This window comes from Kitasatospora sp. NPDC048545 (assembly GCF_040651155.1).
In the GTDB taxonomy this organism is placed as follows: domain Bacteria; phylum Actinomycetota; class Actinomycetes; order Streptomycetales; family Streptomycetaceae; genus Kitasatospora.
Map to the genome: position 1 here is coordinate 1 of NZ_JBEZIQ010000015.1, position 115,343 is coordinate 115,343.

Here is a 115,343-nt window from a genome sequence, read left to right on the forward strand (position 1 = left end):
GCCGCCTGGCCCCCACCGCGCGGTGGGGGGAACGACGGCTCTGTGCCGCTCCGGGCCCGTCCGCGCGGCGGGCGGGCTCAGCCGTTGCGGTGGTAGCGGTCCAGGGAGACCTTGACCGGGTCGTCCGGGCCCGCGGTCTGCAGCACCCGGACGACCGCGAGGTCCCGGCCGTCCGCGGACCGGACGCAGAAGGCGCTGCCCGGCCCGGCGGCGGCGAACGGGATCCGTCCGGCCGGGCGGCTGCCGAGCCCCTTGAGGCACTCGGCCACGCCCAGGCCGGCGTCCCTGCCGATGAAGGAGTCGGCGCTCTCCGGCACGAGGAACTCGCCGTCGCCGCGGCCGACGTACCAGGTCGCGCTGTCGATCGGGGCCACGGTGCCGTTGGTGAGGTCGAACTCGTAGCCGGAGTCCGCCGAGGTCAGCTCGACGGAGCGGTAGACCGGGGCGAAGTCGGCGGCGGGCCCCGGCGGCGGCGTCGATGCGGGCGGCGCGGCGGAGCCGGACACCGGGGCCTCGGCGGTCGCGGCCTCCACCGGCTCCTGGTCGTCGAGCAGGAACACCGCCGCCGCGGCGCCGACGGTCAGGGCGACGGCGGCGGTCAGCGCGGTGCGCCCGAGGGCGCGGCGGCGGCCCCGGTCGCGGGCGTCCTCGCGCCGGGCCGCGCGGGAGCCGGTCGACTGCCCGGGCGGCGCGGGCGGAGCGGGGACGGGGGAGGGCGCCGGGGCGAGCAGGGTGGGCGTCGGCGCGGAGGCCGGCGCGAGGACTGTCCGGGCGGACTCCCGGCCCGGCTGCGCGGCGGCCTCGGCGGGCACCTGGGGAAGGTCGGCGTGCCGGGTGATCTGGCTGGTCAGTGGGTGCGGGAGCCAGTCGTCGCCGAACCGGAGGTGGCCGCCGACGGCCGGGTGGTTCCGGGCGGCGGCGATCACCTCGGCGGTGGTCGGACGGTCCTCGGGCCGCTTGGCGAGGCAGTGCAGGAGCAGGTCGCGCAGGCTCTCCGGGACCCGGCCGAGGTCGGGGTCCTCGTGGACGGTCCGGTAGAGCGCGGCCGGGTCCGGGCCGTCCCCGAAGGGCGGGGTGCCGCCCGCGACGTGGACGGCCAGCGCGCCCAGCGCGTAGACGTCGGTGGCCGGGGTCGCGGCCCGGCCCATGGCCTGCTCGGGCGCCATGTAGGCGGGCGAGCCGATGCGCACTCCGGTGCCGGTGAGCGCGCTGGCGTCGGCGGCGCGGGCGATGCCGAAGTCGATCACCCGGGGGCCGTCGGAGGCGATCAGCACGTTGCCGGGCTTGAGGTCGCGGTGGACCACCCCGCTGGTGTGGATCGCCTGCAGCGCCTCGGCGATGCCGGCCATCAGCAGCAGGACGGTCCGCTCCGGGAGCGGACCGAAACGCTGTACCACCTGCTGGAGGGAGGGGCCCGGCACGTACGTGGTGGCCAGCCAGGGGGTGGCGGCGTCCACGCCGGCGTCGACGACCTGTGCGGTGAACAGTCCGTGGATGCGCCGGGCGCTGGCCACCTCCTGGGCGAAGCGGGCCCGGAACTCCGGGTCCTCGGCCAGTTCGGGCCGGACCACCTTGAGTGCCACCGGCCGCCCGCCGGGCGTGTAGGAGAGGTAGACCCGACCCATGCCGCCGGCGCCGAGCCGGGCGTACAGCAGGTGGCCGCCGACCTCGCGCGGGTCGTCCGCGGTCAGCTCCTGGAAGACCGGCTGCAGGGCGAAGGGGGATCGGTCAGCGGACATGCGGTGGCCTCTCTCGGCGGACAGGGAGGGGGGCAGGAGCCGGAAGGGCGCCCCGGGCGGCCACGGCGCTGGTCGGCGCAGACGGCATCGCGAAGTTTAGAGGCAGGGCCAGGGTAGTCGTGACGGGCGGACCGGAGGCCGGCGCCAGGGGCGGTCAGCGTTGCAGTTCGGTTTCGACGGCGCTGCGGAGCAGCCGGCGTGCGTGGTCGAGCGGCAGCGAGCCGCTCAGCCACCGCACGCTGAGGCCCTCGACGAGGATCGTGAGCCGCTCGGCGGCGGCCGCGTGCGCGGGAGCGGTGCCGGTCGGGTCGGCCCGGGCGAGGAGTTCGGCGATGTCGTGCACCCAGGTGTGGGTGGTCCTCGCCAGGTCCTCGCGCAGGCTCGGTTCGAAGACTGCGCTGGCTCTCAACTCGCCCCAGGCGGTGCTGTTCTCGCGCACGTCGATGCTGTCCTGGAGCTCCCGGAGCAGGACCCGTTCGAGGTCGGCCCGGGGGTCCTCGGTCCGGGGCGCGGGGCCTTCGTCGGCGGTGTAGTGGTCGGCGCGGTCGCTGATGAACTGCAGCGTCTGGCGCAGGATGCCGGCCCGGTCGGTGAAGTGGTAGTAGATCAGCGAGGTGGACACCCCAGCCTCGGTCGCCAGTTCGCCCACGCGCAGTCCGCGGACGCCACGGCGGGCGATCACCCTGGTGGCGGCCTTGAGTATTTCCGTCCGACGGTCCGACATGGTCGCCCACTCTACCGGGCTTCCCGGCTGGTCAGACAGGTTCCTGATGATCGTTTCAGTGAGATGGGCCGGCTTTGAGCCAAAAGCTTGACTGAATTTTCAGTACGGTAGAGGATGCGGGGCAACCCCCACCCCTGCATCACCCAGGGAGTCCCCCATGCAATCCCCCACCCCTTCCCGGCGCGCTCTGCTCCGGTTCGGTGCGGCCGCCGCCCCCCTGATCGCCCTCGGCGGCGTCCTGCCGGCGTCGGCCCGGGCCGCGACGGCCTCGACCGCCGCGGCGGGCGCCACCACGAGGCTGCGGATGCCCGCCGAGAGCGACCGGCACGTCCGCACCTTCATGGCCTGGCCGGCGCTGTCGTCGATCTGGCGGACCCAGCTCTCCGCGGTCCGTGACGACATCGCACGGGTCGCCCACCAGATCTCCCGCTACGAACCGGTGGTCGTGGTCGCCCGCCCGGGTCAGGCCGCCGACGCGCGGTACTACTGCGGCCCCGGCGCCTACTACGGCATCACCGTCGTCGAGATCTCCAACGACGACCTGTGGATCCGGGACTTCGGTCCGACCTTCGTGGTCGCGCCGGGCGCCATCGCCGGTGTCGACACCAACTTCAACGGCTGGGGCAAGAGCGGCACCCCCTACTACCAGCGCTTCACCGAGGACGCCGGGGTCGCGGCCACCCTGCTCGTCGAGCACGGAGTCGACCGCGTCCAGGCCCCCTTCGTCGGCGAGGGCGGCGCCCTGGAGACGGACGGCCAGGGCACCCTGCTGGCCACGGTCAGCTCGCTGGTGAACCCCAACCGCAACCCCGGGATGTCCCAGGACCAGGTCGAACAGGCCCTGAAGACCACGCTCGGGATGGACAAGGTGATCTGGCTGGCCGGCCTGGCGGGCCAGGACATCACGGACGACCACATCGACTGCCTGGCGCGCTTCACCTCGCCCGGCCGAGTCGTCCTCGACCAGCCCGGCCCCGGCACCGACCAGACCTGGATCGACGTCCACCAGCAGGCCAAACAGGTCCTGCGGACCGCGACCGACGCCCAGGGCCGGCCGCTGACCGTCGTGGAGCTCCCCGGCCCCGACCGGGCGAGGATCCGCGGGCGCGGCAAGGACTTCCTGTCCAGCTACACCAACTTCTACGTCGCCAACGGCGCCGTCTTCGTTCCGCAGTTCGGCGACACCTTCGCCGACGCGCAGGCCTACGCGATCCTGCAGGCCGAGTTCCCCGGGCGCGACGTCGTCCAGCTGAACATCGACAACATCGCCTCCGGCGGTGGCGGCATCCACTGCGCCACCCAGTCCCAGCCGGCCGTACCGCCGGCCCTCTGAGACCCCTCGGCGGCCCGTCCGGAACCCCACGGAGGCGGGCCGCCGAGGACCTCCGCTCACACCACCCTCACCCTCCCTCCCGGCCGGCCGGCGCACCGAAGGCGCCGGCCCGGCCGGACCCGAACAGAAGAGGTTTCCCGTGACGTACCGAATGCCCGCGGAGTGGACCGAGCACGAGGGCTGCCTGATGGCCTGGCCCGTCCGGCCGGAGCTGTGGGGCGACACCCTCGACGAGGTGCAGGGCGAGTACGCGGCGGTCGCCCGCGCCATCGCCGAGTTCGAGCCGGTCACCATGGTGGCGCCGCCCGGTCACGGCGAGGACGCGCGCTCCCGGTGCGGCGAGGGCATCACCGTCGTGGAGCTGCCGACCGACGACTCCTGGTTCCGCGACTCCGCGCCGATCTTCGTCCTGGACGGGGACGGCCGCCGGGCCGGCGTGGACTTCCGCTTCAACGCCTGGGGCCGCAAGCACCACCCGTGGGCCGCCGACGACCGGATCAGCGGCCTACTGCTGGACCACCTCGGCACCCCGGCGATCCGCTCCGAGATGATCCTCGAAGGCGGCGCGGTCACCGTCGACGGCGAGGGCACGCTGATCACCACCGAGCAGTGCCTGCTGCACCCCAACCGCAACCCGGACATGAGCCGTGAGGAGATCGAGGCCGAGCTGAAGGCCCGCCTCGGCGTCACCAAGGTGATCTGGCTGCCCTACGGCGGCGCGCTGGACACCGAGACCGACGGGCACGTCGACGGCGTCTGCGCCTTCGTCGCCCCCGGCAAGGTCGTGGTGCAGCTGCCGTCCGACCCGGAGCACCCGGACCACGTGCGGATGCGGGCCAACCGCACCGTGCTGGAGCACTCCACCGACGCCCAGGGCCGGCCCTTCGAGATCGTCGACCTGACGCAGGCCGCCTTCGTCGAGGTCGACGGGCGCGAGGTCGAGGTCGGGTACCTGAACTTCTACCTGGCCAACGGCGGTGTCGTCGTGCCGGTCGCCGACCACCCCGAGGACGCGGGTGCGCTCGCCGTGCTCGCCGCCGTCTACCCGGACCGGAAGGTCGTCGGCGTGCGGGCCAGGGTCATCGCCTACGGCGGCGGTGGTGTCCACTGCATCACGCAGCAGTTCCCGGCCGCCCACGCCTGACCCCCTCGCCAGCGAACGGAGAACACCCCCTCATGACTCCCACCGCGCCCGCGAGACGCGCCACCGCCCCCGGCCGGCTCGCCCTCGCCACCGCCCTGCTCTCGGCCGCGGCCCTGGTCGCCGCCTGCTCCGGTCCGCCGCGCGGCGGCGCCGACCAGGCGGCGGTCCAGCTGTCCGCCGACACCCCGGCGGCCAAGGGCGAACTCGACTCCTTCACCTGGGCCACCTACGCGGAGCCGCCCACCCTCGACTACATCCAGGCCTTCGACTACCCGCAGAACACCGTCCTGTCGAACGTCTGCGAGAGCCTGATGCGCTGGACCCCCCAGCTCACCCTGGCTCCCGGCCTGGCCGAGAAGGCCTCCAACCCCGACGCCACCACCTGGGTCTACGACCTGCGCTCCGGCGTGCACTTCCACGACGGCTCGGTGATGACCGCCGACGACGTCGTCTACAGCCTCGGCCGGCAGACGAACCCCGACAACGCCTCGGCCTGGGCCCAGGTGTTCCAGAACGTCGACTCCGTCGCCAGGACCGGCCCGCTCCAGGTCACCGTCAAGCTCAAGCAGCCGGACTCCCAGTTCCCGCAGTACATGGCCACCGCGGCCGGCGTGGTCGCGGCCAAGGCCGGGGTGGAGGCGGCCGGCAAGGACTACGGCACCGGCGGCAGCCTCGACTGCACCGGGCCCTTCGAACTCGGGGCCTGGGCCAAGGGGCAGTCGATCGAGCTGCAGCGCTTCGACGACTACTGGGGCACCAGGGCCAAGTCCGGGAAGGTCGTCTTCAGCTTCCTCACCGACCCGTCCGCCCGCACCAACGCGATGCTCACCGGCGACGTCGACGGCGGCTACCTGATCCCGACCGAGAGCTACGACCGGCTGCGCAAGAGCGGCGCCGGCACGCTGTACTTCGGCGAGGGCCTGAGCACCGTCAACCTCAACGTCACCAGCATGCAGGGCCCGCTCGGCGACCTCCGGGTCCGCCAGGCCCTGTCCCTGGCGCTCGACCGCTCCGGCTTCGTCAAGACCGGCCTCGCCGGCGCAGGCACCGTCACGGGCTCGCTCACCACTCGTGCGGCCTGGGCCGGCGCCCCCGACGACGTCCGGAAGTCGGCCTTCGAGCACCTCACCCCGACCGCGCAGGACGTAGACCGGGCCAAGGCCCTGGTCAAGGAGGCCGGCGCCGAGGGCAAGACGCTCACCGTCGCCACCAGCACCATCGGCCAGGACGTCTCCCTGCTCGCCACCGCCGTCCAGGCCGCCGGCGCGAAGATCGGCCTGAACGTCCGGCTGAGGACGATCGCCCCGAACGCCTTCACCGCGCTGTTCACCGACCCCAAGGCCCGCGAGGGCCTGGACATGTTCCCCGAGACCTACTACGACTCGGTCACCGACCCGCTCGACCTGCTCGCCAACTTCAAGACCGGCGCCTACCAGAACTTCGCCGGCTACAGCGAACCGGCGTACGACGGCCTCGTCGACCAGGCGACCGCCGAGTACGACCCGGCCAAGCGCGCCGCGATCGAGGCGAAGCTCCAGCAGACCGCGTCCGAGCAGCTGTTGTGGATACCGGTCGCCGAGTGGCCCACCGCCGCCTTCCTCAACAAGCGCATCACCGGCGCCCCCACCACCATCTCGTACATGTACTACCCGTGGGCCGCCGACGTGGGGGCCGCGCGGTGAACTTCCTGAGATTCGCCGTACGGCGGCTGGTCGAGATGGCCGCCACCCTGCTCGGCGCGTCCTTCGTGGTGTTCGGCGCGATGTACCTCGCGCCGGGCAACCCGGCGAGCTTCCTGCTGTCCGGCCGGTCGGCCTCGCCGGCCGCCCTGCAGGCGATCAACGACCAGTACCACCTCGACGACCCCTTCCTGGTCCGGTACTTCCGCTGGCTCGGCCAGGTGCTGCAGGGCGACTTCGGGCGCTCGATCACCTACCGCACAGACGTGTCCACGCTGCTCGCCGACCGGCTGCCCGCCACCCTGACGCTGGTGGCCATGGCCCTGGTCGTGGTCGTCCTCATCGGCCTGGCCCTGGGCTGGATCGGCGCGGTGCGCGGTGGCGCGACCGACTCGGCGATCCTGCTCTCCACCACGCTCGCGGTCGGCACCCCCTCCTTCGTCGCGGCGGTCCTGCTGCAGGGCCTGTTCGCGGTCAAGCTGGGCTGGTTCCCGACCAGCGGCACCGGCGACGGCCTCGGCGACCTGCTGTGGCACCTCACCCTGCCGGCGATCGCCCTCGCGCTGTACCTGATCGGGATGCTCGCCCGGGTCACCCGCTCGGCGATGCTGGAGGCCCTGGAGGGCGAGCACGTCGCCGTCGCCCGCAGCCGCGGCGTGCCCGAGCATGAGGTGATCCGCCGTCACGTGTTCCGCAACTCGCTGGGCACCGTCCTGACCACCGGCGGCCTGATCGTCTCCACCCTGCTCGTCTGCACGATCCTGGTGGAGTCCGCGTTCAGCATCGGCGGCATCGGCCAGCTCCTCGAACTGTCCACCACCACCAAGGACTTCCCGACCGTCCAGGCCATCTCCCTGCTCATCGTGGCCCTGTTCATGATCGTGAACCTGGTCGTCGACCTGCTGCACCCGCTGGTCGACCCCCGGGTCACCCTCGGCACGAGGAGGTCCGACGCATGAGTGTCGCCCTCACCCGACGGCCCGGCCTCGGCCGCCTCAAGGCCGCCCGCGCCCCGCTCCACCTGGCCTGCCTCGGCATCGTCGCCCTGGTGGTCCTCGCCGCGCTGCTCGCACCCTGGGTGGCGCCGGCCGACCCGAACGCCGTCGACCTCGGCAACGCCCTCGCCGGTCCCTCGCCGGACCACCTGCTCGGCGTCGACGCTGCCGGCCGCGACACCCTCTCCCGGCTGCTGCTCGGCGCCCGCACCTCCCTGCTCGGCCCGCTCGGCGTCGTCGCCTTCTCCACCGTCGCCGGCGTCGTGGTCGGCCTGGTCGCCGGCTGGCGCGGCGGCTGGATCGACTCCGTGCTGTCCCGCAGCACCGAGCTGGTCTTCGCCTTCCCCGGCATGCTGCTCGCCATCCTGATCGTCTCGGTGTACGGCGAGGGCCTGATCGCCCCCGTCCTCGCTCTCGCGATCGCCTACCTGCCGTACGTCTCGCGCCTGACCCGCTCCCTGGTGCTGGCCGAACGGATGCGGCCCTACGTCAGCGCCTACCGGGTCCAGGGCCACTCCGCGGCGCAGATCTGCCTGCGGCACGTCCTGCCCAACATCGCCCCGATCGTCCTCGCCCAGTCCACCATCAACTTCGGATACGCCCTCATGGACCTGGCCGGCCTGTCCTTCCTCGGACTCGGCGTCCCCGCGCTCACCCCCGACTGGGGGCGGATGGTCTTCGACGGCCAGACCGCGATCCAGCACGGCTACCCGCTGTCCGCGATCCTGCCGTGCGTCCTCATCGTGCTCACCGTCGTCGCCTTCAACGTCGTCGGCGAGCGCTGGGCCGACCGCGTCGCCCGGAGGACCCCATGAACCCGGGGAAGCACACGAATCCCGAGGACTCCATGAACCCGGGGAAGCACACGAATCCCGAGGACTCCGTGAATCCCGGCGAACGGGTGCACGCCCTCGACGTCAGGGGCCTGCGGCTCCACCTGCCCGGCGCCGCCCGGCCCGTCCTCGACGGGGTCGACCTGACCGTCGCCCCCGGCGAGACCGTGGCCCTGGTCGGTGAGTCCGGCTCCGGCAAGACCCTCACCTCGCGCACCGCCCTCGGCCTGCTGCCGACCGGCGCCACCGCCGAGGGCAGCGTCCTGGTCGACGGCGAGGACGTCCTGACCATGGGCCCCGACCGGCTACGGGCCCTGCGCACCGGCCGGGCCGCGATGATCTTCCAGGACCCGCGGGCCGCCATCAACCCGCTGCGCCGCGTCGGCGACTTCCTCACCGAGGGCGTGCGCCGCACCGGCGTCATGACCGCGGCCGACGCCGGCCGGCGCGCGGCCGAACTGCTCGACGCCGTCGGCCTCGGCCCGGAACTGCTGCGCAGCTACCCCGGCCAACTGTCCGGCGGGATGCTCCAGCGCGTCATGATCGCCGCCGCGCTGATGGGCGACCCGGTGCTGCTGCTCGCCGACGAGCCGACCACCGCGCTCGACGTCACCAGCCAGGCCGAGGTCGTCGCGCTCCTCGACCAGCTGCGCGAACGCTTCGGCACCGGTCTGCTGTTCGTCACCCACGACCTCGGTCTCGCAGCCGCCATCAGCGACCGCGTCCACGTCATGTACGCCGGGCGGATCGTCGAGCACGGGCCCGCCGAGGCGCTGTTCGAACGGCCCCGCCACCCGTACACCGCCGCGCTGCTCGCCGCCACCCCGCGGCTGGACAGCGGGCCCGGCCGGCTCTCCGCCATCGACGGCCAACCGCCGGACCTGCGGCAGGAGTTGACCGGCTGCGCGTTCGCCGCCCGCTGCCGGTACGCGACCGACCTGTGCCGTGAGGCGGCCCCCGCGCCGGGCCCGGTCGCCTGTCACCACCCGCTCGAAGGGAGCCGCGCCGATGACTGAGGCCGTCCTGCAGGTCAACGGGCTGTGCCGCACCTTCGGCAGCGTGCGGGCCGTGGACGAGGTCTCGTTCACCCTCCCGGCCGGCGGCTCGCTCGGCATCGTCGGCGAGTCAGGCTCCGGCAAGACCACCACCGCCCGCATCATCGTCGGCCTCGAACAGGCGGACGCGGGCGAGGTGTCGGTCCGCGGCCGGGCCCGGACCGGGCGGGCCCGGGGGAGGGCCGAACGACTGGCCCGCGCCCGCGAGGTGCAGATGGTCTTCCAGGATCCGTTCCTCTCCCTGGACCCGCGCACCAGCGTCGAGGCCGTCCTGCGGGAGACCCTGCGGCTGCACTTCCCCGGCACCGACCACGCGGCCAGGATCCGGGAACTCCTCGACCAGGTCGGCCTCGGCACCCGGGCGTCGGAGGCGCTGCCCCGGCAGCTCTCCGGCGGCCAGCGCCAACGCGTCGCCATCGCACGGGCGTTGGCCGTCCAGCCGGACGTGCTGGTACTGGACGAGGCGGTCGCCGCACTGGACGTCTCGGTCCAGGCGCAGGTCCTCAACCTGCTCGCCGACATCCGCGAACGGACCGGCGTCGGCTACCTGTTCATCACCCACGACCTCGGCGTGGTCCGCTGCGTGACCGACGACGTCATCGTGATGCGGCACGGCCGGATCGTCGAGTCCGGCCCCACGTCCGACGTCCTTGACTCCCCGCGACACGCCTACACCAGGCTCCTGTTGGAGTCCGTTCCCCGGCCCGGCTGGGATCCCGACCGGATCGCCGCCGCGCGCCGCGCGCTGTAAGACGGCCCCGGCCCGGCAGGCGGTGGGACCTGCCGGGCCGGGGCGACCGAGCAACACCGGCGGCGGCGCCGGGTCGGCAGCGAACCTGCCCACCGGCTGCCACCGCCGGCGGTTCGCCCGTCGCCGCCTCCCCGGCCTGCACCGCCTGGTTCGGCATCCGCACCGAACACCGGCTGCGCCGCGAACGGGAGGAGGGCACCGACGCCCCGTGACCGGTTTCCCCCGAACGGCGGATGCGTGCCGCGCCGGGTCCTGACCGCCCTGTCAGTAGCCTGCGGAGCCGAACCCGACACTTACCCGGATCGAGGCCCCATGGCTCACCCCCGGCCGTCCCGCCGCTCGCTCCTGCAGTCCGGGGCCGCGCTCGCCGCACTGGCCCTGACCGGTGGCTGTTCCTCCGACAGCGGTGCGCAGGAGCAGCCCGGCCCCGGTGCCACGGCCTCGGGCACGGCCCCGTCCGGCAGCCCGGCGGCCGCCGGGCGGGCCATGCCCGCCGAGTCCGCGCCGCACACCCGCACCTTCATGGCCTGGCCCGCACTTGAGGAGGTGTGGGGCGACCAACTGCCCGGCGTCCGCCAGGACATCGCGAGCCTGGCCCGGGCCGTCGCCGGCTTCGAGCCGGTCGTCCTGCTGGCCCGCCCCGACCAGGCCGACGAGGCCCGGCAGGCCTGCGGCTCCTCGGTCGAGGTGCTCGACCTGATGGTCGACGACCTGTGGGCCCGGGACACCGGGCCCACCTTCGTCACCGGCCCGCAGGGGCTCGCCGGGGTCGACTTCGACTTCAACGGCTGGGGCAACAAGCAGACCCACGCCAACGACAGCCAGGTCGCCCGCAACGTCCTCGCCCACTACGGCATCACCCGCATCCAGGCGCCGGTCACCGGCGAGGGCGGCGGCATCGAGGTGGACGGCGAGGGCACCCTGATGGCCACCGAGAGCTCCTGGGTCAACGACAACCGCAACCCCGGCAAGACCCGCGACCGGATCGAGGCGAGCTTCGAGGAACTGCTGGGCGTCGAGAAGGTGATCTGGTTCCAGGGCGTCGCCGGGCAGGACATCACCGACTGCCACGTCGACGCCCTCGCCCGCTTCGCCGAACCCGGCACCGTCGTCCTGCACCGCCCCGCCGCCGACACCCCGCCGGACGTCTGGACCACCGCCTCCGCGCAGGCGCTGCAGGTGCTCGGGTCCGCGACCGACGCCAAGGGCCGCACGCTCAAGGTGGTCGACCTCCCCGAGCCCGACGTCGACCTGATCCAGGGGGCCGGCAAGAACTTCCTCGCCACCTACATCAACTACTACGTCTGCAACGGCGGCGTCATCGTCCCGCGCTTCGGCGACCAGGCCGCCGACGACCGCGCGGCCGGCATCATCGGCGACCTCCACCCGGGCCGCAAGGTCACCCAGGTCGACATCAACCACATCGCCTCGGGCGGCGGCGGCATCCACTGCGCCACCCAGCAGCAGCCGGCCACCGGGGCGTGAGCGCGTTGCGGTGGCGCGGGAACCGCTTCCTCGTCGCGCTGCTGACGGTGGCGGTGCTGTGCTCGGCCGGCGTCGCGCTGTACCTGAACGAGCGCAACACCCGGCAGCAGCCCCACGAACTGGCCCTGCCCGGCGTCGGTGACTGGATCGAACTGGACGTCACCGCCCAGGACATCGACCCCGGGACGGGCGAACTCACGCTCTTCGTCGTGCCGGTGCCGCACGGCGGCCTCGCCGCGGGCCCGGACTCCACCGCGTTCAGCCGGCATGTCGTGATCACCGTCCAGGCGGCGACCCGCACCGAACTGCGGGCGGCGCCGGGCGAGGCCGCGACGCCCCAGGCCGTGGCGGCCGACTTCTACAACGGCACCCTGACCGACTACCCCTTCGACCGCCACCACTTCGCGCTGTCGTTCGCGGCGTCGGACACCACCGGCGGCGTGCCCGTCGGCCTGGTCGTCGTGAACGCCGATCCGTTCTTCGTGGTCCACCCGACCAGCACCCCGAGCGCCTCCGGGGCGACCGTCCTGGAGGGCGCGGTCACCCGGGCGCGCAGCACCTTCATCCTGGCCTGGTTCATGATCGCGGCCATGTGGGCGCTCGCCCTGGCGGTGATGGCCGGCGCCGAGGTGCTCTACCGGGGGCGGCAGGGGATGGTGTGGCCCTCGCTCGGGTGGATGGCGGCGACCCTGTTCGCGCTCATCGGCATGCGCAACGCCGCGCCCGGCTCGCCGCCGATCGGTTCGCTCATCGACTACGTGGCCTTCTTCTGGGCCGAGGGCATCATCGCGGCGTGCCTGACGTTCACCGTCGTGGCCTCCAGCCGCGTCGAGCGCCGCAAACGCGCGGAGGCCGCCGCCGGTTCCGGAGCGTGACGGGGGGCGTCCCGGCCGGTCAGACGGCGTCGGCGACGACGGCGGAGGTCAGCGAGTCCAGCAGGGTCCGCAGCACCCGTTCGTCGTCCACCGTTCCGTCGAGCGACCCGATGGCGGCGAGGCCGTCCACGGCGGCGGCGAAGGCCTCACCGAGCGGAACCGGGTCGGCCTCCCCGCCGCGCTCCTCGACCAGGCAGCGGAACAGGCGCACGAAGGAGGCGCGCCACCGCGCGTACTCGGCTTCCAGACCGGCCCGGACGCGGTCGTCGTTGAGGGCGAGCCAGTGCAGGGCCGCGTGCAGCCGGGCCAGGTCGGGGCTCTCGGGCCGGGTGAGCAGTGCCAGGACCCGTTCGGTGCGCTCGGCGTAGCCGCCCGGGCCGGCGACGGCCTCCTCCAGCGGGGTGATCCACTCGGGCCGGATGTCCGCCACGACCGCGACGATCAGGTCGGTGCGGTCCGCGAAGTGGTAGTGGCACATCCCGTGCGAGACCCCGCACAGCGCGGCCACGTTGCGGGTGGTGAACCGCCCGGCGCCGTCGCCGGCGAGCAGGGTGCGGGCGGCGGCGATGAGCCGGGCCCTGGTCTGCTCGCCCTTGGCGGAAGCGCGCGCCCGGCCGGTGCCGCCGGGTCCGGTGGCCGTTCGCGGGGCCTCGCCCGTCGCCTGTGTCGCCATGGCCGCCACTGTAACGACTGCGGGCGGGCGGCAGGGGCGCATCGGCACCGATACTTGCGCAAAGTATTGACCGAGCGCTTGGCCAGTTTTACTTTTTCGGTCAACTGCTGCACCGGCAGCGGACTTTGATGTGGAGGCAGCGATGGAGGACAGCTCCAGACCCCAGCCGACCCGCGACGGCGGGCTCGACCGACGCCGGTTCCTGGCGGCCGCCGGGCTCACCGTGGCCGGAACCGCGCTGACCGCCGTCGGCGGCGGTCGGGCGCAGGCGGCGCAACCCCGCAACGGCACCGCCGGCCCGGCCGTGGCCGCCGGCTACCGCGTGCCGCCGGACACCGCCCGGCACACCCGGACCTGGATGGCCTGGCCGGACAGCACCACCATCTGGCGGAACAAGCTCAGCGGCGTCCAGTCGAACATCGCGCTCATCGCGAGGACCATCGCCAAGTACGAGCCGGTCACCATGTGCGCCAACCCGGCGAGCGTGGCCAAGGCGCGGTCGATGTGCGGCTCGGCCGTCACCGTCATCGGGGACATCCCGGTCGACGACTGCTGGATGCGCGACACCGGCCCGGTCTTCCGCACCGACGGCGCCGGCGGCCTCGACACCTTCGGCCTCAACTTCAACGGCTGGGGCAACCAGCAGAATCCGCACGGCAACGACGCCCTGGTCGCCCAACGGGTCGCCGGCTACCTCGGCCTGCCGTTCACCGCCGCCGGGCTGGTCGCCGAGGGCGGCGCCGTCGAGACCGACGCCGCGGGAACGCTGATGGCCACCCGCAGCAGCATCATCAACGCCAACCGCAACCCCGGCATGTCCCAGGCCGCGATCGAGAGCACCCTGTGCGCGGCCTTCGGCGCCACCAAGGTGATCTGGTTCACCGGCATCACGGGCCAGGACATCACCGACGACCACGTGGACGCCACCTCGCGCTTCGTCGGCGCCGGCACGGCCGTGGTCCAGATGCCGCTCGCGAGCGACACCGACGTCTGGGCCGAGGACGAGCGCCAGCAGTACCGGACCCTGACGACCTCCACCAGCGCCCAGGGCACCCCGTTCACGGTCGGCCGGATCCAGGGGCCCGACTACAACCTCATCCGCTCGACCGACCCCAACTTCGTCGGCTCCTACGCCAACTACTACCTGTGCAACAACGCGGTGATCTCCGCGCAGTTCGGGGACACCCGGGCCGACAGCGCCGCCAGGACCGCCCTCGCCCGGCTGTTCCCCGGCCGCACCGTCGAGCAACTGAACATCGACTACCTCGGGGCCGGGGGCGGCGGCATCCACTGCGTCACCCAGCAGCAGCCCGCCGGGTGAGTCCGGCGGGGCCGGCCCCGGGAGCGACTCCGGGACCGGCCCGTCCGGTCAGCCCAGGGCGGGGATGTCGTGCGTGGCGCAGTGGATGCCGCCGCCGCCCGCCGCGATCGCGTCGATCCTCACCGGGACGATCTCGCGGCCCGGGAAGTACTGCTTCATGATCTGCTGGGCCCGCTCGTCGGCCCGGGCGTCGCCGAACTTCGGCAGGTAGACGCCCTTCGTGCCGATGTAGAAGTTCATGTACGAGGAGACGAAGGCGTCGCCGCGCCCGGTGATCTTGTCAGGGTCGGGCTGCTGCAGCTCCACCACCTGCAGCTTCTTGCCCGTCGCGTCGGTGGCGTCCTTGAGGACGGAGCGGGCCTGGTCGGCCGAGCGGGACCAGACGTCCGGCGGGGTGCCCGGGAAGGCCTGGTCGAGCAGGACCACGCCGGGGGCGACGAAGCGGGTCAGGCAGTCGACGTGGGCGTCGGTGATGTCCTTGCCCTTGACGCCCGCCAGCCAGATCACCTTGGTCACGCCGAGGACCTTCTTCAGCTCGGCCTCGACCTGGTCCCGGCTCATGCCCGGGTTGCGGTTGTCGTTGACGACGGAGCTCTCGGTCACCATCAGGGTGCCCTGGCCGTCGGTCTCGAACGAGCCGCCCTCGGCGACCAGCCGGGTCTCGATCCGCTCGACGCCGTACTTCGCCAGCACCGTCCGGGCGACCTTGGAGTCGTTGCCGCGCTGCTGCTTGCCGCCCCAGCCGTTGAAGTTGAAGTCGACGCCCTTGACCTTGCCGCCCTCCTCGACGAACACCGGCAGGGTGTCGCGGGCCCACAGGTCGTCGACGGCGATCGGCACGACCTCGACGGCCGAGCCGCAGGCCTTCTGCGCGGCGTCCTTCTGCTCGGGGCGGGCCATCAGCACGACCGGCTCGCGGGCGGCGATGGCCTGGGCCAGGCCGGCCACGTCCCGGCGGACGTCCGGGAGCTGGTCGCCCCAGACGTTCTCGGACGCCGGCCAGGACATCACCGTGCGCAGGTGCTTGTCCCACTCGGCGCCGAAGCGGCGCGGGCCCGGGGTGCCGCCGGGCTGCGGCGGCACGGGGTTGTCGATGTCCTCGGCGCCCGTGGGGTCACAGGCCGTGAGGCCGAGGGTGAGGGCGCCGACACCGAGGCCGACACCGGCCAGAGAGCGCATCAGGGTACGGCGGGACGGGGCGTTGGTCATGCGGGAACTCCGGCTGCTGGTCTGGGCGGTGGACGGTGTGTGCGGTACGTGCGCGGGGCGCCGGCTACGGCAGCGGCTCGTGCATGGTCGAGCAGTGGATGCCGCCGCCACCGGTCATCAGGCGGTCGACGTCGATCTGCACCACCTGGCGGCCGGGGAAGGCCGAGGCGAGCGCGTCCCGGGCGGCGGCGTCCTTGTACGCGTCGCCGAACCGGGCGGTGATCACGCCGCCGTTGACGACGTGGAAGTTGAGGTAGGAGTCCACGAACTTGGAGCTGCGGGAGCGGACGGTGTCCGGGCCGTGCACGGGAATGACCTGCAGGCGGCGGCCCCGGGCGTCGGTGGCGGCGGACAGGATCGCGAACTGCTCGCGGGCGTCCCGCGCCCAGGTGTCGTTGCGGTCCGCCGGCGGCAGCTGCACCATCACCACGCCGGGGCGGACGAACCGGGAGGTGACGTCCACGTGGTCGTCGGTGATGTCCTGGCCCTTGATCCCGGGCAGCCAGATCATGGTGTCCGCGCCGTAGGCCTCCAGGACGGCCTCCTCGATCTCGTCCCGGCTCATGCCGCGGTTGCGGTTCTTGTTGACCAGGCTGCTCTCGGTGGCCATCACGGTGCCGTCGCCGTCGGTCTCGATCGCGCCGCCCTCGCCGACGAAGTCCGCGTAGGTGTGGCGCAGGCCGCGGCGGGTGGCGATGAGCTCGGCCGCCCGGGCGTCGTCGTGGTGGACCTGCTTGTTGCCCCAGCCGTTGAAGTTGAGGACCACGGCGTCCAGGCCGCCGTACCCGTCCCGGCGGAACACCGGCGCGATGTCGCGCATCCACAGGTCGTCGGTGGGGATCGCGGTGATCACCTCGACCCCGGCGCCGCACCAGGACCGGGCCTTGTTCGCGGTCCAGTCGTCGGGGGCGCACATGACCACCGGCTCGAACTCGGCGATCGTGCGGGCGATCAGGGCGATGTCCTCCTGGACACCGCCCAGGCGCAGGCCCCACACGCCCCGGCGGGAGGGCCAGGACATCCAGGTCCGCGCGTGCGGGACGTCGTCCGCCGGCACCCAGGGGTAGGCCTCGGTGGAGCGGTCATCGCGGTAGTGGGTCATGAGGGTCTCCAGATCGTGCGACGGTGCCAGGACGGGCGCGGGGCCGCCGACTCCACTCTTCGGGCCGACATGCGGTGGCGCACCACGGGAGCGGGGCGGACGGAGGTGCCCTGCCTGCACATGCAGGCTCGCACTGACTGAAAAATCAGTCAAACTTGCGGGCGAGTCATGACGCATCCTTGACGGCGGTTGTGCGCGACGTGAAGCTTCCGTGCGGATCCGGGCGGATCCGCTCAGATCAGGAACCGAGCCGGACCACTTCGGCGTCGATGGCGTCGGCCAGCAGTGTCCGGGCGTGCGCCAGCGGCAGGCTGCCACTGAGCCAGCGCATGCTCAGGCCCTCCAGCAGCGCCGTCAGCCGCTCCGCCGCGCCGGCCAGCGCGACCGCCGAGGCCATCGGCCGCAGGTCGCCGAGCAGCTCGGCGATCTCCTGCACCCAGGTCCGGGTGGCCCGCGCCAGGTCCTCGCGCAGGGTCTCGTCGAACACCGCGCTCGCCCGCAGCTCGCCCCAGGCGGTGCTGTTCTCCCGCACCTCGACGGTGTCCTGGAGCTCCAGCAGCAGGGTCTGCTCCAACTCCTCGCGGGGCGTCAGCGGCGGGGCGTCCGGGGCGCGGTCGGTCGTGTAGCGCTCCGCCCGGTCGTTGATGAACTCCAGCGTCTGTCGGAGGATCCCGGTGCGGTCCTTGAAGTGGTAGTAGATGAGCGCGGTCGACACGCCCGCCTCGGCCGCGAGTTCCTCAACCCGCAGCCCGCGCACCCCGCGTCGGGCGATCACCCGTGCCGCGGCTTCCAGGATCGACGTTTTACGACTGGCCACGGTCCACCACCTTACCGGTGCGTACCGGCAAGATCCGACCCGCCGTCTGAGAATCGGGTCAGCCGCCCGGCCGGTGTGTCGGCGGTGCGCCGGGCGGGAAGGTCCCGGCTGCTCGTACGTCGACACCCCGGACCCCGGCCGATCGGACACCCGACCTTGGACTCCCTGCTGCTCTCCCGCCGTGACCTCGACTTCCTGCTGCACGACTGGCTCGACGTCTCCGCCCTGACCCGTCGCGCCCGCTACGCCGACCACGACCGCGACACCTTCGACGCCGTGCTGGACCTCAGCGAGGCCATCGCCACCCGGCACTTCGCCCCGCACAACAAGAAGAGCGACGCCGAGGAACCCTGCTTCGACGGCGAGCGGGTCCACCTCATCCCCGAGATCGGCCGGGCCCTGCGGGCCTACGCCGAAGCCGGACTGGTCGGCGCCTCCATGGACCACGACATCGGCGGTCAGCAACTGCCCGTCGTGGTCGCCAACGCCTGCCGGGCCTGGTTCCAGGCCGCCAACATCGCCACCGCCTCCTACCCGCTGCTCACCGTCGGCAACGCCAACCTGCTGCTGGCGCACGGCAGCCGGGAGCAGATCGACACCTACGTGCGGCCCATGGTCGAGGGCCGCTTCTTCGGCACCATGTGCCTCTCCGAGCCCCAGGCCGGGTCCTCGCTCGCCGACATCACCACCCGGGCGGTGCCGGCAGCCGACGGCACGTACCGGATCACCGGCACCAAGATGTGGATCTCCGGCGGGGACCACGAGCTCAGCGAGAACATCGTCCACCTGGTGCTGGCCAAGATCCCCGGCGGTCCGCCCGGCGTGAAGGGCATCTCGCTGTTCGTCGTGCCCAAGTTCCTGGTCGGGCCGGACGGCGCGCCCGGGGAACGCAACGACGTGGTGCTCGCCGGCCTCAACCACAAGATGGGCTACCGCGGCACCACCAACACCCTGCTCAACTTCGGCGAGGGCCGGTACACCCCCGGCGGCGCCCCGGGCGCGGTGGGCCACCTGGTGGGCGAGGCCCACCACGGGCTCGCGTACATGTTCCACATGATGAACGAGGCCCGGATCGGCGTCGGCCAGGGCGCCACCGCGCTCGGCTACACCGGCTACCTGCACGCCCTCGACTACGCCCGCACCCGCCCGCAGGGCCGCCCGCTCGGCGCCAAGGACCCGGACGCCCCGCAGGTGCCGATCATCGAGCACGCGGACGTGCGCCGGATGCTGCTGGCGCAGAAGAGCTACGTCGAGGGCGCACTCGCCCTCGGCCTGTACTGCAGCCGGCTGCTCGACGAGGAGGCCACCGCCGAGCAGGAGGCCGACCGGTCCCGCGCCGAGCTGCTCCTCGACGTGCTGACGCCCATCGCCAAGAGCTGGCCGTCGCAGTGGTGCCTGGCCGCCAACGACCTTGCGATCCAGGTGCACGGCGGCTACGGCTACACCCGCGAGTACGACGTCGAGCAGTTCTACCGCGACAACCGGCTCAACGCGATCCACGAGGGCACCCACGGCATTCACGGCCTGGACCTGCTCGGCCGCAAGGTCGTGATGAACGGCGGGGCGGGGCTGAGGCTGCTCCTCGACACCCTCGCGGCGACCTCCGCGCGGGCCGCGGCGGCCGGCGGCGAGGCGGCCGGGTTCGCGGCCCGGCTGGACGCCGCCGCGGCCCGGATCGGGCGGACCACCGCCGCGCTGTGGGCGACCGGCGACCCGGCGGTCGCGCTGGCCAACGCCACCGTCTACCTGGAGGCGGTCGGCCACGTGGTGCTGGCCTGGATCTGGCTGGAGCAGTTCCTCGCGCTCGGCGCGGGCACCGACGCCTTCCGGGAGGGGAAGCGGCAGGCCGCCCGGTACTTCTTCCGGGTCGAACTGCCGCGCACCGGGCCGCAGTTCGACCTGCTCGACAGCCTCGACCGGACGGCCGAGGAGTGCCGGCCCGAGTGGTTCTGACGGCCCGGACGGGGGCGTCCGGACGGACCGCCCCCGCCTTCTGGAGGGAGGGTCGGGCGCCCTCGTGCCGGACGCCCTGCCGGTCGGGCCCGCCCGGGCGGCCGGCTGACGCCGACCCGTCGGGCCGATCCCGTCGGGCCGGCACCGGCCCCCGGGTCAGCCCGCCGTGGCGTGGGGGCGGCCCGCCGGGCGGGGCCAGGTGTGGTGGTGGCGGTCGATGACGTAGTGGTGGTCGTGCCGCCAGGCGCCGCCCGGGGTCGCGTGCGCGTCGGCGAGGTGCGGGTGGCCGGCGGGCAGGTCGGTGTGCAGGTGCTCCAGCTCCTCGGGGTCGCGGGCCGGCCACAGGGCGGCGGCGCCCGTCGCGGCCGCCAGGGCGAGCCCGCCGAGGACGACCGCGGTGACGGGCAGTCCGGCGCCGGCGGCGAGCCATCCGGCGAGGGGGTAGGTGAGCAGCCAGCAGGCGTGCGACAGGGAGAACTGGGCGGCGAACGCGGCGGGCAGGTCGGCGTCGGCGGCCGAGCGGCGGATGAGCCGCCCGCCGGGGGTCAGCACGGCGGAGCTGCCGGCGCCGACGAGCGCCCAGGCGGCGAGCAGGGCCACCCACGTCCCGGTGCCGGCCGGGGCGGCGGAGATCGCGGTGACGGCCGCCAGGACGGCCGGCAGGGCGAAGGCCGCGGGCAGCATGACGGCGCGGTCGCCGACCCGGGCCAGCACGCGGGGCAGGAGGAGCGCGGCGAGCATCGAGCCGACGCCGTAGGCGCCGAGCGCGAGCGAGACGGCCCCGGCCGGGCGGTGGAAGTGGTCGCGGACGACGTTGACGGTGTCGACGAAGACGATCGCGCCGGCGGCCGCGACCGCGAGGTCCAGGGCGAGCAGGGCGCGCAGCCGGGGGGTGGCCCGGAACAGGCGGGCACCCAGGGCGGCCCGGGCGTGGCCGCCGCCGGTGTGTTCGACCGGGGCGGGCTTGGGCAGGACGGCGGAGACGACCAGGGCGGCGGAGGCCAGGAACCCGACCGCCGTCCCGGCGAACAGCCAGTCGTACGAGACCGCCGACAGCAGCAGCGCGGCGAGCGCGGGACTGAACAGGGACTCCAGGTCGTAGGCCAGCCGGGCATCGACAGGGCGTCGGTGTAGTCGCGCTCGGCGGGCAGCACGTCCGGGATGGTGGCCTGGAACGTCGGGGTGAAGGCGGCGGACGCGGCCTGGAGCAGGAGGATCAGCACGTAGACCTGCCAGACCCGGTCGACGAACGGCAGGGCGAGCGCGACGCAGGCCCGGGTGAGGTCCATCGCGACCATCAGGGTCCGCCGGGGCAGCCGGCCGGCGAGCGCGCCGGCGACCGGGGCCACGGCGACGTAGGCGACCATCTTGATCGCCAGCGCGGTGCCGAGGACGGCGGAGGCGTCACTGCCGGCGATCCGGTAGGCCAGCAGGGACAGCGCCACGGTGGCCAGGCCGGTGCCGACCAGGGCCACGACCTGCGCGGTGAAGAGGTGGCGGTAGGTGCGGTTGCGCAGCACGGAGAGCATGGGCGTCGTCCCGGTGGGCAGTGGGGTGGTCAGCCCATCATAAGAACAAGTGCGTACCTGTGCACCTATTCGTCGAAACTCGGCCCCGGCAGTGCGGTGCCGCCGGTGCGAGCGCCCGCCGACGCGGGTCAGTCGTGCGGCGGCAGGTGGCCGATCTGGTGGTCGGCGACGTTCAGCGCCTCGTCGACGAGCCGGCGCAGGTGGCCGTGGCGCAGCGAGTAGACCACGCGCCGGCCCTCCTTGCGGGTGGCGACGAGGCCGGCCAGCCGGAGCTTGGCCAGGTGCTGGCTGACGGACGGCCGGGCGGCGCCGGTGGCCCCGGTCAGCGTGGTGACGTCCGCCTCGCCGCGGCCGAGTCGCTCCAGCAGGGCGAGCCGGGTGCGGTCGGCCAGCAGGGTCAGCACGGACGCGGCGACGTCCAGGCGCTCCTCGGCCCGCTGCTGCGAGCTATGCGCATCTGCTGGATCGGTGCCGGTGCTCATCCGCCCATCGTAGGGCGTTCCCGTGCGCACCCGCGCGCACATCCGCCCGTGGAGCCGCCGGGGCCGCTCCCGTCCGGCGGCGCCGCTCGCCGGGCCCGGACGGCGGCGGGGCGCACGCGCGGACCGGCCGCCGCGGCGATCGACGTGAGAGGCTCGTCCCATGGAACAGCGCGTACTCGGCCGCACCGGCCGGCCCGTCTCGATCGTCGGACTCGGTACCTGGCAGCTCGGCGCGGACTGGGGGGACGTCCGTGAGGAGGACGCCCTGGCCGTGCTGGAGGCCTCCGTGGAGGCGGGCGTCACGCTCTTCGACACCGCCGACGTCTACGGCGACGGGCGCAGCGAGCGGCTGATCGGCCGCTTCCTGAAGGACCGCCCGGAGGCCGAGGTCTTCGTCGCCACCAAGTTCGGCCGCCGGGTCGAGCAGCGGCCCGAGCACTACCACCTCGCGAACTTCCGTGCCTGGGCGGACCGTTCACGGTCCAACCTGGGCGTGGAGCGGCTCGACCTGGTGCAGCTGCACTGCCCGCCGACGCCCGTCTACTCCTCGGACGAGGTCTTCGACGCGCTGGACACCCTGGTCGCGGAGGAGCGGATCGCCGCGTACGGGGTGAGCGTGGAGACCTGCGCGGAGGCGCTGACCGCGATCGCGCGCCCGGGCGTGGCGAGCGTGCAGATCATCCTCAACGCGTTCCGGCTCAAGCCGCTGGAGCGGGTGCTGCCCGCCGCCGCCGCGGCCGGCGTGGGGATCCTGGCCCGGGTGCCGCTGGCCTCGGGGCTGCTCTCGGGCCGCTACAGCGAACGCACCGTCTTCCCGGCGGACGACCACCGCACCTACAACCGCCACGGCGAGGCCTTCGACCAGGGCGAGACCTTCTCCGGGGTGGACTTCGCCACCGGCGTCGAGGCGGCCGCCGAGTTCGCCGCGCTCGCGCCGGAGGGCGCCACCGCCGCCCAGACGGCGCTGCGCTGGATCGTCCAGCAGCCGGGCGTGACGACGGTGATCCCCGGCGCCCGCAACGTGGCGCAGGCGCGGGCCAACGCGGCTGCCGCCGGCCTCGCGCCGCTGCCGCAGGCCACCCTGGCGGCGGTGCGGGAGCTGTACGACCGCCGGATCCGGCCGCAGGTGCACGACCGCTGGTGACGGCGGGGCGGGCGGTGCCCGGACGGCCGTGAATCCCGGGGCGCGTACGTCACCGGCAAGCACGCGCTGGAAGGCATGACGCAGGCCCTGGCCGCCGAGGCCGCGCCGTTCGGCATCCGGGTCGCCGCCCTGGAGCCCGCCGGCTACGCCACCCGCTACGACACCTCGCTCACCGATGCCGCCGACCGCTCCGCGCTCTACCGGGACGCCACCGAGCCGATGCGCGAACAGCTGCGCGGGATGGCGCAGTTGCCGACGGTCAGCCGACCCGAGGACTTCGCCCGGGACGTCCTGCGGATCGTCGTCGCCGACGCTCCGCTGCCGGTGCGCATCCCGGTCGGCGCGGGGAGCCTGGACTCCATCGCGGCCGCCGTGCACGCGGGTGCGGAGGAACTCGCCGCCGTCCGGGGCCTGTTGGGCGGGTGACGCCGACCGCGGGCGTCGGGCGCCGGGGTCCGTGGTTCGGTGTCGACTCCGGCCGCTGGGACAGCTAGCCCCGCTCGGCCGCGGGCGGGTCGAAGGCGCGGAAGAGCGAGAGGTCCGGTGCCTGCTCGCGGATCGCGGTCCACCGCTCCTGGAAGACGTGCCGCAGGCGGGCGGGCGGCCAGGGGGAGGGCCGCAGCTCCGGGGGGAGGAGCGGGTCTTGCTCCAGCGCGTGGCCGAACGCGTCGGCCAGGCGCAGCGCGGTGGCGACGAGGCCGGTGGAGCCGTGCGCGGCGCCGGTCGGGCCGTCGGCGGGGGCGCCCCGGCCGGCGTGGTCGAGGGCGTCGGCGAGCGGGCCGTACGCGGCGAGGGTGTCGGCCGCGGGCCACAGGCGTTCCGCGGTGGTGGCGGGGTCGGAGAATCCGGGGCCGGCGAGGCGGGTGGCCTCCGCGGTGATGAGGTAGGAGTCGACGGTGGACTGCGAGGTCTCGTCGGTCAGTTCCCGCAGGAGGTCGTGCGGGCTGACGTAGGTGCCGGGCGCGAGCGGGACGCCGCCGAGCCGGGTCAGCGCGGTGCGGAGCGCGTCGCGTTCGGCCCGGCGCTGCTCGGGGACGGAGAAGGCGTAGAGGCGCCAGAGTCCGTCCCAGGGGGCGAGTCCGGCGTCCTGCGCGTGGGCGAGGGCGATGAACCGGGCGTCCGCGTCGGTGCGGAGCCGGCCCGCATCGGTCAGGTGGAGACGGCCCTTGCGGCCCCGCCCTTCCTGGCGCAGCACACCCGCTGCCTCCAGGCGGCGGACGGCCAGCCGCACCGGCTGGTCCGCGAGGCCGGCCGCCGCGGCGACGTCGTAGACGTAGTCGAGCGAGGCGGTGCCCCGGGGGTCGAAGCAGGCTTCGACGACCGTGCGCGGCGCGGGCTTGTACTCGGGCACGGGAGTCCTCGGTTCGTGACGGCGTGTCCCCCGGGCGGGGGCGTGCGGCCACTGTGCCACACGGGGGTGGGCGCCCCTCCGGACCGCTGGCGGGGCGGCCGCGCGGGGTGCGGCGGCCGGGCCGACGGGGCCGGCGCCCGCGCCGACGCCGGTGCGGGTGCCCGCCTTCCGTACGCGGTGGGGGAGGGGGGAGGTTTGGCGAGCGGCCCGGGGAATCTTGTATGGTTCCTGGCGAATCATCCAGAGGGGTGGAGGGACCGGCCCTACGAAGCCCCGGCAGCTCCCCGGTCGACCCGGCGTCCGAAGTACGCGCCGTGCCGTCCGGGATCAGTGCCAACTCCGGCCTGCCGCCACTGTGGCGCGGGAAAGATGAGGAGACACGGTGCTCTCTGTGCTGTCCTTCGCCCGGGCGCTTCCCGCCCCGGCCCTTTCGCGTACCCGTCTCGTGCCCGGCGCAGGCAATCGGCCGACTTCTCCGGCCCGTCCTCGCTGACCACCCCCCGCTCCCCGCGGGGAGCCTCCGTGAGCACGGCCCGCCCGCCGCTCACGGGATCTGAGACGGAGTACCCATCCATGCAGAACACGAGCGGTGTCGGCGTGCTCGACAAGATCACCTCGATCCTCGGCACCCTGGAGGCCGGTCCCACCACCCTGGCCGGACTCGTCGCCGCCACCGGACTGGCGCGGCCCACCGCCCACCGGCTGGCCGTGGCACTCGAACACCACCGCCTGGTCACCAGGGACATGCAGGGCCGGTTCGTCCTCGGCCCCCGGCTCGGCGAGCTGTCGTCCGCGGCGGGGGAGGACCGCCTGCTGGCCGCCGCCGGCTCGGTCCTCACCCACCTGCGGGACATCACCGGCGAGAGCGCCCAGCTCTACCGCCGGCAGGGCGAGATCCGGATCTGCGTGGCCGCCGCCGAACGCCTCTCCGGCCTGCGCGACACCGTTCCGGTGGGCATCACCTTCCCCATGAAGGTCGGCTCCGCCGCACAGGTCCTGCTCGCCTGGGAGGAACCCGAGCGGCTCCACCGCGGCCTGCAGGGTGCCCGGTTCACCGCCACCGCGCTCAGCGGCGTACGGCGCCGCGGCTGGGCGCAGTCCATCGGCGAACGCGAACTCGGCGTCGCCTCCGTCTCCGCGCCCGTCCGCGGACCGTCCGACCGGGTCGTGGCCGCTGTCTCCGTGTCCGGCCCGATCGAACGGCTCACCCGGCACCCGGGTGCGCAGCTCTCCCGGGCCGTCGTCGAGGCGGCCGACCGCCTCACCGAGGCCCTGCGCCATGCCTGACCGGGGCTCCCGGCCCCTTTTCGCGTCCGTCACGCCCGGCCGAACCGGGCCGCGCCGCGCCCCGGTTCGGCCCGGTCGGGACGCGGTTCGGGGCCCGGGTGCGGACCCGGTCCAGCCCCGTTTCAGCCCCGGGGTTGCAGCACGGCGAGGGAGGGGCGGGGGATGCGGCCGATGACCGAGCCGATCAGGGTGCCGATCGACACCCCGAACAGCGCCGACACGGCCGCCAGCACGGCCTGCGCCCCGTTGCCGACCTCGATCTGGGCGGTGTTCAGCAGGCCGAAGGAGCCCGGCACCACGATCCAGAACGCCGGGAGGTAGAGCACCTGCCAGAGCGGACCGCCCGGCAGCCAGTGCACCAGGGTGGCCGCGCACGCGGCGGAGACCGCCCCGGCCAGGCCGCCGATCGCCGCGCCGTGCGCCATCCCCACCGTCACCTGGACGGTGGCGCTCACCGCGATCACCACGACGATCCACGGGACGGCCGAGGGCGGGGTGTGGACGTTGACCACCAGCCCGGCCACCGCGATCGCCAGCCCCAGCCCGATCACCCACCAACTCGGCTTCGCCACCTGGACGTTCGCCAGCGCCGAGGCCGGCATGCCGGTCGCGGTCGCGGCCGCCACCAGCCCCGCGAGGAACAGCGTCAGCTGCACCGCGCCGGACACCAGCCGGGCCGAACCCGCACTGGCCGCACCCGCGGCGATCTCCGACAGTCCGGTGACCAGCAGCCCGCCCGGCAGCAGGATCGCCAGCGTGGCCACGATCGTCCGCAGCGGGCCGTCCAGCAGCGAGGCCCGCGCGAGCGTCAGGACCAGCAGGGACACCAGGAACCCGGCGGTGACGGGCAGCAGCGGCCGCAGGTACGGCATCCGCCGGGCGAGCACGGTCAGCCCCACCACGATCAGCGAGCCGAGCCCGGCCGCCAGCACGTTCGCCGCCGCCGGCTGCAGGAAGAGGCAGACGCCCACCCCGACCGGCAGCGCCCCGAGGTCCGCCACCCAGGTGGGCCAGTGGGCCGGCGCCCGCCGGATCCGGTCCAGTTCGGCCAGGGCCCGCGGCCCGTCGAGCTCACCGGCGCGCAGCCGGTGCACCAGGTGGAGGACGTCCGCCGTCTGCTCGAACCGCAGGGCGGCGCCCACCGGCTGGAACCTGGCGCCCTCGTCGGGGCCCAGGGCGACGAACAGCCCGTTGGTCAGGGCCGCGACCCGCACCTCCGGAGCGCCCGACGCCCGTCCCAGGCCGCGGAGTTCCTCCTCGACCTCGTGGACGGGAAGGCCGCCGCCCAGCAGGGCCTCGCCGAGGTCGAGCAGCAGACGGCAGAGCGGGTCGGGCGGGGCGCCGTCGCCCCGGACCGATGGAGACTTGGTGGACATGGCAGGTATCGTCCCATCCCGCCCGCTTCGGTCCGCGTGTGCCCCGGTCTGATCGGTTCCCGCCGGGTCGGTCCCTGTCGCCGGACCCCGGCCCCGCCCTGCTGCTGCCCCCGCCCGTGCCCGGCCGCCCGTACCCGCTGCCGTCGCCCCGGCTCGGGCGTCCCCGGCCGGGCCCCTGGTCGGTTGGACCCCTTCACGGGCGGTACCGGCGGTACTTCCGGCGGTCCGCCGAACGTGATGTGAGGCCCACGTGAAGGTCGCGGGTGGGGCCGGTGATCGGCCGTTGATCGGACGTAGACGCCGAGCCTGGAGCATCGGGAACCGGAGGGAACCGGTTCGGAGGCCACAGCCTGACCACCGGGGCCAGTACGGCCGGACCACGGGCCGCGCGGGCACCCAGTGCTGCTGCCGCCGGACCGGACCTCCGGCGAGAGTCCGAACCACGGAAGGGCAGACGAGGCATGGACAGCGGGCAGTCGGTGCAAGCGGTGAGGACGGCGGCGGGCTTCGGCGAGCAGCTGCGGGTACGGCGCGAGCGGATCGGGCTGACCCAGCAGTGCCTGGCCGATCACGCCACCCTGAGCGTGCGGGCCATCCGGGACATGGAGAGCGGCCGGGTGCGCCGGCCCCGCAATGAGACCGTCCGGCTGCTGGCGGACGCGCTGCGGCTGGAGGGCCGCAGCCGGACGGACTTCGAGGAGGCCGCCCGCCGGCACCCGCTCGCCGACGAACCGGCGACGGTGCCGGCACCGGCCGCGCCGCCGGTGGCGCGCGGGGCGATCGTCGGCCGCGAGATGGAGACCGAGGTCCTGGTCGACGCCTTCGCCGTGCACGGGGACCGGCTGGTCTCGCTGGTCGGCCTCGGCGGGGTGGGCAAGACCCGGCTCGCCCTGGAGGTCGCCCGCCGGGTGCACCTGGCCGCCCGCTGGTCGGTGCGCTGGGTGGACTGCGGCGTCGGCCCGCACCCCTGGCGCGGCCTGCCGGACGGCCTCGCCCGGGACATCGGCGACCGGCCCGCCCTGCTGGTGCTGGACGGCGCCGACAACGGGGTGGACGCCGGACAGCTGGACGCCCTGTTCCAACACTGCCCCGGGCTCCGGGTGCTGATCACCGCCCGCGAGGCCCGGCCGCTGCCCGGCGGCCAGGTCATCCCGCTCGCGCCACTGCCCGTCCCGGCCCCCGAACTCGACGCCGAACCGGAGGCGTTGGCGCAGGTCGGAGCCGTCCGGCTGCTGCTCTCGCACCTGAGCCGGCTGCGCCCCGGCTACACCCTGGAGCGCTCCGAGGCACCCGCCGTCGCCGAGCTCTGCCGCCACCTGGACGGCCTGCCGGGCGCGTTGGAGCGCGCGGCGGGCTGGGCGCTGGTGCAGTCCACCGGCCAGCTGGTCGCCCGGCTGGCGGCCGTCCCGTTCACACTGGCCGCACCGCCGCTGGTGTTCGGCGCGCGCGGTGACGTCCGCGACGAGGTGGAGCCGGCGATCCGACGGCTGACGGACCGCCAGCGTCAGCTGCTGGAGGTCCTCGTGGACGAACCGGGGGACTGGTCCGGGGAGGATGCGGTGGTCCGCACCGGCTGGGCGCTGCAGACCTGCCTGGCGACGGTGCACGAGTTGCTGTCGCGCGGGCTGATCCGCAGCGTGCCCGCCCGGGACGGCGTGCGGTTCACGGTGCTCAACCTGTGCCGACGCCTGGTCCGGGAGGAGCCGGGGCTCCGGCTGGCCCCGGCCGGGGACGTGCCGCTGCTCGCCGTCGCGGGCTGACGGCGCGGGCCGACCGGACGCCCGGTCGTGGGGTGGGGGCGCGGGCGCGGGGGTGCGGGGCGCGGGCGCGGGGGCGGTGGCGCGGCGCCGTGAGCCGACGGCGGGCCCCGGCGGGCCGTCGATTCTGCCGCATTGTGCCGCAGGAGCTGCCGCTTGCCCGGCCCGATCGTTCCTAACGTTCTCCGTGGGCCGGGCCGCCGCGGAACACGCGCCGGAATCCCCGGTCCGCCGGCCCGGGCGTCGGCGGAAATCCATCGACGATCTCTACCGATGAGGGCTGAGTTGTGCAGCACGGAAATGCCGAACCCGGCGGGCTGGACGTCGTCGTGACGACGATGGCCTCGGACTCGCACACCTGGAACCTGGTGTTCCTGCAACTCCTGCTGGAGGAGATGGGCCACCGGGTGACGAACCTGGGCGCCTGCGTCCCGGACGCGCTGCTGCTCGCCGAATGCCGGCGGATCGTGCCGGACCTGATCGTGATCAGCAGCGTCAACGGGCACGGCCACCAGGAGGGCCTGAGGGTGATCCCGTCCCTGCGCGCCTGCCCGGAACTACGGCGCACGCCGACCGTCATCGGCGGCAAGCTCGGCATCGCCGGGGCCGACGACCCCGACCGCGAGCGGACGCTGCTGGCGGCCGGCTTCGACGCCGTCTTCGAGGAGGGCGCCTCGGTGGCCCCGTTCCGCGAATTCGTCGACGGGCTGCGCTCCCGGGTCCTGCTGTGACCGGCTTCGGCGCGTTCGTGGCGCAGGCCGCGGAGGCCGGTGCCCTGGTGGTGCAGCCCCGGATGGGGATGGCGGAGGCGGCCCGGATGCGGGACGGCCTGCTCGCCACCCGGGGGGCGGCCGCCGTCACTGTCGGCACCATCACCCTGGACAGCTACACCCGCACCGGAGACCTCGGCGCGGCGCGGCGCGCCCTGGCCGTCGGGGCCGGCCTCAACGGCTACCCGATCGCCACCCACCCGGTCGAGGTCACCCGGGCGGTCCTGCACGGGGTGGCGGACGCCGGCTTCCCGGTACAGGTCCGGCACGGTTCGGCGGCACCGGAACGGATCTTCGAGGCGCTGCTGGCGGCCGGACTGGACGCCACCGAGGGCGGGCCGGTCTCCTACTGCCTGCCGTACGGCCGCACCCCGCTCCACGAGGCGGTGGCCTGCTGGCGGCGCAGCTGCGAACTCCTCGCCTCCATCCGTGCGTTCGGGGCGGAACCGCACCTGGAGACGTTCGGCGGCTGCATGATGGGCCAGCTCTGCCCGCCCTCGCTGCTGATCGCCATCAGCGTGCTGGAGGCGATGTTCTTCCGTCAGCACGGGTTGCGCAGCATCTCGCTCAGCTACGCCCAGCAGACCAGCGCCCACCAGGACGAGGAGGCCCTGGCCGCGCTCGGCCGGATCGCGGACGAGCTGCTCGCGGACGTCGACCGGCACCTGGTGGTGTACGCGTACATGGGCGTCTACCCGCGCTCGCCCGCCGGCGCGCGGCGGCTGCTGGAGGACGCGGCGCGGCTCGCCGTGCGCGGCGGTGCCGCCCGGCTGATCGTCAAGACCACGGCCGAGGCGCACCGCATCCCGACGGTCGCCGAGAACGTCCGGGCCCTGGAGGCCGCCGCCGCGGCCGCCACGGCCGAGCGCACCCGCCCGCGGCCGGCCGCGCCGCCGGACACCGGGATCGAGACCGAGGCCAGGGCCCTGATCGGCGCCGTGCTCGACCTGGACGCCGACCTCGGGCGGGCCATGGTGAAGGCGTTCGCGGCCGGCTACCTGGACGTGCCGTACTGCCTCCACCCCGACAACGCCGGGAGGACGCGCAGCTCACTGGGCCCGGACGGCCGGCTGTACTGGTCCGCCGTCGGTTCGATGCCGATCGCCGGGCTGGTCGAGGGCGGCCGTCCGCCGATCCTCGGCTCGGCCGGACTGCTCGCCGCCCTCTCCCACGTCCGGCGCCGCTACGACGGCCAGGACGTGCGCTCGGCCGCGACGCCTGCCCCCCGGGGCCTGCCGGCCTCGCGCTGAGGCACCCGGGGCCGCACCCGGCCGGGCAGTCCCCGGACACCCCTGCCCGAGAACCGCGCCCGCCCGCCGAGAACCGCCCCGTTTCCCTGAACCGCTCCATCCCCGAGACCAGATCCTCCCCGAGACCAGACCCTCCCCGAGAGACGAGGACCCCGACCATGCCCGAATCCGCTCCCCTGCCCCCGACCGACCCGGGTCGCCACCTGACCACGCCGGCCACCCGCAGCGCGCTCCGGATCCAGCAGCAGCTGCTGACCGCGGCGCGCGAGTTCCTGCGCGGCCGCGGCTTCACCGAGCTGCTGCCGCCGATCATCGGTCCGGTCACCGACCCCGGCGCGCGCGGCTCCAAGCAGGTGGACATCGACTTCTACGGCCACCGCTACAAGCTGATGACCAGCGCGATCCTGTACAAGCAGGCCTCGCTGCTGGCCTTCGACAAGATCTTCTGCATCGCCCCGAACGTCCGCCTGGAACCCCTGGAGACCGCGGGGACGAGCCGGCACCTGGCCGAGTTCCACCAGCTGGACGTAGAGGTCGCCGGCGCGAGCCGGGACGACGTCGTCCAGCTGGCCGAGGACCTGGTGGTGCACATGGTCGACAGCACGGTCCGCGAGCTGCCCAAGGAGTTCGCCGAACTCGGCCGGGACCCGCAGGCGTTCGCCGAACTCCTGAAGGGCTCCTTCGGACGCGTCCGGCACGCCGAGGCGGTCGCCGAACTCCGGGGCATCGGCCACCCGCAGAGCTCCGACGCCGAGCTCGACTGGGAGGGCGAGGCGTTGCTGTCGGCCCGACGCGACCGGCCGTTCTTCGTCACCGACTACCCGAAGGGCTCGCGCGGCTTCTACGACCGCGAGCACCCCGACGACCCGGGCCTGCTGCGCAACTTCGACCTGCTCGCGCCCGAGGGCTACGGCGAGCTGTGCAGCGGCAGCCAGCGCACCAACGACTACGCGGAGATCATCACCCGCATGCGGGAGACCGGCGAGAACCCGCAGAAGTACCGCTGGTACCTGGACCTGGTGCGCGAGGGCGTGCCCGCCAGCGCCGGCTTCGGCATCGGCGTCGAGCGGCTCACCCGCTTCGTCGCCGGACTGGACGCCGTCTGGCAGGTCAGCGCCTTCCCGAAGCTCGCGGGGGTGGTGTCGCCGTGAGCGACCTCAGCGCACCCGGCTTCCCGGAGGAGGAGGTCCGGCGGCGGGCCCGCGCCGGAGCGGCCGCCGCGTTCCCGCCCGCCGAGGAGTACGGGCACGTGCTGTTCGGCGCAGCCGGGACCGACGGGACCGACGGGACCGACGGATCGGCTCGGCCGGACGCCCTGGACGCGCTGCGGATCGTCCCGCCGCTGTTCCTGCCGCAGCGGCTCGCCAAGCTGATCGACCTCGGCCGCGAGCCCGACTACCGGGACGTCGAACTCGCCACCACCATCGGCGGGTTCGCCTCCGCACTGCCGGTGTACGTGTCCGCGACCGGCTCCACCCGGGCCGCCGGCGGCGACCTGGGCCTGGCCCTCAGCCGGCAGGCCGGGGCGCTCGGGATCCCGATGGTGATCGGCGAGAACGTGGTGCCGGTCAACGGCTACGGGCGGCTCGGCGAGGCGGCCGACCGCACCCTGCTCGGGCGGCTGCGCGCCTACGGCGAGGAACTCCCGGACGGGCTGGGCGGCGTGGCCGTTCAGCAGAGCACGGAGGACGCCGACGCCGAGGTGTGGAACCTCGTCCACAGCGATCCGGCCGCCCGGCCGCTGCTCGAATCGGGGCGTCTGGCCTTCGAGTTGAAGGTCGGCCAGGGTGCCAAGCCGGGCCTGGGAGGGATGACCGTACTGGAGGCCGAGGCCGCCGCCGCGCTCGGCGACCGCTTCGGGCTGGACCCGTTGTTCGGCGACGGCCGGGTGCTGCGCGCCGCGACCCCGGGCACCTTCACGGCGGAGATCCTGCGCCAGCAGATCCGGCTGATGCGCAACAACTACCCGCGGGTGCGGATCTGGGTGAAGCTCTACCCGGGCCGCGACGTGGCCGAGGCCGCCCGGGTCGCGCACGAGGCCGGCGCGGACGCCGTCGTGGTGGACGGCGCCGAGGGCGGCACCGGTTGGGCACCCGGGGTGTTCCTGCCGCACGTCGGACTGCCGCTGGCGGAGTGCCTGCGCCGCCTGGCGGCCGACCCGCCGCCGAGCCTGCTGGTCTCCGGGCGGATCTGGGAAGGTGCCCGGGCGGTCAAGAGCCTGGCGCTGGGCGCCCGCGCGGTGGGCCTCGGACGGGCCGCGCTGCTGGCCGTCGCGGAGGACCGGGAATCCGGGCTCCGCCGTTTCACGGAATGCCTGGCACTGGAACTCGGATTGCTGATCAGTGCGCTCGGAAAATACGCGCCGCAGGCCCTCGGCCGGGAGGACGTCTGGTCCTCCGAGGGTTTCTGAATCACGCCCGGCCGGTAGCTCTGGCCTGCCCGGAAAGCGGCATGATGAAACTGCCGATTTCCTTCCGCTCTTTCTGCCGATAGGGCCGTCGAATTCCCCCTATCGTCGCTTTCGTCGCCGGTTTCTCTCACGATCTGGGGTTGGATGATGTCCTCTCGCGGTTTCCCCGTCGAATTCACGGCACCCGAATTCGCGCCGTTCGCCTCCGCCGTCCGCCGCTTCCCGGAGCGGCCGGCCGTCCGGGCCGGCGGCCGGACCGTCAGCTACCGGGAGCTGGACGGCCTGACCGCCGCCCTGGCCGCCCGGATCGCCCCCGGGCGGACGGTCGCCGTCACCGGGCGCGACCGGCTGGACCACGTGGTCGCGCTGCTGGCGGTGCTGCGGGCGGGCGCCACCTGTCTGCCGCTGGACCGGGAGGCCCCCGAGGAGCGCAACCGCTGGATCACCGAGGACGCCGGAGCCTCCCTCGCCCTCGACGGCGACGCGCTCACCGCGCTCACCGAAGGCGCCGGGCTCACCGAAGGCACCGCGCTCACCGAAGGCGCGGGGCTCACCGGGCTCGCCGGGGCCTTGGGCACGGCGGACGCGGCCGCCGGCTACGTCATCTACACCTCCGGCACCACCGGCCGCCCCAAGGGCGTGCACGTGCCGCTCGCAGCGCTCACCGGCCACCTGGCCGCCGTGGTCGGGACCTTCGGCCTCACCGAGCAGGACGTGGTGCTGCAGTTCGCCCGCCCGACCGTCGACGTGGCGGTGGAGCAGGTGCTCGGTGCCCTGTCCGCCGGGGCCTGCCTGGTCCTCCCGGAGCAGCAACTCCTGGCCCCGGCCGAGCTGCTGGACCTGCTGGACGCCGAGGGCGTCACCGTCGCCAACCTGGCCGCCGGCTACTTCCAGGACGTGGTGGCGGCCCTGGGCGGCCGAGTGCCGAGCACCCTGCGGCTGATGATCTCGGGCAGCGACAAGCTGGAGCCCGCCACCGCCTCCGCCTGGTGGGCGGCGACCGGGGTGCCGCTGCTGAACGCGTACGGGCCCACCGAGACCGTGGTCACCGCCACCACCCACCGGCTGGCCGGTGAGCAGGTGGCGTCCCGGGTGCCGATCGGCACCGCGCTCGGCGCCCGGCGGCTCTACGTCCTGGACGAGCGGCTGCGGCCGGTGCCGCCCGGCGAGGCCGGCGAACTGTACGTCGGCGGGCCGTTGCTGGCCTCGGGCTACCTCGGCCGCCCCGGCCTGACCGCCGACCGCTTCGTCGCGGACCCGTTCGCGGACCCGTCCGACGGACAACAGGAACAGCCCGGCGGAGCGCGGATGTACCGCACCGGCGACGTGGTGCGCCGCACCGTCGAGGACGGCCCGCTGGAGTTCCTCGGCCGCAGCGACCACCAGGTGAAGATCCGGGGCTTCCGGGTCGAGCCGGGGGAGGTCGAGCAGGTGCTGGCGGGTCACCCCGGTGTCACCGGCTGCGTCGTGGTGGCGCACGAGGGCCGGCTGGCCGCGTACGTGACCGGCGCCGCGCCGGAGTACGCCGTGGTCCGGCCCTGGCTGGCGGAGCGGCTGCCCGAGCACCTGGTCCCGGCGACGCTGACCGCCCTGGCGGCCTTCCCGCTGACCGCCGGCGGCAAGGTGGACCGCGCGGCGTTGCCCGCGCCGCAGGCCGCGGCCGAGGCCAAGCCGGTCGGCCGCCCGCCGCGCACTCCCGCCGAGCAGCTGATCGCGGCGGTGTGGGCGGACGTGCTCGGGGTGCCAGAGGTCGGCGCCGACGACAACTTCTTCCACCTGGGCGGCGATTCGCTGACCGCGGTGCGGGTGGTGGGCCGGGTCTTCGACGTCTTCGGCATGGTGTCGCCGTACACCATCTTCGACGCGCCGACGCTGGCCGAGTTCGCCGCCGCGGTGAGCTCCGCGACCGGCGGCGAGCGCCCCGAACTGGTCCGTACGGGCGCCACCGTGGCCCCGCTGTCCAAGTTCCAGCGCGGCCTCTGGTTCCTCGACCAGTGGAACCCGGACGCGCCGACCTACGTGGTGCCCTGGGTGTTCCGCTTCGCCGGGCCGGTCGACCCGGAGCTGCTGCGGCGCGCGCTGGCGGGGGTGGTGGCGCGGCACGAGAGCCTGCGGACGACCTTCGAGCTCGCCGAGGACGGCCCGCGCCAGGTCGTCCACCCGGCGGTGGAGCTGCCGTTCACGCTCACCGAGACCACCGCCGACCGAGTGGACGACCTGGTCGCCGAGGCGGCGCTGGAGCCCTTCGACCTGGAGCGGGGGCCGCTGGTGCGGGCCCGGGTCTTCCGGGCCGGCGGGGCGACCACGCTGCTGCTGCTGCTCCACCACATCGTCTGGGACGAGGGCTCGCTGGCCGTGCTGGAGGCCGAACTCCAGGAGCTGTACGCGGCGGCGGCCGAGGGCCGTCCGGCCGAGCTGCCGGAACTCGCCGTCCAGTACGGCGACTACGCCGCCTGGCAGTACCGGGACGACACCACCGATCGCCAACTCGACTACTGGCGCGAGCAGTTGCGTGACGCGCCGACGGAGCCGGCGCTGGCCTCCGACCACCCCCGGCCGGAGGAGCAGGCCTTCCGCGGGGCCTTCCACCGCTTCACGATGCCGGACCCGGTCGCCGAGGCCGTCCGGGCGCTCGCCCGCAGCGAGGACGCCACCCCGTTCATGGTGCTGCTCGCCGGGCTGGCGCTCACCCTGCACCGCCGGTCCGGGCAGCGGGACCTGGTGCTCGGCTCCCCGGTCAACGTCCGCGGCCGGGCCGAACTCGACGACCTGATCGGCTACTTCGTCAACCTGCTGCCGCTGCGGCTGAAGCTGGAGGAGGGCGCCTCCTTCCGCGAGCTGGTCCGGCACGTGCGCGAGGTGTCGATCGCCGGGTACCGGCACCAGGAGGTGCCCTTCGACGACATCGCGAGCGCCGTCCTCGACGAGCGCCCCGAGGACCGCAACCCGCTCTGCCAGGTGCTGCTGGAGCTGCACCCGCTGGACACCCGGCCGTTCACGGTCGGCGGCCACCAGGTCACCCGGGCCCTGCACTCCAACCCGGTCTCCCGCTTCGACCTGTCGGTCTCCGTGGACGACCTCGGCACCGGCTTCACCGGCCGCTTCGAGTACGACAGCGACCTGTTCGGGCCCGCCACCATGTCCGGCCTGTGCGAGGAGTGGCTGGGCACCCTGGCCTCCGCCGCCGAGGTGCCGGTGCACGCCCTGTTCGAGGCGCAGGCCGCCCGCGCCCCGCACGCCACCGCCCTGATCGCAGGCGAACGCACCGTCGGATACGGCGAGTTGAACGCCGCCGCGAACCGGCTCGCCCGCCATCTGACGGGCCTCGGCATCGGCCGCGGCGACACCGTCGCGGTGCTGGCCGACCGCGGGCCCGAGATGGTCACCGCCCTGCTGGCGGCGCTCAAGACCGGCGCCGCCTACACCCTGCTGGACCCGGACTTCCCGGCCGAGCGGCTGGCCGGCGCGGTCGCCGACACCGGCGCCGCCACGGTGGTCACCCACCGGCGCGCCACCGTGCCGTTCGACGTCCCGAACCAGGTCGACCTGGACTCCTCGGCCGCCGAACTCGCCCGGTACGCGGCGCACGACCTGGGCCTGCCGGTCGACGGCGCCGACCTCGCCTGCGTGATGTTCACCTCCGGCTCCACCGGCCGCCCCAAGGGCGTGGCCGTCCCGCACCGGGCGCTCACCACCACCTACCTCGGCCAGGACTACGCCCGCTTCGGCCCGCAGGAGGTCTGGCTGCAGTGCTCGCCGGTCTCCTGGGACGCCTTCGCCCTGGAGCTCTACGGCGCCCTCTGCTTCGGCGGCAGCTGCGTCCTGCAGCCCGGCCAGCGGCCCGACCCGCAGACCATCGCCGAGCTGACCCGCCGCCACGGCGTCACCCAGCTCCAGCTCTCCGCCAGCCTGTTCAACTTCCTGCTGGAGGAGTTCCCGGAGACCTACGACGGGCTGAAGCTCGCCTTCACGGCCGGCGAGCGGGCCTCCGTCACCCACGTCGCGAAGGCCCTGGAGAACCACCCGGGCCTCGGGGTCGCCAACGGCTACGGCCCGGTCGAGAGCCTCGGCCTGACCACCTGCCACCGGGTCACCCCAGCCGACCTGACCGGCGGCTCGGTGCCGATCGGCGCCGCGCTGAACGGCAAGGGCGTCCACGTCCTGGACGCGCTGCTGCGCCCCGTCGAGCCCGGTGTCACGGGCGAGCTGTACGCCTCCGGCGGCGGTCTCGCCCACGGCTACCTCGGCCGGTCCGGGCTGACCGCCGAACGCTTCGTCGCCTCCCCGTTCGGCGCCCCCGGCGAGCGCCTCTACCGCACCGGCGACCTCGGTTTCGTCAGCGCGGAGGGCCTGCTGGAGGTCACCGGCCGGATCGACGACCAGATCAAGATCCGCGGGTTCCGGGTCGAGCCCGGCGAGGTCGAGGACGCGCTCACCCGCCACCCGGCCGTCCAGGAGGCCGTCGTCACCGTGCACGAGCCCGCCCCGGGCGACCGCCGGCTCGCCGCCTACGTCACCGCCGGTGCCGACGCCCCCGACCCCGACGCGCTGCTCGACCACCTGGCGGCCCTGCTGCCCGAGCACATGGTGCCGGCCACCCTCGACGTCCTGGACGCCCTGCCGCTGAGCCACAACGGCAAGGTCGACCGCAGGGCGCTGCCCGCCCCCGCCGGGCGCCGCGCCGCCGCACCCGACCCGCTGACCGGGGCCGAGCGGCTGGTCGCCGACGCCGTGCGCGAAGTGCTCGACCTCGCCGAGGTCGGCCGGGACGACAACTTCTTCCGGATCGGCGGCAACTCGCTGGCCGCCGTCCGGGTCGCGATGCGGCTGTCCCGGGAGACCGGCACCCGCGTCCCCCCGCAACTGGTGTTCCGGGCCAGGACCGTGAGCGCCATCGCCGAACGGCTGGCCGCCCGATGACGGGCCGCACCGCACACGAAGGGAACGAGGCCGTGAGCCCGTCCGACCACCCGGCGCGCACCGCGCCCGTCTCCGGGCTGCAGCGCGGCCTCTGGTTCCTCGACCGCCTCGACCCGCAGGCCGTCACCTACTGCACCCCGTGGACCGTCGACGTCACCGGTCCGCTCGACCTCGACCTGCTCGGCGGCGCGCTGGACGCCGTGGTGGCCCGGCACGAGACGCTGCGCACCACCTTCGCCCTGCACCCCGACGGCCCCCGCCAGCAGGTGCACCGCGCCCTGCCGGTGCCGCTCGCGGTGACCGACCTGCGCCCGTCGGCCGGGCCGGAGCAGGCCGGCCCCGGGCAGGCCGGCCGGTTGGAGGAACTGCTCGCCGCCCGCTGCGCCGAGCCCTTCGACCTGGCCGCCGGTCCGCTGCTGCGGGCCGAGGCGTTCCGGCTCGCGGACGAGCGCACCACGGTGCTGTTCACCGTCCACCACATCATCTGGGACGGCTGGTCCGCCGAGGTCTTCGCCCGTGAACTCGCCGAGCTGTACGGCGCCGCCGTGGCGGGCCGGGAGGCCGTCCTGCCGGAGCTGACCGTGCAGTACGCCGACCACGCCGAGGAGCGGCTCGGCACCTCCTACGAGGAGCACCTGACCTACTGGAAGGAGCAGCTGGACGGCGCACCCGGCCTGCTGGAACTGCCCACCGACCGGCCCCGGCCGGCCGAGCGCTCCGCCGCCGGGCGGACCGAGGAGTTCGGCTCCGCCCCCGGCACGGCGGCTCGGGTCCGCGCCCTGGCCGAGGCGGAGGGCGTCACCCCGTTCACCGTCCAGCTGGCGGCCTTCGCCCTGCTGCTGAACCGCTGGACCGGCGCCGACGACCTGGTGATCGGCACCCCCGTCACCACCCGCGACCGCCCCGAACTGGAGCACCTGCTCGGCTACTTCGTCAACCTGCTGCCACTGCGCCTGCGGCTCTCGCCCACCCTGTCCTTCCGGGACCTGCTGGAGCACGTCCAGGACGTCGCCTTCGACGCCTACGGCTACCTCGACGTGCCGTTCGACCAGCTGGTCGACCACCTCGGTGCCGCCCGCACCGCGCAGCACCCGCCGCTGGTCCAGGTGGTGTTCGGCGCCCACGGCGAGGACCGCACCCCGTTCGCGCTCGGCCCGGCCACCGCGGAGAGCCGGGTCCGCTCCAACGGCACCAGCAAGTTCGACCTCACCTGGTCCGTCTTCGACGGCGGCGACACCTCCCCCCGCGCCGACGGGGAGGATTCCGGCGGCGGCCTGCGCGGCGAGGCCGAGTACCGCAGCGAGCTGTTCGACCCGGAGACCGTCCGGCGCCTGGCGGCCGACTGGAACACCGTGCTCACCGCGGCCCTCGACGACCCCGACGCCACCGTGCTGCGGCTGACCACGCGCGGTGAGGACGCCCCCCGCGCCACCGACACCCCCGGCCACTGCCTGCACCACCTGTTCGAGCGGGCCGCCGACGCCCACCCCGACCGGCCCGCCGTCAGCGACCAGGACCGCACCCTGAGCTACGCCGAGCTCGACCGCCGGGCCAACCGCCTCGCGCACGCCCTGCGGGCCCGCGGCGCCGGCCCCGGCGACCGGATCGGCATGCTGCTGGACCGCACGGCCGACGTCCTGGTCACCGTCCTCGGCGTGCTCAAGACCGGCGCCGCGTACGTGCCCGTCGACCTGGCCGCCCCCGCCGACCGCGCCGCACTCGTCTTCGGGGACACCGAGGTCGCCCTGGTGGTCACCGACCGTGCGGACCGGGTGCCCGAAGGCCCCTGGCAGGCCTACGACCTGACCGCCGAGGCCGCCGACCTGGCCGCCCGGCCGGACACCCGCCCGTCCGCAGCCGGCCGCCCCGGCGACGTCGCCTACGTCATCTTCACCTCCGGTTCCACCGGCCGCCCCAAGGGCGTCGCCGTCGCCCACGAGCACGTCAGCCGGCTCATGTCGGACGGCGCGGAGCACTTCGGCTTCGGCCCGGAGGAGACCTGGACGCTGTTCCACAGCTACGCCTTCGACTGGACGGTCTGGGAGATGTGGGGCGCCCTGCTGCACGGCGCCCGCCTGGTCGTCGTCCCGTACGTGACGAGCCGTTCGCCGGAGGAGTTCGCCCAGCTCCTGGAGGAGGAGCGGGTCTCCTTCCTGTGCCTCACCCCGTCGGCGCTGCGCCAGCTGGAGCCGGTGCTGCGCCGCAGCCCGCGCGCCCTGCCCGCGCTGAAGTGGATCATGCTCGGCGGGGAGGCGCTGGACCCGGCCGTCGTCCAGCGCTGGTTCGAGCTCGACGTGCCGCCCCCGGCCCGGCTCTGCAACCTGTACGGCATCACCGAGACCACCGTCCACGTCACCACCCACGACCTCGCCGACAGCACCGGCTTCGAACGCAGCCTGATCGGCGCGCCCATGCCGCACCTGACCGCGCAGGTCCTGGACGACTGGCTGCGGCCCTGCCCGCCCGGCGCGGCCGGCGAGCTGTACATCGGCGGCGGCAGCCTCGCCCACGGCTACTGGGGCCGCCCCGGCCTCACCGCCGGCCGCTTCGTCGCCGACCCCTACGGCCCGCCCGGAGCCCGGCTCTACCGCACCGGCGACGTCGCCCGCCGACTGCCCGACGGCGGCCTGGAGTACATCGGCCGCGCCGACTTCCAGGTCAAGCTGCGCGGCTTCCGGATCGAACTCGGCGAGATCGAGAACGCCCTCGCCGCCCACCCGGACGTCGACGCCTGCGTGGTCACCGTGCACGAGGACCGCCTCGCGGCGTACGTCACCGGGCGCGAACCCGCCGACGTCCGCGCCTTCCTCGGCCGCTCGCTCCCGCCGTACATGGTCCCGGCGAGCTACACCGTGCTGGAGTCCCTGCCGCTCACCGTCAACGGCAAGGTCGACCGGGGGGCGCTGCCCGCCCCCGGCCAGCGCAGCACGGCCACCGGAGGCCGCCACGTCGAGCCGCGCACCCCGGAGGAGGAGGCCTTCGCCGCCGTCTGGACGGAGGTCCTCGGGGTCGACGGCATCGGCGTCCACGACGACTTCTTCCACCTCGGCGGGGACTCCATCCGGGCCGTCCAACTGGCCGGCGCGCTGCACGAACGCGGCTGGGGGGTGAGCCTGCGGGACGTCTTCGACGCCCCCACCGTCGCCGCCCTGCTGCCGCGGGCCGAGCCCGTCACCGGCGGCGCCGAGGCCCGCGAACCCTTCGCCCTGATCACCCCCGAGGACCGCGCCGACCTGCCGCCCGGCCTCGCCGACGCGTACCCCATGGTGTCCATGCAGCTCTCCATGGTCTTCCACATGGAGATCGCCGGCGGCACCGACAGCTACCACAACGTCAACTCCTACCGGATCTCCGGCGACCTCGACGAACAGGCCTTCCGCCGCTCCGTCGCCGAGGCGATGGACCGGCACGCCGTCCTGCGCACCGGCCTCGACCTGTCCGGCTACGGCGAACCGCTGCAGCTCGTCCACGGCCGGCTGCCCGCCCCCGTCGAATTCGCCGACCTGCGCGGCGAACCCGACCAGGACACGGCCGTCCGGGAGGTCTTCGACGCCCACCGCCTGACCCCCTTCGACCTCACCGCGCCGCCGCTGTTCCGGATCACCGTGCAGCGCCTCGGCGAGGACGCCTTCCAGCTCACCGTCTCGGAGCACCACGCGATCCTGGACGGCTGGAGCTTCACCTCGCTGCTCACCGAGATCCTGGAGCGCCACACCGCCCTCGCCGCCGACCCGCTCGGCGCCCCCACCCCGCCGCCGCGCACCGCCTTCCGCGACTTCGTGGTCGTCGAACGGGAAGCGGCCCGGGACGAACGGTCGCTGGAGTACTGGCGCGAGCGGCTGTCCGGCGCCAGCGGCCAGCTGTTCCCCGGCAGCGAGGACGTGCACGAGCTGTCGCGCACCGTCGAACGGGTGCTGCCCGAAGCGCCCGGACAGCTGCGGTCGGTCGCCGAGACACTCGCCGTGCCGGTCAAGTCGGTCGCGCTCGCCGCCCACCTGCACGCCCTCGCCGCCATCACCGGGCGCCCGCGCGTCACCACCGGCCTGGCCGTCAACGGCCGGCTGGAACGGCTCGGCGGCACCGAGGTGTACGGGCTGTTCCTCAACACCGTCCCGCTGAGCTGCGAGCCCACCGACGACCTGCTCGCCCTGGCCCGCGAGGTCCACCGGGAGGAGCTCGACATGATGCCGCACCGCCGGGTGCCCTTCGCCCGCCTCGCCCGGCTGATGACCGACACCGCGCTGGACACCCAGTTCGGCTTCCTGCGCTTCCACGCCCTGGGCCGGCTCAGCTCGGCCCGCATCGTGGACGGCCGGATCGGCTGCGAGCCGACCCTGCGCCACGAACCCAACAGCTTCGCCTTCGGCGCCTCGCTGATCCAGGACCCGGTCTCCCAGCGCGTGCTGCTCGCCGTGGACCACCAGCGCTCCCTGGTCGACGACAGCACCGCCGAGCAGTTCATCGACACCTACACGGCCGCCCTGCACGCCATGGCCGCCGCCGCCCGAGACCTCTGAGGACCCGCCATGACCGACCTGCTGCAGCGCCTGCGCGACACCGTCGCCGCCCACCCCGAGCGCACCGCCGTCCTCGCCGGCGCGGACCGCCTCGACTACGCCGCCCTCGACCGCCGCACCGCCGGACTGGCCCGCGCCCTGCGCGCCCTCGGCGTCGGCCGCGGCGACCGGGTCGGCGTCCACCTCGGCCGCACCGCCGACCTGCCGGTCGCCCTGCTCGCCGTCTGGCGGGCCGGCGCCGCCTACGTCCCACTCGACCCGGCCTACCCCGCCGAGCGGCTCGCCTTCATGGCCTCCGACGCCCGCCTCGCCGCCCTGATCAGCGTCGACGGCCTCCCCGCCGCCGAGGGCGTGCCGGTGCTGCGCCCGGACGCCGCCGTCGACGGGCCCGAACTGCCGGAGCAGGCCCACCCGCTCGACCCGGCCTACGTCATCCACACCTCCGGCTCCACCGGCCGCCCCAAGGGCGTCGAGGTGCCGCGCGGTGCCGTCGCCGGACTGATCGAGGGGCTGGAGGCCACCGGAGCCCTCCGCGCCGAGCCCGGCGTGGTCGGCTGGAACGCCAGCATCTCCTTCGACGCCTCCGTCCCGCAGTGGACCAGGATCTGCCGGGGCGACACCGTCCTGGTCATCGGCGACGAGCAGCGCGCCGACCCGGCCCGGCTGGCCGCCCTGCTGGCCGAGCACGCCGTCACCGACTTCGACCTGACGCCGTCGCACTGGGAGCTGCTGCGCGAGCCGCTCGCCGGCGCCCGGGTGCCGCGGCTGTTCATGGGCGGCGAAGCCGTCCCCGAGCGCACCTGGCGGGAACTGGCCGACGGCGGCATCGACGCCCTCAACCTGTACGGGCCCACCGAATGCACCGTCGAGGCCGTCACCGCGCCGATCAGCGGCCCCGGACCGCACCTGGGCGAGCCGATGCCCGGCGTGCGCCTCCACCTGCTGGACGAGAAGCTCGCCCCGGTCGCCGACGGCGTGGTCGGCGAGCTGTACCTGGCCGGGCCCGGGCTCGCCCACGGCTACGTCGGCCGGCCCGGACTGACCGCCGAGCGCTTCGTCGCCGACCCGACGGCCGGGCCCGGAGGGAGGATGTACCGCACCGGCGACCAGGCCCGGCGCGGCGCGGGCGGCCTGCTGGAGTACGTCGGCCGGGTCGACCGGCAGGTCAAGGTGCGCGGCTTCCGGATCGAGCTCGGCGAGGTCGAGCACGCCCTGGCCCGGCTGGAGGGCGTCCAGGCCGCCGCCGTCACCGTGTACGAGCCGGTCCCCGGCGACCGCAGGCTGGCCGGCTACGTCACCGGCGGTGTCACCCCCGCCGCACTGACCGAGCGGCTGCGGGCCACCGTGCCCGCCCACCTGGTGCCGTCGGTGATCACCGTGCTGGACGCCATGCCGCTCACCCCGAACGGCAAGGTCGACCTGGCGGCGCTGCCCGTCCCCGCCGCCGGGGCGGAACCCACGCCGGCGCCGGACCCGTCCGAGGGCGCCGGGGGACTGGCCGACCAGGTCACCGAGGTCTGGAGCACCGTCCTCGGCGTGACCGGCCTGGTGCCCACCGACGACTTCTTCTCGCTCGGCGGCCACTCGCTCGCCGCCCTGCGGGTCGTCCACCTGCTGCGCCGCCGCCTCGGCATCGAGCTCCAGCTGCGCCACCTGCTGGACTCGGCCGACCTGGCCGCCTTCACCGCCACCGTCGAGCGGGCCACGCAGGCCGGCACCGCCGCCCCCCGGCCCGCGCTGACCGCCCGGGCCCGGTGAGCCGCGCATGACCACCGCCACCCGGGTCCGGCCCCGCGTCGAGGGGGACTGGCTGTTCGTCCCCGTGCCCCAACCGCACCGCCCGTTCCGGCTGTTCTGCTTCCCGCACGCCGGGGGCGACGCCACCGCCTACACCCCGCTCGCCCGCGCCCTCGCCCCGACCGCCGAGGTCTGGGCGGTGCGCCCGCCGGCCCGCGGCGGCCGGCTCGGCCACCCGATGCCCGCGAGCTTCGACCTGCTGGTCGACGCCGTCGTGGAGGCCCTCACCCCGCACCTCACCGGACGGTTCGGCTTCTACGGGCAGAGCTTCGGCGCCCTGCTCGGCTACGAGGTCGCCCGGGCCCTGCCCGCCGAACGGCGGCCCGAACTGGTCGTCGCCGCCTCCGCCTCGCCGCCGGCCGCCTGGGCCGGCCGGGACCGCCCCCGGCACACCGCCGACGACCTGCTCCGCCTCGCCGGCATGGGCGAACTCGTCGAGGGCGAAGCGGACCTGAAGGAACACGCGCTGCGCGGCATCCGGACCGACCTGGACGTGGTCGCCACCTACCGGCCGCGCCCGCACCCGCCGATCGGCTCCCGCCTGCACACCGTCGTCGGCGTCGAGGATCCCCTCCTCACCGCTGGCGGCCTCGACGGCTGGTCCGTCCACACCCGCGGCGACTCCGGCCACCACGTCGTCCCCGGCGGCCACCTGCTCGCCACCGTCGACGGGCCCGGCCCGGTCGACGTCCTGACCTCGCTCATCGCGCGGCCCGGCGCCGCCGCCCAGTCCACGACGGAGTTCTCATGCTGACCACCACCGCGGTCGACCTCACCGACCCCGACCTCTGGGCCCGCCCCGACACCCCCGGCCTGATCGCCGAGCTGCGCCGGGAGGCCTCCGTCCACCGCACCGACACCGTCGACGACGGGCCGGTCTGGTCGGTGCTCTCCTACCGTCACTCCGCGCAGGTGCTGCGCGACGCCGCCCTCTACAGCTCCGAGCAGGGCTCCCTGCTCGGAGCCGGCGAGGGCAACGTCCCGGTCGGCTCCGGCCGGATGATGGCCCTCACCGACCCGCCCCGGCACCGCGAACTCCGCGCCCCCGCCAACCCGTTCTTCGCCCCCGGCCCGGTGCGCGGCGCCGCCCGCGGCATCACCGACCTCGCCGCCTCGATCGTCGAGAAGGCCGTCGAACTCGGCGAGGTGGACCTCGTCGACGCCGTCTCCGCCCTCCCGCTGTCCGTCATGTGCGACCTCCTGGACGTCCCCGAGAAGGACCGCGAGATGGTCGAACGGGTCTGCGACGTCGCGTTCCTCGGCAACACCCCCGAGGAACGCCGGGCCGGCCACCAGCAGCTCATCCCGTACCTGCTGCACCAGGTGATGCTGCGCCGCACCGACCCGCGGGACGACCTGATCAGCAAGATGGCGACCTACCGGGTCGGCGGCAAGCTGCTGCCGGTCGAGGACGTCGTCCTCAACCTGGACAACATCGTCGTCGGCGGCGTCCAGACCGTCCGCCACACCGCCGCCATGGGCCTCCACACCCTCGTCCGGCACCCGGAACTGTGGCGGAAGCTGCAACAGGGCGAGGTCGGCATGGACTCCGCCCTGGACGAGATCCTGCGCTGGACCTCGGTCGGACTGCACACCCTGCGCACCGCCAGCCGGGACACCGAACTCGACGGCCACACCATCCGGCGCGGCGACCGGGTCGCCGTCTGGGTGTGGTCCGCCAACCGGGACCCGGAGGCCTTCGACCGCCCCGAGGAGATCCTGCTCGACCGCAGCCCCAACAAGCACCTCGCCCTCGGCCTCGGCGCCCACTACTGCATCGGCGCACCGCTGGCCAAGGCCGAACTCGGCGCCCTGTTCACGGCGATGCTGGAGCGCGTCGACACCATCGAGCCGACCGGCCCGGTCACCCACAACCGCTCGATCATCAACTTCGGCCTGGACCACTTCCCGGTCCGCCTCATCCCGCGCTGACCGGCGCCCGAGGGCGGCAGTCGCGCGAACCGAACTGCCGCGTTCCTGCCTCGCCTCCTGCCCTTCCGGGCCCGGGCCCGCCCGTACCTTCGAATCAACCCAAGGAGGACACCATGAGCAACCCGTTCGAGGACGAAAACGCTGGCTACCTGGTGCTGGCCAACCACGAGAACCAGCACTCGCTGTGGCCGGTCTGGATCGACGTGCCGGCCGGCTGGACCACCGTCCACGGCGAGGACACCCGCCAGGGCTGCCTCGACTACATCGAGGCCAACTGGACCGACATCAGGCCCGCCAGCCTGGTCGCCTCCCTCGCCCAGCAGTGAGCGCCACCATGCCGACCTGGGAACTGAACCCCGGCCGCCCGGCCCTCGCCCACGCCCCGCGCGCCGCCGACATCGGCGAGGCCTGCGAGTGGCTGCGCGAGAACGAGGCCGAGCTCACCGCCGGCCTGCACCGCCACGGCACGATCTTCCTGCGCGGCCTGCCGGTCGCGAGCACCGAGGACGTCGCGGCCGTGCGCGACGTGCTCATCCCCGAGCGCACCCCCTACCGTGAGAAGGCCACCCCGCGCAGCGACTACGGCAACGGAGTCTTCTCCTCCACCGACCTGCCGCCGGCCCAGCCGATCCGGATGCACAACGAGAACAGCTACACCCTGACCTTCCCCGGCCGGCTGCTGTTCGCCTGCCTGACCGCCCCCGAGGAGGGCGGCGCCACCCCGACCGCCGACTGCCGGCAGGTGCTGAACCACCTGCCGGCACACCTGGTCGAGCGCGGCCGGACCACCGGCTGGACGCTCACCCGCAACTACTCCGACTACGTCTCCCTCGGCTGGCGCACCGCCTTCGCCACCGAGGACCGGGCCGAGGTCGAGGCCTACTGCCGGGAGAACGGCATCACCTGCGAGTGGCGGCCGGACGGCAACCTGCGCACCAGCCAGCTGCGCCCCGCCACCATCCACCACCCGGGCACCGGTGAGGAGGCCTGGTTCAACCACCTCGCGTTCTGGAACGAGTGGTCGCTCGACCCGGACATCCGCGAGGCGATGACCGACGAGTTCGGCCCGGACGGCCTGCCGTTCAACACCGGATTCGGCGACGCGGAGCCGCTCGGACGCGCCGACGTCGACGCCCTCAACGAGGCGTACCACGCCGCCACCGTGCGCGAGCGCTGGCAGGTCGGCGACGTGATGCTGGTCGACAACGTGCTCTGCGCACACGGCCGGGACCCGTACCGCGGCGACCGCAGGATCGCCGTCTCGATGGGACAGCCGGTCGAGGTCCTGGACTGCCGGCCCAGCGTCCGGCCGGACCTGGCCGCCGTCTGACCGCCGTCCGACCGTCGCCGGACGCCGTCCGGCCACTGCCGGACCGCCGTCCGACCGCCCCGCCCCGAACACCCCGTGCCGTGCCGTGTCGTGAGTAGAGGAAGCACCGTGATCCCGGTTTCGTACGCCCAACAGCGTCTCTGGCTGATCGACCAGATCGAGGGGCCGACCGCGCTGTACAACCTGCCGTTCGCCCTGCGCCTGCGCGGCGAGCTCGACACCGCCGCGCTGCGCGCAGCGACGGCGGACGTGGTCGCCCGGCACGAGGCCCTCCGCACGGTGTTCCCGGTGGCCGGGGGAGTCCCGGTGCAACGGATCCTGCCCGCCGAGGAGGCGCAGCCGCGCTTCCAGGTGGTGGACCTCGCACCGGCCGACTACCCCGCCCACCGGGACGCGGCCGCCGCCGAAACCTTCGACCTGAGCAGCGAACTGCCCATCCGGGTCACGGTGTTCACCCTCTCCCCGACCGAGCACGTGCTGCTCGTCGTCCTGCACCACATCGCCGGTGACGGCTGGTCGCTCGGCCCGCTGCTGCGCGACCTCGCCACCGCCTACCGGGCCCGGCTCACCGGCCGCGGCCCCGACTGGGAGCCGCTGCCCATCCAGTACGCCGACTACGCGCTCTGGCAGCGCGACCTGCTCGGCGACGAACACGACCCCGAGAGCCTGCTCGCCCGTCAACTCGACCACTGGCGTGCGGCCCTGGCCGGCCTGCCGGAAGAACTGGAGCTGCCCACCGACCGGCCCCGACCGCCCACCCCCACCGGCGCCGCCGACTCCGTGGACCTCGCCTGGGGCGCGGACCTGCACACCGCCCTGCTCGACCTCGCCCGCACGCACCGCACCACCCTGTTCACCGTCCTCCAGGCCGGCCTGGCCGCGCTGTTCACCCGGCTCGGCGCCGGCACCGACATCCCGATCGGCACCGGCGTCGCCGGCCGCTCCGACGAGGCCCTGGACGACCTGGTCGGCTTCTTCGTGAACTCGCTGGTGCTGCGGGCCGAAACATCCGGCGACCCGAGCTTCGCCGAACTGCTCGGCCGGGTCCGGGAGGCCCAGCTCGACGCCTTCGCCCACCAGGACGTCCCCTTCGAACGCCTGGTGGAGGAACTCAACCCGCCCCGCGTGCTCGGCCGCCACCCGCTGTTCCAGACCCTGCTGGTGCTCCAGAACCACGGACAGGACGCCGGACTCGACCTGCCCGGACTGCGGTCGGCCCCCGAGCCGATCGGCCTGCGGGTCGCCAAGTTCGACCTCAACATCGGCATCGCCGAACACCACCACGCCGACGGCACCCCCGCCGGCCTCACCGGCTCCGTCGAGTACGCCGCCGACCTCTACGACCACACCACCGTCACCGCCCTGGCCGACCGGCTGGGCCGGCTGCTGGCCGGCGCCGCCGCCGACCCGCACGCCCCCATCGGCACCCTCGACGTCCTCGCCCCCGAGGAGCGCACCCGCATCCTCGTCGAGTGGAACGCCACCGACGCCCCCCGCCCGACCGGCACCCTCGCCGAGTCCTTCGAGCGCCAGGCCGACCGCACCCCGGACGCCGTCGCCCTCGCCCACGACGGCGGCACCCTCGACTACGCCGAACTCGACACCAGGGCCAACCGCCTCGCCCACCACCTGACCACCCTCGGCGTCGGCACCGAGACCCCCGTCGCGATGCTGATGGAACGCTCCGTCGACGTCGTCGTCGCCACCCTCGCGGTCCTCAAGGCCGGCGGTTGCTACGTCCCGATGCACCCCGGCCTGCCGCCCGAGCGGATGGCCGACGTGCTCGCCGACACCGGCGCCCCCGTGCTGCTCACCGACCGCGCCGACCCGGGCTTCCCGCACACGGCCGTCGTGGTCCGCCCCGGCGACGAGGCCGGCGCCCCCGCCCACCGCCCCGAGGTGCCCGTCCACCCGGACCAGCTCGCCTACGCGATGTACACCTCCGGCTCCACCGGGCGCCCCAAGGGCGTCGCCGTGCGCCACCGCGACGTCCTCGACCTCGCCGCCGACCGCCGCTGGCAGGACGGCAGCCACCGGCGGGTCCTGCTGCACTCCCCGCACGCCTTCGACGCCGCCACCCACGAGATCTGGACGCCCCTGCTGGCCGGCGGCACCGTCGTGGTCGCCCCGCCCGGGGCTCTCGACGCCGCCGCCCTGCACGCCGTCACCACCCGGCACGACGTCACCGCGGTCTTCCTCACCAAGGCCCTGTTCGACCTCGTCGCCGAACAGGCCCCGGAGACCTTCGCCGCCCTGCGCGTCGTCCTCACCGGCGGCGAGGCCGCCTCCGGCGTGCTGATGCGCCGCGTCCTGGACGCCTGCCCCGACCTGCTGCTCGCCCACGTCTACGGCCCCACCGAGACCACCACCTTCGCCACCCACCACCCGCTCACCGCCGCCGACCTGGAAGGCCCGCGCGTCCCGATCGGCGGCCCCCTCGACGCCATGCGCAGCTACGTCCTCGACGCCCGGCTGCAGCCCGTTCCGCCCGGCGTCCCCGGCGAGTTGTACATCGCCGGCGCCGGCCTGGCCCGCGGCTACCTCAACCGGCCCGGCCTGACCGCCGAACGCTTCGTCGCCTGCCCCTTCGCGCCCGGTGGGCCCCTCCTGTCCGGTGGCGGGCAAGGAGGTGGGCCCCTCCTGTCCGGTGGCGGGCAAGGAGGTGGGCCCCTCCTGTCCGGTGGCGGGCAAGGAGGGAGGATGTACCGCACCGGGGACCTGGTGCGGCTGCGCGCCGACGGCGCGGTGGAGTTCCTCGGCCGGATCGACGGCCAGGTCAAGCTGCGCGGCTTCCGGATCGAACTCGGCGAGATCGAGGCGGCGCTCTCCCGCCACCCCGCCGTCCGCCAGGTCATCGTGATCGCCCGCGAGGACCGCCCCGGCGACACCCGGCTGGTCGCCTACTGCACCGCCGACGCCGCGCTCACCGCCGACGAGCTGCGCTCCTTCGCCGGCACCACCCTGCCCGGCTACATGGTCCCCGCCGCCGTCGTCCTCCTCGACGCCCTGCCGCTCAACAACAACGGCAAGGTCGACCGCAGGGCCCTGCCCGCCCCTGACCTCGCCGCCGACGACAGCGGCCGCGCCCCGCGCGACGACCGCGAACGGGCCCTGTGCGACCTCTTCGGCGACCTGCTCGGCATCGACGACATCACCATCGACGACGACTTCTTCGCGCTCGGCGGCCACTCGCTGCTGGCCACCCGGCTCGCCGGCCGGGCCCGCACCGACCACGGCATCGACCTCTCCATCGGCGACCTCTTCCAGGCCCCGACCGTCGCCGGCCTGGTCGAACGGCTCGCCGACCGCGCCCCCGGGGCCGGCGCCCCGGCCCGCCCGGAGCTGCGCCCCGTCGCCCGGCCCGAGCGGGTGCCGCTCTCCTTCGCCCAGCGCCGCCTCTGGTTCCTCGCGCAGGCCGACGGCCCGTCCGCCACCTACAACGTCACCCTCGCCCTGCGGCTGCGCGGACCGCTCGACGTCACCGCCCTGGAGGCCGCGCTCGGTGACGTCGTGCACCGGCACGAGGCGCTGCGCACCGTGTTCGGCGAGCAGGACGGCACCCCGTACCAGCGCGTCCTGCCCGCTCCCACCGGCGGCCTGCTCACCGCCACCGACCGCCCGACGGACGAACTCGCCGGTCACACCTTCGACCTCGCCGCGGACCTCCCGGTCCACGCCTACCTGCGGAGCGAGGGCGCCGAGGAACACGTGCTGGTCCTGGTCGTCCACCACATCGCCGGTGACGGCGCCTCGCTCGGCCCGCTCTACCGCGACCTCGCCGAGGCGTACGCCGCCCGCCGCGACGGCACGGCCCCGTCCTGGGAGCCGCTGCCCGTCCAGTACGCCGACTACGCGCTCTGGCAGCGTGAACTGCTCGGCGACGAGGACGACCCGGAGAGCCTGCTCGCCCGCCAACTCGCCCACTGGCGCGAGGCCCTGGCCGGCGCCCCCGAAGAGCTGCCGCTGCCGGCGGACCGCCCCCGCCCGCCGGTCGCCGGCCACGGCGGCGCGGTCGTCCCGCTGGAGTTCGACGCGGCCCTGCACACCCGGCTCACCGCGCTCGCCGCCGACCACGGCGTGACCCTCTTCATGGTCCTGCGCGCCGCGTACGCCACCCTTCTGCACCGCTTCGGCGCGGGCACCGACCTGCCCATCGGCACCCCGCTGGCCGGGCGGTCCGACGAGGCCCTGGACGACCTGGTCGGCTTCTTCGCCAACACCCTGGTGCTGCGCACCGACCTCTCCGGCCGCCCCGCCTTCGCCGAACTGCTGGGCCGCATCCGGGAGACCGACCCGGCCGCCCACGCCCACCAGGACGTGCCCTTCGAGCGCCTGGTGGAGGAGCTCAACCCGACCCGGTCGACCGCCTGCACCCCGCTGTTCCAGGTGATGATCGCCTTCGCGGGCGCCGCCGAGGACGGCCCCGACCTCGCCGGCGTGACGGTGACGGAGGAGCCGGTCGACTTCGGCACCGCCACCTTCGACCTCACCCTGCGGCTGGTCGAGCGGCAGGGCGCCGACGGCGCCGCCGCGGGCCTGGCCGGCGTCCTGGAGTACGCCACCGACCTCTTCGACCGCGAGAGCGCCGAACGGCTGGCCGCCGCTCTCGGGGCGATCCTGCGTCAGGTCGCGGACGACCCCGGCCGCCCGGTCGCCGAGCTGGACGTGCTGCCCGCCGACGAGCGGGCCGAGGTCGGCGGCCGCCCGCCGCTGCCCGAGCAGGTGCCGCTGCTGCCGGCCGCCTTCGAGGCGCAGGCGGCCGGGACCCCGGAGGCCGTGGCCCTGGTGTGCGGTGACACCGCGCTGACCTTCGCCGAGCTGAACGCCCGGGCGAACGGCCTCGCGCACCGGCTGATCGCGGCGGGCGTCGGCCCCGAGGCGGTGGTCGCCCTCGCGCTGCCGAGGTCGGTCGAGAGCGTGGTGTCGATCCTGGCCGTGCTCAAGGCCGGCGGCGCCCACCTGCCGCTGGACGCAGACCACCCGGCCGACCGCACCGCCCACACACTGGCCGAGGCCCGACCGGCACTCGTGCTGACCGACGACCGCTGGCCGCTGCCGGAGGCGCTCGACGGGCACCGGGTATTCGACCTCACCGGGGACGTGACCGGCCTCGCCGGGGACCCGACCGCCCCGCAGTCGAACCCCGCCCCGCGGGCCACGGTGGCCGACGCCGCCTACCTCATCTTCACCTCCGGCTCCACCGGCCGGCCGAAGGGCGTCGTCGTCCCGCACGGCAGCATCGCCGCCCTGCTCGCCGCGCACCGCACGGGAGTACAGGCGGGCGGCGCCCGGCAGCGGGTCGCGCTCACCGCCTCGCTCTGCTTCGACGCCTCCTGGGACGGCCTGCTGTGGCTGGTCGCCGGCCACGAACTGCACCTGATCGGCGGCGACGTGCGCCGAGACGCCCGGGCCCTGGTCCGCCACGTGCGGGAGCACCGGATCGGCGTGCTGGAGGTCACCCCCTCCTACGCCGAGCAGCTGATCGAGGAGGGCCTGCTGGAGGAGCCCGCGCCCGCGCTGGTGCTGCTGGGCGGCGAGGCCGTCGGCCAGGCGCTCTGGACCAGGCTGCGCGAGGCCCCGCACACCGCCGCCCACAACCTGTACGGCCCGACCGAGTGCACGGTCGACGCCCTGACCCACCCGCTGGACGCCACCGAACGGCCCGTCCTCGGCCGCACCGTCGCGGGCACCCGCGGCTACGTCCTGGACGAGCACCTCAACCCCGTCCCGGTCGGGGTGCCGGGGGAGCTGTACCTGGCCGGCGCCGGCCTGGCCCGGGGCTACCTGGCGCGGCCGACCCTGACGGCGGAGCGCTTTCTCGCCTGCCCCTTCGAGCCCGGGGCGCGGATGTACCGCACCGGCGACCTGGTCCGCCGCACCCGCGACGGGCAGGTCGAGTACCTCGGCCGCACCGACCACCAGGTCAAGATCCGCGGCTTCCGGATCGAACTCGGCGAGATCGAACGCGCCCTGACCGCCCACCCGGCGGTCCTGCAGGCCGCTGTCCTGCCGGACGAGGACGGACTGCGCCTGGTCGCCTACGTGGTCACCGACGGCCCGCTCGACCCGGCGGACCTCCGGGCCGGCGCTGCCCGGACGCTGCCCGGCTACATGCTGCCGGCCGCGATCGTGCCGCTGGACGCCCTCCCGCTGAACGCCAACGGCAAGCTCGACCGCTCCGCCCTGCCCGCACCGGACTTCGGCGCACTGTCGGCGGGCCGGGCGGCCCGCACGCCGCAGGAGGAGATCCTCTGCGGACTGTTCGCGGAGGTGCTCGGCCTGGACGCGGTCGGCATCGACGACGACTTCTTCGCGCTCGGCGGCCACTCCCTGCTGGCCACCAAGCTGCTCAGCCGGGTCCGGGCCGCCCTGGGCGCCGAGTCCGGCATCCGGGATGTCTTCGAGGCGCCGACGGTCGCCGGGCTGGCCGTCCGCCTGGGCACCGGCCCGCAGCGTCTCGCGCTGACGGCCGGGGGCGAGCGCCCGGACCGGGTGCCGCTGTCCTTCGCCCAGCAGCGGCTCTGGCTGATCGACCGGATGGAGGGCCCCAGCGCCCTCTACAACGCCCCGGTGGCGCTGCGCCTCGCCGGCGGACTGGACACCGCCGCGCTGGAACGCGCCCTCGGTGACGTGGTCGCCCGGCACGAGAGCCTGCGCACCCTGATCGCCGAAGAGGACGGCACCCCGTACCAGCGCGTCCTCCCGGCCGGCGAGGCCGCCGTCCCGCTCGACACCCGGGACTGCCCGGCCGCCGAGGTGGCCGCCACGGTGGCCGCGCTGTGCCGCCGCGCCTTCGACCTGCGCACCGAACTCCCCGTCCGTGCGGCCCTGTTGCGGGTCTCCACCGAGGAGCACGTGCTGGTTCTGGCGCTGCACCACATCGCCAGCGACGGCTGGTCCCTCGGCCCGCTGGTCCGCGACCTCACCACCGCGTATGCGGCCCGCACCGACGGCGCCGCCCCCGGCTGGTCGCCGCTGCCCGTGCAGTACGCCGACTACGCGCTCTGGCAGCGCGAGCTGCTCGGCGACGAGGACGACCCGGAGAGCCTGGCCGCCCGCCAACTCGCCTACTGGGGCGAGACCCTGGCCGATCTCCCGGACGAGGCGACGCTGCCGCTGGACCGCCCCCGCCCGCCCGTGGCCTCCCACCGCGGCGACCGGGTCGCGCTCAGCCTCGGCGCCGAGTGCCACCGCGACCTGATCGCGCTGTCCCGGGCCCACCGGGTCACCCTGTTCATGACCGTCCAGGCGGCCCTGGCCGCGCTGCTGACCCGGCTCGGCGCGGGCACCGACGTCCCGATCGGCTCGGTGGTGGCCGGGCGTTCCGACGAGGCGCTGGACGAGCTGGTCGGCTTCTTCGTCAACACCCTGGTGCTGCGCACCGACACGTCGGGCAACCCGAGCTTCACCGAACTCCTCGGCCGGGCCCGGGAGACCGCCCTCGGCGCCTACGCCCACCAGGACATGCCCTTCGAACGGCTGGTGGAGGAGCTCAAGCCGACCCGCTCGCTCGCCCGGCACCCGCTCTTCCAGGTCATGCTGGTGCTTCAGAGCAACGAGCAGGCCGAACCGTCCACGGCCGGCCTGCGGGTCGAACCGCTGCCGGCCGCCACCGGATCCGCCAAGTTCGACCTCAGCCTGATCGCCGAGGAGTCCTTCGGCCCCGACGGCGAGCCCACCGGGATCGACTGCGCCCTCGACTACGCCACCGACCTGTTCGACCGGGAGACCGTCGAGGCGATCGCCGGGCGGTTCGGCCGGCTGCTGGCGGCCGTGGCCGCGCGGCCCGAACTGCCGATCGGGCGGGTCGAGTTGCTGTCCGCGGCGGAGCGTGCCGCGCTGCCCGTGGACGGCGGCGCGCTGCCGGCCGAGGTCCCGCTGCTGCCGGCCGCCTTCGCGGCGCAGGCGGCCGGGACCCCGGAGGCCGTGGCCCTGGTCTGCGGTGACACCGCGTTGACCTTCGCCGAGCTGAACGCCCGGGCCAACCGGCTCGCGCACCGGCTGATCGCGGCGGGCACCGGACGGGAGTCCGTGGTCGCCCTCGCGCTGCCGCGCTCGGCGGACACCGTGGTCGCGATGCTGGCCGTACTCAAGGCCGGCGGCGCCTACCTGCCGCTGGACGGCGAGTACCCGGCCGACCGCACCGCCCACATGCTGGCCGACGCCCGCCCGGCACTGGTGCTGACGGACGAACAGTGGCCACTGCCGGAGGTCCTGGCCGGGCTGCGCACCCTCGACGTCGCCGAGGCGACCGGGGAGAGCTCCGGCCTCGCCCGCCACGAAGCCGACGACCCGGAGCCGGGCATCGACCCGGGCGACGCCGCCTACGTCATCTACACCTCGGGCTCCACCGGCCGCCCCAAGGGCGTCGTGGTCCCGCACGGCGCCGTCGCCGCCCTGCTGGCCGCCCACCGGGCCGCGCTGATCCGTGGCACCGGGCAGGCCCACGGCCGGCAGCGGATCGCCCTCACCGCCTCGCTCTGCTTCGACGCCTCGCTGGAGCCCGTGCTCTGGATGTACGCCGGGCACGAGCTGCACCTGATCGGCGACGAACTGCGCCGCGACCCGGCGGCCCTGGTCCGCCACACCGCCGACGCGGGCATCGACGCCCTGCACATCACCCCGTCCTACACCGAGCAGCTGATCGAGGAGGGCCTGCTGGACGCACCTGCGCCGCGACTCCTGCTGCTCGGCGGCGAGGCCGTCGGCCCGGCGCTGTGGCAGCGACTGCGGGAGCACCCCGACACCGCGGGCCACAACTTCTACGGCCCGACCGAGGCCACCGTCTACGCGCTCACCCAGCCGTTCGACGCCGCCGAGCGCCCCGGCCTCGGCGGCCCGATCGCCGGTGTCCGCGCCCACGTCCTGGACGAGCACCTCAACCCCGTCCCGGTCGGGGTGCCGGGGGAGCTGTACCTGGCCGGCGCCGGCCTGGCCCGGGGCTACCTGGGCCGGCCGGGCCTGACGGCAGAGCGCTTCGTCGCCTGCCCGTTCGCACCCGGGGACGGGCAAGGAGGGATCATGTACCGCACCGGCGACCTGGTCCGCCGCACCCGCGACGGCGGCCTGGAGTACCTGGGCCGCACCGACCACCAGGTCAAGATCCGCGGCTTCCGGATCGAACTCGGCGAGATCGAGCAGGTGGTCGCCCGCCACCCCGCCGTGCGTCAGTGCGTGGTCGCCGTGCGCGAGAGCGACACCGGCGACCGCCGACTGGTCGCCTACTGCACGGTGGGCCAGGCGTCGCCCGAACTCGCCGTCGAGCTGCGGCGGTTCGCCGCCGGGTCGCTGCCCGGCTACATGGTCCCGGCCGCCGTCGTCCTGCTGGACGCGGTGCCCCTGACCGGCAGCGGAAAGGTGGACCACCGGGCGCTCCCGGAGCCGGACTTCGGCGCGCTGTCGGCGGGCCGGGCGGCCCGCACGCCGCAGGAGGAGATCCTCTGCGGACTGTTCGCGGAGGTGCTCGGCCTGGACGCGGTCGGCGTCGACGACGACTTCTTCGACCTGGGCGGCCACTCCCTGCTGGCCACCAGGCTGCTCAGCCGGGTCCGGACGGTGCTGGGCGCCGAGTCCGGCATCCGGGATGTCTTCGAGGCGCCGACGGTCGCAGGGCTGGCCGTCCGCCTGGGCACCGGCCCGCAGCGTCTCGCGCTGACGGCCGGGGGCGAGCGCCCGGACCGGGTGCCGCTGTCCTTCGCCCAGCAGCGGCTCTGGCTGATCGACCGGATGGAGGGCCCCGGCGCCCTCTACAACCTGCCCCTCGTCCTGCGCGTGGCGGGGGAGCTGGACACCTCGGCGCTGGAACGCGCCCTCGGTGACGTGGTCGCCCGGCACGAGAGCCTGCGCACCCTGATCGCCGAGGAGGACGGCACCCCGTACCAGCGGATCCTGCCCGCCGCTCAGGCCCGGATCGGCGTCGAACTGCTGCCGCCGGGCACCGCCCCGGAGCTGTGCACCGCACAGGCCTTCGACCTGGCCGCCGACCTCCCGGTCCGCGCCCACGTCATCCCGGCCGCGGCCGGCGAGCACCTGCTCGTCCTCGTCCTGCACCACATCGCCGGCGACGGCTGGTCGATGGGACCGCTGCTGTCCGACCTCGCCACGGCCTACGCGGCCCGCACCGGCGGCGCGGCCCCGCAGTGGTCGCCGCTGCCCGTGCAGTACGCCGACTACGCGCTCTGGCAGCGCGAGCTGCTCGGCGACGAGGACGACCCGGAGAGCCTGGCCGCCCGCCAACTCGCCTACTGGCGCGAGGCCCTGGCCGGGCTGCCGGAGGAGCTGTCGCTGCCCGTCGACAGGCCGCGCCGCGCGGCCGCCAGCCACCGGGGCGAGCGCGTCGTCCTGCCGTACGGCGCCGAACTCCACCGTGCGGTCGCCGAGTTGTCGCGCGACCACCGGGTGACGGTGTTCATGACGCTGCAGGCGGCCCTGGCCGCGCTGCTGACCCGGCTCGGCGCGGGCACCGACGTCCCGATCGGCTCGGTGGTGGCCGGGCGTTCCGACGAGGCGCTGGACGAGCTGGTCGGCTTCTTCGTCAACACCCTGGTGCTGCGCACCGACACGTCGGGCAACCCGAGCTTCACCGAACTCCTGGCCCGCGTCCGGGAGACCCAGCTCGACGCCCACGCCCACCAGGACGTGCCCTTCGAGCGCCTGGTGGAGGAGCTCAACCCGACCCGCTCGCTCGCCCGGCACCCGCTCTTCCAGGTCATCCTGCTGCTGGAGGGCTCGGGCTCGGGCTCGGGGGCGCCGCTCGCCGGTACGGGCCTGGACGCCTCCGTGGTGTCCTCCGGCGGCTCGGTCGCCAAGTTCGACCTGTGCGTGGGCCTCGGTGAGTCCTTCGACGAGGACGGCGCCCCGGCCGGCCTGGAGTGCGCGATCGACTTCGCCACCGACCTGTTCGACCGGGAGACGGTCGAGGCGATCGCCGTCCGGTTCGGCCGACTGCTGGCGGCCGTGGCCGCGCGGCCCGAACTGCCGATCGGACGGGTCGAGTTGCTGTCCGCGGCGGAGCGTGCCGCGCTGCCCGTGGATGGCGGCGCGCTGCCCGAGCAGGTGCCGCTGCTGCCGGCCGCCTTCGAGGCGCAGGCGGCCGGGACCCCGGAGGCCGTGGCCCTGGTGTGCGGTGACACCGCGCTGACCTTCGCCGAGCTGAACGCCCGGGCCAACCGGCTCGCGCACCGGCTGATCGCGGCGGGCGTCGGCCCCGAGTCCGTGGTCGCCCTCGCGCTGCCGAGGTCGGTCGAGAGCGTGGTGTCGATCCTGGCCGTGCTCAAGGCCGGCGGCGCCTACCTGCCGCTGGACGCAGACCACCCGGCCGACCGCACCGCCCGGACCCTCGCGGACGCGGCCCCCGTCCTCGTCCTCACCGACGGCCGGTGGCCGGAGCCCACGGCACTGGCCGGGCTGCGCACCCTGGACGTCAGCGGAGCGGACGGGCCGGACACCGACCCGGCCCCGCGCGCCTCGGCCGGCAACGCCGCCTACCTGATCTACACCTCCGGCTCCACCGGCCGACCCAAGGGCGTCGTCGTCCCGCACGGGAGCATCGCCGCCCTGCTGGCCGCCCACCGGACCCTCCTGGTCGGCCCGGCCGAGACCGCGCACGGCCGACTGCGCGTCGCGCTCACCGCCTCGCTCTCCTTCGACGGATCACTGGAACCCCTGCTCTGGCTCTTCGCCGGGCACGAACTGCACCTGATCGACGACGAACTGCGCCGTGACCCGGCGGCCCTGGTCCGGCACGTCCGGGCCGCGGGCATCGGCGCCATGGACCTCACCCCCTCCTACGCCGAACAGCTCGTCGCGGAGGGCCTGCTGGAGGACGGCGCACCGGCCCTGCTGGTGCTCGGCGGCGAAGCCGTCGGCCAGGCCCTGTGGACCAGGCTGCGCGAGGCACCGGGCACCGCCGCCCACAACCTCTACGGCCCGACCGAGGCCACCGTCTACGCGCTCGGCCGGCCCGTCGACGCCGCGGAACGCCCCGGCCTCGGCGGCCCGATCGCCGGTGTCCGCGCCCACGTCCTGGACGAGCACCTCAACCCCGTCCCGGTCGGGGTGCCGGGGGAGCTGTACCTGGCCGGCGCCGGCCTGGCCCGGGGGTACCTGGGCCGGCCGGGCCTGACGGCGGAACGCTTCGTCGCCTGCCCCTTCGAGCCCGGGGCGCGGATGTACCGCACCGGCGACCTGGCCCGGCGCACCCGCGACGGCGGCCTGGAGTACCTGGGCCGCACCGACCACCAGGTCAAGATCCGCGGCTTCCGGATCGAACCCGGCGAGATCGAGCACGTGCTGACGCTGCACCCGGCCGTGAGCGCCGCCGCCGTCCTGCCCGCCGAGGACGGACTGCGCCTGGTCGCCTACGTGGTCGCCGACGGCCCGCTCGACCCGGCCGAACTGCGCGCCTTCGCCGCCGGACACCTGCCCGGCTACATGCTGCCCGCCGCCGTCGTCCCGCTGGCCGCCCTGCCGCTCACCGGCAGCGGGAAGCTCGACCGCACGGCGCTGCCCGCACCGGACTTCGGGCAGCTCACCGGCGGCCGTGCCGCCCGCACCCCGCGGGAGGAACTGCTCTGCGCCCTGTTCGCCGAGACCCTCGGCCTGGATGCCGTCGGCATCGACGACGACTTCTTCGACCTCGGCGGCCACTCCCTGCTGGCCATGAAGCTCCTCGCCCGGGTCCGCGCCGCCCTCGGCGTCGACCCCGGCATGCGGGCCCTGTTCGAAGCGCCCACCGTGGCCGGGCTCGCCCGCCGGCTCGACCACGGAGCGGCCGCCGACGCCCTGGACGTGGTGCTGCCGCTGCGCACCGGCGGCGACCGGCCCCCGCTGTTCTGCGTCCACCCGGCGGCCGGCATCAGCTGGGTCTACTCCGGCCTGCTGCGCCACCTCGGGCCCGACCAGCCGGTGTACGGCCTCCAGGCCCGCGGCCTGCGCGGCGGCGCCCCGGCGAGCGTCGCCGAGATCGCCGAGGACTACGTGCGGCAGATCCGCGCCGTGCGGCCCGACGGCCCGTACCACCTGCTGGGCTGGTCCTTCGGTGCCGTGGTCGCGCAGGAGATGGCGGTCCGGCTGCGGGCCGATGGCGCCGAGGTCGGCCTGCTCGCCCTGCTGGACGGCGCCCCGGCGGCCCGCACCGCCACCGCTCCGACCGTCGAACCCGCCGACACCCTGGACGAGTTGCTGCGCTCGCTCGGCCACGACCCGGCCGACGAGCGCGGCCTGGAGAGCCTGAAGGCCGTGCTCGGCGACGCCGTGGCCGTGCTGCCCGAGGTCTTCGACCGGCACCGCAAGCTGATGGCCGAACACGTGCCGGACCGCTACAGCGGGGACGCCGTCTTCTTCGGCGCGACCACCGGCAAGCCCGCGGACTGGCCGTACGAGCAGGCCTGGCAGCCGTACCTGGACGGCCGGATCGAACCGCACCGCCTCGCCTGCGCACACGGCGAACTGACCCAGCCGGAACCCCTCGCACGGATCGCCGCCGTGCTGGCCGAGAAGCTTGGAGCGTGACCCGCGATGACCACCACCGTCCCGATCGAGACGCCGGCGCCGCCGGACCGGCCGCGCGGCCGGTGGGGCCTGTGGGCCCACGGGGACTTCCGCCGGCTCTGGATCGGTGAGACCACCAGCACCCTCGGTACGGCGGTCGGCAGCGTGGCGCTGTCCCTGGTGGCCGTCGTCACCCTGGGCGCGGGCCCGCTCGCGGTCGGCGTGATCAACGCCGCCGCCTGGCTGCCCTGGCTGTTCCTCGGCCTGCCGGCCGGCGCCTGGGTGGACCGCTGGCCCCGGCTGCGGGTGATGCTGGTCTGCGACCTGCTGCTGCTCGCGCTCTTCGGCAGCGTCCCGGTCGCCGGCTGGCTGGGGGTGCTGTCCCTCGCCCAACTGGCCGTGGTGGCCCTGCTGACCGGGGCGGTGAAGGTGTTCTTCTCCACCGCGTACGGGGCGCTGCTGCCCACCCTGGTCGCCAGGGCCGACCTGCTGGAGGCCAACGTCAAACTGCGCTCCGGCGCCTCCGCGGCGGAGATCGCCGGACCGGGCGTGGCCGGTCTGCTCTCCCAGGCCTTCGGCGCCGCCAGCGGGATGCTCGCCGACTCGCTCACCTACCTGGTGTCGGCGGTCTGCCTGCGGCGGATCGGGACCGAGGAGCGTCCCCCGCCGGTGTCCGAGCGGCGCGGCATCCCGCGCGAGATCGGCGAGGGCGTCCGGTTCCTGCTGCGCGACCCGTACCTGCGCACGCTGGCCTGCTTCGCCGCGGTCGGCAACCTCGGACTGAACGGCATCCAGGCGGTGCAGACGGTCTTCCTGGTGCGCAGCGTGGGGATCGAACCCGGCGCGGTGGGCGGGGTGTTCGCGCTGGTGAGCGTCGGCGGACTGGCCGGGGCGATGCTGGCCGGACGGATCGCCCGCCGGCTGGGCACCGCGCGCGCCCTGCTGGTCTGCGAGCTGGTGGTCGCGCCCTTCATCCTGCTGCTGCCGCTGGCGGGCGAACGGCTGCCGCTCGTGGTCAGCGCGCTCGCCTGGGCGGTCGCGGTCTGCGGCGTGGTGGCGGGCAACGTCCTGGCCGGCAGTTTCTCCCAGGCCTACTGCCCGCCGGAGCTGATCGGCCGGATCCGGGCCAGCTCCGCGACCGTCAACTACAGCGCCATCCCGGTGGGCGCCCTGCTCGGCGGCTGGCTCGGCGAGGTGATCGGCGCCCGCAGCACCATCTGGCTGATGGCGGGCGTGCTGCTCTCGGCCGGCCTGGTGCTGCTGGCCAGCCCGCTGCGCGGTCTGCGCGACTTCCCGACCCGGCCCTCGGCTCCGGCGCCCGACCCGGCTCCGGCCGCCTGACCCGGCCCGAAACCCGTCCGCCCCCGCTCCCTGCCCCGCCCCGTTCCGTCCCGGAGGACCCGATGTCCCGCACCGCCCGTCCGACCCGCACCGCCCGTCCGCGCCGCTACCTGATGTGCCGTCCGGACCACTTCGACGTCACCTACGCGATCAACCCCTGGATGGACCCGGCCAAGCCGGTGGACACCGACCTGGCCGTCGCCCAGTGGGAGCGGCTGTACGCCCTGTACGCCGAACTCGGCCACCGGGTCGACCTGATCGACCCGCTGCCCGGCCTGCCCGACATGGTCTACGCGGCCAACGGCGCCACGGTGGTGGACGGCCGGGTGCTCGGGGCGCGCTTCCGCAACGCCGAGCGGGCCGCCGAGGGCCCCGCCTACCTGGAGTGGTTCCGCGACCGGGGCTTCGCGACGCACGACCCGGAGCACGTCAACGAGGGCGAGGGCGACCTCCTGCTGACCGCGAGCTTCGTGCTGGCCGGGCGGGGCTTCCGCAGCGTGGCCGAGGGGCACGCGGAGGCGCAGGAGTTCTTCGGCCGGCCGGTGGTCGGTCTGGAGCTGGTCGACCCGCGTTTCTACCACCTGGACACCGCGCTCTCGGTGCTCGACGGCGACGAGATCATGTACTACCCGGAGGCGTTCTCGCCCGGCAGCCGGACCGTGCTGCGCCGGCTGTTCCCGGACGCCCTGCTGGTGAGCGAGGCGGATGCCGAGGTGTTCGGGCTCAACGCGGTGAGCGACGGCCTGCACGTGGTGCTGCCCGAGGCGGCCGTGAGCCTGGCGGCGCGGCTGCGGGAACGCGGCTTCCGGCCGATCGGGATGGACCTGAGCGAGCTGCTCAAGGGCGGGGGCAGCGTGAAGTGCTGCACCCTGGAGATCCGGTCGGCGGCGGCCTGATCACCGCCCGGTGATCAGCGGTGCTCCGCCGTAGATCGGCCGTTGACCGGCCCCCGCAAGACTGGTGCCACACCACGACGGAGACCTTCCCCGAGCGGGAAGCCACCAAAGGAGCACCAGAGATGACGCAGCGTCCGGCCAGCGCCCCCGCCCGCCTCCGGCTGTTCACCGTCGGCCTCGGGGTGGCCGTCGCCCTGGGCGCGGGTCTCACGGCCACGGTCGCGGTGGCGGAGACGGCCGGCACCGGGTCGGCGACGGTGGTGGTCGGCGACGCGACGCCGACCCCCACCCCCTCCACCCCCGGCCCGACCTCCACCCCGGTGCACGGCAGCACCGGCGACTGGAACAGCACCGGCTCCTGAGCGGACGAGCCACTGCAGGATCGATTCTTCTCGGCTGAGCCCCGGTGGTGAATCAGCCGCGACTTACTTGTGGGTCAGCAGTACTCAGCAGCACTCGGTACGCAGCGGTACTCGGCGGTGTCCAGTAGTACCCGGTAGTACCCGGTAGCGCTCGCCGCGAAGTCGGCACCCGCTCAGCACCGGCCGGTCAGCGGCAGGGTGGCAGCCTCCCGCTGGTCCTCCAGCCGGTCCTCCAGCCGCCCGTCCCGCGCCGACGGGACGCCGTCCCGGCCCCGGGCGAGCAGCCCCGCCACCTCCTGCGCGTCCGGCAGCCCCAGGCGGACGAAGACTGCGTGGGCCTCCCGCCACCGGTCCCGCGCCTCGGCCTCCCGCCCGAGGTCCGCCAGCGTCCGGCCCAGCACCACCAGCGCCTGCCCGTGGTCCCGCTCGGCCCCCAGCTCCTCGCACAGCGCCAGCGCCTGCCCGGCGTGCTCCAGCGCCTCCTCGGTACGGCCCAGCGACCGCAGACTGTCCGCCAACCGGTAGCGGGCGTGCCCGGCCCGGGCCTGCAGACCGGCCGCGGTGGCCACCGCCAGGCACTCCCCGAACCAGGTGACCGCCTCCTCGTGCCGCTCCAGCCCGTGCAGCGCCAGCCCCAGCACGTACAGCGTGTACGCCCGGCCGGGATCGTCGTTGCGGGTGCGCAGTTCGGCCAGCGCCCCGTGGCAGATCGCCACCGCCTCGGCGGCCCGGCCGCTGCGGACCCGGGCCAGCGCCGAGTTCACCGTCGTCACCAGCTCGCCCGAGCGGTGGCCGAGCCGGCGGGCCAGCAACAGGGCCTCGTCGTACAGTTCCACGGCCTCGTCGTAGCGGCTGAGGAACTGGCAGACCAGACCGAGGTCGTTGAGCGCCTGACGCAGGATCACCGTGTCCCCCGCCGAACGGGAGGCGGCCACGGCCAGCCGGGCGGCCGCCTCGGCCTCCTCCAGCCGGGTCGCGGCCAGCGCGACGTTGCCCCGCAGGAAGTGCGCACGACCGGCTGCCCGGTGGTCGGCGCGGTGGGTGGCGGCGGCGGCCAGGGCCTCGGCGGTGGTGGCGAGCTTGCGGTCGGGCGGGGCGAGGGCGAACGGGGTGAGCGCGATCAGCAGGTCGATCGCGGCCCCCAGCGGATCCGGCGGGCCGCCCGGGCCATCGGAACCGGCGGGGGAGGGGGCCTCGGCCACCGTCCAGGCGGCGACCTGGGCGGCCAGCGCGATCGCCCCGGCGCCCTCCGCCTCGGCCCAGGCCCGGGCCCCGTCCGGGCCGGCCAGCTCCACCCCGGCACTGCGGGCGGGCCCCAGCGCACCGGCCGCCGGATCCCCGGGGACGGCGTGCTGGAAGGCGGTGCACGCGGTGGCCAGCAGGTGGTCCAGCAGCCGGTCCCGGGCCTCGACGGCCACGCCGGGTTCGTCCGGCCTGCGCCGGGCGAAGGCACGCAGCAGGTCGTGGTAGCGGTAGCGGCCGGGGAAGGGCGACTCCATCATCGCCACGTCCACCAGGGCCTCCAGCAGGTCCTCGGCGTCGTACTCGTCCAGGTCCAGCAGCGCGGCCGCGGCGGCCAGGCCGATGTCCGGGCCGTCCACCGAGGCGGCCAGCCGGAAGGCCCGGGCCTGGGCGGGCGTCAACTGGCGGTAGCTCAGCTCGAAGGCGGCCTCCACCGCCAGGTCGCCGATCCGCAGCTCGTCGATCCGCCGCCGTTCGACCGCGAGCCGGCGGCCCAGCGTCTGCACCGTCCAGCTCGGCCGGGCGGCCAGCCGGGCGGCCACGATCCGCACCGCGAGCGGCAGGTGGCCGCAGACCTGCAGCAGGTCCCGGGCGGCCTGCGACTCGGCGGCCAGCCGTTCGGCGCCGATGGTGCGGCCGAGGAGTTCCAGCGCCTCCTCGGGTTCGAAGACGTCGAGGTCGGTCTGGACGGTCGCCGGCAGGCCGGACAGACGGGTACGGCTGGTGGTGAGTACGGCGCAGCCCACCGCGCCCGGCAGCAGGGGCCGGATCTGCGCGGTGTCGTGGACGTTGTCGAGCACCAGCAGCAGCCGCCGGCCGTCCACCACCGAGCGGAACAGCGCCGAACGGGCGTCCAGCCCCTCCGGCACCGCGTCGGCCGGCACCCCGAGCGCCAGCAGGAAGCCGCAGAGCACCGCCTCCGGATCGGCCGGGGCGGGGTCGGCACCCCGCAGGTCGACGTAGAGCTGCCCGTCGGGGTAGGTCTCCCGGATGCGGTGGGCGACGTGCAGGGCCAGCGCGGTCTTCCCGACCCCGCCCATCCCGACCACGGTCGCGATCACCAGCGCCTGCTGCCCCGGGGTGCCCAGGGCCGCTCCGAGCCGTCCGACCAGGACCGTACGGCCGGTGAAGTCGGCGGCGTCCGGCGGGAGCTGAGCCGGTCTGGGCGGCGCCGCCGCGGCCGGCTCGACCGGCGCGTCCTGCGGCGCGGGCTCGGCCGCGGCCGGCTCCGCCGGGACGGCCGGGAGGACGGCGGGCACCGCGACGACGACCGGAGCGGCCGGCGCCGGGGCGGCGAGCGCCGGGTCGCCCTCCAGGATCCGCCGGTGCAGCAGGTCCAGCTCGGCCCCCGGCTCCACCCCCAGCTCGGCCAGGAACAGCTGGCGGACACCCCGGAAGACCGCCAGGGCGTCCGCCTGCCGCCCGGCCTGGTACAGCGCGCGCATCAGCAGACCGTACGCCCGCTCGTGCAGCGGGTGCTCGGTGGTCAGCGAGGTCAACTCCGGGATGCACCGCGAGAACCGGCCCAACGCCAGGTCCAGTTCGATCCGCTCCTCCAGCAGGGTCAGCCGCAACTCCTGCAGCCGCTGCCGCTGGCGCTGCGCGAACGGCCCGGGGATGCCGGCCAGCGGCTCGCCCTGCCACAGGTCCAGCGCCTGGTTCAGCAGGTCGCGCGCCTGCTGCGACTGCCCGGCCGCCGCCGTACGCTCGGCCTGTGCCGCCAACTCCTCGGCCTGCGCCGCGTCCACGGCGTGCTTGGGTACCACCAGCCGGTAGCCGTCCCCGAACGACGTCAGCACGGTCGGCGCGTCCGGCTCCTCACCGTGGAGGACCTTGCGCCACCGCCAGGCGTAGGTCCGCACCGTCGTCATCGCGGTGCCCGGCGGCTCCTCACCCCAGAGGGCGTCGATCAGGTCCGTGGCACTCGCACCGTGCCCCGGACGCAGCAGCAACACCGCCAGCATCGCCTGCTGCTGTGGACTTCCGACCTTCAGTACGGTGGTGCCACGCTGTGCCCGCATCAGTCCCAGCACCGAGAACCGGAAATCACCCATTCCTGCACCTGCCCGCCTCATGTGCTCGCCCCCGCCCGCGCACGTGCTTCCCCCCGATTGATGAGCCCCTATCAACCCACGGCACCCCGGCAGCTGTCGAGAGAACGTCGACCCGGTGGTGATCCCGTGTTGATCGACCGTCACCACAATCATCGGTGTGGCTCCCCTGCCGACGGCCCGGCACCACCCGCCGGGCCCGCCACACACCCGGCCGCCGGACCGCTTGCCCGGCGACCACCACAGCTCTCGGAGGCGGACGCCCGTGAACACCGACCTGCTCCACCGGCTGCTCGACGTCGACCCGGACACCGGACCGGTCGAACTGCTCCAACGCGCCCGCGGCGTCCGCCACCTCCCGTACCTGGTGCTCGCCGCACTCGCCCGCGAGGACGTCCGGATGGGCGAGCACGCCCGGGCCGAACTCCGGCGCGCCCGCGACCGCTCCGAGCGCTACGCCCGGCTCGCCGCCGACCTCACCGACGCCACCGGGGTCCGCCCGGTCCGCGACCTCCCGCTGGCCGGCTACTACCCGGCCGACCTGCCCCGGCCGCTGGGCGAACTCACCCTCGTCAGTCCCACCGAGGCCGCGCTGTGGCAGGCGGTCAACCGGCTCGTCACCGACCACCCGGTGGAGACCGTCGAGGTCACCCTGGTCGGCGAGCGCCCCCGCCACACCGTCGTCACCCTGCGCTGGCCCGCCGAGGACCCGCTGCTCGACCCCTGGTACCAGGTGCGGCTCGGCACCGCCGCGCTCACCGGTGACCTGGAGACCGTCCCGGTCCGCCCCTACCTGGCCGCCGACGACCACGTCGAGTGCCTGATCGCCCTCGCCGAGGAGGGCCTCGGCCGCGCCTTCCACCCGGGTGACGTGCTCGACGTCGCCCAACTGGCCGGACAGCCCTTCGAACCCGTCGAGACCGCCGCCGTGGTCGCCGCCTACCGGCTCGCCCCGGAGACCGTCGCCCTGCTCGACCTCGCCGCCGAACACGTGCCGCTGGGCCCCCTGGCGGGCGTGCGCACCGTCCTGGAGGCCGAGGTGGCCCCCGAACTGCAGCGGCGCCGGAACACCGCCCGCCCGCTCCGGCCGCGCCGTGGCACCCTGCTGCGCCGCACCGTCACCCGGCACGAGTGGGACGAGGCCGTGCTGCTCCCGTGCGGAGCCGCCGCCGTGCTGCTCACCCCGGTCGCCGACTACCTGCTCACCGAGGAGGACGCCCGGCCGACGGCGTCCGAACGCACCGCCGCCCTCGCCGCCCTGCACGCCTGGGACGCCATGCCCCCCGGCACCCCGGGGCCGGTTCGCGTCGACCCGTCGGAGCCGCGCCACCGCTGAGCGTGGCCGGGGCGTCGTGGCGGGGGCGTCGGGGCGTCGGAGTGCGGGGGTGCCGGCGCCGTGGGGCGTCCGCCTCGGGCCGGGCGGGTGTCAGCCGCGGAGCACGCTGACGCCGCCGAGCAGTCCCCAGGCGGCGACGTGGACGGTCGGGCCGCCGGGGCGGTCCGGCCCGTCGTCGCTGACCCCGCCGAGACGGATGCCGCCGACCACCACCCGCACCTCCGGGCGGACCCGCAGCTTCACCCCACCGATCAGGCTGAGCTTGGTGATCCGCAGCTCGGCCCCGTCGGGGAGGTCCACGTCGGTCAGGTCGATGTCGGCGCCGCCGATGAGCGAGGCGGTCACGGTACGGCTGTGGATCTCGTGGCCCGCGAGGCGGTTGCCACCGAAGATGCTGATCCGGACGTCGGTCTTGTCGCTGTCCGGGTTCCCCGAGTTCGTCATGGCGCCCACCGTAGGGCCAGTCCGCGGTGGACGGTCCACCGGCCCCGCACGGGCGGCGTCGGCGGGGTGGCGGCGGCCCGGTTGAACCGTTCACGGAGGATCCGCCGTATCCACCGGTGAGGTGACGGACCGGATGCGGTGTCGATCGGTCAACGGTGACCGGGCGAAGGGGCGTTGGCCGTGGCCGCCGTGGATCGCGGCCCGGAACGCCCGGCAGTGTCCCGTACGGCTCGTCGCCGTTCCCGCTGCCCGTCGATTCGGAGAAACCCCTTGCGTACCAGCAGGTTCACCTCGGTCGTCCTGGCCGGCGCCACGGCGCTGGCGGCGCTCGTCGTCGGTGTCGGCCCGGCGGCCGCCGCCCCGCTCGACCCGGCCGCCGCCCCGCTCGACCCGGTCGCGGTCACGGCCGACCCGGCCGCCGTCGCCTCCGCCCCGGGTGACCAGGACGTCGAGGTCTTCGCCGAGGACGGCGCCATCAGCCGGGCCACGGTCCCCGCGGCGTCCCCCTTCGTCGCCGAGCCGGTGATGAACGCGGCCGCTGCCACCCCCGACGGTGCCGTCACGAAGATCGTCAACAACGGGAGCACGGACGGCAAGCTGGACGTCGTCATGATCGGCGACGGCTACACGGCCTCGGAGCAGGACAAGTTCCGCAAGGACGCGGCCGCGAAGTGGAAGGACATCAGCGCGGTCGAGCCCTACGCCACCTACCGCAAGCTGTTCAACGTGTGGGCCGTGGGCGCCGTCTCCGCGCAGTCGGGCGTCTCCGGGGACCCGAAGCAGGACACCGTCCGCAAGACCGCGCTCGGCTCGCACTTCTGGTGCAACTCCATCGAGCGGCTGCTGTGCGTCGACATCAAGGCCGTCGACACCTACGCCGCCAAGGCCCCGCAGGCCGACCTCGTGATCGTCGTCGCCAACACCGCCAAGTACGGTGGCGCCGGCTACGGCAGCACCCAGTCGCCGCTGGGGTACGAGGGCATCGCCACCGTGGCGGGCGGCAACGGCGCGTCCGGCCAGATAGCCGTGCACGAGACCGGCCACTCGCTGGGCAAGCTCGCGGACGAGTACGTCGCGGAGGGCCAGGAGCCCTACCGGGGCGCGGAGCCCCCGCAGCCCAACATCAGCACCCTGAGCGCCGACCGGATGCGCAAGGACAAGGCCAAGTGGTACCGCTGGCTCGGGAAGACCTCGCCCGACGGCGGTACCGTCGGCGTCTACCAGGGCGCCGGCAACTACCCGTCCGGCCTCAACCGGCCGACCGACAACTCCGTGATGCGCTCCCTCGGACGGGAGTTCAACCTCCCCGGCCGGGAGGCGATGATCGCCGGCTTCTACCGGCACGCCTCCACGCTCACCAGCGCCACGCCGGTCACCACCCGACTGGCCGCGACCGACCGCCTCACCGTCGAGCTCCCGGTCTCCGGCACCAAGCTGCGGTGGTACCTCGACGGCAAGGAGGTGACGGCCCTGCGCGACCGCAAGACGATCGCCGTCACCGACCTCGGCCCCACCGGCCCCAAGCCCGAGGCCCACGAACTCAAGGCCGTCGCGAACGACCCCACCTCGGCCGTCGTCGACCCGGCGCTGACCCCGGCCCTGACCCACAGCCTGGTCTGGAGCGTCACCCGCTGACCACGGGCGCGGGCCCTCGCGGACTCCCGGTACGTCCGGACGTGAGGGCCTGGACCCGCACACCGCCGGTGGGTTCAGGGCGCCATGGTCAGCCCCGCCGCGGCGGCGCCCCGGCTGAGCACCGTCGAGCGGATGTGCTCCACGGCCCGGGCGTAGTCGGCCCGGCCGGGGTCGCGGCGGACGGCCCCGCGCAGGTCGAGGACGCGGTAGGGCGGGCCGAGGTCCGTCGCCTGCGGGACGAACTCGGCCTTGGCGACCGTCCACCGCTGCCCCCGGGCCGCCGGCGGGGCGAAGGTGAACCGCGCGATCGAGCTCCAGTTGCCGCGCGGATCCTCGGCGCCGTCGTAGGTGAACATGTGGCCGGCGAGCTGGTCGCCGAGGCCGTACACCGTCCAGGTGTCGTTGATCCGCTCGTAGGCCTGCGGGATGTGGGCGTGCGTGCCGAGGATCAGATCGACGTCGGGCCGGCCCCCGCCCTGACCGGCAGCCAGTTCGCGGGCCAGGGTCAGCTGTTGGTCGTTGGGCGCGTCCTGCCACTCGGTGCCCCAGTGCACGCTCACCACCACGAGGTCCGCACCGTCCGCCCGGGCGGCGCGGGCGTCGGCGAGGATCCGGTCCCGGTCGATCAGGTTCACCGCCCAGGGCCGCCCCGCCGGCAGCGGGATCCCGTTGGTGCCGTAGGTGTAGGCGAGGTGTGCCACGGTCGCGCCGCCGGCCCGCAGCAGCGCGGGCTTCCCGGCCTCGGCCTCGTCGCGCGCGGAGCCGGTGTGCGCGAGGCCCACGGCGTCCATGGCGTCGAGCGTGCGCCGGATGCCGTCGGGGCCGTCGTCCAGGGTGTGGTTGGAGGCGGTGTCGCAGGCGGTGTAGCCGGCGTCCTTGAGGGCGGCGGCGACCTGCGGCGGTGACTTGAACGCGGGGTAGCCGGTGAACGGTCCGCCGTCGGCGCCGTAGACGGTCTCCATGTGGCAGATGGCGAGGTCCGCGCCACTGATCAGCGGTTTGACGTCGGCGAACATCGGGCGGAAGTCGTACCCGGTGCCGCCGGCGTCCTCCGCGGCCTGCCGGATGATCTCGGTGTGCGGCAGCACGTCGCCGGTCGCGACCAGGGTGAACGCCCGCCGCCCGGTCGGGGACGCGGTGGCGGCGGCAGCGGCGGCGACGGTGGGGCTGCGGTCGTCCGCCGGCGGTGGCGCGGTCGGGGAGCCGCAGCCCGCGGGGGCGAGGAGCAGCGTGACGGCCGTCGCGAGGACCGGTCCACGGGGCAGACGCATCATCGTCTCGTCTCATGATCGGAAGGTGTCATCGGCCTTCCGACTATGCGATGCCCCGACCGCTCCTCCTCGGCCCCACGCCGACGGTCACCGCCGTCTCCGAAGGGGTCCCCCGGATGCGGCGACGTCCGGCGCGGGCGCGGGCGCGGGGCCGGCACGGGTGGGGGCGCGGGCACCGACGCCGTGACGGGCCCCGCAGCCCCCGCGGCCCCGGCGCTCCCGCCGGTGCGGTTCCGCCTCACGGTCCCAGGACGCGCCGCAGCCAGGCGGTGCGGGCGGCGTGGGCGTCCCGGCTGAGGGCGGCCTGCGGGGCGAGGGTGTCGAAGCCGTGGCAGGCGCCGGGCCACACGTGCAACTCGGCCTCGCCGCCCGCCCGCCAGATCGCGTCGGCGTAGGCGACGGCCTCGTCCCGGAACGTCTCTGCGGACCCGACGTCGACGTACGCCGCGGGCAGCCCCGACAGGTCGGTGGCGCGGGCCGGGGCGGCGTACGGCGGGACGTCGGCGGTGCCGTACCGCTCGCCCAGCACGGCCCGCCAGGCGGTCGCGTTGGAGGCGCGGTCCCAGGTGTCGTGGCCGGCCATCTGGTGGCTGGAGAAGGTCTCGCCGCGGTCGTCGAGCATCGGGCTCAGCAGCAGCTGGCCCGTCGGCGCCGGACCGTCTCGGTCGCGGGCCAGCAGGGCCAGGGCGGCGGCCAGCCCACCGCCCGCGCTCTTGCCGCCGAGGACCAGGCGCCGCGCGTCCACGCCCAGCTCGTCCGCGTGCCCGGCCGCCCAGGCCAGTCCGGCGTAGCAGTCCTCCAGCGCCCCCGGGAAGCGGGTGCCCGGCGCCAGCCGGTACTCGACGGACACCACCGCCAACCCCAGCGGCAGCGCCCACGAACGCAGCAGCCGCGGCAGGACGGACCACGCGTTGCCCGTCACCATCCCGCCGCCGTGCACGTAGTACAGCAGCGGCAGCGCCCCGCGGACCCCGGCGGGCCGCCCGCTGACGAGCGTGACATCGCTGCCGTCGGCCCGCGGCACGCGCCACTGCGCCACCTCGAACCGGCCGCCGTCGCGCAGCCGGTCGAGCGTCGGACGCGGCCGGGCGGCGGCGTCCCGCCGCTGCCACGCGGCCAAGCCCTCCGGGGCGAGCACCTCCCGCGCCCCCGCGCCGGCCGCCGCCACCGCCGCCCTCACCTGCGGGTCCAGGGGCGGCACCCGCCACCCCGCCGATCCGGCCACCGTCCCCGACCCCTTCGTCACCGCTTCGTCACCCCTTCGTCCGGCGGACGCGCCACGCCCGGCCCCGACCCGGACAGCCTGCCGGACCCGCCGGCCCCGGCCCGGCGCGGGGTGGGACCGTTCCGTGCACCGCACCCGTCGGGAGGCCGTCCCCGGGGTGCGGCGTCCGTCCCCAACTCCTTTCGCCGAACGCCTACTCGGGAGTGTCCCCGATCTGGGAGACTCCGTCCGTGGAACTCGTCGTCCTCGTGTCGTCGGCCGTCCTGGTCCTCGTCGTGGTCGTTGTCGTGCTGAGCCGGGCGATCGGGTCGGTCCCGCAGCACCACGTCGGGATCGTGCAACGGTTCGGCTTCTACCACCGGACGGCCCGCGGCCGGGTCGTCCTCCTGGTGCCCTTCGTCGACACCGTCCGCGCCCGGGTCGACCTGCGGGAGCAGCAGTTGCCGGTCGGGCCGGAGCGGCTGATCACCGCGGACCGCGTGACGGTCGACCTCACCGCCGTCCTCCACTACCGGGTGACGGACCCACTGGCCGCGACCTACCAGGTCGCCGACCACGCCTACGCCATGAGGGCGTTGGCGGCCAGCACCCTGCGGAACACCGTCGCCGCCCTGGACCTGGTGCAGGTCCTGGACGCGCCCGAGCGGATCACCGCCGCACTGCACCGGGTACTGGCCGAGACCGCCGGCGGGCAGTGGGGCGTCGAGGTCCACCGGGCCGAACTGACGACGGTCGAACCGCCGTCCTACCTCCTCACCTCGATCCGCCGCTGGTCGAGCGCCGACCGGGACAAGCGCGCCGCGATCCTGACCGCCGAGGCGGGCCGGCAGGCAGCGATCCTGCGCGCCGAAGCGGAGAAGGAGGAGGCCCTGGTCCGCGCCGAGGGTGACGGCCGGGCCCTGGCGCTCAAGGCCGGACGGGACATGGCGACGTTCCGCGCCGCCGTCGGAGGCGGCACGGGACGACCCGCCGGACACCGGCCGTCCGTACCGCCGCGGCCCGAGCCTTCACCCGTGCCGCCGCCTGCCGCCCCCTCGCCCGAACCCGCTCCGCCCGCCCCCGCTTCCGCCCCCGTCCCGTCGCCCTCACCCCTGCCCGAGCCGCCGGATCCGCGTGCGTCCCCGGAGCTGCCGCTGCTCGGCCGGGTCGGCCGCTACCGGCTGGTCGCGAGGCTCGGCGAGGGCGGCATGGGGACGGTCTACCGGGCGCTCAGCCCCGGCGGGCGGTCCGTGGCCGTGAAGGTCATCAAGGCCGAGCTGGCGGCCGACCCCCTCTTCAAACGGCGCTTCGCGAGCGAGGTCGAGGCCGCCCGCAAGGTGGGCGGCTTCCACACCGCCCTGGTCGTGGACGCCGACCCGCACGGCGATCCGCCCTGGCTGGCCACCGAGTACATCCCCGGGCCGTCGCTGCACCAGGTCCTGCAGCGGCACGGGGCGCTGCCCGCGCCGACCGTGCTCGCGCTCGCCCTCGGTGTCGCCGAGGCGCTGGAGGGCATCCACCGGGCCGGCATCGTCCACCGCGACCTGAAGCCCGGCAACATCATCGTCGCGGCCGACGGCCCCCGGGTCATCGACTTCGGCATCGCCCGCACCCTCGAAGCCACCCGGCTCACCCCGGCCCACCTGCTGCTGGGCACACCGGGATTCGTCGCGCCGGAGCAGCTGACCGGTGCGCCCGTCCAGCCCGCCGCGGACCTCTACGCCTTCGGCCGGGTGCTCTGCCACGCCGCCGGGGTGGCGCAGCTGCGGCACGGCGAGACGCCGGAGTCGGCCCTCGCCGTCCTGCCGCGCCACCTGGCAGGCGTGGTCCTCGACTGCCTGGCCCCTGAACCCGACCGCCGCCCGACCGCCGCCGACGTCCTCGACCGGCTGGCCCAGGACCCCCTGTCGACGGCCGACTGGCTCCCCCCACAGGTCCGCCGGACGGTGGACCTCCACACGGCCCCCACCCTTCCCGGCCACGACCGCCGTCCGGTCACACCGCCGCCGGCACCCTGAACTCAGGTGCCGAGCTGCGGCATTCGGGGTGCCACCGTCGTGTCAGGGGCGGCACCCGCGGAGGCGGAGCGGACGGACCGCGCCGTCGGGCACCCACCTCGGCCTGTCGGGTGCGGCGGTCCGTGAAGCGGTTCCGGGCCCGCGGCGGGCGGCACCCGCGGGCTCGTGGCCGGGTCCGACGCGTTCTCCCGGAATGCGCGCACCGGGGAAATCGAGGATTTCGGGGCCGTCGACGGGTTCGTGCGCGGGTGGGCACAGATCGGCTCGATCGTCCGGATTCTCCGTCTTTGGGTTTTCGGGTCGGTCATCACAGTGACCGGTGTTCCACGAGTGGACCCGCCGGGCACAGGTGACCGGAAAACAACTCCGGTGGGGCCCCGGGGTGTCCGCGGGAACTCCCGGCGGTGGGGGGAGTGTGATCGGGCGAATGCCCCCACCGTGGATCGGGGTCCGGATCGCCGGGTGGGTGGCCGCCGCCCGGCCGGGGGATCTCTTGGGCGCTCCGGCGGCGGGGCGGCCGCATGCGGCGCTCGGTCGGGCGCCGGTCGCCGCCGGGCGGCCGTGGTGTCGTGACCTGCGGCCGCGGCGCGTTCTCCGCCCGCCGGCGCGCCGCACGGTGATCGACGGGGAATGCGGCCGGCCGGACGCCGCCGTGAACGGCGGGAGCGACGGTGCCCGGCCGGAACGCGCGGCGTCCACCCGTGGAGGGCGGTGCGGTGGGCCGCCCACCTGCGGCGGAGCAGTAGAGGTCTAGACCGTCGACTTTCGGTCGCATTGATTGTTCCTTATAGCTTGATCCCTTGTCGTGGCCATAGCGTCTGATTCTCCGATCCGGAACGGGCACCGGATGACGAGGAACGTGCGCCGACTTCCGCGCGGGTGAACCGGACGGCCTTTGACGCACTGTGCGGCAAGTCGCGGCGGTCCGAGGGGGCAGACGGAAGAACAGCTTTCCGACGGGACAAGCGGAGTCTGAAGGGAGTGCATCATGGGCGAAATCGTCAGCGACTGGCGCGGCCTCGGCGACGAGGAACTCTCGCAGTACGCGACTCAGGGCTACCTCCATCTGCGCGGACTGTTCAACGAGGCGGAGATCGAGTTCGGGCTGGAGATCGTCGACCGCGCGGTGCGTTCCCTGACCGCCGGGGAGGATTCGGTCCCGTACCACGCCAGTTACTTCGACGAAGGCAGCCGCAAGGACCTGGTGCGGGTCCGGAACGCGGTGGCCCAGCGGCGCGAGGTGGCCTACTTCCTCGACCATCCGCGGCTGATCGGGCCGATGGTCTCGCTGCTCGGCCCGGGGCTGCAGGTGCTGGGCTCGGAGGTCTTCTACCGCGACCTCGGCCGGGCGCCCCACGAGCCCTGGCACATCGACGGCGGTCCCGCGATGTACGACGTGAGGATCGACCACACGCGGCGCAGTCTGCAGGCCAAGGCGCAGGTCTTCCTGACCGAGGTGTCCGAACCCAGGTCCGGCAACTTCCTGTTGATCCCGGGCAGCCACACCTGGCCGGCGCCCACGTCCGCCGACATCGAGGAGCTGAACCGGCAGCAGCGCGCGGGTGGCGTCCCCGGGGCGCTGACCGTGCGCGCGGAGCCCGGTGACGTGCTGCTGTTCCCGTACTCGCTGTGGCACGCCGTCGACTGCAACGTCCGCGCGCCGCGCAAGAGCCTCATCCTGCGCTTCGGGCACCTGTGGCACCGGCCGCACGACTACGACGCGCAGCCGCGCGAGGTGCTCGACGGCCTCTCGCCGCGCCTGCGCCGGATGCTCGGCGACTTCGGGGCGGATTCGCACCCGATGAACTACTACAAGCCGACCGACAACGAAGCCGTGATGAGCAGCGGCGGCGACTACACCTCGCTGGTGCCGCCCGCCCTGATCGAGCGGCACGGCGCGGACGCCTTCGGCCCCGCGTCCTGGCCGGCCCGCGGGCCCTGGACGGTCCGCAACGAGACCCCGGCACCGGCACCGGCACCCGCAGTGGCCCCGGCCCCGGCACCGGCACCGACATCGCGATGAGCGGGAGGGCAAACGCGTGTCCGCGCAACTCGAACGCTACCGACTGACCCCGCAGATGCGGGACTACGACGAGTTCAACGACGCCGGCCAACGGCGCTACCTGCCCCACCTCATGTACTTCGGACGGACCGACTTCTCCTCGCCGACGGTCAACACCGACCGGGCCGGCTTCCGGATCAGCACGGGACCGGACGGGACGAGGGCGTCCGCCGCGGGGCACGTCCCGGCGGGGCCGGTGCGGATCCTCACCGGCGGTTCGACCGCGCTCGGGGTCGGCGCCACCAGCGACGCCGGCACGCTGGCCTCCCTGCTGTGGAGCCGCTACGCCCCGGCCCGACCGTGGCTCAACTTCGCCGGCCACTGCTTCAACCCGACCCAGGAGGCCCTGCTCTTCACGCTCAACCGGCACCTGCTGGGGGACGTCAGCGAGGTCGTCGTCTTCTCGGGGGTCAACGCGATGATGCTCGCCCGCCTGCCCGAGTGGCAGCAGGGGGAGCACGGCGCCTTCTTCTTCTGCGGCGAGTACTTCGAGAAGATGGAGGAGCTGCGCGAGCAGAACCGCGGGCCGGTGAAGCGGTTCGGCCGCCGGGCGAAGCCCGCCGCCAGCGCCGCGATCGCGACCTTCGACGACGTGCGCCGTGACGTCGACACGGTGATCGCCTCCGCCGCGGAGACGACACTGCGCCAGCTCGACGTGTGGCAGCGCATGGCCGGGCCCGGGACCCGCATCTCCTACGTGCTGCAGCCGATGTCGCGGTGGATGCGCCGGACCTCCACACCGGAGGAGGAGGTCCTCTTCGAAGAACGGGACCGGATCTACCAGCGGGGCGTGTGGGAGGAGCTCTACGGGGACGTCGCGACGACGGAGGTCTCGCAGGCCTTCGCCGCGGTCCTCCGGGCCGGCTGCGAGAAGCGGGGAGTCCGGTTCTTCGACCTGAACCCGGTCGTCGCCGCGGCGACCTCCCAGGACGACTGGCTCTTCGTCGACCGCGTGCACTACAACGACGCGGGCCACGACGTCGTCGCCAGGATCACGGCCGAAGCACTCGAACTCGATTAGGCCCTGTCCGGCCGATTTCGCCGGGCCGAGATCAGCCGGACAGGACCCAGGCCGCAGTTTCCACGAACGCGCGATGCGCGCCCACCCGGACGGGGACGGCATGACTTTCCTCCGCAAGATCATCGACAAGCTCCTCCGGCGCGGGAAGCGCGCCCGTCGGAAGGAGGACGCATCGATCTACCCGATGTTCTGACCGTGTGTGCCCCCTCTCGACAGGTGTGCCGAGTCCACGACCAGGGAGCGCCCATGCACGACGGCACGACAGGCAGCGGCGCCGCCTCCGTCTTCCGGAGGCTCTACGTCCGCGCGGCCGATCCGGAAGTGGCCGTCCCGGGCGGCGAGTTGATCGGGGTGCTCCGCGCGGAGCTGCTCCGGGCGTCCACCGGTGACGGCCCGCCGCTCGACGGCCTGCTCCGGGCGTCCACCGGCACGGGCCGGCCGCTCGACGACCTGGTCCGGACGGCGGCCGCGTGGTCGTCCGCCGCGGCGGAGCGGTTCCGGGCGGTGGGCGGCGGCACGGACGGTGACACCCGTCGGCTCCTCGTACGCCGGGCGGTGCTCGGCTGGGCCCCGCTCGGCCTCGCCGCGGGGGCCTGGCTCCAGTGGCTGACCGCCCCCGGGACCGCGGACGCGCCGCTGTCCCTGCGGATCCTCGCGCTCCACGCCTCCGATGTCGGCGTCGGCCATCCCGGTGCCGCCAGGAGCAGCGCCTACCTCTCCCTGCTACGGCAGTTGCGGGTCTCGGAGAACGCCGTGCCGTACGCGCGCGTCGCCGGTGACCGGCGGATCGCGGACGCGGCGTTCCGTCTGCCGGCCCTGCTGCTCCTGATGAGCCGGCGGCCGGACGAGTTCCGCGAGGAGCTCGTCGGGGCGGACCTGTGCCTGCGTGCCGTGGGGTTCCCGCCGCCGCTCGCCCTCGCCAGGGCGGAGCTGCAGGCCGACTGGGCGGCGATCGACTACGCGGGCGCCGGCGGCCACCCGGGCGCCGGCGACGGCGACCCGTCGGGCGCCGGGGAGGGCGCTCTTTCGCCGGTCGAGCGGTGCCGTGCCGTCGCGGACGCCCTGGTGCAGGCCGGTCCGGACCCGGCGTCCCGGGTGCGGGCCGGATTCGGCTGGGCGCTGGCCACGGTGGCCGGCCAGGTCGAGGCGCTGTACGAGGAGTTGCGCGCGTCGCTCGATCCCCGATTCGCGATGGCCGAGCTGATGCGGCTTCGCGCCCGGGAGGGTTCGGTCTACCACCATCAGGTCCTCCTCGAAGGCCGGTCGCTGTCCGAGTGGTTGAAGGACTGCCGGGACGACCCGGGGCCGTTCCTCGACGTCCTGGCGCGCAGCCGGCTGGTGAAGCCCGGGCGTTCCGGTGCCAGTCCCCTGGTGACGGACCTGGTCGGCGAGCACGGCCCGATGTTCCGGGTCTTCTCGCCGGACGACCTGCTCGTCATCGGCCGGTGGGTCGACGCGCTGGCCGGGCCCGCCCCCGGGAACACCGCCGTGCCCGCCCCCGGCGCCGGCATGCCGGCGCGTCCCGTACGGCGCCCGGCGGACCTGCCCGACCTGCCCGACCTGCCGCGCCTGCTGGATGCCGGGGCCCCCTCCGGCGGCGGCCCGCGCGACCTGCGCGAGGCGTACCACGCGCTCATGGTGCGCACCGGCGGTCCTGACCTCGACGACTGGTGCCTGCGGTACGTCCGGGGGTGGCTGGCCCGGGCCCGTCACCGGATGGACGCCCGGTCGGTGCCGCTCCCCGGGCGGTGGACGGCCGACGGTCTGCGGCCCTGGCTGCTGGCGCAGCACGACCGGCACGGAGCGCAGTTCGAGGAGGGCGCGGACGCCCCGCTGCCGTCGCGCGAGGCGGTGGTGGAGGACGCCGTGCAGACGGCTCCGCTCACCCTGATCGACGGGAGCTGGCTGCAGGGGTTCACCGACCACGCGTTGGCGTCGTCGGACGTCGGCCACTCGCTCTTCGCGACGTACTGGGACGAACTCGGCAACGGCGAGGCCGCGTTGAACCACCCCCTGATCTACCGCCAGGTCCTGAAGGAGATGGACGTCGAGCTGCCGCCCACGGCGTCGCCGGAGTTCGCGCGCTGGCCGGGCTTCCGGGACGCGTCGTTCGAACTGCCCGTCTACTGGCTGTGCATCGGGCGCTTTCCGTGCACCTTCCTGCCCGAGGTGCTCGGCCTCAACCTGGCCATGGAGCTGTCCGGGGTGGGTGGCAGCTACCGCCGGGCGGGCATGGCATTGCGGGCGTACGGCTTCAGCACCCGTTTCGTGGACGTCCACAACACCATCGACAACGTCGCCACCGGGCATTCCGCCTGGGCGGCCGACGCCGTCGACGCCTTCATGGCGGGCCTGCCGGACCGTCCGGGGCCGGGCAGCCGGGCGGAGGCCTGGGAGCGGGTGCGGGCCGGTTACCGCTCGCTCAACCCGCCCGGCGGGTTCCTGGCCCGCCGGGCCGCCCGGCGCGGCCGGCTCGCGGGGAGCCGGTGGCGGAGTTCCGGCGCGGTGGCGCCGCAGACGGAGGAGCACACCGGTGTCTGAGCTGATTCTCGGGATCTCGGGCTTCTACCACGACAGCGCGGCGGCGCTCGTGCGCGACGGGGTCCCCGTCGCGGCGGCGCAGGAGGAGCGGTTCAGCCGGAAGCGGCACGATCCCGCGTTCCCGACCGAGGCGGTCCGCTACTGCCTCGACGAGCTGGGGGCGTCCTTCGGGGACGTCTCCGCGGTCGCCTACTACGAGGACCCGCGGCTGAAGTTCCGCAGGGTGCTGGCCACGCTGGTCGGCGCCGCGCCCACCGGTCTCGCCTCCTTCCGCGAGACGCTGCCGGGCTGGCTGGGGCCGGACGGCAAGCTCCGGACGCTCGCGGCGGTCCGGCGCGGACTGGAGTCGCTGGGCAGGGGGAGGGTGCCGGACATCGTGGCCCGGCGTCACCACGAGTCCCACGCGGCCTCGGCGTTCTTCCCGAGCCCGTACCGGTCGGCCGCGGTGCTGTGCGTGGACGGCGTGGGCGAGTGGGCCACCACCACGCTGTGGCACGGCCGCGACACCGCGCTCACGCCGCTGGCCGAGATCCGGTTCCCGCACTCGCTGGGGCTGCTGTACTCCGCCCTGACGTACTTCTGCGGTTTCAAGGTCGATTCCGGCGAGTACAAGCTGATGGGCCTGGCCCCGTACGGCGAGCCCCGGTACGCGGACCTGATGCGGGAGCGGCTGATCGACGTCAAGCCGGACGGGTCGTTCCGCCTCGACATGCGGTACTTCGCGTACCTGCGGGGGCAGGTGATGACCGGCCGGGCGTTCGAGAAGCTCTTCGGCGGCCCGCGGCGCACGCCCGAGGGGCCGCTCACCCAGCGCGAGTTCGACCTGGCGGCGTCCGTCCAGAGCGTCACCGAGGACGTGATGCTCCGGCTGGCGCGCACCGCGCGGGAGCGCACCGGGGAGTCCACGCTCTGCCTGGCCGGCGGTGTCGCGCTGAACTGTGTCGCCAACGGGAAGATCGTCAGGAGCGGGATCTTCGACGAGGTGTGGATCCAGCCCGCCGCCGGCGACGCGGGCGGGGCGCTGGGCGCGGCGCTGGCGGTGGCGACGGAGCGGGGAGCGGTGCGCGGTCACGTCGGCAGCGGACGGGACGCGATGTCCGGCTCGTTGCTGGGCCCGGCCTTCGACGACGCGCGGATCGGCGAGTACCTGCGGAGCCACGGCATCGCGCACCGCCGGCTGGAGCCGGCCGTCCTGGCCGAGGAGGTCGCGGCGGCCCTGGCCGGGGGCAAGGTCGTCGGCTGGTTCCAGGGCCGGATGGAGTTCGGCCCCCGGGCCCTGGGCGCCCGTTCCATCCTGGGCGATCCGCGCGACCCCGCGATGCAGTCCGCGATGAACCTCAAGATCAAGTTCCGTGAGTCGTTCCGCCCGTTCGCGCCGTCCGTGCTGGCCACGGACGTCGAGGACTACTTCGACCTGCGGCAGGAGAGCCCGTACATGCTGGTGGTGGCGCCGGTGGCGGCGGCCCGGCGGCTCCCGGTGACCGAGACCGGCGCGAGCGGCATCGACCTGCTGCGGGTGCGGCGCTCCACGATCCCCGCCGTCACGCACGTCGACTGCTCCGCGCGCGTCCAGACGGTCACCCCGGAAGGCAACCCCGCCTACCACCGGCTGCTGAGCGCCTTCAAGGCGCGCACCGGCTGCCCGGTGCTGGTCAACACGTCGTTCAACGTCCGCGGCGAGCCGATCGTGAACTCGCCGCACGACGCCTACACCTGCTTCATGCGCACGGACATCGACCTGCTCGCGATGGGGAGCTTCCTGCTGCACAAGGACGAGCAGCCCCCATGGTCCGAGGAGGGCGACTGGCGTGCGGACATCCCCCTGGACTGACCCGTCCCGGCGGCCGCCCGTCCCGCCTGCCGCCCGTCCCGCCGACCGCATCCGCCGCGGAGGTCACGAGAGATGCTCACCGTCGTCTACTTCCTGATCGCCACCCCCCTCGGGCTGGCGAGCCGGCTCCTCCACGACCCGCTCTCGCGGCGCCGCAAGCGGCGGGCCGCGACCTACTGGACCGCACCCACCGCCGAGCCCCGTGACCGCCCCCGCTCGCCGGGGCGCTGACCGCCAGGAGGACCCCACCATGACGTCACCCGTTCCCGACCCCGTGCGGGAGGGGAAGGCCTTCGCGTACTTCAGCGGCGACGCAGCCCTCTACGACCGGTCGCGGCCCGCCTACCCGGACGCGATGATCTCCCGCCTCGTCGCCGCCATGCCGGGGCGCGACGTGGTGAATGCCGGCTGCGGCACCGGCATCGAGGCGCGACAGTTCCGGGCCGCCGGGTGCACCGTGCTCGGCGTCGACCCCGACGCGCGGATGGCGGAGTACGCCCGCAGCACCGGCGTCGAGGTCGAGGTCTCGACGTTCGAGGACTGGGCGCTGGCGCGCCGGAGGTTCGACGCGGTCGTCGCCGGGACGGCCTGGCACTGGGTGGACCCGGTGGCCGGAGCGGCCAGGGCTGCGCAGGTGCTGAGGCCGGGCGGTGTGCTCGCGCCGTTCCACCACTCGTCCCACGTCCCGCCCGAGCTGGCCGAAGCCACCGGCGGGACGACGCTGCCGGCCTGGACCACCCGCTCCGCCGCGGCGTACCGGCGGTTCGCGCCCGCCTCCGCGTACGGCCCGGACGGTCGCCGACGGACCGCCATGGAGCTCTACCAGCCGATGTTCGAGGCGTTCGCGGACGGGATCCGGCGGACGGGCGCGTTCGGCGAACCCGAGCAGTGGCGGTTCGACTGGGAGCGGATCTACTCGCGGGACGAGTGGCTCGCCGTGGTCCCGACCCAGACCGCCCTCGCCGAGCTCTCGCCGGACGCGCTGACGCGCGTGCTGGACGCCGTCGGGGGCGCCATCGACGCGATGGGCGGCCGCTTCGCCATGACCTACACCACCGTCGCGGTGACCGCGGTCCGTACGGAAGCCGGCCACGATGGGCCGGACGGTCCGCCGCCGGGCCGGGACCGGCGGAGGGCCTGAGGACCTGTCCGCCGGGCGGCGCGGCGTTGCGGTGGCGCAGCACGGCAGCGTTGCAGCGGCGCCCGGCGGACGGCACCCGGCGGACGGCGGACGGCCAGGAGGGGGACGGGCAGGTGGGCAGGGGGCCGGGCGGCCCCTCAGCCGCCCGCTGGGCTCACGGCGCCGGCCGGTCGCGCAGGTAGCCCGCCAGCACGGAGTAGTCCAGCTCGCCAAGCCCCGCGGCGACGGCCTCCTCGGCCAGCAGCCGGGCCTGGTGTGCCAGCCGCAGCTGCGCGCCGCAGGCGGCGGCCGTGGCCTCCGCGACCCCCATGTCCTTGGCGAAGAGCTTCAGCCGCGAGTCCGCGGGGAACTCGCCGCTCTCGATCATGGCCCGTTTGCGGGTGACCAGCGGGCCGACCCGGGTGCGCTCCAGTTCGTCGAGCAGCAGGCCCTGGTCGAGGTCCAGCCTGTCCGCCAGGGCCAGCCCCTCGGCCAGCAGCGCCACCATGGGCGCGACGCAGGTGTTCAGGACGCACTTGAGCGCCGACGCCGCGCCCAGCGGGCCGCAGCGCACGACCGTCCCCAGCGCCTCCAGGACCGGACCGGCGGCGGCGTGCGCCGCGTCGTCGCCACCGGTCAGGATCCGCAGGTCGCCGGCGCTCGCCTGCGGGACGCTGCCGGTCACCGGTGCGTCGAGCAGCCGCACGTCCGCGGGCAGGTCCGCGGCCAGGGCGAGCGTCTCGTGCGGCGCGATCGTCGACATCTGCGCGATCACCTGCGGCCGGCCCGCCGCGACGCCCTCAGGCCCGCCGACCACCGCGCGCACGGCGTCGAAGTCGCTCACCAGCACGAGTGCCGCCCGGGCCCCCGCGGCGGCGGCCGCGGGGGACGGCGCGACGGTCACCCCGGTGCCGGCGAGGGCGGCGGCCCTGGCGGGCGTGCGGTCCCACACGCTGACCGAGAACCCCGACGCCGCCAGCCGGGTCGCGACCGGGAGCCCCATCAGGCCGAGTCCGCAGACGGCGACGGCGGTCATGCGTCCTCCCTCCGGCGGCCGGGGGCGGACTCGTACCGGTGCGGGCGCCGGCCCGGGGCCAGGGGGCCCCGCCGCGGGCACCGGACCGGACTCACGACCACAGCTCGGCGGCTTCCGTCAGGTCCGCACCGGAGGAGGCGCGCGCCGAGGCGAGCAGGGCTTCCAGGTCGGCGTCCGTTGCGGACACGTGCAGGTCGGTGAGCAGCCCGCTCGGCGGAACGTACTTCTGGAGCCACGCCGGGCACGACACCCGCACCGGGTCACCGCACGCCCGACGCCACGTCGCGGACAGGTCGATGGCGAACCCCGTCCCGGACCGGGTGACCGTGATCTCGGCCGGGCCGCGCCGCGAGCGGTACTTCGCCGCCGGAGTGTGGCCGGCGCCGGTGGCCGTCCCGGGGGTGCGGGCGCCGGCCGGACCGGAGTAGGTGTTGACCACCATCGCCGGGCCGTCGAGCACATAGGTCAGGTGCCAGGCGCCGAACGGGACCACGGCGAGGTCCCCGGCCCGGCACTCCTGGAAGTACACGTACGACTCGTCGCCGGACTCGTCGAGCATGCTGCACAGCATGAGCACGCGGCCGCTGAGCACCTGGAAGATCTCCAGCTGGTCGGCGGGGTTCCAGTGCCCGGTCGAGCGGAAGGGCTCACCGCCGGGCAGTGTGCCGTCCTGGTAGATGACGAGGTCGGCGGACCACAGGGTGGCGCCGGCCACCGGGCCGTCCTGCCCCTCGGGGGCGGGCACCACCCGGGAGGGGAGCACGTCGCGTGCCGCGGAGTAGAGCTCCCGGTCGGCCCCGGCGGCGACCGCCGCGGCCACGGCGGCCGGGTCCGCGAAGCGGACGTCCGGGCCGCCCCCCTCGCCCTTGCCGAAGAAGTCTGCGAGGCGCCGTTCCTCCAGGCGCTTGACGGTCCGGTCCACGGGAAGTCTCCTGTCGTCGTGCTCGAACGTGCGGCGAGCAGCATCGGTCGGTGTGTTGTGCACGAACCTCGCCGGTGTCGGGCGGCCAGGACGTCGAAGCGGTGGTGGTGCCGGTACGGCGGTGGTGCCGGAGTGGCAGCGGTGCCGTGGTGTCGGCATGGCAGCGGTGCCGTGGTGCCGGTGGTGGCGGTCCGGCCGCAGCATCCACGCGGCCCGTGGCACGGAGGAGGGGCGGTCAGCCCGGGAGCGGGCAGGCCGTGGCCGGCCCGTGGACGGTGGCCAGGCAGGCCAGGTGCGCGGCGGGATCGGCCTCGGGTTCGGCGGGCCCGGACAGCAGGTCGTCGAGCAGCAGGAGCCCACTGAGGTGGAGTCCCAGGGCGAGTTCGCGGCGGGCGGCCGGACCGGTCGCCCCGGGGAAGGTGCGGACCGTCCGGTCCGAGAGTCGGCAGGCCGCCTCGGCCAGGACGTGGAAGGCGTGGGCGTACAGCAGCCTCCGGAGCCACAGCGGGTCGCCGTGGCCGAGCCGTCGGAAGAACCCGACGGTCGCCAGGGTGGCGGGCACCTCCGCGGCGGCGACGCTGTGGGCCGGCACCGGGCGGCGCAGCCGCACGTCGTAGCCGCCGGTGGCGTCCCGGCCGATCTCGAACCCGCCGGTCATCGCGGCGTCGAACAGCGTCAGACTGAACAGCGCCTTCGCGGCGTCGTACACCGGGTCCCAGTGCTCGTCGATGCCGCGCGGGTCCACCACGGTGAACTGCCGGTCGGGGTCGGGGTCGAGGCCGTGCCCGCTCCCGGGCGCATCGGTGGCGCGCAGCATGAGATTGCCCAAGTTGAGGTCCCCGTGCACCGGGAAGTACAGCCGGGGCGGCTGGAGCGCGGCGAGCACGTCCTCCCGGGCGGCGGTCCGGCGGAGCAGCTCGTGGGCGGACGGCACCGGCCGTCCGTTCACCCGCAGGCCCGTCCCGTCGGGCAGCGGGCCCAAGTGCTCGGTCAGCAGGGGGAGTCGGCGGGCCAGCCGGCCCGCGTGGGTGCCGAGGCCGTGGCCGGGAGGGGCGGGCACGGAGCTCGCCGAGTAGCCGTGCGTCCCGAGGATCCCGAACACCGACCGCAGCGCCGCCAGGAACCGCCGCCGGCCGGGGTCCCCGTCGCGCAGCAGCGTGACGGGGGAGGCGCCGTCGATCCAGGGCATCGCGTAGGCGCCCCAGTCGGGCCCCTGCCAGTGCCCGACGAGCGGGACGTAGTACGGCGAGAGGGCCGGGAGCTCCCGGTGGATCCGGGCGATCTGCGCGGGCTTGCGGAGGAAGGAGCCCAGGTCGTGGCCGTCCACCGCCCCGGCCCCGGCGCGCAGGACCTTGACGACGACCGCGTCCCCGTCCCCGTCCTCGCACCGGTACACCCGCGCGGGCGTGCCGCCGCCGGTGAGTTCGCGGGCCCGCCGCAGTCCCAGTGCGTCGCGCACGCCCTCGGGGACCTGCTCCATTACGTCCCGGGACCGCGCATCCGGTTCGGTCATCGGTGTGTTCGCCCCCCGCGACAGGTACACATGGACAGTGGTTGCGCCTCCCCGGGACCTACACGCCGGCCGGAGGAGGCCCGTCCGCGCGTCGCGCCGCCCGCACGTCGGCGACCACGATGTCGTTGACGGCATCGAGGACTTCCGCAGGAGTGGCGCCGTCGACGTCGAGGACGTGCCAGCCCCAGTCGGCGGCCATCTGCTCGTACTCCGCCAGGAGCGCGCTCTGCAGTTCGAGGAACGAGGACCGGCCCGTGCGACCCGCGAATCCCATGTCCTCGACCGGCCCGACGCCGCCGCGCTGCGCGGTGACGCGCTTGTAGCACTCCTCCGGGCTGACCCTCAGGAAGACGCCGATGTCGGGTTGCATGAAGTGGCTGGAGTAGGCGTCGGAGATGAAGTCGGACACCCGGGCGATGAGGTCCTTGGAGATGTCGTCGCTGGGAATCTCGTTGGCGACCCGCAGGACCTTGATGATGTTCTTGTAGCCGTAGCTGTCCGTGACGACTATCCGGCCGCGGGCCACGCTGGCGTTGAAGAACTCCGCCTGGATCAACATGTCGGCGACGAATTCGAGCAGTGCGGACGCCAGCACGCCGGAGCGGCGGACGTCGACCGGATAGGCGGAGCCGGCCTGTTCGAGTTTGGCGAGCGTGAAGTCCTCGTACAGCCGCGGACCGTGCTGCACACGGAGCGAGGATTCGTCGGTCGCCCCGCCGTAGCGCGTTCGCCAGGTCTCGACCAGGAGTTGGCGCAAGGTGAGGTGCGGAAAGTCGACGCGGTCGAGTTCGGCGGCGATGTCCCGCCACCGTACGAACTCGGACTCGTATCCGTGCTCCGTCAGCCGATCCGTCAAGCCGTGTGCGACGGTGGTCTTACCGGATCCGTCCAATCCCAGGATCCCCACGTACATGCCGCGGCCCGTGCCAGGTGTTTCCGTCATTGCCATGGAAATGAACTCATTCCGGTCAAGCACCCCGTCTGCTCGCTCATGTTCTTTCCTGTACGCACTGCTGGGTCCCGCCGCGGCCCCGGGAAATTCGAGGCGCTTGCTCGTCCCGGCGGGGATGCGGATCCGGACAAGCTAGCGGCCTGTCGGACGGACGGCAAGGCCGGAGCAGCCCCGACGGTGTGTCGGGGTTCGCACGGACTCTCGATCGCGGTGTCCCGAAACAGGATGTGCGACAACGGACATGACGGTCCGTCATTCGAACTGCCGTGCACGAAGGGGCCGTCGGTCCACACGGATCGCGAGCTGTGGCCCCGGTCCGTGCGGAAGGTGAACTCGCCGACAGAATGCCGGGGTTGTGCAGACCGCGTCAGGTCGGCGGCCGGTCCGCCGCTCCGCATCGGGTCGATGAATCCGCTGCGGGCCACGTGAGTCGGCCATGGCGCGACCGCCCCCACCGGCGCGGACGCCTCGGGGCGGGGTCGCAGGCGCGGCGTTCCTGCCCGAATGCGGATTCGACCGGCGGAATTGCCGAAACCGACTGATCAGGCGCACGGGCGGGAAATGCCCGGGCCCGGTCGGCGGTCGGGCCCGCACGTTCCATCGCGTGCCCGGAACGCGCCATGCGGACCCGGACCGATGGTGGCCGTGGAATTGGTGGCCACGGTCTGACGGATAGGAAACTTTCCTAACTTCACGACCCGGACCATAGTCGACCCAAGAGTGGCTGTCAAGAACGTTTCTGACGCCACCTCACCCACCCGAACCGCGCTGACCAGGGCAAACGCAACGGCCGGCGGCATTCGGCGAGTGGGCCCCCGAACCCCGCCCGCAGGCCATCGAGTCCGACATGTCCCTCTATCGTGGGTATTGATCGACCGTGAATTCCCGGATTTCCGGAACGCGAAAGGCTTGACGTCGCGGCGATGCAATCCCCAGAGTGTTGCGAACGCGAATGTCCGGGCGGCGTCGATGCCCCGGAGTGTGAATTCGCCACCCCCCTCGCCCGGAGCCGCCACACCGGTTCCAGAAGAGCCCGAGGAGAAACAATGCGACTGACGGACCCTGCAGTTCCGGCTCTTCGTGAGGTCCTCCTGTGGGCGGCCGGAAGGCCCGGCGAGGTGCCCGACCTCGAACGGCTCGACCCGGACGCCCTCTACGAGGCCCTGGCCGCGCACCGGCTCGAAGTGCGCTTCCTGGCACGGCTGCCGGCCGATCAGGAGGCGGGCCCGGTGACCGCCGCCCTCCGCGAGCGGCTCGCGGCCCGGCGGCGGGAGATCGAGGAGCTGTCGGCCCGTCAGATCGACATGGTCGTCGAACTGACCGAGCAGCTACGGGCCGACAGCCCCGAGGACCGCCTGATGGTGCTCAAGGGCGTGACCCTCTACGGGCTCGGCGGCGACCCCGTCTCCCTGCGGCGCTCCTCGGACGTCGACGTCATCGCCCGCGACCCGGCCCGGCTGCTGGAGCTGGCCCTGAAGAGCGGCTACCGGCGGTTCGACTCAGGGAGCCACCTCGCGGCGTTCGCCACCGTGGAGTCCACCTGGCGCGGCGAGGTCGACATCCACTCCTACTACCCGGTGACCCGGCCCGGCGCCGAGGCCGCGCCCCGGCCGGCCGACCACCCGGGACACTGGGAGCACGCCGCGGGCTACCTGGTCCGGCAGATCGGACCGGACGAGCTCACCGGATGGATCGCTGCCGCGCACCGGGGCCCGGTCCCCGCCGCGGTGAACCTGCTGCGGGCCGAGGTCGCCGCCCTGATCCACTCCTCGCACCTGCACGTCGAGGCGCTGCTGTGCGTCTACCCGATCCCCGCCGCCACCATCCGCCTCGCCGAACTGGCCACGGTGGTCGACCTCTGCGCGCTGCCCGAGTTCGACCCGGCCCTGATGGCCGAGCTGGCCGAGCGCTACCAGGCCGGTGAAGTCCTCTCCTACGCCCGCACGCTGGCCGTCGCGCTGCTGCACCGGGACCCGTTCGCCGGACATCCGCAGCTCCAGCGGATCGCCCCGGTCCGGGAGGCGTTCCCGGTCGACCTCTGGTGGGACGGCCTGGCCGGCTTCGCGGTCGACCTCCCGTGGGATCCCGAGCAGTTGGTCCTGCGGGACCTGGCCATGAGCGAGGTGCTCGACTCCATCGGCGCCGCCGAACTGGTGCTGACCGACCGCCCCGCCCCGTTCTCCACCCGCCGGGGCGAGGACGGCGCGCTGAGCCGGGCCGTCCTCCGCCGCGCCGGCACCGACTTCGAGGTGCGCGGCAGCTTCCGCCACGCCGACGGAACCCTGCTGATCGAACTCGCCGTGCCCGGCGGCACCGAACAGGAGATGACCGGCGTCTCGCTCAACTTCGGCGACCACCGCTACGAGTACTTCTACCGGGCGGCGGGAGACCTCCTCGACGAGGCGGACTACTCCAACGCGGGCCCGGGCTCGGTCCCCGCCGTGGCCACCGCCGAACGCGTGGACGGGCAGGACCTGTTCCGGTTCCGGGTGCCGCTGGCGGGCACCGGCGTCGGCCAGGACGGCGACGGCCGGATCACCCTCCTCGCCGGAGTGCGCCGGCAGGAGCGCGAATGGGGCCCGGTGCGCGCGGGAGCGATCCTGCCGCTGCTGATCACCGTCGGCGGCTGAGGCCGTGACGAACTCCCGCCGGGCCGAGCGCGGCGCCGACCGCCTGCTCGCCACCCGGCAGCTGCTGGCGCTGCTGCGCCGGGCCGGCACCCTCCTGGTGGCCGGCACGGCGGCGCTCCACGCCCTGGTCGGCCTGCTGCCCGTCGTCTTCGCGCTGTGCGTCGGCTTCGCCCTGCAGGCCGTGCGCGACGGCCGGTTCGGCGACGGCGGGGGACTGCCCGGTGACGGCGGGGGACCGAGCGGCTGGCTGGCCGTGGCGCTCGTCGCGTTCGTGGGCCAGCAGGCGCTCGCGCCGTTCCAGGTCTCGCTGTCGCAGGCGGTGGCCCAGCGGGTGGACGGCGCCTGCGTCGCCCGGCTGCTGCGTTCCTCGTTCGTCGACGCCCGCGCCGAAGTGGTCGAGAGCGAACGGGCCACCGACCAGCTCAGCGAGGCGAACCTGGCCTTCGACTCGCTCGGCCTGACCCCGGGCGCCGCCGCCGAGGGCGCGCTCGCGCTGATCGCCCGCTACGCCAGACTGGCCGGGTCGGTCGCCCTGGTCGCCTACGCCTGCACGTGGTGGGCCGCGCTCGGCGCCCTCGCCGTCGCCCTGATCACCCGCCGCGGGCAGACCGGGGCCTTCCACACCTACGGCCGGCTCTTCCGCCGGCTCGCGCCGCAACGCCGGAGGATGGCGTACCTCAGGGAACTCGCCACCAGTGCCGGCGCGGCCAAGGAGGTGCGCACCCTCGGCCTCACCGAATGGCTGGACAACCGCTACCAGCAGGAGGTGCGCGGCTACCTCGACCCGCTGTGGCGCGGCCGCCGGGCCGTCTACGGCCCGCCCTTCCTGCGCTACTCGGCCCTCGGACTCCTGGTGGGCGGCGCGGTCCTGACGGCCGTCGCCGCCGCCGGTGCCGATGCCGGCGGCACCGGAACCGCCCGGTTCGCCATCGCCCTGCAGGCCGCGGTGATGTGCCTGCGCTTCGGCAGCTACTTCCCCGAGTCCGACACCAAGCTGCAGTACGGCCGGCAGGCCCTCGCGGCGATCGTCGAGTTCGAACGCCTCAGCGCGGCGACCCCGGCCGAGGCCGCGCGGCCCGCCGTCGCCTGCCCGCCGTCCGGCGACCTCGACGTGCGCTCGCTGTGCTTCCGGTACGACGGCGGTGCCGCGCCCGTCCTGGACGGAGTCGACCTGGTGCTGCGCGAGGGCTCCTCCACCGCGGTGGTCGGCCTCAACGGCGCCGGCAAGACCACCCTGGTCAAACTGCTCACCGGCCTGTACCGGCCGACCTCCGGCACGCTGCGCTACAACGGCGTCGACCTCGGCACGCTGGACGCCGCGCACTGGCAGCGTCGACTGGCCGTCACCTTCCAGGACTTCGTCCGCTACGACCTCACCCTGCGCGAGAACGTGGCGCTCGGCTCGATCGAGCACCTCGACGACCTCGACGGCATCCGGGAGTCACTGGAACGGGTCGGACTGGGGGAACTGCTCGCCGCGCTCCCCGACGGCCCGGACACCCCGCTCTCCCGCCGCGCCCCGGGCGGCACCGAGCTGTCCGGTGGCCAGTGGCAGCGGCTGGCCCTGGCCCGTTCGCTGTTCGCGGTCCGGCACGGCGCCTCCTTCCTGATCCTGGACGAGCCCACCGCGCAACTGGACGCACGCGGCGAGGCCGAGTTCTTCGAGAGCTTCCTCGACCTGACCAAGGGCGTGACCAGCCTGGTGATCTCCCACCGCTTCTCGACCGTGCGCCGCTGCGAACAGATCGTGGTCCTGGACGCCGGCCGCATCAGCGAACGCGGCTCGCACCGTGAACTCCTCGCCCGGGGCGGCACCTACGCCGACCTGTTCACCGTGCAGGCGAAGCGGTTCGCCGCCCGGACCGGGCCGGTGGAACGATGAGACTGCTGCTCGGGCTCCTGCGCTTCCTCGCCGTGTCCTCCTGGCGGACCGACCGGCGTCGACTCCTCGTCGGCGGGTCCCTGCTGCTGGCCGGCTACCTGGCCGCCCCCGTGGTCCCGCTGATGCTCAAGGGTCTCACCGACGCCGCGCTCGACGGGCACGGCGGCGCGGCCGTCGGCTGGGCCCTCGGCGCCGCGGCGGTCCTGATCTGCGAACTGATGCTCGGCCACTTCGCCCACCTGTCCTACTTCGAGCTGGGCGAACTGGTCGAACTCGGCCTCAACCGGCGGCTGCTGGTCCGCGTCAACGGAACCGAGGGGCCGGCCGCCTTCGACCGCCCCGAACTCGCCGACGACCTGGACCTGCTGCGCCAGGACGTCATCCGGATGCGGGACACCGTCCACGCCTCGCTCAGCCTGGTCTGCCTGGCGGCCCAACTCCTGCTCACCGCCGTCCTGCTGGCCGACCTCCAGCCCGTCCTGCTGCTGCTCCCGCTGGCCGCCGTGATCCCGGTGCTCACCGGAAAGCGCGCCGAACGCGCGGTGGAGACCGGGCGCCAGGAGAGCGCGCCGGCGACCGGTGCGATCCGGCACCTGCGCGGCCTCGCGGCTTCCGCCGCCGCGCAGAAGGAGATCCGGATCGCCGGCGCCCAGGGCTTCCTCCTCGCCAAGCACCGGGTCCTGCACCGGCAGGTCTCCGCCGTCCAGGCCGCGGCCCACCGCCGGCAGGCCCTGCTGCGCTCGGCGGGCCAGCTCTGCTTCGCGCTCGCCTACGCCGGATCCCTGCTGCTCGTCTTCCGGCAGGCCCAGCAGGGCCGGGCCGGCATCGGCGACGTGGTCCTGGTGGTCACCCTGGCCGGGCAGGTCAGCGGCCAGGTCTCCACCGGCCTGGACCTGCTGAGCAAGGTCTACGCGGCCGCGTTGGGCATCGCCCGGTTCGAGCGGGTCACCGGAGCCCTGGCCGGGCCGCCGCAGGACCGCGCGGCGACGGCGGCGGCGCCGTCCGCCCTGACCGGCGGCATCACACTGCGCCAGGTCTCCTTCTGCTACCCCGGAAGCCGCGAACCGGTGCTGCGGGACGTGGACCTGACCCTCCCCGCGGGCCGCTCGATCGCGCTGGTCGGCGAGAACGGAGCCGGCAAGTCCACCCTGATCAAGCTCCTGAACGGCCTCCACCAGCCGACCGGTGGTGCCGTCCTGCTGGACGGCACCCCACTGGCCGAGGTCGGCGCGCGGTCCTGGCACGGCCGCACCGCCAACCTCTTCCAGGACTTCGCCCGGTTCAACCTCACCGCGCGGCAGAGCGTCGGCGTCGGTCGGCTGGACCGCATCGACTCCGCCGAGGCGGTGCACCGCGCCGTCGAACTCGCCGGTGCCGCCGACACGGTGGCCGCCCTGCCCGAGGGCCTCGACTCCCTGCTCGGGAAGGAGTACGGCCCGGGAACCGAGCTGTCCGGCGGCCAGTGGCAGCGGATCGGCCTGGCGCGCACCCTGATGCGCCCCGACGCCCTGCTGATGTGCCTGGACGAACCCGCCAGCGCGCTGGACCCGCAGGCCGAGGCACTGCTCTGCGACGCCTACCAGCGCGCCTCCGCCCACATGGCCGCCACCGTCGGCGGCGTCACGGTGTTCGTCACCCACCGGCTCTCCACCGTCCGGATGGCCGACACCATCGTGCTCCTGGAGGACGGGCGGGTCCGCGAGACGGGCAGCCACCAGGAACTGCTGGCCCTGGGCGGGCGTTACGCGGAGCTCTTCGCCCTGCAGTCCAAGGCCTACGCGTAGTGGCCGACCCGAACCGGACCGACCAGGGAGCGTGGATGAGCGCAGTCACGGAGACCGTCGCCGAGGGCTGGGGCGGCAGGTACGGCGCCTACGCCCGCGCCACCTCCTGCGTCCAGGGGGGTGACCTGGAGTTCCGCTTCCTGGACGGGCCCGCCGGAGCGCCGCCCGAGCGCCGCGTCCGGATCACGAACGCGATCACCGGCCTCACCCGCGACCACCGGCTGTCCGCGGCCCGCGACCGCTGGACCCTCACCGTGCCGCGCACCTGGCCCAGCGGGCTGTACCGGGCCGAGTTCGAACCCGACGGCGGCGAGGTGTGGTTCGCGGTCCGGGCGGCCCGGCCCGCCGGAAACCACGGGATCCTCGTCTCGCTGCCGTTCGCCACCTGGCAGGCCTACAACCGGGTCGGCGCCCCCGGCCACGGACTGTACGGGACCGAACAGCACGACCGGGCGCACCGGGTGAGCTTCGACCGGCCCGGCGGCGGCCCCGCCCCCGAGCGCTGGGAGGAGGGGCTGATGCGCTGGCTGCACCGGACCGGGCAGACCGTCGACTACTGCTCCAACCTCGACCTGCACCTCGTCCCGGGACTCCTCGACGACTACCGGCTGCTCGTCTGCAACGGCCACGACGAGTACTGGACCTGGGAGATGCGGGACGCCGTCGAGGGCTTCGTCGGCGCGGGCGGCAACCTGGCGATCTTCTCCGGGAACACCTGCTGGTGGCAGATGCGCCTGGAGGACGAGGGACGCACCATGGTCTGCTACCGCGACGCCGCCCTGGACCCGGTCACCGCGGTGGACCCGAGGAGGGCCACCACCGAGTGGTCCAGCGCCCTCGTCGGACGCCCCGAGAACACCCTCACCGGCCTGACCTTCCGTCACGGCGCGGGCTGCTGGACCGACTTCGACCTCATGCTCGACGACAGCTACCGCGTCGCGTTCGCCGACCACTGGGCGCTCACCGGCACCGGTCTGCGCGACGGCGACTCCTTCGCCCGCGGCGCACTCGGCTACGAGACCGACGCGGCCGACCTGACCTGGCTCGACGGCGTGCCCAGGGTGACCGGACGGGACGGCACCCCGACCGGCTTCACCGTCCTGGCCACCGCCGACCTGGGCCACTGGCGCGACCTCGGCCAAGGCGGCGCCGCCACCATGGGGGTGTTCACCCTCGGGCGCGGCACCGTCTTCAACGCCGGGACCATCAACTGGGGCCGGGCGCTCGACGATCCGGTCGTGGACCGGATCACCCGCAACGTCCTCGAACGGTTCACGGCGCCGCCGGACCCGGCCCGCTGGGAGACCCTCGGCCCCGCCCCCGCCCTGAGCTGCCTGACCGGCACCGGCGGCCGCCTCTACGGCCTCGACGACGAGGGCGTCCTGCACACGCGGGAACCCTGCGGCCAGAACATCCCCTGGACCGCACTCACCCGAGGCGGCGAAGCGTTCCCGGCGCTCGCCGTCACCGCACCCCGCGAGGCGATGGGCGGGCAGACCCAGGGCCTGTACGCCTTGGGCGCCGACGGCTCGATCCGCTACCGCGACGCGGTGCCCGGACCGGCCGACTGGCTGCCGGCCGGCCGGGCACCCGCCGGCAGCCGCACTCTCGCGGCCTGCCACGAAGGGCTCTTCGTCACCCACCCGGGCGGCCTCGGCTACCTCCCCTTCCAGGACCTGCCCGCCTCCGCCGACGCGGCCAAGGGCTGGCGGACGATCGGCCCAGCCCCCGGGCTCGCCTCGCTCTCCGCCACCGTCGGACGCCTCTTCGCCCTCACCGACGACGGCCGGATCCTCAGCCGGCTGCCCGCCACCGGTCCCAGCCCCTGGCACGACCACGGCCCCGCCGACGGCTGCACGACGCTCGCCGCCCACGCGGGCACCCTGCTCGGCGTCGACCCCATCGCCCGCTCCGGCCTGCGCCGCCGCCTGATCACCCCGCCGATCACCCCGCCGATCACCCCGCCGATCACCCCGACACCGATCACCCCGCCGGGCCCGCGGCCCCCGGCCGACCTGCCGCCCGGGGCGCGGCCACCGGCGCCGCGGTGAGCCGCGGCTCAGGTGGCGGCCCGGTGCCGTCCGGCCACATGCGGGGGGAGGAGAAGCCGACCACGAGGATCCCGTACGAGCTGCCGATCCGGTCGATCGAGCGGATCGGCTGGGGTCGAGCCGTAGGCGGCGACGTGGATCGGCGAGTGGCGGCGCACGTGAGCTGCCGTCGGGCGGTCAAGCCGCCAGTGGGAACTCGCACCAGACGTTCTTGCCGCTGCCGAGCGGTTCCACGCCCCAGCTCCCGGCGAGCGCGTCGACCAGCAGCAGACCGCGGCCGGAGGTGGCGGTCTCGCCGGGGACCCGGCGGCGCGGCAGGACGCTGGAGCGGTCCCGGATCTCCAGGCGGATGCAGGGGGCGGTCCCGGCCCGCAGTTCTATGGTGAGCAGTGCGCCCCCGTCGGTGTGGACGAGGGCGTTGGTGATCAGTTCGTCCGCGGTGAGCTCGACGTCGGCCAGGAGGTCGGTCGCACCCCACGCCGCCAGGGCCTGGCGGAGCATGGCGCGGGTCTCCGCCAACCCTTCCGGATCGGCCTGGTGGACGTGCTGGGTCATCTGCCGGGTGGCGTGGGCGCCGGGCACGGCTGCCCGGTGCAGCAGCAGGAGTGCCATGTCGTCGCTGCTGCCGAGGCGGTTCGGATGGCCGCCGCAGAGGTGGTCGGCGAGGGCCTCGGTGTCCCGCGGTCCGTCGCGCAGGGCGGCGGCGAGGGCCTCGATGCCGTCCGTGATGTCCCGACCGGGGTGTTCGACCATGCCGTCGGTGCACAGGAGCAGCGTGTCCGCGGGGTTGAGGTCGAGGCGGGTCTCGGGGTAGCCGTCCTGGCCGAACACCGTGGCCACGCCGAGCGGCAGGCCACCGCGGACGCACGCCAAGCCGGTCAGGCCGGTGCTGTGCCGCACGAGCGGTTCGAGGTGGCCGGCCCGCACCAGGCGCAGTGTTCCGGTCTCCAGGTCGGCGTCGACGTAGATGCAGGTCGCGGACCGCTCGGTGTCGAGGTCGGCGAGGAACCTGGACGCGCGGGCCATGACCGTGGCGGGGGTGTGTCCTTCGGTGGCGTAGGCCCGCAGGGCGATCCTCAACTGGCCCATGATGGCCGCTGCGTGGCTGTCGTGCCCCTCCACGTCGCCGACCACGAGACCCACCCGCCGGCCCGGCAGGGGGATGACGTCGTACCAGTCCCCGCCGACCTCGCGTCCGCTGCGGCCGGCCCGGTAGCGGACGGCCACCTCGCCGCCGTTGATCTCGGGGATGCGGCGGGGAAGCATGGTGGTCTGGAGCGTGGTCGCGAACTCGCGTTCCTGGTCGAAGAGCATGGCGCGTTGCAGGGACTGCGCGACCGCGCTGCTGAGCGCGATGCAGATGTTGCGGTCCTCGGTGCTGAAGTGGTGCCTTGCCCGGTAGAACAGGCCGAGTGCGCCGATGGAGCGGGCCTGGGCGGCCAGGGGCAGGAACGCCGCCGCCTCGATCCGCATCTCCTCGGCGTAGGGCAGCAGGCGGGGGTAGCGGGTGGTGAGTTCCTCCCTGGTACCGAGGAAGCGGGCGCGCCGGGTGAGCACGGCTTCGGACAGTGGCAGGCCGTCCCCCAGGTGGGTCAGCGACAGGTCGTCGCGGGCCCTGAGTTCCGCCGACGGTTGCTCGGTCGCGGCGACGAGGCGCATGACGTCCCCGTCCACCAGCCCGAGGGCCAGCCCGTCCGCCCCGAAGCGTCGCAGCCCTTCGCTGTCGGTCAGCACGTTGGTCACGTCGTGGACGGTGACGGCGCGGGCGAGGGCTTCGGTGGTGGCGCGCACGGAGTCGGTCTGGCGGCGCCGGTCGGCGGCGAGCGTTCGCATCCCCTCGGCGTGGGCCAGTTCCTCCTCGGCGTTGCGGACGATGCCGACGATGCGGTAGGGGCGTGCCTGCGGGTCGCGCAGGATGCGCCCCTGCGTGTGGGCCCAGCGCAGGGTTCCGTCGCGGCAGACCAGACGGAAGTAGGACGCGAAGGTCAGGTGTCCCTCCCGCAGGGCGAGCGACACGGCCTCGTCGAGTCGCTCGCTGTCCGCCGGCAGCACCCTCGCGGAGAGTGACGCGGGCTCTCCGTCGAACTCGTCGGCCCGTAGGTCGAACACCTCCAGGCCCACGTCGTCGAGGTGGTAGGTGCCCTTGTCGAGGTCCCAGTCGAAGCTGCCCATGCCGTTGAGCGCCAGCCGGTCGTTGGCCGCGGTCGGCTCGGCGTCGTCCCGGGGGGCCGACGACGGCGAGGGGGCGCGGGAGGACACGGGGCGGGTGATCTCGGGGTCGTGGCCGCCCGGAGACCGGGACGTGTTCGCCATGGCAGGGCTCCCGTCCGATCGATGGCCCGCTGCCGGATCATCCGGGACCGGCTCGCCCCCGCCGCGGTCACGGAGAGTGGCGTACGCGCGACTACGGGGCGCGGTGGGTGCTCCGTCGGTCCGTTCCTGGAACGTCTGGTCAGTCTATCCAGGGGGCGACGGCTCGGCATCGACGCGTGAGCCGCGGGGCAGGTCTTCGCGCCCCACCGCGACGTGGGTCCTGCCCGCCGTCGGGACGGGGGACGAGCGGGATGGGGCGCGAGCGGGGCGGGGGACGAGTACGAGGGCCCGTGGAGGACCGGCCGCCGGTTCCTCCGTGGCGGGCCGGGCCTTCCCGGCTCCCGGCCCGCCCGGGACCACCGCCGGTGAACGGCGGCTGTGGCGAGGGCCGGCCGTGGGAGCGGGGCCGAGGGCGGACCTCGACGTGCCCCGGAGCCAGGCGTGCAGGTCCGGTCGGCAGTCGGCCTTCTCAGGAGTCGGCCTGCTCAGAAGTTGGCTTTCGCGAACGCGAGGGCCGCGCTCACGTTGGCGAGTCCCGGCCCGGTGGCCTCGTCCGGGCCCGGCCCGGCCGGATTGTTGAACCGCGGGTGGTTGTGGCCGGCGGTGACGTCGGTGGCGGTCGTCACGAGTGCCTCCGTCACCTGCTGGACCGTCATGCCCGGCCGGCCGTTCTGGCCGAGCAGTACGGCGACTGCTCCGGCGATTTGCGGGGCGGCCGCCGAGGTGCCCGAGAAGAGCGCCCAGGCGTCGTCGAGGGTCGTGCCGTCGGGGGTGTCCGGCATCTGCCCGTCGCTCGCCTGACTCTGCTCGACGTCGAGCTCGCAGCCCGGCTGCACGGGGAGCATCAGGTACTGGGCCCGCGGCAGCATCCCCACCAGCCCGCAGACCGTGGGCACGATCTCACCGGGGAACCAGGGACTGGCGTATCCGCTCGCGTAGTCGGACGCCTGGACGCCGAGGCCGGGGCCGACGAACACTCCGCCGGCCGCGATCACTCCGGGGACCTGCGGCTCGACGGAGAAGTGGCCGTTGCCGGCCGAGAACACCACCACGATGCCCTTCTCCACCGCGTCCTTGATCTCCAGGATCCAGACCCGGGACGCTGCGGGTGGCTGCGGGTCCAGGGGCGGGAAGTCGAGGTCGCCGCCCCAGGAGTTGGTGAGCACCCTCGGGTGAGCGGCCTTCGCCAGGAGGAAACCGGCCACGGCGCTGGTCAGGTTGCCGCCGGCGTCGCTGGCCCGGAAGAACTTCAGCTTCGCGCCGGGCGCCACGGCGAAGATGTTGGCCGACTCTCCCGTCCCGTGCCCGATCGGGTCCTTGGCGGGGCTGGTCCCGGGCACCACGGTGACGACGGGATCGACGTCGTAGCCCTGCAGGGTGAAGAAGGGGTGCGGGTAGTGTCCGGTGTCCACCATGGCGACGTCCACGCCCGCGCCCACCGCGCCCTGCGCGTGCGCAGCGGTGGCGCCGAGCAGCATGGCCACGTCGCCGGGGAGCCGCAGGTGGAACTTGCTCACGTTCGGTGGCTGCGGGCTCGGCGACAACCGGTAGCAGGAGCGCGGCTGTTCGAGCACGACGGCCTCGATGTCGTCGGTGTCCGGCGCGGCCCCCACGCCCCGAGCCGTCGGCTGGCCCGGGCCCACCAGGTCGAGGTGGGTCACGTAGCGGCGGCGCCCGGTCGACACGTGCTGGAGGACCTCGTACGAGGTGACCCGGCCACCGGTCAGGCGCTCGTAGGCCGCCGGCGATCCGTAGACCGTGAAGCCGAGTCGGCTCTCGGCGGTGACCGTGAGTCCGGCCCCCTCCGCCCGTTCCTTGGCCCGGGTGCGGATGGTTTCACCGGCCCGGAACGGCGCGGCCGAGGTCAGGTCGGTCGCCTCGGTCATCGGGGTTCCACCCTCCGACCGTGCCGACACGTAGCCGAACACCAGGTCGGGAGGAGGTTGCCCGTTCTGCGTTGTCGTGGGAAGCATCATGTCTCCTCAGGGGATGAACCGGGCCTCGGGTACCCGGGAGAACTGTCGTCATGCGTCAGGGGAATGGGGTTCCGGGACCGGCAGTACGGTGACGGACCGTACGGCTTCCCGGAGTTCGTCCGGGACGGGCAGGGCCTCCGCGCCCGAGGGGGAGACCGGGCCGTGCCCGAACGCCTCCCGGAACCGCGCCGTCGGGCCCGTGACCAGCGCACCGGCGGCCATCGGCAGGACCGAGATTCCGCGCCCGGCACACCAGTTCCGCAGGGCGTCGAGCCGCGCGCCGTCGCCGGACCGCAGCTCGACCACGGCCTCGACGGCACCCGGTCCGGTGCCGTGTCCGGTGCCGCGTCCGGCGCCCGGTCCGTGGCCCTGTGCCGTGTCCATGGTTCCTAGGCGGCCGCCCGGGGCTGGGCCGCCGCGTTCGGGGCAGGCGTGCCGTACTGCTGCGCGAACGCCGTCCGGGCCATCGGATGGTCCGGCCCCAGCAGCAGGGCGTCCCCGCTGTCACGGGCCCGCTCCAGCTCGGGATGCAGCGCGGACTCCTGTGCCGCGAACAGCACTTGCACCCGCCCGTCACCCGAACCGCGCTTCGCCACCGGCGCCACGGCGACGGCCTGGCCACCCGCGTCGACGACCCACAGCCGGAAGTCGTCCCTCTTGAAGAAGACGATCTCCGTCACCGGGCTCGGGTAGTGGTGCACTCCGCCGCCCTGCGGCAGCGCCGCGGAGTGCACCGCGTGGGGGAGCGGCACGCTGGCGTTGCAGATCGAGTCGGTCCACCGCTGCACGCCGGCGGCATCCGTGATCGGGGTGTCGAGCAGCTCCCCGATGCCGAGTTCCCGAACCGCGTCAGGACAGAGCGCGTACAGCCGCTTCGCGTTCTGCCGCAGCAGGTCGACCTTCGAGGGGTCGGCGCAGAACTGCGCGGACCACTCGATCCCGACCAGGTTGCGGACCAGGAACCAGCCTTCGGAGTCCTTGAGCCACAGGCCGCCGCCGTGGTGGTCCTCCACCGGCTCGGAGCCGTAGAAGGGCCTGTCGAGCGTGTCGGTCAGCCGGTGCATCGTGGCCCGGGCGGCCTGGTACTCGGGGGAGTCGGCCCGCGGCGGGTGCCCGGGGATGTCGATCGTCCAGCCGAGGTCCTCGGATTCGGTGTGCGGCTGTGTCGGGTCGCCGCTCGTTTCGGCAGTCATGGAGACCTCCCATGAGCCTGTACGCATGTGGGGCTGGATTTACATGCCACATTTACGTTGTATCTCCAGACTGCGCGCTGCACCGCGCCGGGTCAAGACCGTGCGCGCACATACCGGCCGTGGCCCGGTACTGCGGGGGCCGCCACCGGCCGCTCCCCGGTGGGGCCGGTGTACGTTGTCAGCTTCCCCTGCCTACGTCGGCTGCCTACGCCGCCGGACGTCCGCCACCGGAACGGACGGTCGGTGGCCGCCGAAGCCGAAGTCGAACTCGGCGCTGACGGGCGCGGGGTCGGACCGGCGTTCCGCGTGGGTGGCGCCGCGCTCGACGTAGGCGGCGACGCACGTGTTCGCGAGGCCGGGGGTGGCGACCCGGAGGCCGTGGGCCCGGGACGGTGCGGGGTGGATGGCGTGTTTGCCGGTACGCCGTGACGCAAACGCATCTTGAGCGGCCGTCACGAAAAGTGAAAGCGTGGACACGTTCCGTATTGATCGTGTGGCTGTGGGGAGTCCTGCGGCCACCGGGCATGAGGTGGAAGCCGGTGCGGGCCGGCCCCGCACCGGGGCCCGTCCGGGCCGGGCCGGCGCCCGTCCGGGCCCGGACGCCGTGAGCGATCCAGGAGGCCGTCGCCCCCGCCGGGGCCCGGGCGGGCCGGGGCCTGCTCAGTCGGGCGGGCGGATCCGGTGACTCCCCGGCCCGCCGAGCCGCGTGGTCAGCCGCAGCCCGGCCGGGGTGGGGGTGAGCGTCGCGGCGGCGATCCGGTCGGTCGGGTCCGTCACCACGGGCTCCGGCGTGCCGGCGGGGAGCAGCAGGTCGAGGGTCTGCGGACGGGTGCCGTGCACGGTCGCCTCGGTGAGGCGGCCGCCGTCCCAGCGGAGGTCGACGGTGAGACCGCCGCGGGCCCGCAGCCCCCGTGCGTGGCCGGTCGGCCAGGCCTCGGGCAGGGCCGGGAGCAGCCGCAGGACGCCGTTGTGGCTCTGCAGCAGCATCTCGGCGACGGCGGCGGTGGCGCCGAAGTTGCCGTCGATCTGGAACAGGTCCGGCGGGTGCAGGCCGAGGAGATTGGCCGCGGAGTGGTCGGTGAGCAGGCCACGCACGCTGCGGTGGGCGAGGTCGGCGTCGCCGAGGCGGGCGGCGAGGGCCGCCACCCAGGCCAGGCTCCAGCCGGTCGATCCGCCGCCGTGGTCGAGGCGGCGGGCCAGGGCGAGCCGTGCGGACTCCGCGCCCGCCGGATCGGTGAGCGGGTCGACGGCACTGCCGGGGTAGAGGCCGTAGAGGTGGGACAGGTGGCGGTGACCCGGGTCCTCGTCGGGGAGGTCCTCCCGCCATTCGAGCAGGCGGCCGTCCCCGCCGGTCGGCGGTGGGCGGAGCCGGCCCCGGGCGGTGTCCAGCTCCTCGGCCAGGTAGGCGTCCACACCGAGGAGGCGGGCGGCGGAGGCGGTGTTGGCGAACAGTTCGGCGGTCAGCCAGTGGTCCATGGTGGCCGCGGCGGAGACGGCGGCGAGGCCGCCGTCGGGCAGCCGGAAGTGGTGCTCGGGGGAGGTGGACGGGCAGGTGACCAGGTGGCCGTCGCGGTCCTCGGTGAGGAAGCCCAGCAGGAAGCGGGCGGCGCCGCGCATCAGTGGGTAGGCCCGTTCGGCCAGGAAGTCGTGGTCCCCGTCGAAGAGGTGGCGCTCCCACAGGTGCGCGCAGAGCCAGGCGCCGGCCATCGGCCAGTTCGCCCAGGAGGGTGAGCCGGAGACGGGGCCGGCGGAGCGCCACAGGTCCACGTTGTGGTGGACGGTCCAGCCGCCGGTGCCGTAGTAGGCGGCGGCGGTCCGGGCGCCGGTGTGGGCCAGGTCGGCGATCAGGTCGAAGAGGGGTTCGTGGCAGGGGGCGAGGCCGGTGGTCTCGGCGTGCCAGTAGTTCATCTGCAGGTTGATGTTGGTGGTCCAGTTGGAGTTCCACGGTGGGGAGGTCTCGGTGTTCCAGATCCCCTGCAGGGTGGCGGGTTGGCTGCCGGGGCGCGACGAGGCGATCAACAGGTAGCGGCCGTAGGCGAACTGGAGGGCGGTCAGGGCGGGATCGGCCCGGCCGGCCCGGACGGCGGCGAGCCGTTCGTCGGTGGGCAGCGCACTCGGGGGGCCGTCGCCCAGGCGCAGCGCGGTGGCGCGGTACAGCCGCCGGTGGTCGGCGAGGTGGTCGGCGAGCAGCTGTCCGTACGGCCGGGCGGCGGCCGCGTCCAAGCGTCGTTCGAGCTGCGCCGTCGGTCCCTCGTCGGGGCCGGCCGGGGGCTCGGTGTGGCCGCGGAAGCCGGTTTCGGCGGCGACCAGCAGGAGCACCTCGTCGGCGCCGCGCACCGTCACCGTGCCGCTCGTCCGCTCGACCCGGCCGCCGGAGGCCACCACGTGGAGCCCGGCCGCGAAGCCCGTGCCCTCGCCGGGGCGGTAGCGCACCGGGCCGTCCTCGCCGAAGGCCACGTGCGCGGGGGCCCGGCCGGTGAGGACGAGGCGGTCGGGGCCGGTGCCGCCGGTGTGCGGGTTCGGGTGCGGTGTGTCGAAGCGGGCGGTGAGGTCGATCCGGCCTGGGGCGGACGAGGTGATCCTGGTGACCAGGACGTCCGCGGGGGCCGACACGTGGGACTCGCGCAGGATCTGCGCGTCGCCGCTCCGGTAGGAGACCCGGTGGACGGCCTCGTCGAGTTCCAGCGAGCGTACGTAGTCGTCCGACGGCCCGTCGCCGAGCTCCAGTCGGAGGGTCGCGAGCGGCTGGTAGGCCTCGGTGAACGGGCCCTGCATCCGGGTCGCGAGGGCGTCGGCGCGGGCGTAGTCACGGTCGGCCAGGACGGCGGCGCGCAGTTCCGCGAGGTGCTCGGCGGCGTCGGCGGCGTCGGCGGCGTCGTGCGTGCGGGGCCCGCCGGACCACAGGGTGTCCGCGTTGAGGTGGACGGTCTCGCCCAGGCCGGACGGATCGGTGCCGCCGGGGCGTTCCGCGCCGCCGAGGAACAGTGCGCCGAGCCGGCCGTTGCCCAGCGGCAGGGCCTCCAGGAAGGAGCCGGCCGGCCGGCGGTACCAGAGGCGCTGGTGGTCGGAGGCCGGATCGGACGACAAGGCCGGTGTCCTTTCGAAGGGTTGAGGTGACCGGGCGGGCCCGGATCAGCGGCCGCCGGTGGGGGCGGTGCTGTCCCGGACGACCAGCTCGGGGCGCAGCAGCTGGATCGAGTTGGCCGGGCTGCCCGAGCGGGTGAGGGCGCGCAGCAGCAGCTCGACCGCCTCCCGGGCCATCTCCCGCTTGGGGATGGCCACCGTGGTGAGGGCCGGCCGGGCCAGGCCGACCTCCGGGTTGTCGTCGTGCCCGACGATCGACAGGTCGTGCGGGACGGAACGGCCCACGGCCCGGGCGGCCTCCAGGGCGCCGAGGGCGAGGACGTCGTGGGTGGCGAACACCGCGGTGATCGCCGGGTCGGTGGTCAGCGCCGTCGTCGCCGCCGCGAAGCCGCCCGCAGGGGTGGGTTCGGGTGCCGTGTGGACGGCGGTGTCGGGGACGGTCAGGCCGTCGGCGGCGAAGGCGCGCCGGAAGCCCGCCACCCGGGGGGCGTGGTCGGGGCTGGCGAGCACGGCGACGTGTTCGTGCCCGAGTTCGCGCAGGTGGCGCCCGGCCAGGAAGCCCGCCCGCTCGTAGTCGATGGTGACCACCGGGAAGCGGTCGGGGGCGTCGGTCTCCCAGGCGCACAGGGCGACCGGGAAGGCGGCCTCGGCCAGCAGCGGCAGGTGGTCGATCAGGTCCCGGTCGCCGGCGATCAGCAGCGCGTCCACCGAGCGGCTGGTCAGTCCGGCCAGGTGCCGCTTGGCGCGCTCCCCGTCGAGCCGGGTGGTGCAGAGCAGCAGGTGGTAGCCGTTCTCGTCGAGGACGTCCTCGACCTCCTCGACGATGTCGGCGTAGAAGGAGCCCGTCACGGTGGGGACGAACAGGCCGACCGTCCGCGTGGCGCCGGTGGCGAGGGAGCGCGCGACCAGGTTGGGGGTGTACCCCAGCTCCTCGATCGCGGCGCGCACCCGGGCCGCGGTCGCCGGGCTCACGGCCCCCCGTCCGCGGATGACGTTGGAGACGGTCTGCTTCGTGACCCCGGCGCGCTCGGCCACGTCCTGCATCGTCACCATGGCTGGATCCTTCGATTTACCGGTCAACTTGCTTTCGATGAAACGTAGGGCACCGGTGAAGGGCCGTCAAGGTTGATCCAAACCCTTGTCCAGGGCGTGACTTGAGATTTCGTCGCCGAGGCTCTGCCCGGTTGCCCCGAGCCGGACCTCGATTCTGCAAGGACTCTTGATTTACCGGTCAACTCGACCGTATCGTCCCAGCCATCCACAGCGACGCCCCTGTTCCCGGGCCCCGGCTGACGACCCGTCCGCACGGCATCTCGCGCCTCCGAGAGGAACCACCCATGGGTAGAACGACCATGTCCGCACGTCGCGTCCTCGGCGCGGCCACCGCCGTCGCACTCGCGCTCGGGGCGAGCGCCTGCGGCAGCGGCTCGGGGAGCGACGCGAAGGCCGCCGGCAGCTTCAGCTACTGGTCGATGTGGCGCGCCGACGAGCCGCAGGCCCAGGTACTGAAGGCCGCGATCGCCGACTACACCTCCGCCACCGGTGCCAAGGTGAACGTCACCTGGGCGGGCCGGGACATCGCCAAGAAGATCGGCCCGGCGATCGCCGCCAACCAGGCCCCGGACCTGTGGGACGAGTCCGACGACAAGGTCTACGGCACCACCGCCGCGGCCGGTCAGGCGCTCGACCTCTCGCCGGTGCTGCAACTGCAGGTGCCGGAGGAGAACGTCCCGGTCTCCCAGGTCATCCCGGCCAAGTACTTCGACATGCTGCCGAAGGACCCGTCCGGCTCGAACCACTACGTGATCCCGTACGAGGTCGTCACCAACGCGATGTTCTACAACGCGGCCGACCCGGCGGTCGCCGCGGCCATGCCGACCCCGCCCACCGACTGGGCCGGCCTGCTCAAGGTCTGCGACGCGCTGAAGGCGGCCGGGAAGGCGTGCATCGCCTCCGAAGGCGAGGACCCCTGGACCAACGGGCTGTTCTTCGACTACCTGCTCAACGGCGCCGGAGTGAACGTCGCCGAGCTCTCCGCCGACAGGTCCGGCGCGGCCTGGGACAACCCGGCGGTCCTCACCGCGGCGCAGCAGGCGGAGCAGCTGGTCAAGGGCGGCCACCTGATCCCGGGCTACGACGCCACCAAGTTCCCGGCCCAGGAGACCAACTGGACGGCGGGCAAGGCCGCGTTCTACATGGACGGCAGCTACGTCACCGCCGAGATCGCCAAGCAGATCCCGGCCGGCTGGAAGACGGCCTCGATCCTGCCGCCCACCGCGAAGGCCCCGGACGCGGGCCTGTTCGGCTTCGCGATCCCCAAGCGCGCCAAGAACGCGGCCGCGGCGCAGAAGTTCATCGCCTTCTTCCTGCAGAAGAAGCACCTGTCCGGGATCTCCACCACCGCGCTCAACATCACCCCGCGCGCCGACATCCCGGCCCCCGCGGAGCTGGCCGATGTCCAGAAGACCCTCGAAGCCCCGACCCTGCGCCTCGGCTTCGACGGCGTGGGCGGCAGCTGGCTGCCCAAGGTCCTGAACGAGAACTACCTGGACTTCTGGCACGGCAAGATCACGGCCGCCCAGTTCGTCGCCAAGTGCAAGGCCGACCAGGTCACCTACTGGCAGACCGAGGGCTGACGGTGGCGACGACGATCGAGAGCCCGCCCAGGACGGACGCCGCCCGGGGCCGGTCCGGGCGCGCCGTCCGGGCCGGCGTCGGCCCGCTGGAGCGCCAACGCCACCGGGTGTTCTGGCCGTTCACCGCGCCGGCGCTGGTCGCGTACGCGGTGCTGTTCATCGCCCCCGTGTGCTACGCCCTGTGGACCAGCCTGTACCGGTGGGACGGCATGGGCGAGATGGACTGGCGCGGTCTGCAGAACTACACCCTGCTGTTCCGCGACCCGAGGTTCCGCACCTCCCTGTTCAACACGCTCGACATCATGGTCATCGGCGGCACGATCACCTTCGTGCTCAGCTTCGCGCTGACCCTGGTGCTGCGCGAGATGCGGGCCAGGCTCTTCGCCCGGTCGGTGCTGTTCTTCCCGTCGCTGGTCAACGGCATGGTCTTCGGCATCGCGGCCGGCTTCCTGTTCTCGCCCACCGGCCCGGTGAACCAGGCGCTGGAGCTGTTCGGGGTGACGACACCGCCCAAGTGGCTGTCGACGGACAACCTGCTGCCGATGGTCCTGGGCACCCTGGTCTGGACGGCGACCGGCTACTACACCTCGATCATCATGGCGGCGGTCGACCAGATCCCCGACTACCTCTACGAGGCGGCCGAACTGGACGGCGCAGGCCCCTTCCAGCGCTTCCGGCACATCACCCTGCCGTGCGCCTGGGACGTCATCGCGGTCTGCGCGGTGCTGTGGACCGTCAGCTCGGTGAAGATCTTCGAGCTGATCCTGCTCTACGGCGGCAGCACCAACGCCTACCCGCCGGTGAGCAGTTGGAACACCGCCGTGTACGTGTACAGCGAGGCCTTCCCGCAGGGCACCGTCCCCCGGCTGGGCACGGCCACCGCCGCCGCGACGGTCAGCCTGGCCATGGTCACCCTGATCACCGTCGTGCTGCGCCGCCTGCTGCGCCGCGAGCCGATCGAGTACTGACCCGTCGCGTCCCGGCCCCCCACCGCAACCGGAAAGGTCACCACCCGTGCGACGCACCAACCGAGCCGCCGGACTCGCGAGCAGGATCGGCACGGCCGCCGTCTGGCTCGTCGTCGCCGCCGACCTGCTGCTGGTCCTGTGGATCCTCCTGACCTCGCTGCGCAGCGGCCCCGACATCCTGCAGCACGGCTTCGGCCTGCCGACCAGCCCGAAGGCCGACAACTACACCACCGCGCTCGACGCGGGCGGCTTCGCGCGGGCGGCCCTCAACAGCGTGCTCACCGCCGGCCTCTCCTCCGTGGTCGCCGTCGCCCTCGCCGCGCCCTGCGCCTACGCCCTCGCCCGGCGCCGCTCGCGGACCTCCTCGGCACTGACGATGACGTTCGCCATGGGCCTCGGTGTGCCCGGCCAGGTGCTGGTGGTGCCGCTGTTCGTCGGCCTGTCCCGGGTGGACCTGACCGACAGCGACCTCGGCCTCGGGCTGGTCTACGTCGGCCTGGCGATGCCCTTCACGGTCTTCCTGCTGACCGGCTTCTTCAGCGGCATCCCCGGTGTGCTGGAGGAGGCCGCCGTCCTGGACGGCGCCGGACCGGTGCGGACCTTCGTCCAGGTGGTGCTCCCGGTCGCCCGGGGCGGGCTGGTCACCGCCTTCCTCCTGCAGTTCATCACCTCCTGGAACGAGACCCTGTTCGCCCTCGTCCTGACGAACAGTCAGGGGGCGACCACCCTCCCGGTGGCGCTCTCCTCGTTCGTCGCGGCACAGCAGTTCAACGGCCTGGACTTCGGCACGATGTTCGCCGGAGTCTGCATCATCCTCGCCCCGATGATCGCGCTCTTCTCCTGGATGGGCTCGCGGATCATCCAGGGCATGACGGTTGGAATCGGAAAGTGACGTCTTCCCGCGTGACCTCGACACTGCGCACCGACCTGCTCCGCATCGACGGCACCCCCGACCCGGTCGGCGGCGCCCTGCCGATCCTGCACGGCCTGCCCCGGCAGACCGGGGCCGGCGCCGGGGTCGACGACGAGATGCGCCGCAACCTCGCCTACGGGGTGCCCGGCACGCTGCTGCCGTACACCCGGCAGGGCGGGTACGACCGCGTCCGCGCGGAGCGTGAACTCCCGTGCGTGGTCCTGGAGAACGAGAACCTGACCGCGACCTTCCTGCCCTCGCTCGGCGGGCGGCTGTGGTCTCTGGTCCACCGGCCGAGCGGGCGGGAGCTGCTGCACCGCAACCGGATCCTCCAGCCCGCCAACCTCGCCCTGCGTGACGCCTGGCTGGCCGGCGGGGTGGAGTGGAACCTCGGCGCCACCGGGCACTGGCCGCTGACCTGCGAGCCGCTGCACGCCGTCCGGGTGGCGGCGCCGGACGGCACCCCGGTCCTGCGGATGTACGCCTTCGAGCGGCTGCGGCGCCTGGTCCTGCGACTGGATGCCTGGCTGCCCGCCGGCTCCCCGGTGCTGTACGTCCACATCGCCGTGCACAACCCCTCGCCCACCGAGACGCCGGTCTACTGGTGGTCCAACATCGCCGTGCCCGAGGACCGGGACGTCCGGGTCCTCGGCCCGGCCGGCCACGCCTTCCACTGCGACTACGTCAGCGACCTGCGGCGGGTGCCCTTCCCGGAGGTCGACGGCACCGACCGCAGCTACCCCGGCCGGCTGCCGCGCGCCGCCGACTACTTCCTCGACCTGCCCGCCGGCCGACGCCCCTGGATCGCCGCGCTGGACCGCGCCGGCACCGGGCTCGTCCAGACCTCCACCGCGCGGCTGCGCGGCCGCAAGCTGTTCTGCTGGGGCACCGGCACCGGCGGCAAGCACTGGCAGGAGTGGCTCTCCGGCCCGGGTGCCGCGTACCTGGAGATCCAGGCGGGCCTGGCCCGCACCCAGTTGGAGCACCTCCCGATGCCCGCCGGCGCCACCTGGTCCTGGACCGAGGCGTACGGCCTGCTGCAGGCCGATCCGCAGGTCGTGCACGGGAGTTGGGAAGGCGCCCGGGAGGCCGCCGGCGAGGCGCTGGACCGGCTGGTCCCGCCGCTGGAGCTGGAGCTGGCCGACGCGCTGGCCGACGGGTTCGGCGCGCCCGAAGAGGTGCTGGCCGAGGGCGCAGGCTGGGCCGCGCTGGAGATCGAGGCCGGCGCCCTGCCGGCCTCGCCCGGTCTGCCCTTCGGCGAGCCGACGGCCGCCCAGGAGCCCTGGCGGCAACTCCTCAAGACCGGAACGCTCCCGGTCTGCGACCCGCCGGCCGAGCCGGTCACCGGCGCGCACTGGCAGCTGCTGCTGGAGGGGCACGCCACGGACTGGCACGCGCTGTACCAGCTCGGGCTGCTGCGTCTGGCGGCCGGGGAGCGGGAGTCCGCCCGGGAGGCGTTCGAGCGCTCCGTCGCCGCGCAGGCCTCGCCCTGGGCGCTGCGCTCGCTCGCGTTCCTCACGCCGGAACCGCGGGAGGCCGCCGAGCTCATGCGTTCGGCTCACCGACTCCGGCCGGAACTACGGGAGTTGACGATCGAGACGCTGGAGTCGCTGCGGCGTGCCGAGCGCTCCGCCGAGGCCCTGGCGTTGATCGAGGAGCTCTCCCCGGCTGACCGGGCGCACGGGCGGATCAGGCTGGTCGAGGCGGAGGCGGCGCACGCCTGCGGCGACGACGACCGGGTCCGGCGCCTGCTGGCCGAGGGGATCCAGGTCGATACCATGCGCGAGGGTGAACTCTCCCTGGACTCCCTCTGGCTCGCCGTCCACCCCGGCACACCGGTGCCGCCGCAGTACGACTTCCGGATGGCCGACGGCTGACCGCCGGCTTCCCCCGCGACCACTCTCCCGTTCCGCACCCCCCACAGCAGGGGCGCAACGGTGCGCCCCGTCACGGAAGAGGAGCAGTACCCGTGTCACTCCTACGCACCCGATGGGCCCACGCGCTCACCGCCACCGCGCTGGCGGCGCTCGGCGCCGGCACCCTGTCCGCCGCACCCGCACCGGCCCCCGCCAAACCGGCGCCCGCCGCCACGTACACGATCGCGATCGGCGGGACCGGCTCGTACGCGTACCCCGACGACACGCCGGCCGGTGTCTACACCGACAAGGACGGCACGTTCTACTTCCAGCAGTCGCACTCGCTGTACGGCGCGAAGGACTCGCGGCAGTGGGACTTCTACACCGGCAAGGACTTCGAGAGCGCCACCAGGTCGGCCGCGATCAGCGACGCCGTCAACCCCGCCGACCCGAACGACCGGAACGACGACACCACCCGGCGGTGCAACAACAGCCCCACCGGTCTGCCGGCCACCGACCCGCCGCAGGGCTCCGGCTACTCCCAGCGCAACTTCTGCGACCTGGTCGGGGTCTGGGTCGACCCGGACACCGGCGACTGGTACGGGCTGGTGCACAACGAGTTCACCCCGCAGCCCTTCGGCGACGGCCTGCACTACGACGCGATCGACTACGCCGTCTCCACCGACCAGGGCCGGACCTGGGCCATCAAGGACCACGTCATCACCTCCCCGTACAGCACCGCCCGGGGTGACGACGCCGCCTTCCCCAACCAGACCTACGACTACGGCGACGGTGACCCCCGCCTGTTCGTCGACACCGCCTCGGGCTACTTCTACGTCTACTACGGCTCCCGGATCATCCCCAAGGCCGGCGTGGGCGGCGGCAACGGCGGCCTGGCCCACGTCGCGCGCGCCCCGATCTCGGGGAAGATGGCGCCCGGCTCGTGGCAGAAGTGGTACGACGGCACCTGGGCGCAGCCCGGCCGGGGCGGCCTGGAGAGCACCATGGTGCCGGTCACCCCGACGGCGCCGACCGGGTACACCCCGCCCGCGAACGACTACCACCCGAGCACCCCCGGCTCGGTGGACCAGCAGGTCCGGGCGGGCCGACTCCCGGCCAAGTCACCGCTGTTCATCATGAACATCGCCTACGACGCCTACCTGGGCCTGTACATCGGCGAACCCGAGGTGGTCTCCGGCACCGCACCGCAGCAGTTCTACGCCACCAAGGACCTCGCCACCCAGCAGTGGAGCCTGATCGGCGACAGCGGCAGCGGCTACACCTCCGGCTCCTGGTACCGCTGGATGCTCGACCCCGCCTCGCACCGGCGGCACCGTCATCGGCAGGACCTTCCGCTCGTACTGCTCCATCGCCTGCGCCACCTCCGACGGCGAGTACGCCGACATCACCATCGACTCCTCCGCGCCGACCGCCCCGCCGGTCGACCTGACGAGGACCTACCGGATCCAGAGCGGCAACGGCCGGGTCCTCACCCAGGCCGCCGGCGGCTCCGCGGTCACCTCCGCGGCCCGGCCCGCCGGATCCGTCCGCGAGTCCTGGAGGTTCCTGGCCGAGGGAGACGGCTCCTACCGGATCGCCAACGCGGCCACCGGGCAGCTGCTGGGCGTCGACTCCGCGTCGACGGCCGGCCGGGCCTGGGGCGCCGGGCTGACCGCGACCACCGCCGTCGGTGGGAACGCCACGGTCGGTCAGCAGTGGTTCATCCTCCCCGGCAAGGCCGACAAGGGCCGATTCCAGCTGGTGAACCGTTACAGCGGCCTGGTGATCGGCATGTCCGGCACCGCCGGGCGGCTCGCCGAGACCGCGCCCGCCCGTTCCTGGAGCGACACCACGGGCAGCACGGTCGGTGCCGGCCGCACGGCGGCCGAGCAGGCCCTCTCCTTCGCCCCGACCGGAACGGCCCCCGAGGCGGTCGTGCTCACCGCCCCCGGCGACCAGTCCGGCACCGTGGGCCAGGCCGCCTCGGTCCGGCTCGGGGCCACCGACAGCGCCGGCAAGCCGCTCGCCTTCACGGCGACCGGCCTGCCCGCCGGGTTCTCCGTCAGCCCCGCGGGCCTGATCACCGGCACCCCGACCGGTGCCGGGGTCTCCACCGTCACCGTCACCGCCTCGTCCGGCACCGCGAGCGCCTCGGCCACCTTCACCTGGACGGTCGCGCCGGACCTCAGCGGGAACCACACGCCGACCACGGGCGGCAAGGCCCTCGACGACGCGGACGGCAGCACCACCGCCGGGAACGGCCTCATCACCTGGACCGCGTCCGGCGCCGCCAACCAGCTGTGGCAGTTCCGTCGGCAGCCGGACGGCTCCTACGAGCTGGTCAACGGCCTCTCGTCGATGTGCGCCGACGTCGACGGCGGCTCCACCGCCGCCGGCGCCCGGATCATCCAGTGGCCGTGCACCGGCGGCGCCAACCAGCACTGGAAGGTCCGGCCGACGGGCGACGGCTCGTACACCGTCACCTCGGCCCGCAGCGGACTGCAGCTCACCACCGCCTCGACCGCCGACGGCGCCCCGGTGACGCAGGAGCCGGACACCGGCTCGCCGCTGCAGCGGTGGTCGATCGGCTGACCCGGGCCCGTCCGGGGAGACGGGCCCGGCGCCGGGCTCCCGGGGCTGCCACCCCGGGGCCCGGCACCCCCCATTCCCACCCGACGCGCGACCGCACACGAACGTGCACGACCGCACACGAACGTGCACGACAACCCAGGAGGACGTCATGGCCCACGTGGACGACGAGATCGCGAGCCAGCCCGAGTGCTGGCAGCGCGCCCTCGACCTGACCCCGAAGCAGCTGCCCGAACCCGGCGAGCGCGTGGCGGTCGTCGGCTGCGGCACCTCGCTGTACATCGCCCAGGCCTACGCGGCGCTGCGCGAGAGCCTCGGACTGGGGGAGACCGACGCCTTCGCTGCCTCCGAGTTCCCGACGGCCCGGCGCTACGACCGGGTGGTGGCCCTCACCCGCTCCGGTACGACCACCGAGGTGCTGGACGCGCTGGCGCGCACCCGGGGCACCGAGACGGTGGCGATCACCGCCGACCCGTCCACCCCGGTCGGCGAGGTCGCCCGGCACGTGGTGGCACTGGAGTTCGCCGACGAGGAGTCCGTCGTGCAGACCAGGTTCGCCACCACCGCCCTCGTCCTGCTGCGCGCGCACCTGGGCGCCGTGCCGCCGGACCTGCCCCAGCAGGCGAGCCGGGCACTGACCGCCGCGCTGCCCGAAGGGGCGCTCGGCGCCGGACAGTTCACCTTCCTGGGCACCGGCTGGACCTGCGGCGTGGCGCAGGAGGCGGCGCTCAAGGTCCGGGAGGCGTCCTCCTCGTGGACGGAGTCCTACCCGGCCATGGAGTACCGGCACGGACCGATCAGCGTCAGCGGCCCCGGCAGTGTGGTGTGGTTCCTCGGCGTGCCGCCGGCGGGCCTCGTGCCGCAGATCGAGCGGACCGGTGCGCGGGTCTCGGTGTCCGACCTCGACCCGCTGGCGGACCTGATCCGAGCACAGCGCCTCGCCGTCCGGCTGGCCGTCGGCCGCGGCCTGGACCCCGACCGTCCGCGCCACCTGACCCGGTCGATCGTGCTGGACGGGTCGTGACCCCGGTCGCAGACAGTGTCATCGCGCTGGACGTCGGCGGCACGCACATCAAGGGCGTCGTGGTCGACGGCGGCCGGCCGGTCGAGTCCGCGCAGTGGCCCACCCGGGCCGAGCGCGGGCCGGACGCCGTCCTCGACACGGTGCTGCGGTGCGCGGACGACCTGAGGGCCCGAGCCGCCCGTCGGGGCACGCCGCCACGGGCTGCCGGGATCGCCGTCCCCGGCCTGGTGGACGAGACCAGCGGCACCGCCGTCCTCGCCGCCAACCTCGGCTGGCGCGACCTGCCCGTGCGCAGCCGGGCGGAGGAGCACCTGGACCTCCCGGTGGCCTTCGGGCACGACGTCCGGGCCGGCGCCCTGGCGGAGAGCCGCCTGGGCGCGGGGCGCGGCTGCGCCTCCTTCGTCTTCGTCCCGGTCGGCACCGGGATCGCCGCCGCGCCGGTGGTCGGCGGACGGGTGTTCGCGGGCAGCCGCGGATTCGCGGGCGAACTGGGCCACCTGGTGGTACGACCCGGCGGCGATCCGTGCGTCTGCGGCAACCACGGCTGCGTGGAGACGCTGGCCTCCGCCTCGGCGATCGCCCGCCGCTACCGGAGGGCCACCGGGGACGCCGGGG

General features: G+C 74.4%; 72 protein-coding genes, 4 pseudogenes and 1 riboswitch (1 of these 77 running past the window's edge). Of the genes and pseudogenes, 51 read left to right on the forward strand and 25 right to left on the reverse strand.

Annotated features, from left to right (window positions below; all coding sequences use genetic code 11):
* Positions 1-77 precede the first annotated feature (77 nt).
* Positions 78-1,739, reverse strand: coding sequence for a serine/threonine-protein kinase (locus tag AB0D10_RS16500; protein ID WP_360256415.1), 1,662 nt, complete (start codon positions 1,737-1,739; stop codon positions 78-80).
* A 154-nt stretch (positions 1,740-1,893) separates the two neighbouring features.
* Positions 1,894-2,463: a TetR/AcrR family transcriptional regulator gene (locus AB0D10_RS16505; RefSeq protein WP_360256417.1), complete on the reverse strand. Its 570-nt coding sequence runs from the start codon at positions 2,461-2,463 to the stop codon at positions 1,894-1,896.
* Between the two features lie 157 nt (positions 2,464-2,620).
* On the opposite strand from AB0D10_RS16505, the gene AB0D10_RS16510 reads away from it, so the two are divergent.
* From AB0D10_RS16510 to AB0D10_RS16550, 9 genes are all read left to right on the forward strand, one after another.
* Entirely contained in the window at positions 2,621-3,796 is a 1,176-nt protein-coding gene (locus AB0D10_RS16510; protein WP_360256419.1) for an agmatine deiminase family protein, read from the forward strand.
* A 139-nt stretch (positions 3,797-3,935) separates the two neighbouring features.
* Positions 3,936-4,940, forward strand: a complete 1,005-nt coding sequence (locus tag AB0D10_RS16515) for an agmatine deiminase family protein (RefSeq protein WP_360256421.1) — start codon at positions 3,936-3,938, stop codon at positions 4,938-4,940.
* 32 nt (positions 4,941-4,972) lie between these two features.
* Positions 4,973-6,622: an ABC transporter substrate-binding protein gene (locus AB0D10_RS16520; protein WP_360256423.1), complete on the forward strand. Its 1,650-nt coding sequence runs from the start codon at positions 4,973-4,975 to the stop codon at positions 6,620-6,622.
* The gene (locus AB0D10_RS16525) at positions 6,619-7,578 is read left to right on the forward strand and encodes an ABC transporter permease (protein ID WP_360256426.1); all 960 of its coding nucleotides are present in this window, start codon (positions 6,619-6,621) and stop codon (positions 7,576-7,578) included. Before AB0D10_RS16520 ends, AB0D10_RS16525 begins: the two co-directional genes overlap by 4 nt.
* Complete coding sequence (locus tag AB0D10_RS16530; protein WP_360256428.1) at positions 7,575-8,429, forward strand: ABC transporter permease; 855 nt, start codon at positions 7,575-7,577, stop codon at positions 8,427-8,429. The genes AB0D10_RS16525 and AB0D10_RS16530 overlap by 4 nt, the downstream gene beginning before the upstream one ends.
* Complete coding sequence (locus tag AB0D10_RS16535; protein ID WP_360256431.1) at positions 8,426-9,463, forward strand: ABC transporter ATP-binding protein; 1,038 nt, start codon at positions 8,426-8,428, stop codon at positions 9,461-9,463. Before AB0D10_RS16530 ends, AB0D10_RS16535 begins: the two co-directional genes overlap by 4 nt.
* Positions 9,456-10,253, forward strand: coding sequence for an ATP-binding cassette domain-containing protein (locus AB0D10_RS16540; RefSeq protein ID WP_360256433.1), 798 nt, complete (start codon positions 9,456-9,458; stop codon positions 10,251-10,253). The genes AB0D10_RS16535 and AB0D10_RS16540 overlap by 8 nt, the downstream gene beginning before the upstream one ends.
* A 312-nt stretch (positions 10,254-10,565) precedes the next feature.
* The gene (locus tag AB0D10_RS16545; RefSeq protein ID WP_360256435.1) at positions 10,566-11,738 is read left to right on the forward strand and encodes an agmatine deiminase family protein; all 1,173 of its coding nucleotides are present in this window, start codon (positions 10,566-10,568) and stop codon (positions 11,736-11,738) included.
* Positions 11,735-12,613, forward strand: a complete 879-nt coding sequence (locus AB0D10_RS16550) for a DUF4436 family protein (protein WP_360256437.1) — start codon at positions 11,735-11,737, stop codon at positions 12,611-12,613. The genes AB0D10_RS16545 and AB0D10_RS16550 overlap by 4 nt, the downstream gene beginning before the upstream one ends.
* 19 nt (positions 12,614-12,632) lie before the next feature.
* Here AB0D10_RS16550 and AB0D10_RS16555 read toward each other — a convergent pair whose 3' ends face one another.
* On the reverse strand, positions 12,633-13,286 hold the full coding sequence (locus AB0D10_RS16555) for a TetR/AcrR family transcriptional regulator (RefSeq protein ID WP_360256439.1): 654 nt from the start codon (positions 13,284-13,286) through the stop codon (positions 12,633-12,635).
* 142 nt (positions 13,287-13,428) lie between these two features.
* Here AB0D10_RS16555 and AB0D10_RS16560 point away from each other — a divergent pair, with 142 nt between their 5' ends.
* Positions 13,429-14,607, forward strand: coding sequence for an agmatine deiminase family protein (locus AB0D10_RS16560; protein ID WP_360256441.1), 1,179 nt, complete (start codon positions 13,429-13,431; stop codon positions 14,605-14,607).
* 48 nt (positions 14,608-14,655) lie between these two features.
* Here AB0D10_RS16560 and AB0D10_RS16565 read toward each other — a convergent pair whose 3' ends face one another.
* The 3 genes from AB0D10_RS16565 to AB0D10_RS16575 all read right to left on the reverse strand — a co-directional run bounded on the left by AB0D10_RS16565 (position 14,656) and on the right by AB0D10_RS16575 (position 17,735).
* Positions 14,656-15,816 carry an agmatine deiminase family protein gene (locus AB0D10_RS16565; protein ID WP_360256443.1) on the reverse strand — a complete coding sequence of 387 codons (1,161 nt, stop codon included), beginning with the start codon at positions 15,814-15,816 and terminating at the stop codon, positions 14,656-14,658.
* 64 nt (positions 15,817-15,880) lie between these two features.
* The gene (locus AB0D10_RS16570) at positions 15,881-16,918 is read right to left on the reverse strand and encodes an agmatine deiminase family protein (RefSeq protein ID WP_360256446.1); all 1,038 of its coding nucleotides are present in this window, start codon (positions 16,916-16,918) and stop codon (positions 15,881-15,883) included.
* 238 nt (positions 16,919-17,156) lie between these two features.
* Complete coding sequence (locus tag AB0D10_RS16575; protein WP_360256449.1) at positions 17,157-17,735, reverse strand: TetR/AcrR family transcriptional regulator; 579 nt, start codon at positions 17,733-17,735, stop codon at positions 17,157-17,159.
* 156 nt (positions 17,736-17,891) lie between these two features.
* Between AB0D10_RS16575 and AB0D10_RS16580 the strand changes: the two genes are divergently transcribed.
* A complete protein-coding gene (locus AB0D10_RS16580) occupies positions 17,892-19,688 on the forward strand; it encodes an acyl-CoA dehydrogenase (RefSeq protein WP_360256451.1) in 1,797 nt (598 codons plus the stop codon).
* Between the two features lie 156 nt (positions 19,689-19,844).
* Here the strand turns inward: AB0D10_RS16580 and AB0D10_RS16585 are convergent.
* A pseudogene (locus AB0D10_RS16585) lies at positions 19,845-21,217 on the reverse strand (MFS transporter).
* A 128-nt stretch (positions 21,218-21,345) separates the two neighbouring features.
* Entirely contained in the window at positions 21,346-21,699 is a 354-nt protein-coding gene (locus tag AB0D10_RS16590; protein ID WP_360256454.1) for a metalloregulator ArsR/SmtB family transcription factor, read from the reverse strand.
* A 160-nt stretch (positions 21,700-21,859) separates the two neighbouring features.
* Between AB0D10_RS16590 and AB0D10_RS16595 the strand changes: the two genes are divergently transcribed.
* Positions 21,860-22,843: an aldo/keto reductase gene (locus AB0D10_RS16595; protein WP_360256456.1), complete on the forward strand. Its 984-nt coding sequence runs from the start codon at positions 21,860-21,862 to the stop codon at positions 22,841-22,843.
* 39 nt (positions 22,844-22,882) lie between these two features.
* A pseudogene (locus AB0D10_RS16600) lies at positions 22,883-23,269 on the forward strand (SDR family NAD(P)-dependent oxidoreductase); the annotation flags it as partial.
* A gap of 64 nt (positions 23,270-23,333) precedes the next feature.
* On the opposite strand, the gene AB0D10_RS16605 reads toward AB0D10_RS16600, so the two are convergent.
* Positions 23,334-24,194, reverse strand: a complete 861-nt coding sequence (locus AB0D10_RS16605) for a transcriptional regulator (protein ID WP_360256458.1) — start codon at positions 24,192-24,194, stop codon at positions 23,334-23,336.
* Positions 24,195-24,427: 233 nt separating this feature from the next.
* Positions 24,428-24,570, forward strand: a riboswitch (SAM riboswitch).
* Positions 24,571-24,767: 197 nt separating this feature from the next.
* On the opposite strand from AB0D10_RS16605, the gene AB0D10_RS16610 reads away from it, so the two are divergent.
* Complete coding sequence (locus AB0D10_RS16610) at positions 24,768-25,481, forward strand: IclR family transcriptional regulator (RefSeq protein WP_360256460.1); 714 nt, start codon at positions 24,768-24,770, stop codon at positions 25,479-25,481.
* 122 nt (positions 25,482-25,603) lie between these two features.
* On the opposite strand, the gene AB0D10_RS16615 is transcribed toward AB0D10_RS16610, so the two are convergent.
* Positions 25,604-26,857: a threonine/serine exporter family protein gene (locus tag AB0D10_RS16615; RefSeq protein ID WP_360256462.1), complete on the reverse strand. Its 1,254-nt coding sequence runs from the start codon at positions 26,855-26,857 to the stop codon at positions 25,604-25,606.
* Positions 26,858-27,318: 461 nt separating this feature from the next.
* Between AB0D10_RS16615 and AB0D10_RS16620 the strand changes: the two genes are divergently transcribed.
* The 16 genes from AB0D10_RS16620 (at position 27,319) to AB0D10_RS16695 (ending at position 63,630) form a co-directional block, all read left to right on the forward strand.
* Positions 27,319-28,617, forward strand: a complete 1,299-nt coding sequence (locus tag AB0D10_RS16620; protein WP_360256464.1) for a helix-turn-helix domain-containing protein — start codon at positions 27,319-27,321, stop codon at positions 28,615-28,617.
* A 335-nt stretch (positions 28,618-28,952) separates the two neighbouring features.
* The gene (locus AB0D10_RS16625) at positions 28,953-29,345 is read left to right on the forward strand and encodes a cobalamin-dependent protein (protein WP_360256673.1); all 393 of its coding nucleotides are present in this window, start codon (positions 28,953-28,955) and stop codon (positions 29,343-29,345) included.
* Positions 29,342-30,634 carry a methylaspartate mutase gene (locus tag AB0D10_RS16630; RefSeq protein WP_360256466.1) on the forward strand — a complete coding sequence of 431 codons (1,293 nt, stop codon included), beginning with the start codon at positions 29,342-29,344 and terminating at the stop codon, positions 30,632-30,634. The genes AB0D10_RS16625 and AB0D10_RS16630 overlap by 4 nt, the downstream gene beginning before the upstream one ends.
* A 158-nt stretch (positions 30,635-30,792) precedes the next feature.
* Positions 30,793-31,785, forward strand: coding sequence for an asparagine synthetase A (locus AB0D10_RS16635; RefSeq protein WP_360256468.1), 993 nt, complete (start codon positions 30,793-30,795; stop codon positions 31,783-31,785).
* Positions 31,782-33,044 carry a glutamate synthase-related protein gene (locus AB0D10_RS16640; RefSeq protein ID WP_360256470.1) on the forward strand — a complete coding sequence of 421 codons (1,263 nt, stop codon included), beginning with the start codon at positions 31,782-31,784 and terminating at the stop codon, positions 33,042-33,044. Before AB0D10_RS16635 ends, AB0D10_RS16640 begins: the two co-directional genes overlap by 4 nt.
* Before the next feature lie 144 nt (positions 33,045-33,188).
* The gene (locus tag AB0D10_RS16645) at positions 33,189-37,964 is read left to right on the forward strand and encodes an amino acid adenylation domain-containing protein (RefSeq protein ID WP_360256472.1); all 4,776 of its coding nucleotides are present in this window, start codon (positions 33,189-33,191) and stop codon (positions 37,962-37,964) included.
* A gap of 32 nt (positions 37,965-37,996) precedes the next feature.
* Complete coding sequence (locus AB0D10_RS16650) at positions 37,997-42,481, forward strand: amino acid adenylation domain-containing protein (RefSeq protein WP_360256474.1); 4,485 nt, start codon at positions 37,997-37,999, stop codon at positions 42,479-42,481.
* 9 nt (positions 42,482-42,490) lie between these two features.
* Positions 42,491-44,239, forward strand: a complete 1,749-nt coding sequence (locus tag AB0D10_RS16655; protein ID WP_360256477.1) for a non-ribosomal peptide synthetase — start codon at positions 42,491-42,493, stop codon at positions 44,237-44,239.
* Between the two features lie 7 nt (positions 44,240-44,246).
* Positions 44,247-45,032, forward strand: a complete 786-nt coding sequence (locus AB0D10_RS16660; protein WP_360256479.1) for a thioesterase domain-containing protein — start codon at positions 44,247-44,249, stop codon at positions 45,030-45,032.
* A complete protein-coding gene (locus AB0D10_RS16665; RefSeq protein WP_360256482.1) occupies positions 45,026-46,210 on the forward strand; it encodes a cytochrome P450 in 1,185 nt (394 codons plus the stop codon). Before AB0D10_RS16660 ends, AB0D10_RS16665 begins: the two co-directional genes overlap by 7 nt.
* A gap of 113 nt (positions 46,211-46,323) precedes the next feature.
* Positions 46,324-46,536, forward strand: coding sequence for an MbtH family protein (locus AB0D10_RS16670; protein WP_360256484.1), 213 nt, complete (start codon positions 46,324-46,326; stop codon positions 46,534-46,536).
* A gap of 8 nt (positions 46,537-46,544) precedes the next feature.
* Positions 46,545-47,540: a TauD/TfdA family dioxygenase gene (locus AB0D10_RS16675; protein ID WP_360256486.1), complete on the forward strand. Its 996-nt coding sequence runs from the start codon at positions 46,545-46,547 to the stop codon at positions 47,538-47,540.
* Between the two features lie 108 nt (positions 47,541-47,648).
* A complete protein-coding gene (locus tag AB0D10_RS16680) occupies positions 47,649-61,052 on the forward strand; it encodes an amino acid adenylation domain-containing protein (RefSeq protein ID WP_360256488.1) in 13,404 nt (4,467 codons plus the stop codon).
* Positions 61,053-61,058: 6 nt separating this feature from the next.
* Positions 61,059-62,372: an MFS transporter gene (locus tag AB0D10_RS16685; protein WP_360256491.1), complete on the forward strand. Its 1,314-nt coding sequence runs from the start codon at positions 61,059-61,061 to the stop codon at positions 62,370-62,372.
* Positions 62,373-62,434: 62 nt separating this feature from the next.
* On the forward strand, positions 62,435-63,268 hold the full coding sequence (ddaH, locus tag AB0D10_RS16690; RefSeq protein WP_360256493.1) for a dimethylargininase: 834 nt from the start codon (positions 62,435-62,437) through the stop codon (positions 63,266-63,268).
* A gap of 122 nt (positions 63,269-63,390) precedes the next feature.
* On the forward strand, positions 63,391-63,630 hold the full coding sequence (locus AB0D10_RS16695) for a hypothetical protein (RefSeq protein ID WP_360256495.1): 240 nt from the start codon (positions 63,391-63,393) through the stop codon (positions 63,628-63,630).
* A gap of 173 nt (positions 63,631-63,803) precedes the next feature.
* On the opposite strand, the gene AB0D10_RS16700 is transcribed toward AB0D10_RS16695, so the two are convergent.
* Positions 63,804-66,926, reverse strand: coding sequence for a BTAD domain-containing putative transcriptional regulator (locus AB0D10_RS16700; RefSeq protein ID WP_360256498.1), 3,123 nt, complete (start codon positions 66,924-66,926; stop codon positions 63,804-63,806).
* Between the two features lie 262 nt (positions 66,927-67,188).
* Between AB0D10_RS16700 and AB0D10_RS16705 the strand changes: the two genes are divergently transcribed.
* Positions 67,189-68,259, forward strand: a complete 1,071-nt coding sequence (locus tag AB0D10_RS16705; RefSeq protein ID WP_360256500.1) for a hypothetical protein — start codon at positions 67,189-67,191, stop codon at positions 68,257-68,259.
* A 90-nt stretch (positions 68,260-68,349) separates the two neighbouring features.
* Here the strand turns inward: AB0D10_RS16705 and AB0D10_RS16710 are convergent, their stop codons facing one another.
* Positions 68,350-68,703, reverse strand: coding sequence for a hypothetical protein (locus AB0D10_RS16710; protein ID WP_360256503.1), 354 nt, complete (start codon positions 68,701-68,703; stop codon positions 68,350-68,352).
* 270 nt (positions 68,704-68,973) lie between these two features.
* Here AB0D10_RS16710 and AB0D10_RS16715 point away from each other — a divergent pair, with 270 nt between their 5' ends.
* Positions 68,974-70,338: a M64 family metallopeptidase gene (locus AB0D10_RS16715; RefSeq protein ID WP_360256505.1), complete on the forward strand. Its 1,365-nt coding sequence runs from the start codon at positions 68,974-68,976 to the stop codon at positions 70,336-70,338.
* A 74-nt stretch (positions 70,339-70,412) separates the two neighbouring features.
* Here AB0D10_RS16715 and AB0D10_RS16720 read toward each other — a convergent pair whose 3' ends face one another.
* Both AB0D10_RS16720 and AB0D10_RS16725 read right to left on the reverse strand, forming a co-directional pair.
* Positions 70,413-71,612, reverse strand: coding sequence for a CapA family protein (locus AB0D10_RS16720; protein ID WP_360256508.1), 1,200 nt, complete (start codon positions 71,610-71,612; stop codon positions 70,413-70,415).
* 235 nt (positions 71,613-71,847) lie between these two features.
* Entirely contained in the window at positions 71,848-72,855 is a 1,008-nt protein-coding gene (locus AB0D10_RS16725) for an alpha/beta hydrolase fold domain-containing protein (protein WP_360256511.1), read from the reverse strand.
* Positions 72,856-73,064: 209 nt separating this feature from the next.
* Between AB0D10_RS16725 and AB0D10_RS16730 the strand changes: the two genes are divergently transcribed.
* The 7 genes from AB0D10_RS16730 (at position 73,065) to AB0D10_RS16760 (ending at position 83,427) form a co-directional block, all read left to right on the forward strand.
* Positions 73,065-74,831 (forward strand): SPFH domain-containing protein, encoded by a 1,767-nt coding sequence (locus AB0D10_RS16730; RefSeq protein ID WP_360256513.1) that lies wholly within the window; start codon positions 73,065-73,067, stop codon positions 74,829-74,831.
* A 988-nt stretch (positions 74,832-75,819) separates the two neighbouring features.
* On the forward strand, positions 75,820-76,854 hold the full coding sequence (locus AB0D10_RS16735) for a phytanoyl-CoA dioxygenase family protein (RefSeq protein ID WP_360256515.1): 1,035 nt from the start codon (positions 75,820-75,822) through the stop codon (positions 76,852-76,854).
* Positions 76,855-76,870: 16 nt separating this feature from the next.
* Positions 76,871-77,914: an SGNH/GDSL hydrolase family protein gene (locus AB0D10_RS16740; RefSeq protein ID WP_360256518.1), complete on the forward strand. Its 1,044-nt coding sequence runs from the start codon at positions 76,871-76,873 to the stop codon at positions 77,912-77,914.
* A 246-nt stretch (positions 77,915-78,160) separates the two neighbouring features.
* Positions 78,161-80,455 (forward strand): iron-containing redox enzyme family protein, encoded by a 2,295-nt coding sequence (locus tag AB0D10_RS16745; protein WP_360256520.1) that lies wholly within the window; start codon positions 78,161-78,163, stop codon positions 80,453-80,455.
* On the forward strand, positions 80,448-82,286 hold the full coding sequence (locus AB0D10_RS16750) for a carbamoyltransferase (protein WP_360256522.1): 1,839 nt from the start codon (positions 80,448-80,450) through the stop codon (positions 82,284-82,286). The genes AB0D10_RS16745 and AB0D10_RS16750 overlap by 8 nt, the downstream gene beginning before the upstream one ends.
* 72 nt (positions 82,287-82,358) lie before the next feature.
* Positions 82,359-82,517, forward strand: coding sequence for a hypothetical protein (locus AB0D10_RS16755; protein ID WP_360256524.1), 159 nt, complete (start codon positions 82,359-82,361; stop codon positions 82,515-82,517).
* Positions 82,518-82,536: 19 nt separating this feature from the next.
* Positions 82,537-83,427: a class I SAM-dependent methyltransferase gene (locus tag AB0D10_RS16760; protein WP_360256527.1), complete on the forward strand. Its 891-nt coding sequence runs from the start codon at positions 82,537-82,539 to the stop codon at positions 83,425-83,427.
* 154 nt (positions 83,428-83,581) lie between these two features.
* Here the strand turns inward: AB0D10_RS16760 and AB0D10_RS16765 are convergent, their stop codons facing one another.
* From AB0D10_RS16765 to AB0D10_RS16780, 4 genes are all read right to left on the reverse strand, one after another.
* The gene (locus AB0D10_RS16765; protein WP_360256530.1) at positions 83,582-84,442 is read right to left on the reverse strand and encodes an NAD(P)-binding domain-containing protein; all 861 of its coding nucleotides are present in this window, start codon (positions 84,440-84,442) and stop codon (positions 83,582-83,584) included.
* A 91-nt stretch (positions 84,443-84,533) separates the two neighbouring features.
* The gene (locus AB0D10_RS16770) at positions 84,534-85,364 is read right to left on the reverse strand and encodes a hypothetical protein (protein ID WP_360256532.1); all 831 of its coding nucleotides are present in this window, start codon (positions 85,362-85,364) and stop codon (positions 84,534-84,536) included.
* Positions 85,365-85,599: 235 nt separating this feature from the next.
* The gene (locus AB0D10_RS16775; protein ID WP_360256534.1) at positions 85,600-86,844 is read right to left on the reverse strand and encodes a phosphotransferase; all 1,245 of its coding nucleotides are present in this window, start codon (positions 86,842-86,844) and stop codon (positions 85,600-85,602) included.
* Positions 86,845-86,935: 91 nt separating this feature from the next.
* Positions 86,936-87,733 (reverse strand): hypothetical protein, encoded by a 798-nt coding sequence (locus tag AB0D10_RS16780; protein ID WP_360256536.1) that lies wholly within the window; start codon positions 87,731-87,733, stop codon positions 86,936-86,938.
* A gap of 1,142 nt (positions 87,734-88,875) precedes the next feature.
* Here AB0D10_RS16780 and AB0D10_RS16785 point away from each other — a divergent pair.
* The 4 genes from AB0D10_RS16785 to AB0D10_RS16800 are packed head-to-tail and all read left to right on the forward strand — an operon-like array spanning position 88,876 to position 96,176.
* On the forward strand, positions 88,876-90,459 hold the full coding sequence (locus tag AB0D10_RS16785; RefSeq protein ID WP_360256539.1) for a nucleotidyltransferase family protein: 1,584 nt from the start codon (positions 88,876-88,878) through the stop codon (positions 90,457-90,459).
* A gap of 4 nt (positions 90,460-90,463) precedes the next feature.
* Positions 90,464-92,341 carry an ABC transporter ATP-binding protein gene (locus AB0D10_RS16790; protein ID WP_360256542.1) on the forward strand — a complete coding sequence of 626 codons (1,878 nt, stop codon included), beginning with the start codon at positions 90,464-90,466 and terminating at the stop codon, positions 92,339-92,341.
* On the forward strand, positions 92,338-94,125 hold the full coding sequence (locus tag AB0D10_RS16795; protein ID WP_360256545.1) for an ABC transporter ATP-binding protein: 1,788 nt from the start codon (positions 92,338-92,340) through the stop codon (positions 94,123-94,125). Before AB0D10_RS16790 ends, AB0D10_RS16795 begins: the two co-directional genes overlap by 4 nt.
* A gap of 35 nt (positions 94,126-94,160) precedes the next feature.
* On the forward strand, positions 94,161-96,176 hold the full coding sequence (locus AB0D10_RS16800; protein ID WP_360256548.1) for a N,N-dimethylformamidase beta subunit family domain-containing protein: 2,016 nt from the start codon (positions 94,161-94,163) through the stop codon (positions 96,174-96,176).
* Between the two features lie 177 nt (positions 96,177-96,353).
* Here the strand turns inward: AB0D10_RS16800 and AB0D10_RS16805 are convergent, their stop codons facing one another.
* The 7 genes and pseudogenes from AB0D10_RS16805 to AB0D10_RS16835 form a co-directional block, all read right to left on the reverse strand.
* A complete protein-coding gene (locus AB0D10_RS16805; protein WP_360256550.1) occupies positions 96,354-98,489 on the reverse strand; it encodes a SpoIIE family protein phosphatase in 2,136 nt (711 codons plus the stop codon).
* Positions 98,490-98,974: 485 nt separating this feature from the next.
* Positions 98,975-100,375 (reverse strand): S8 family serine peptidase, encoded by a 1,401-nt coding sequence (locus tag AB0D10_RS16810; protein WP_360256552.1) that lies wholly within the window; start codon positions 100,373-100,375, stop codon positions 98,975-98,977.
* Between the two features lie 138 nt (positions 100,376-100,513).
* Positions 100,514-100,849, reverse strand: coding sequence for a hypothetical protein (locus AB0D10_RS16815; RefSeq protein WP_360256554.1), 336 nt, complete (start codon positions 100,847-100,849; stop codon positions 100,514-100,516).
* Between the two features lie 5 nt (positions 100,850-100,854).
* Positions 100,855-101,658, reverse strand: a complete 804-nt coding sequence (locus tag AB0D10_RS16820; protein WP_360256557.1) for a DUF6424 family protein — start codon at positions 101,656-101,658, stop codon at positions 100,855-100,857.
* 192 nt (positions 101,659-101,850) lie between these two features.
* A pseudogene (locus AB0D10_RS16825) lies at positions 101,851-102,030 on the reverse strand (hypothetical protein); the annotation flags it as partial.
* A 288-nt stretch (positions 102,031-102,318) separates the two neighbouring features.
* Complete coding sequence (locus AB0D10_RS16830; protein ID WP_360256559.1) at positions 102,319-104,745, reverse strand: glycoside hydrolase family 95 protein; 2,427 nt, start codon at positions 104,743-104,745, stop codon at positions 102,319-102,321.
* A 45-nt stretch (positions 104,746-104,790) separates the two neighbouring features.
* On the reverse strand, positions 104,791-105,795 hold the full coding sequence (locus AB0D10_RS16835) for a LacI family DNA-binding transcriptional regulator (protein WP_360256561.1): 1,005 nt from the start codon (positions 105,793-105,795) through the stop codon (positions 104,791-104,793).
* Between the two features lie 284 nt (positions 105,796-106,079).
* Between AB0D10_RS16835 and AB0D10_RS16840 the strand changes: the two genes are divergently transcribed.
* The 8 genes and pseudogenes from AB0D10_RS16840 to AB0D10_RS16875 form a co-directional block, all read left to right on the forward strand.
* A complete protein-coding gene (locus AB0D10_RS16840) occupies positions 106,080-107,378 on the forward strand; it encodes an ABC transporter substrate-binding protein (RefSeq protein ID WP_360256563.1) in 1,299 nt (432 codons plus the stop codon).
* Positions 107,379-107,380: 2 nt separating this feature from the next.
* Positions 107,381-108,346, forward strand: coding sequence for a sugar ABC transporter permease (locus AB0D10_RS16845; RefSeq protein WP_360256565.1), 966 nt, complete (start codon positions 107,381-107,383; stop codon positions 108,344-108,346).
* Positions 108,347-108,392: 46 nt separating this feature from the next.
* A complete protein-coding gene (locus AB0D10_RS16850; protein WP_360256568.1) occupies positions 108,393-109,238 on the forward strand; it encodes a carbohydrate ABC transporter permease in 846 nt (281 codons plus the stop codon).
* 11 nt (positions 109,239-109,249) lie between these two features.
* The gene (locus tag AB0D10_RS16855; RefSeq protein WP_360256571.1) at positions 109,250-111,136 is read left to right on the forward strand and encodes a DUF5107 domain-containing protein; all 1,887 of its coding nucleotides are present in this window, start codon (positions 109,250-109,252) and stop codon (positions 111,134-111,136) included.
* A gap of 1,443 nt (positions 111,137-112,579) precedes the next feature.
* Positions 112,580-112,858 (forward strand): annotated as a pseudogene (locus AB0D10_RS16860) (RICIN domain-containing protein); the annotation flags it as partial.
* Between the two features lie 18 nt (positions 112,859-112,876).
* Positions 112,877-113,707 (forward strand): RICIN domain-containing protein, encoded by an 831-nt coding sequence (locus AB0D10_RS16865; protein ID WP_360256573.1) that lies wholly within the window; start codon positions 112,877-112,879, stop codon positions 113,705-113,707.
* A gap of 148 nt (positions 113,708-113,855) precedes the next feature.
* Positions 113,856-114,728, forward strand: a complete 873-nt coding sequence (locus AB0D10_RS16870) for an SIS domain-containing protein (RefSeq protein WP_360256575.1) — start codon at positions 113,856-113,858, stop codon at positions 114,726-114,728.
* A protein-coding gene (locus AB0D10_RS16875) for an ROK family protein (RefSeq protein ID WP_360256578.1) crosses the window boundary here: on the forward strand, positions 114,725-115,343 show its 5' portion. 314 nt of this gene lie beyond the right edge of the window; the window shows 619 of its 933 coding nt (coding positions 1-619); it begins with the start codon at positions 114,725-114,727; its stop codon lies beyond the right edge, outside the window. Before AB0D10_RS16870 ends, AB0D10_RS16875 begins: the two co-directional genes overlap by 4 nt.

Coding starts and splice junctions, on each gene's coding strand:
- AB0D10_RS16700 (WP_360256498.1), bottom strand. CDS start 66,926: ATGGGTGATTTCCGGTTCTCGGTGCTGGGACTGATGCGGGCACAGCGT.
- AB0D10_RS16755 (WP_360256524.1), top strand. CDS start 82,359: ATGCTCACCGTCGTCTACTTCCTGATCGCCACCCCCCTCGGGCTGGCG.
- AB0D10_RS16540 (WP_360256433.1), top strand. CDS start 9,456: ATGACTGAGGCCGTCCTGCAGGTCAACGGGCTGTGCCGCACCTTCGGC.
- AB0D10_RS16815 (WP_360256554.1), bottom strand. CDS start 100,849: ATGGACACGGCACAGGGCCACGGACCGGGCGCCGGACGCGGCACCGGA.
- AB0D10_RS16810 (WP_360256552.1), bottom strand. CDS start 100,375: ATGACCGAGGCGACCGACCTGACCTCGGCCGCGCCGTTCCGGGCCGGT.
- AB0D10_RS16745 (WP_360256520.1), top strand. CDS start 78,161: ATGCACGACGGCACGACAGGCAGCGGCGCCGCCTCCGTCTTCCGGAGG.
- AB0D10_RS16505 (WP_360256417.1), bottom strand. CDS start 2,463: ATGTCGGACCGTCGGACGGAAATACTCAAGGCCGCCACCAGGGTGATC.
- AB0D10_RS16590 (WP_360256454.1), bottom strand. CDS start 21,699: ATGAGCACCGGCACCGATCCAGCAGATGCGCATAGCTCGCAGCAGCGG.
- AB0D10_RS16555 (WP_360256439.1), bottom strand. CDS start 13,286: ATGGCGACACAGGCGACGGGCGAGGCCCCGCGAACGGCCACCGGACCC.
- AB0D10_RS16670 (WP_360256484.1), top strand. CDS start 46,324: ATGAGCAACCCGTTCGAGGACGAAAACGCTGGCTACCTGGTGCTGGCC.
- AB0D10_RS16530 (WP_360256428.1), top strand. CDS start 7,575: ATGAGTGTCGCCCTCACCCGACGGCCCGGCCTCGGCCGCCTCAAGGCC.
- AB0D10_RS16695 (WP_360256495.1), top strand. CDS start 63,391: ATGACGCAGCGTCCGGCCAGCGCCCCCGCCCGCCTCCGGCTGTTCACC.
- AB0D10_RS16565 (WP_360256443.1), bottom strand. CDS start 15,816: ATGACCAACGCCCCGTCCCGCCGTACCCTGATGCGCTCTCTGGCCGGT.
- AB0D10_RS16500 (WP_360256415.1), bottom strand. CDS start 1,739: ATGTCCGCTGACCGATCCCCCTTCGCCCTGCAGCCGGTCTTCCAGGAG.
- AB0D10_RS16645 (WP_360256472.1), top strand. CDS start 33,189: ATGATGTCCTCTCGCGGTTTCCCCGTCGAATTCACGGCACCCGAATTC.
- AB0D10_RS16625 (WP_360256673.1), top strand. CDS start 28,953: ATGGCCTCGGACTCGCACACCTGGAACCTGGTGTTCCTGCAACTCCTG.
- AB0D10_RS16635 (WP_360256468.1), top strand. CDS start 30,793: ATGCCCGAATCCGCTCCCCTGCCCCCGACCGACCCGGGTCGCCACCTG.
- AB0D10_RS16660 (WP_360256479.1), top strand. CDS start 44,247: ATGACCACCGCCACCCGGGTCCGGCCCCGCGTCGAGGGGGACTGGCTG.
- AB0D10_RS16785 (WP_360256539.1), top strand. CDS start 88,876: ATGCGACTGACGGACCCTGCAGTTCCGGCTCTTCGTGAGGTCCTCCTG.
- AB0D10_RS16870 (WP_360256575.1), top strand. CDS start 113,856: ATGGCCCACGTGGACGACGAGATCGCGAGCCAGCCCGAGTGCTGGCAG.
- AB0D10_RS16595 (WP_360256456.1), top strand. CDS start 21,860: ATGGAACAGCGCGTACTCGGCCGCACCGGCCGGCCCGTCTCGATCGTC.
- AB0D10_RS16820 (WP_360256557.1), bottom strand. CDS start 101,658: ATGACTGCCGAAACGAGCGGCGACCCGACACAGCCGCACACCGAATCC.
- AB0D10_RS16800 (WP_360256548.1), top strand. CDS start 94,161: ATGAGCGCAGTCACGGAGACCGTCGCCGAGGGCTGGGGCGGCAGGTAC.
- AB0D10_RS16775 (WP_360256534.1), bottom strand. CDS start 86,844: ATGGAGCAGGTCCCCGAGGGCGTGCGCGACGCACTGGGACTGCGGCGG.
- AB0D10_RS16710 (WP_360256503.1), bottom strand. CDS start 68,703: ATGACGAACTCGGGGAACCCGGACAGCGACAAGACCGACGTCCGGATC.
- AB0D10_RS16795 (WP_360256545.1), top strand. CDS start 92,338: ATGAGACTGCTGCTCGGGCTCCTGCGCTTCCTCGCCGTGTCCTCCTGG.
- AB0D10_RS16615 (WP_360256462.1), bottom strand. CDS start 26,857: ATGTCCACCAAGTCTCCATCGGTCCGGGGCGACGGCGCCCCGCCCGAC.
- AB0D10_RS16655 (WP_360256477.1), top strand. CDS start 42,491: ATGACCGACCTGCTGCAGCGCCTGCGCGACACCGTCGCCGCCCACCCC.
- AB0D10_RS16570 (WP_360256446.1), bottom strand. CDS start 16,918: ATGACCCACTACCGCGATGACCGCTCCACCGAGGCCTACCCCTGGGTG.
- AB0D10_RS16765 (WP_360256530.1), bottom strand. CDS start 84,442: ATGACCGCCGTCGCCGTCTGCGGACTCGGCCTGATGGGGCTCCCGGTC.
- AB0D10_RS16835 (WP_360256561.1), bottom strand. CDS start 105,795: ATGGTGACGATGCAGGACGTGGCCGAGCGCGCCGGGGTCACGAAGCAG.
- AB0D10_RS16685 (WP_360256491.1), top strand. CDS start 61,059: ATGACCACCACCGTCCCGATCGAGACGCCGGCGCCGCCGGACCGGCCG.
- AB0D10_RS16665 (WP_360256482.1), top strand. CDS start 45,026: ATGCTGACCACCACCGCGGTCGACCTCACCGACCCCGACCTCTGGGCC.
- AB0D10_RS16720 (WP_360256508.1), bottom strand. CDS start 71,612: ATGATGCGTCTGCCCCGTGGACCGGTCCTCGCGACGGCCGTCACGCTG.
- AB0D10_RS16735 (WP_360256515.1), top strand. CDS start 75,820: ATGGGCGAAATCGTCAGCGACTGGCGCGGCCTCGGCGACGAGGAACTC.
- AB0D10_RS16840 (WP_360256563.1), top strand. CDS start 106,080: ATGGGTAGAACGACCATGTCCGCACGTCGCGTCCTCGGCGCGGCCACC.
- AB0D10_RS16610 (WP_360256460.1), top strand. CDS start 24,768: ATGCAGAACACGAGCGGTGTCGGCGTGCTCGACAAGATCACCTCGATC.
- AB0D10_RS16535 (WP_360256431.1), top strand. CDS start 8,426: ATGAACCCGGGGAAGCACACGAATCCCGAGGACTCCATGAACCCGGGG.
- AB0D10_RS16560 (WP_360256441.1), top strand. CDS start 13,429: ATGGAGGACAGCTCCAGACCCCAGCCGACCCGCGACGGCGGGCTCGAC.
- AB0D10_RS16760 (WP_360256527.1), top strand. CDS start 82,537: ATGACGTCACCCGTTCCCGACCCCGTGCGGGAGGGGAAGGCCTTCGCG.
- AB0D10_RS16545 (WP_360256435.1), top strand. CDS start 10,566: ATGGCTCACCCCCGGCCGTCCCGCCGCTCGCTCCTGCAGTCCGGGGCC.
- AB0D10_RS16520 (WP_360256423.1), top strand. CDS start 4,973: ATGACTCCCACCGCGCCCGCGAGACGCGCCACCGCCCCCGGCCGGCTC.
- AB0D10_RS16510 (WP_360256419.1), top strand. CDS start 2,621: ATGCAATCCCCCACCCCTTCCCGGCGCGCTCTGCTCCGGTTCGGTGCG.
- AB0D10_RS16675 (WP_360256486.1), top strand. CDS start 46,545: ATGCCGACCTGGGAACTGAACCCCGGCCGCCCGGCCCTCGCCCACGCC.
- ddaH (WP_360256493.1), top strand. CDS start 62,435: ATGTCCCGCACCGCCCGTCCGACCCGCACCGCCCGTCCGCGCCGCTAC.
- AB0D10_RS16805 (WP_360256550.1), bottom strand. CDS start 98,489: ATGGCGAACACGTCCCGGTCTCCGGGCGGCCACGACCCCGAGATCACC.
- AB0D10_RS16620 (WP_360256464.1), top strand. CDS start 27,319: ATGGACAGCGGGCAGTCGGTGCAAGCGGTGAGGACGGCGGCGGGCTTC.